Below are 113,538 nucleotides of genomic sequence, written 5' to 3' on the forward strand. Positions count from 1 at the left end.
GATCGCCGGGGCCGGGGCCGGGGCCGGGGCCGGGGCCGGGGCCGGGGGCCGGGGCCGGGGGCCGGGGCCGGGGCCGGGGCCGGGGGCCGGGGGGCCGGGGTGGGGTGGGGTGGGGTGGTGGGGCTAGGGGGGTGGGGTTAGGGCTATGAGGGAGAAGAGGGCGCCGTGGGGGTCGCGGAGGGCGGTGATGCGGCCGGCGGGGATGTCGCGCGGGGGAACCAGGATCGTGCCACCGAGTTCGGCGGCGTGTGCCGCGGTGGCATCCGCGTCGGAGACGGAGAAGTACACCGTCCAGTACGCCGGGGATTCCGCCGGGAAGTCCGCGCCCAGCGGGGGCATCATCCCCGCCACGACCCGGTCGCCGAGTCGCCAGCCGGTGTAGGCGACCTGGCCCATCGGCTCCTCCTCCGGCTGCCAACCGAAGACCAGTTCGTAGAAGATCTTCGCCCCGTCCGGGTCGGGTGTGACCAGTTCCGTCCAGCTCATCGCACCGGGGGTGTCGAACACCTCGGCACCAGCGAAGGTCATCGGCTGCCAGACGCTGAACGCGGCGCCGGCAGGATCGGTGAAGACCGCCATCCGGCCCCGGTCGAAGACCTCGAAGGGTGGCACCACGACCTGCCCACCGGCCCGCTCCACCCGGCCGGCGACCAGATCGGCGTCGTCGGTGGCGACGTACGTCGACCAGATCGGCACCTGGTCTGGCACGGCCGGTGGGCCTGCCCCGGCCACCGCCCGACCATCCAGCAGGAAGACCGTGTACCCGCCCGCCTCCGGCTCGGGGTCGACCCGACCGGTCCAGCCGAACAGCTCCGGGTAGAACCGTCGGGCCGCGTCGAGCCCTGGCGTCGCCAGGTCGGTCCAACAGGGCGTACCCGGCGCGACGCTGACCACGGCCACCCCTTTCCGACCTGCGGCGGCCACCGGTCGGCCGCTCCCTTCGGCATGGTGGCACCGGTTCGCCGCCGCCCGGGGTGGAAACGGGCGGAACATCCACTGAATCGGCGACCCTGGACGGGGTCAGGCCAGCGGCGCGGGCAGTGGCACGGTGTGCAGCACGGACAGCCGGGACACCGCCCGGGTGAGCACCACGTACAGCCGGTGCAGACCGCGTGGTTCGGCGGCGACGATGGCGGCGGGCTCGACCACGATGACGTGGTCGTACTCCAGACCCTTGACCAGGGTCGCCGGCACTACAGTGACGCGCGCCCCGGCGGCGGGCGCGTCGGCGGTCGCGGTGTCGATCCCCGCCTCGGCCAGCGCCGACCGCAGCCCTTCCACGGTGTCGTCGGCGGCGACCACGGCAATCGACCCTTCGTGCGCGAGCGCCGCCCGCACCTCGGCCACCGTCGCACCGGCAAGATCGGTGACGGTACGCACATCGAGCGTGCCGTCACCGCGCAGCGATTCGGCCGGCGGCACGTCGACGGCCAGTGCCGGAAGCAACCGGTTGGCGAAGGCGAGCACGGCAGCGGGTACCCGGAACCCGATGGTCAACGGCACCACCGCCGCGTCCGGCTTGCCCAGGTGGCGCAGGCTCTCCCGCCAGTCGGTGGCCGCCCAGGGCGCGGTGGCCTGCGCCAGGTCGCCGAGGAGGGTGAGCGAGCCGTGCTCGCTACGTCGGGCGATGACCCGGCACTGCATGGGTGACAGGTCCTGGGCCTCGTCGACCACGACGTGCCCGTAGCCCGTCGAGCGTTCGAGCAGGCCGGCCGCCTCGTCGATCAGCATGGCGTCCGCGGTCGTCCACCGGGTCGCCTTCGCCGTCCGGGCCAACCCGGTGCCGTTGGTGAGGCGGCCGGTCGCCCGGCGGGTGAGCAGACTCTGCTCGTCGGGGGTGAGCAGGCCGTCAGCGGCCTGTGCGAGCCGGACCGGCTCGGCGTACAGCGTGTGCAGCAGGCCGTCCGGGGTGAGCGCCGGCCAGACCGTGTCCAGGAACCCGGTGACCGGTTTCGACTTGCCCATCCGGCGCAGCCACGCGTCGCCCGGCGACTCCGCCCGTCGTGCCTCGGCCTGCCGTTGCAGCAGCCCGACCACCCGGGCCCGGACTCTCTCCCGCCCGACGGCGTACGGCAGCCGCTCCGCACGGGTTTCCTGCACCAGCCGGTGCAGCGGCTCCAGCCCGATCCGCCAGCGGAACGAGCCGTCGGAGACGAGCATCGGTTCCACCGGCTCGCCGATGTACGCGTCGACGGCCCGGCGCAGCACCTCGGCCATCCGCGCGTCGTGTTTGAGCGTGGCCACGTCCGGCGGGTCCACCGCCCGCACCGGCGCCCGGTCGACCAGGTCCTCCACGGTGGCCTGCTCCACCTCGACCTCACCCAGTGCGGGCAGCACCGCCGCGATGTAGCCGAGGAATGCTCGGTTCGGTCCCACGACCAGCACCTTCGACCGCCGCAACCGCTCCCGGTGCAGGTAGAGCAGGTATGCGGCGCGGTGCAACCCGACGGCGGTCTTGCCGGTGCCCGGGGCGCCCTGCACGCAGATCGAGGTGGCCAGGTCGGCACGGACGAGTTCGTCCTGCTCGGGCTGGATGGTGGCGACGATGTCCCGCATCGGTCCGACCCGGGGGCGTTCGATCTCGGCGGTGAGGATCCGGCTGGCCCTGCCGAGTTCCTCGCCCCGGTCCAGGTGTTCGTCCTCGAAGCTGGTCAGCTTCCCGTCGCCGAAGCCGAACCGTCGCCGTACCGCCAGGCCCTGCGGGTCGCGGGCGCTGGCCCGGTAGAACGCGCGGGAGACCGGTGCCCGCCAGTCCAGCACCAACGGTTCGCCCTGCTCGTCGGTGACGTGCCGACGACCGACGTGGTAGCGGTGGCCGGCGTGTTCGGCATCCGCGTCGCCGAAGTCGAGCCGGCCGAAGAAGAGCGGCGTTCGCGGGTCGTCGGCGAGTTCGGCGACCCGCCGGGCCAGGTGCCGGCCGAGCTGCTCGGCGGTGTACGCGTCTCCGGCCACCTTGTCGCCGGTGGCGAAGAGCGCTTCGGCGCGTTCCCGCATCCGGCGCAGCGCCGCCCGCGAACGGGTCAGGTGCGCCCGCTCTTCGGCCAACTCGTCCGCCAATCCGTACGGCGGGGGGATTTCTTGGGCGTGCAGGCTCATCCACGGACTCCTCGACACGGGGAAGAAGGCTGCCGCTCGCGTTTCCGACTCGTGGGTCGGCGCGGAGACGTCCGCTGCGGTGCTACTCACCGCGGCCGTCGGGCGGGACGAACAGCCTACTCCCGCTCATGCCGTGGACAACCGGTTTTCCTCCGACGCCGGTGGGTGCGGGGTTCACCACTTACCCGACGTCCCGCTGAGCAGGTCACGGGCGGTGGGGATACGGTCGGGGCATGGTCGAGCGCCTTGCCCGCCCCCGCGTCGGGCACATCCAGTTCCTCAACTGCCTGCCCATCTACTGGGGTTTGATGCGTTCCGGTGCGCTGCTCGACGTCGACCTGCACAAGGACTCACCGGACCGGCTCAGTGCCCAACTCGTCGCCGGCGACCTGGACATCGGGCCGATCACCTTCGTCGAGTACCTGCGACACGCCGACGACCTGCTGCTCCTGCCCGACCTGGCGGTCGGCAGCGACGGTCCGGTGCTGTCGGTCAACCTGGTCAGCACCCGACCGCTGGCCGACCTCGATGGTGCCCGGGTGGCGCTGGGCTCCACCTCACGGACCGGGGTCCTCCTCGCCCAACTCCTGCTGCGTGAGCGGTACGGCGTCCGCCCGGAGTACTTCCGATGCCCGCCGGACCTGACCCAGATGCTGCTGGAGGCCGACGCCGCGGTGCTGATCGGTGACGTGGCCCTGCGTGCCATGTACGAGGCACCCCGACAGGGGCTGACCGTGACCGACCTGGGTCAGGCGTGGCGGGAGTGGACCGGACTGCCGATGGTCTTCGCCGTCTGGGCGGTCCGCCGGGACTTCGCCGCAGCCCATCCCGGCCTGGTCAAAGAGGTGCATGAAGGGTTCCTGCGCTCGCGCGACCTGTGCCTGGCCGAACTGGATCAGGTCGCCGAGTCGGCGGCCCGCTGGGAGCCCTTCGACGCGACCACTCTGGCGGAGTACTTCCGGACCCTGGACTTCTCCCTCGGCGAACGACAGGTCGCCGGCATCCGTGAGTTCGCCCGCCTCACCGCCGCCCTCGGCGAAACCCCGCCGCTACCGTCGACCGGCCCCACCTTCTTCACCCGCTGAGGAGCGGGCGCAGGCTCACGGCGACGTGGTGAGGAGAGCCTCGGTGATCTTCTCGCAGTTGCTCATGCCGTACTCGTAGCCCTTGTTGATCGGGTACTGGAGCATCACGCCCATCGTCCAGGTGTCGCCGATCGCCAGGCAGTTGACGTGGATCTCCTGCTCACGGGTGCGATCGACCCAGCCGTTCTTGATGGCGATCTTCTTCGCCTCGGCGGCCGGGAACGCCTTGCGGATGCCGAAGTCGCCGGCACCGCGTACCTGACGCATCTCGCCGAGCAGCCACTTGGTCCACTTCGGACCGGCGGCGGTGCCGTTGGCGATGCATTCGCCGAGGCGGGCGGTGTCCCGGGGGGACAGCTCCGTACGGCTCCAGCCGAGATCGCGGGACACCTTGCTGTCGGTCAGCTCGCAGGTGGACAGCAGTCGCTTGATCGAGGCGGACCGGCCGATCTGTGTGTAGAGCTGCTCGGTGCGGGTGTTGTCGCTGTCCCGGATGATCCGGGTCAGGTCGCCCAGCTTCGCGTCGCTCGGGGTCTGCCCGGCGTCGGCGGTACGACGCAGGTAGTCGGCGACGATCCAGGATTTGATCAAGGAGGCGGTGGTGCTGGTCTCGGCCATGTTCTCCGAGCCGATGATCTCGCCGGAGCGGCGGTCCAGCACGCTCCACGCGTACCAGCCGTCGATGTCGAGGTCGATCTCCTTGGCCTCGAAGGGCAGCGGCTCCGGCTCCGGCGAAGGGCTGGGCGACGGCGACGGTCGTGCGCTGCGGTCGGTCAGGGTGGTGCCCCGGTCCGCCGGTGACTCACCCCGGCCCCACTGGGCGGCGGCGGTGGATTCGAAGGGCGAGCCGGGCAGCAGGCGCAGCGAGACCAGGACCAGCCCGATCAGCACAGCCGCGATCGCGGCCAGGCGCAGCGGCGATGTCTCGCCGTTGCGGCGGCTGCGGCCGGGCATCAGAGCTTGCCGATCGGCTGCTGCGGCACCTTGAGGGCGCCGCCCGGCTGCGGTGTCACCAGCTGGCTGGCGACGCTGGCGCAGACGTCCGACCCGTAGTCGAGCCCGCTCCGCTGGGGGTAACGCAGCATCACCGCGAGGCTCCACTTCTCGGTCACGGCCAGGCAGTTGACGTGCCAGTTGCCGTCATAGTTGAGGGGGGTCCAGCCGTTCTTGATGCCGATCGGACCCTGGCTGGTGATCGACTCAGGCAGGCCGTCGATGATGCCCCACCGGCCGCCACCCGAGCGGGGGTTCTGGTCCTTGGTGGCGGTGCTGCCGCGCACCTTGCTCATCTCGCTGAGCAGCCACTTGGTCCACTTCGGGCCGGCGGCGGTGCCGTCGGCGATGCAGTCGCCGAGCCGTACGGCGTCGCGCGGGGACATCCGGGTGAAGCTCCACCAGCCCTCGTAACCCTTGACGTTGCCGCGCTTGGTGTCGGTGAGGTCGCAGGTGCTGATCGCGCGCTTGATCACCGGGCCGGGCTGCCCGTCCGCAGGCACGCGGTAGGAGCCGCCGATGGCGCTGTAGATCCGGTTGGTCGCGTCGTCGTCGCTGTCCCGGATGGCCAGGCTGGCTGCCTTCTTCATCGCCGCGGGCGGCTCCTTGTCGCCGAGTCGACGCAGGTAGTCGGCGACGATCCAGACCTTGAGCATCGACTCGGTCGAGCTGGTCGCGGCCATGTTTTTGGAGCCGGAGAGCTCGCCGGTCTCGCGGTCCAGCAGCGCCCAGGAGAAGAACTCGCCCTTGAAGTTCACCGAGACCTTGCCGGCGGCCAGGGTCGGTGGCGGCGGCGGGGTGGGCGGTGGCGCGGCGACGCTCTCCTGGCCGGCGTTCGCTCCGCCGGCGGAAAGCCGGGCGTACGCGGTCGGCACCAGCATGACGCCGCCGAGCAGCACCGCCGTTACGGCGAGCACCATGGTCACGCGAGATCGCATGAGCGGGTAGCTCCAGATGTCGGGGCCGGGGGAACCGGCTTGTTGCCAGGACTGACCGGTGCGGATCGCCGGGGCCGGGGGAAGTGGCCCTGAACTGGCGATCGTCTTCAGCCGATCGGTGTGACGGGGGAAGTCTACGTCCGGATCGCCGTTATGCCAGGACCCGACACTGGGCAACTCGGGGTGAAGGCGGGATAACGAACCGCTATGTGGCGGTTGCGAGGATTTATCGCTGGTTCGTGACCTAACTCATAGTTACCGAATCCACCGTTCGCGACCGGTGGGTAACGGTGGGGAGTCCTGGATTTGTATGACACCCTCTGGTTTCTTCAGCGGCTAGCTGTAACACTGGTGGCATGTATGGCAATGACTTCCCGGGTGAGGACCCGCCCGGCGGCCTGCTCGGCGAGGTCGAGGCCGCGGAGGCGGCGTTGCGTGCTGCTGCGGAACGTGGTCGTGCTGCCGCCCAGCCGGGTGAGGATCTGGCCGCCTACTTCGCCGAGGTCGTCGACGCCGACCAGAAGATCGAGCCCCGCGACTGGATGCCGGAGGCGTACCGGCGGACGCTGATCCGGCAGATCGCCCAGCACGCCCACTCCGAGATCATCGGCATGCAGCCGGAGGGCAACTGGATCAGTCGCGCCCCGTCCCTCAAGCGCAAGGCGATCCTGCTGGCCAAGGTGCAGGACGAGGCCGGCCACGGCCTCTACCTGTACGCCGCCGCCGAAACCCTCGGCGTCAGCCGGGACGAGCTGGTCGACCTGCTGCTCAGTGGCCGTCAGAAGTACAGCTCGATCTTCAACTACCCCACGCTCAGCTGGGCCGACGTCGGCGCGATCGGCTGGTTGGTGGACGGCGCGGCGATCGTCAACCAGGTGCCGCTGTGCCGCTGCTCCTACGGCCCGTACGCCCGCGCCATGATCCGGGTCTGCAAGGAAGAGTCGTTCCACCAGCGCCAGGGCTACGAGATCCTGCACATCCTGGCGCACGGCACTCCGGCGCAGAAGGCGATGGCCCAGGAGTCGGTCAACCGCTGGTGGTACCCGTCCCTGGCCATGTTCGGTCCACCCGACGGCGACTCCACCCACTCCGCCCAGTCGATGACCTGGAAGATCAAGCGCTTCTCCAACGACGAGCTGCGTCAGCGCTTCGTGGACATGTGCGTCGGCCAGGCCGAGGTGCTCGGGCTGACCCTGCCCGACCCGGATCTGCGCTGGAACGACGAGCGCCAGGCGTACGACTTCACCCAGCCCGACTACGACGAGCTGATGCGGGTGATCAAGGGCAACGGGCCGTGCAACCGGCAGCGGATGGAGCACCGACGCCGTGCGCACCGCGAGGGTGCCTGGGTGCGTGAGGCGGCCGTCGCGTACGCCGCCAAGCACGCGGAGAAGGAGAAGGTGGCAGCGTGAGCCAGCAACACACCCCGCTGTGGGAGGTCTTCGTTCGGGCTCGGCGCGGGTTGGCACACACCCACGTCGGCAGCCTGCACGCGCCCGACGCGGAACTGGCCCTACGCAACGCCCGTGACCTCTACACCCGGCGTCAGGAGGGCGTGTCGATCTGGGTGGTTCCGGCGAGCGCCATCACCGCCTCCAGCCCGGACGAGAAGGACGCCTTCTTCGACCCGGCCGCCGACAAGGTCTACCGCCACCCCACCTTCTACGAGGTCCCAGAAGGGGCGGCCCACCTGTGAACGGGCCGTTCGCCTTCACCCTCGCCCTCGGCGACGACGCGCTCATCGCGGCGCAGCGACTCGCCGAGTGGACCACCCGGGCGCCGGAGATGGAGGAGGACATCGCGCTGGCCAACATCGCCCTGGACCAGCTCGGTGCCGCCCGGCTCCTGCTGTCGTACGCGGGCGAACTGGAGGGGGCCGGCCGGGACGAGGACGCGTTGGCCTACCTGCGCGACGACCGGGAGTTCCGCAACTGCCTGCTGGTCGAGCTGCCGAACGGCGACTTCGCGGTGACCATGGCGAAGCTGCTCGTCCTGGCGGCGTACCAGGTGCCGCTCTACACGGCGCTTGCCGACTGCCCGGACGAGCGGCTGGCGGCCATCGGCGGCAAGGCTCGCAAGGAGTCCGCGTACCACCTGGACCACGCCGCGCTCTGGGTGAAGCGGCTCGGCGACGGGACCGAGGAGTCGCACCGGCGGATGCAGGCCGGCGTCGACCAGATCTGGCCGTACGCCGACGAACTCTTCGCGGCCTGGCCGGACGCTCCGGTCGACCCCGCGATCCTGCGGTCCGACTTCGACGACACGGTGACCGCCGTGTTCGCCGAGGCGACCCTCACCGTGCCCGAGGTGGGCTGGACGCCGGCGGGCGGGCGCGACGGGGTGCACACCGAACACCTGTCGTACCTGCTCGCGGAGATGCAGGTGCTGCACCGCGCCCATCCCGGGGCCCGTTGGTGATCAGATGAGCAGGGCGCGGCAGGCCGTGGCGGCGGTGGTGGACCCGGAGATCCGGGTGGTCACCATCGACGACCTCGGCATCCTGCGGTCGGTGCAGGAGGACCCGGCCACCGGTCGGGTGGTGGTGACGATCACTCCCACCTACACCGGCTGCCCGGCGATGGATGTCATCCGCGCCGACATCCGTCGCGCGTTGGCCGCCGTCGGCCATCCGGACGCCGAGGTGCGTACGGTGCACAGCCCGGCCTGGAGCACCGACTGGATCAGCGACGCCGGGCGGGCCAAGCTGGCCGCCGCCGGCATCGCCCCGCCCGTCCCGGTCCGGCGCGACGGCGTCGTCCCACTCACCCTGGCGGTGCGCTGCCCACGCTGCGGGTCGCCGGAGACCGAGCAGCTCAGCCGGTTCGGCTCCACCGCGTGCAAGGCGCTGTGGCGGTGCCGCTCCTGCGCCGAACCCTTCGACCATGTGAAGGCCCTGTGACTGTCACCATCACCCGTCCGGTTCGCCGCCGGCCGGTGTTCCATCCGCTGCCCGTCGTCGCCGTCGACCGGCTCACCGCCGACGCCGTCGCGATCACCTTCGCCGTGCCCGAGGAACTACGCGGGACCTTCACCTTCCGCGCCGGCCAGCACCTGACCGTACGCCTGCCGGCCGTGGCCGCTGGCGCGCAGGGCGACGCTGCCCGCGCGGCCGGTGCGGACGTGCGCCGCTCGTACTCGATCTGCTCCACCCCGGCGGAGCTGGAGCGGCACGGACGGTTGCGGATCGGCGTGCGGGAGATCCCGGGTGGGGCCTTCTCCGGCTACGCCTGCGGGGCGCTGCGGCACGGCGACACCATCGAGGTGCTGCCGCCGCTGGGGCACTTCACCACGGCGTTCGCACCGGAACGGACACGCCACTACGGCGCGGTGGTCGCCGGCTCGGGCGTCACCCCGGTGCTGTCGCTGATCGCCACCGCGCTGGCCGTGGAGCCGGCCAGCACCTTCACTCTGGTGTACGGCAACCGGACGGCCGGCAGCGTGATGTTCGCCGAGGAACTGGCGGATCTGAAGGACCGCTACCCGACCCGGCTGCACCTGGTGCACGTGCTCTCCCGCGAACAGGGCGAATCACCGCTGCTCTCGGGCCGGATCGACGCCGACCGGCTGGGCCGGCTGCTGGACACCATCGTCCCCGGTGAGCTGATCGAGGAGTGGTTCCTCTGCGGCCCGTACGGGCTGGTGGTGGACGCCAAGGCGGTGCTCACCGACCGTGGCGTGCCGGAGTCCGCGGTGCACACGGAGCTGTTCCACGTCGACGCCCCGTCCGAGCCGGTGGCGCGCCGGGACGACTCGTCCGGCGGCACGGACGTGACGATCATGCTTGACGGACGCTCGTCGAGCTTCACGATGCGCCGCGACGAACGGGTGCTGGACGCGGCGCTGAAGGTCCGCGGCGAACTGCCGTACGCCTGCAAGGGTGGGGTTTGCTCGACCTGTCGGGCGAAGGTCGTCTCCGGCGAGGTGGAGATGGCCCGCAACTACGCCCTGGAGCCCGACGAGGTGGCCGCTGGTTACGTGCTGACCTGCCAGTCCAGCCCGCGCACCGACACCCTTGCCATCGACTATGACGCGTGACGTGACCTCCGACCCCTCGCCGGGGCAGGGGACAGGTCTCGGCCTGGTGGTGGGTAGTTTTGTTGTCGCTGGGACGACAACAAAACTACCCACCGCACCGGGCTCCCCTCACCATGGTGTACCGAGTCGCCTCGATCTCCGCCTCGGACGGTTGCCGCTGCTCGGGAAAGGGGATGGATCACAGGTCGGGATCGGCCCTGGCGGGCGGGGAGAAGAAGCGGCGTACCCTCGGAGGCGTGACGGTGAACCGGGAGATTGACGACATCCTGCAGCGTGGTGCGGACGGCGGGCGGATCACGCCCGAGGAGGCCCTGCTGCTCTACACCGACGCCCCCTTCCACGCCTTGGGCGAGGCGGCGGAGGCGGTCCGTCGGCGGCGGTACCCGGACAACATCGTCACGTACCTGATCGATCGCAACATCAACTACACGAACGTCTGCGTGACGGCGTGCAAGTTCTGTGCCTTCTACCGCGCTCCGAAGCACAAGGAAGGGTGGACCCACCCGACCGAGGAGATCCTGCGCCGGTGCGGCGAGGCGGTCGAGTTGGGCGCCACCCAGGTGATGCTTCAGGGCGGCCACCACCCGGACTATGGCGTGGAGTACTACGAGGAGTTGTTCTCCTCGGTCAAGAAGGCGTACCCGCAACTCGCGATCCACTCGATCGGGCCGAGCGAGATCCTGCACATGGCCAAGGTCTCCGGCGTCAGCCTGGACGAGGCGATCGCCCGGATCAAGGCCGCCGGGCTCGACTCGATCGCCGGAGCGGGTGCCGAGATGCTGCCGCAGCGCCCCCGCACGGCGATCGCGCCGTTGAAGGAGTCGGGCGAGCGCTGGCTGGAGGTCATGGAGCTGGCGCACCGGCAGGGGGTCGAGTCGACCGCCACGATGATGATGGGGACCGGCGAGACGGCCGCCGAGCGGATCGAGCACCTGCGGATGATCCGCGACGTGCAGGATCGTACGCAGGGCTTCCGGGCCTTCATCCCGTGGACGTACCAGCCGGAGAACAACCACCTCAAGGGTCGCACCCAGGCCACCACGCTGGAGTACCTGCGGCTGGTGGCGGTGGCCCGGCTCTTCTTCGAGACCGTGCCGCACCTGCAGGCGTCCTGGCTGACCACCGGCAAGGACGTCGGCCAGCTCGCGTTGCACATGGGTGTCGACGACCTCGGTTCGATCATGCTGGAGGAGAACGTCATCTCCTCGGCGGGTGCCCGGCACCGCTCCAACCTGCACGAGCTGATCGGGATGATCCGCTCTGCCGACCGGATCCCCGCCCAGCGGGACACGCTCTACAACAGACTGGCTGTGCACCACACGCCGGCCGACGACCCGAGCGACGACCGAGTGGTCTCGCACTTCTCCTCGATCGCCCTGCCCGGTGGGGGTGCCGGTCGGTCGCTGCCGCTGGTCGAGGCGAACTGACCGCCCACACACTGACGGGTGGCAGACGCGCCTGATTTGTCGGCCGAGCGATCACGTCAAGTGACTGCTCGGCCGACGCTGCGTCCGGGTCGAGGACGCCTCCCCGTTCAGCCGAATGGTCCGTACGGGCCATCCATCCGGTTCGAAGCGTCGGACCGCCCCGGTCGGATAGCGGGGGGTGACCGGGCAGTAAGGCCCATCAATCCGGACAATCCTTAAGTTGCCATTAGCTGAGCAGCTTGTGACTGGTGTGTTTGAGGGTGGCGCGGGTGATCGCTGAGCGCTAACGTCCCCGCCCGTACGTTTTCACTGAACCTACGGGGGAGACCATCCCATGATCTTCCGAACCCGCCGGGCCGCCAGCCTGGCCACGGCCGCGCTGCTCGCCTCGGGCACCTTCACCGCCCTGGGCGCGCCGGCCTACGCCGCTGGCACCGAGACGGACCTCGCCCTCACCGCCGCCGGCACCCGCGCCACCGACGGCGTCGAGGCCAAGGTCGGCTGGGCCAAGATCGCCAATCAGGGCGAGGGCACGCCGACCAAGGTGCTCGTCAAGGTCGACACCTCCAAGGTGGACGACAGCAAGCTCATCGTGGCCTCCGTCACCGAAGGCGGTTGTGAGGTCACCGGTGACACCAAGCCCGAGCTGTGGGTCTGCGAGCTCGACAAGGAAGAAATCCCCGGGCCGGGTGAGACGACCGAGGTGCCGATCGTCCTGTTCAAGGCGGCCGAAGGCGTCACCGGTCCGTACCAGGCGCCAGTGACGATCAGCATCGAGTCTTCGGACGACACCGACGAGAGCAACAACAGCGTCGAGATCAACGTCGAGCTGACTCCGGAGAGCGGTGTCGACCTGGGTGTCATCGTCCCCGACGTGAAGACCCGCATCGACCTGGAAACCCTCGATGAGGACGGTCCGGTGCACCCGGGCGACCGCACCGTGTTCTGGAGCGAGATCGCCAACCAGGGTGACCTGACCGCTCAGGGCCTCAAGCTGACCTACCAGCTGCCGAAGGGCGTCAGCTTCCTGCCGGTCGAGGGTTGCGAGATCAGCTCCGACAAGCGCCGCGCGGTCTGCGAGGACGACACCTTCCTGCTGGAGCGGGACACGGTGCTTGTCGTTCCGCTGGCCGTCGAGGTGGGCAAGGGCGTCGAGGCTCCGGTGACTCTGACCGGCGGCTCGCTTGAGGCCGTGGCGTTCGGTGCGCTGTCGCCCGACGCACGGATCAGCCAGCAGGCCACCAAGCCCGGTTTCGGCAAGGCCGAGGTGCGTGAGATCAAGGAGTCGGAGTTCGCCGACATCGACCCGACCGACAACTCCGATGACTTCGCTGTGGTGGTCGCTGCCACCAGCGGTGGTGGCGGCGGTGGCGGTGGCCTGCCGGTCACCGGTGTGCAGGCCGGCCTGATCGGTGGCATCGGCGCGGGTGTGGTGCTCGCCGGTGTGGCGATGTTCCTGGTTGCCCGTCGTCGCCGGGTGGTCCTGGTGACCCCGGGTGACGAGAAGACGAACGCCTGAGGTTCGTCCTCTATCGGCCCGCGCGGGCCGTTCACATAACGCACGGCAGTGAGGGCGGGATGGTCACCCATCCCGCCCTCACTGTTCGTCGCGCCCCGGCCCGGGGTGCCAGCGGGCGGGCTGGCAGAGTGGAGGGGTGAGCCGTACCCCGCAGGGCCAGCGCGCCAGTCTGGACAAGCAGCCGCACGAGGTCGCCGCGATGTTCGACGGTGTCGCGGCCCGTTACGACCTGACCAACACGGTCCTCTCCTTCGGTCAGGACCGGTTCTGGCGGCGGGCCACCCGGGCCGCGCTCGACCTGCGACCGGGTGACCGGGTGCTGGACGTGGGCGCGGGCACCGGGGTGTCCACCGAGGAACTCGCCCACTCCGGGGCGTACGCGGTCGGCGCCGACCTGTCCCTCGGCATGTTGCACGCCGGTAAGCGCACCCGCCCGCAGGTGCCGTTGCTGGCCGGGGACGCCCTGCGGCTGCCCTTCGCCGACGCCAGCTTCGACGCGGTGACCATCTCCTTCGCGCTGCGCAACGTCAACGACACCGACGCCGCGCTCCGCGAACTGGCCCGGGTGACCCGCCCGGGCGGGCGGCTGGTGGTCTGCGAGTTCAGCACCCCGGTCAATCGCGCGTTCCGCACCGTCTACCTGTCGTACCTGATGCGTTCCCTGCCGGCCGTGGCCCGGACGGTTTCCAGCAACCCGGACGCGTACGTCTACCTGGCCGAGTCGATCCGGGCCTGGCCGGACCAGGCCGCCCTGGCGAGCCGGGTCGGCGCGGCTGGCTGGCGGGCGGTGAAGTGGCGCAACCTGACCGGCGGGGTGGTGGCCCTGCACCGAGCCATCCGGGATGAATCCGTAATTTAGGTGAATACGACAATTTAAAGCCCTTTCTGGGCGTACGCTGGCCGGCATGACGGAGCCGAGGAACCGGGCCACCTGCGATGCCGTGGAGCTGATCGACCAACTCCGCGAGTTGGCCGGCGCGGATCCCGCCGAGGTGCGTCAGGTGGTGTCGGAGGTGCTCGCGGCCCTGGATCGGGCCGCCGGCGGCACCCTGCGCGAGCAGTTGCCGGAGACCATCCGGGTCAACCTGGACAGCGCTGACTCGGTCCGTCGGTGAGGGGTCGTCGACCCGCGTTCATCGCTTTTTAGCAGGTTAGGTCGCCCTAACAAGGCGAGCGTAAGGCGTCGGTCATAGACTCGTCCCGGCTGGCTTGTGAAGCATTTCACGAGCAGGGCGGGGAGGAGGCGCTAATGACCGCGGTGGAGAACGACGCCGACGTGATCGTCGTGGGCGCCGGTCCCGGTGGCTCGGCGACCGCGTACCACCTGGCTCGGCACGGCGTACGCGTGCTGCTGCTCGAAAAGACCGAGTTCCCCCGGGAGAAGGTCTGCGGCGACGGGCTCACGCCGCGCGCGGTGCGGCAGCTGATCCGGATGGGTGTGGACACCTCTCCCGAGGCCGGCTGGCTGCACAACCGTGGCCTGCGGGTGATCGGTGGCGGCGTCCGGCTGGAACTGGACTGGCCGGATCTGGCCAGCTTCCCGAACTACGGGCTGGTACGCACCCGACTCGACTTCGACGACCTGCTCGCCCAGCGCGCGGTGGCGGCCGGAGCGAAGCTGCGTACCAGCGTGAACGTCGTCGGTCCGGTGCTGGACGGTGACGGCCGGGTGGTCGGGGTGCAGGGCGAGGACGGGCCGGACAAGGCACCCGTCACCTTCCACGCCCCGCTGGTGGTGGCCGCCGACGGCGTCTCGGGCCGGTTTCCGCTCGCGCTCGGACTGGCCAAGCGGGAGGACCGCCCGATCGGTGTCGCGGTCCGGCGCTACTACCGCTCCGCCGCCCGCCACGACGACGACTACCTGGAGTCCTGGCTGGAGTTGCGCTCCAAGGGCACCAACGAACTGCTGCCCGGGTACGGCTGGATCTTCGGCCTCGGTGACGGCCGGGTCAACGTCGGGCTCGGCATCCTCAACTCGTCCTCGGCGTTCGGCAAGACGAACTACCGGCGGCTGCTCACCGACTGGCTGGCCAACACGCCGGCGGAGTGGGGCATGACCGACGAGACGAACGCCGAGGGGTCGATCCTCGGCGCCGCCCTGCCGATGGGCTTCAACCGGGTGCCGCACTACACGCGAGGCGTGCTGCTCGTCGGTGACTCCGGTGGCATGGTCAACCCGTTCAACGGCGAGGGCATCGCGTACGCGATGGAGTCCGGCGAACTGGCCGCTGAGGTCGCGGTCCAGGCGCTCGCCCGGCCCGCCGGCGTCGAGCGGGAACGGGCCCTGATGGCGTACCCGCAGGAGTTGAAAACCCGGTTCGGCGGCTACTACCGGCTGGGCGGGATCTTCGTGAAGCTGATCGGCCGTCCGGAGATCATGCGGGTGGCGACGAAGCACGGCATGCCCCACCCGACGCTGATGCGCTTCGTGCTCAAGTTGCTGGCCAACCTCACCGACCCGCGCGGCGGTGACGCGATGGACCGGGTGATCAATGCGATGACCCGGGTTGCGCCCGCTGTGTAGGGGCGCGGAGCAGGCAAGGTCCACCCCCGCCGAAGGGTGCGGGGTGGGATGTGAATAGTGTGATTTTCACCAACCACCGAGGGCAGGGAAGGACGAGCAGGAGAAAAAATGTCGCTCTCGCCTTACGTACCCATCATCGGGCTGTTCGCCCTCGCCGCGGGTTTCGCGCTGTTCTCGATAGCCGCCGCCCGGTTCACCGGCCCCCGTCGCTACAACAAGGCCAAGCTCGAAGCCTACGAATGTGGGATTGAGCCTAGCCCTCAACCGATCGGTGGCAGCCGGTTTCCGGTCAAGTTCTACCTGACGGCGATGCTCTTCATCGTCTTCGACGTGGAAATGATCTTCCTGTACCCGTGGGCGGTCTCCTTCGACATCCTGCCGGTGTTCGGGTTCGTCGCCATGTTGGTGTTCATCGGTTCCATCTTCGTCGCGTACGCCTACGAGTGGCGGCGTGGCGGCCTGGACTGGGACTGAGGGAGGAACCGCTATGGGTATCGAGGAGAAACTTCCCGCCGGTGTCCTGCTCACCTCGGTGGAGAAGCTGGTCAACTGGTCGCGCAAGTCGTCGGTGTGGGGTGCCACGTTCGGCCTGGCCTGCTGCGCGATCGAGATGATGGCCGCCGGTGGTCCGCACTACGACATGGGCCGCTGGGGCATGGAGGTCTTCCGGGCCTCGCCCCGTCAGGCCGACCTGATGATCGTCGCCGGCCGGGTGAGCCAGAAGATGGCCCCGGTGCTGCGCCAGATCTACGACCAGATGGCCGAGCCCCGTTGGGTGCTCTCCATGGGCGTCTGCGCCAGCAGCGGCGGCATGTTCAACAACTACGCCATCGTGCAGGGCGTCGACCACGTCGTACCGGTCGACATGTACCTCCCGGGTTGCCCGCCGCGCCCGGAGATGCTCATCGACGCGATCCTCAAGCTGCGCGAGAAGATCGGCCACGAGCCGCTCGGCGCGAACGGTCGCAAGATGCTGGCCGCCCGCGAGGCGCGCGGTGACGTGCCGGTGGTGCCGTACGGCTCGATGCCGTCGTCGTACCGCAGCGACAAGGCCCGGCGGGCCGAGTGGACGAAGGCCGTCCGCGAAGGCCGCGAGGAGCAGCTGCGGATCGAGAACTGGATGAAGGCCCAGAACCACCTCCACCCGTACGGGGGGATCAAGTGACTGACGACAAGCCGACCACCGGTGGGGTGCCGGTTCCGGTGACGCCCGCCGGCGCGACGAGTGGCGCTCCCGCCGAGTTCCCGCCGGCCGCACCGGCCGGTCGGGGCATGTTCGGCAACCAGGGCACCGGTGACACCTCCGGTTTCGGCGGCCTGGTCCGCCGGCACCACACGGTCGAGGACTCGCCCCGGCCCTACGGCGGCTACTTCGACGAGGTGCGGGACGCGCTGGAGGAGGCGTACCCGGCGTTCGGCGAGGCGATCGAGAAGGTCGTGGTCGATCGGGGCGAGCTGACCCTGCACATCCGCCCGGAGCGGATCGCCGAAGTCTGCCAGGTGATGCGGGACGACCCGGCGCTGCGCTTCGAGCTCTGCTCCTCGGTCTCCGGAGTCGACTACCTGGGCGCCGACGCGCGCCGGCTGCACGTCGTCTACCAGCTCACCTCGATGACCTATCGGCGGCAGGTCCGGCTGGAGGCTGCGGTCAGCGTCGAGGAACCGCACCTGCCCAGCGTCACCTCCGTCTACCCGACCGCCGACTGGCAGGAGCGGGAGACGTACGACATGTTCGGTGTCATCTTCGACGGTCACCCGGCACTGACCCGCATCCTCATGCCGGACGACTGGGAGGGACACCCGCAGCGCAAGGACTACCCCCTCGGCGGCGTGCCCGTGGAGTACAAGGGCGCCGAGATCCCGCCGCCCGACAAGCGGAGGTCTTACCAATGACCGGGTCGAACTACGCTACCGAGCGCGAGACGACCGAGGGCCGGGTCTTCACCGTCACCGGTGGGGACTGGGACGACGTCGTCTCCGGCGTCGATCCGATCAACGAGGGTCGGATCGTGGTCAACATGGGCCCGCAGCACCCGTCCACGCACGGTGTGCTCCGGCTGATCCTTGAGCTGGAGGGTGAGACGGTCCGGGAGGTCCGCTCGGTCGTCGGCTACCTGCACACCGGTATCGAGAAGAACCTGGAGTTCCGCAACTGGGTCCAGGGTTCGACCTTCGTGACTCGGATGGACTACCTCTCCCCGCTGTTCAACGAGACCGGGTACGCGCTGGCGGTGGAGAAGCTGCTCGGCATCGAGGAGCAGATCACCGAGCGCGCCACCACCATCCGGGTGCTCATGATGGAGCTGAACCGGATCTCCTCGCACCTGGTCTGGCTGGCGACCACGGCGATGGAGCTGGGTGCGATCAACATGATGCTCTACGGCTTCCGGGAGCGCGAGTACATCCTGGAGATCTTCGAGCTGATCACCGGCCTGCGGATGAACCACGCGTACGTCCGGCCGGGCGGCGTCGCCCAGGACGTGCCGGACGAGGCGATCGTCAAGATCCGCGACTTCCTCAAGCTCATGCCGAAGCGGTTGAAGGAGTACGAGGACCTGCTCTCCGGCCAGCCGATCTGGCTGGAGCGGACGCAGAATGTGGCCGTGCTCGACGTGACCGGCTGCCTGGCGCTCGGTGTCACCGGTCCGGTGCTCCGCTCGGCCGGCCTGGCCTGGGACCTGCGCAAGACCATGCCGTACTGCGGCTACGAGACGTACGAGTTCGACGTGCCGACCCACACCGACGGCGACGTCTGGGGCCGTTACCTGGTGCGTAACGCGGAGATCCGCGAGTCTCTCAAGATCATCGAGCAGGCCGTGGACCGGCTCAAGCCAGGCCCGGTGATGGTGGACGACAAGAAGATCGCCTGGCCGGCGCAGCTGGCCATCGGCGTCGACGGCATGGGCAACTCGCTGGAGCACGTCGCTAAGATCATGGGCCAGTCGATGGAGTCCCTGATTCACCACTTCAAGCTGGTGACGGAGGGCTTCCGGGTGCCACCGGGCCAGGTGTACGTGGGGATCGAGTCGCCGCGGGGTGAGTTGGGCGTACACGCGGTCTCCGACGGCGGGACCCGGCCGTACCGGGTGCACTACCGGGAGCCGAGCTTCGTCAACCTCCAGGCCCTACCGGCGATGGCCGAGGGTGGCCTGATCGCCGACGTGATCGCCGGCGGCGCCTCGCTGGACCCGGTAATGGGAGGTTGTGACCGGTGACTGTCTTCACGGACGAGACGCGGGCCCGGGCGCGGGAGATCATCGCCCGCTATCCGGCGGACCGGTCGCGCTCGGCCCTGCTGCCGTTGCTGCACCTCGTGCAGGCTGAGGAGGGCTACGTCTCTCCGGCCGGAGTGGCGTTCTGCGCCGAGGTGCTTGGCCTGAACAAGGCCCAGGTCGGCGCGGTGGCCAGCTTCTACACCATGTACAAGCGCCGGCCCACCGGTGACTGGCTGGTCAGCGTCTGCACCAACACGATGTGCAACGTGCTCGGTGGCCAGGAGGTCTACGACACCCTCGCCGAGCACCTGGGCGTTGGGCACGACGAGACCACCACCGACGGCAAGGTGACCCTGGAGCACGCCGAGTGCCTGGCCGCCTGCGACTACGGCCCGGTGATGACCGTCAACTACGACTTCTTCGACGGCGTCGACCCGCAGACCGCGGTCGGGGTGGTCGACGAGTTGCGCGCCGGTGGCCGGCCCACGCCGAGCCGTGGCGCCCGCCTCTGCACCCTGAAGGAGATGGCGATCCAGCTCGCCGGCTTCGCCGATGAGCGGGAGGGCGCCGTCGCCGACGGGGTGCCGGGCGAGCCGACCCTGCGCGGCCTGCGACTGGCCCAGCAGCACGGCATCTCGGCACCGGGCTTCGACCCGAACACCCCGATCCGCAGCGGCCAGGCCGGCGACAAGCCCGCACCGGCCACCCCGGCGAAGTCCGCGCCGACCGGCAGCACCGCACCCGACGTTCCGGCGCCGGACCGCAAGTCGCCGCAGGTGCGTACCGCCGAGACCCGGCAGCCGGACGCGAAGACCGCGGTGCCCGACGCTCCTGGCACCAAGGTTCCGGTCGACGGGCAGCCGCCGGCTTCGGATGACGCCCGGGCCGCGGAGGCCGCCGGTGCGGCGGCCAACAAGCCGGCGGGCGACGCCAAGCCGGCCGGCGACGACGCCGGGGCGCAGGAGCGCAACCTCAAGGAAGCGGAGTCCGCCGGCAGCGGTCAGGGTTCCGCGAACGACAAGGGGGCTCAGAAGTGACCACGCCTGCGCCGGAGACCCTGGCCAAGTTGACGCCCGTGCTCACCAAGCGCTGGTTGTCCCCTGACGCCTGGCGGATCGACACCTACGAGAAGCTGGACGGCTACGCCGCACTGCGCAAGGCGGTCAAGGCGCACCCGGACGACCTCATCCAGCTGGTGAAGGATTCCGGGCTGCGCGGTCGCGGCGGTGCGGGTTTCCCCACCGGCCTCAAGTGGGGCTTCATCCCGCAGGGTGACGGCAAGCCGCACTACCTCGTGGTCAACGCCGACGAGGGTGAGCCGGGCACCTGCAAGGACCTGCCGCTGATGACCCACGACCCGCACTCGCTGGTCGAGGGCGTCATCATCGCCTCGTACGCGATCCGGGCCAACCGGGCCTACATCTACATCCGGGGCGAGGCCGTGCACGCCGCCCGCCGGCTGCGCAACGCGGTGAACGAGGCGTACGCCAAGGGCTACCTCGGCCGCGACATCCTCGGCTCGGGCTTCGACCTGGACCTGGTGGTGCACTCCGGTGCCGGCGCGTACATCTGCGGCGAGGAGACGGCGTTGCTCGACTCCCTGGAGGGCTTCCGTGGCCAGCCCCGGCTACGCCCGCCGTTCCCGGCCACCCACGGCCTGTACGCCAGCCCCACCGTGGTCAACAACGTGGGCACGATCGCCAGCGTGCCGTACATCGTGCTGGGTGGCGCGGACTGGTGGAAGTCGATGGGCACGGAGAAGTCCTCCGGCCCGATGATCTACTCCCTCTCCGGCCGAATCGCCAACCCCGGCCAGTACGAGTGCGGTCTCGGCATCACCCTGCGCGAGCTGATCGAGCTGGCGGGTGGCATGCAGCCGGGTCACAACCTGAAGTTCTGGACTCCGGGTGGGTCGTCCACCCCGCTGCTCACCGCCGAGCACCTGGACGTGCCGTTGGACTTCGAGGGCGTGGCCGGTGCCGGCTCGATCCTCGGCACCACCGCCACGCAGATCTTCTCCGACCAGGACTGCCCGGTCTACGCGACCTACCGGTGGCTGGAGTTCTACCACCACGAGTCGTGTGGCAAGTGCACCCCGTGCCGGGAGGGCAACTACTGGATGGTCCGGGTCTACCGGCGCATCCTGGCCGGCCAGGGCACCCAGGAGGACCTGGACACTCTGCTCGACACCTGTGACAACATCCTCGGCCGTTCGTTCTGCGGTCTGGGTGACGGTGCCACCAGCCCGGTGACCTCGTCGCTGAAGTACTTCAAGCAGGACTACCTCGACTACATCGAGGGACGGACCGCGCCGAAGTTGTCCGACAAGCAGCTCGTGGGAGCCCACTGATGCGAGTGCGAGGAGTCAGCGCAGCGAGTCCCAACCGCGAGCGCGAGGAGAGAGCGCAGCGAGCCCCGCAGTCGCGAGCAGAGACCTGCGCCGCCGCGAGCGAAAGGCGAGCACTGTGACGGACGTTGCCAAGCCGACCGAGACGGTCACCCTCACCATCGACGGCGTCGAGGTCACCGCCCCCAAGGGTGCGCTGCTGATCCGGGTCGCCGAGCAGTTGGGTACCGAGATCCCGCGCTTCTGCGACCACCCGCTGCTGGCCCCGGCCGGCGCTTGTCGGCAGTGTCTGGTGGAGGTGGAGGGGCAGCGTAAGCCGGTCGCCTCCTGCACCCAGCCGGTCGCCGACGGCATGGTGGTCCGTACCCAGCTCACCTCCCCGGTCGCCAAGAAGGCGCAAGAGGGGATCATGGAGCTGCTGCTGGTGAACCACCCGCTCGACTGCCCGATGTGCGACAAGGGCGGTGAGTGCCCGCTGCAGAACCAGGCGATGTCGACCGGCCGCACCGACTCCCGGTTCCACGAGCACAAGCGGGAGTACCCGAAGCCGCTGCCGATCAGCACCCAGGTGCTGCTCGACCGCGAGCGGTGCGTGCTCTGCCAGCGCTGCACCCGGTTCTCCGACGAGATCGCCGGCGACAAGTTCATCGACCTGATGAACCGCTCCTCCGCCGAGGAGATCAACATTTACCGGGACGAGGCGTACGGGGCCGAGGGCGACGAGGGGGACGTCCCGTTCAACTCGTACTTCTCCGGGAACACCGTGCAGATCTGCCCGGTCGGTGCGCTGACCGGTACCCAGTACCGGTTCCGGGCCCGCCCGTTCGACCTGGTGTCCAGCCCGAGCGTGTGCGAGCACTGCTCGGCCGGGTGTGCCCAGCGCACCGACTGGCGTCGGGGCAAGGTGTTGCGTCGGCTGGCCGGCGACGATCCGCAGGTCAACGAGGAGTGGAACTGTGACAAGGGGCGGTGGGGCTTCCAGTACGCCCGCGCCGCCGACCGGCTCACCACGCCGCTGGTCCGCGACGAGCACACCGGGGAACTGCGGGCGGCGTCCTGGAGCGAGGCGCTCAGGGTCGCCGCCGAAGGGCTGCGTGCCGCCCGGGACGCCCGCCAGGGCGCGGCGGTGCTCACCGGCGGTCGACTGACCGTCGAGGACGCGTACGCGTACGCCAAGTTCGCCCGCATCGCCCTGCACACCAACGACATCGACTTCCGGGCCCGCCCGGCCTCCCGCGAGGAGGCCGACTTCCTGGCCAGTACGGTCGCCGGCAGCACCGATGTCACCTACACCGACGTCGAGAACGCACCGGCGGTGGTGCTGGTCGGCCTGGAGCCGGAGGAGGAGTGCCCGATCCTCTTCCTGCGGCTGCGCAAGGCGTACCTGAAGAACAAGCTGAAGGTGTACGCGATCGCCCCGTTCGCCACCCGGGGGCTGGAGAAGCTCGGCGCCAAGCTGGCGCGGGTGGTGCCGGGCGAGGAGGCCGGGGTGCTCGCCGAGCACGCCACGGTCGCCGAGGCGCTCAGTACCGAAGGGGCCATCCTGATCGTCGGCGAGCGGCTGGCCACCGTCCCGGGTGGCCTCTCCGCCGCCGCCGAGGTGGCGGCGCGTACCGGAGCCAAGCTGGCCTGGGTGCCGCGACGGGCGGGTGACCGCGGTGCCGTGGACACCGGTTGTCTGCCCAACCTGCTGCCCGGCGGTCGCCTGGTCACCGAGCCGGCCGCCCGCGCGGAGCTGGGTGAGGCGTGGGACATCCCGGCCGGGGTGATCCCGAGCCAGGCTGGTCGGGACACCGACGGCATCCTCGCCGCCGCTGCCGCTGGCCAGCTCGGCGCGCTGGTGGTGGCCGGGGTGGATCCGGCGGACCTGGCCGACCCGCGGCTGGCCGAGCAGGCCCTGGACGCGGTGCCGTTCCTGGTCAGCCTGGAGCTGCGGGCCAGCGCGGTGACACGCCGGGCGAACGTGGTCTTCCCGGTCGCGCCGGTGGCGGAGAAGGCCGGCAGCTTCCTGGACTGGGAGGGCCGGCTGCGCCCGTTCGACGCGGTGCTGGACACTGCCGCGATGACGGACGGTCGGGTGCTCGACGCGCTCGCCGCCCAGTTGGACGCGCGGTTGGACACCGGGGACGTGCTGACCGTCCGACGTGAGCTGGGCAGCCTGCCGGTGACCCGGGTGAGTCGTCCGGCCGCCCCCACGGTCGCGCCGGGCTCGGTACCCGAGCCCCGTGCCGGCGAGGCGGTGCTGGCGACCTGGCACCAGCTGATCGACCTGGGCAGCCTCACCGACGGCGACGAGCACCTGGGTGGCACCGCCCGCCCGCCGGTGGTCCGGCTCGGCAAGGGCACCGCGAAGGCGCTCGGCGTCACCGACGGCGACCCGGTCACGGTGGGCACCGACCGGGGTGCGTTGACCCTGCCGGCGGCGATCACCGAGATGCCGGACGGTGTGGTGTGGCTACCCACCAACTCGCCCGGTTCGACCGTACGGCGCAGCCTGGGGGCTACCTCCGGCGCGGTGGTACGGATCTCGGCACCCGGCACCATCGAGCCGGTCGCCGCTGACGCGGCGGGCCGGCCGGGACCGATCCTCAACTCCTCCGGGGGTGTCGCATGAACCCGCTGGCGCAGACGCCGTCGTTGACCGACTTCGGCCACGACCCGTGGTGGCTGGTCCTCGGCAAGATCGTCTTTGCGTTCGTGGTCGCGCTGCTCGGCACGCTGCTCGGCGTCTGGTTCGAGCGGCGGGTCGTGGGGCGGATGGCGGTGCGGCCCGGCCCCAACCAGCTCGGTCCGTTCGGCCTGCTGCAGACCCTCGCCGACGGTCTGAAGATGGCCTTCAAGGAGGACATCCTCCCGAAGGCCGCGGACAAGGTCATCTACTTCATCGCCCCGGCCATCTCGATGATCTGCGCGGTCACCATGCTGTCGGTGATCCCCTTCGGCCCGATGGTGAGCATCTTCGGTCACCAGACGCCGCTGCAGGTCACCGACGTGCCGGTCGCGGTGTTGGTGGTGCTGGCGCTGTCGTCGATGGCGGTGTACGGCATCGTGCTCGCCGGCTGGGCCTCCGGCTCGACCTATCCGCTGCTCGGCGGTCTGCGTTCCGCCGCCCAGCTGATCTCCTACGAGGTGTCGCTGGGGCTGTCCATCGTGGCGGTGTTCATGCTCGCCGGCTCGATGTCCACCAGTGAGATCGTCGCCGCCCAGGGCAGCGGGACCCAGGTGAGCCTCTTCGGCCTCGACATTCCGACGCCGGGCTGGTATGCGCTGCTGCTCTTCCCGAGCTTCATCGTCTTCTTCATCTCCATCGTCGGTGAGACCAACCGGCCGCCCTTCGACCTGCCGGAGGCGGAGTCGGAGCTGGTGGCCGGCTTCATGACCGAGTACAGCTCGCTGAAGTTCGCCTTGATCATGCTCAGCGAGTACGTCGCGATGGTGGCCATGTCGGCCTTCACCGTGACGCTCTTCCTGGGTGGTTGGCACGCGCCGTGGCCGATCACCCTCTGGTCGGGTGCCAACTCCGGCTGGTGGCCGCTGATCTGGTTCTTCGCCAAGGTCATCCTGCTGGTCTTCGTCTTCGTCTGGCTGCGTGGCACGCTGCCTCGGCTGCGGTACGACCAGCTCATGCGCCTCGGCTGGAAGGTGCTGATCCCGATCAGCCTGGTCTGGGTCGTGGTCCTCGCCGGCCTGCGCACCATCGACGACTGGGACACCCAGAGCCGGTTGTACGCCATCGGCATCCCCGCCGGCATCGTGCTGCTCGCCGCGCTGTTCTGGCCGAGCCGCAAGCCGGAGCCGAAGCCGACGCTCGTCGAGCAGGTCGAGAACCGGCCGCCGGGCAGCTTCCCGCTGCCCCCGATGGATCTGCAGGTACCACCGAGCCCGGGCACCCGGCGCATGGTCGCCGAGCGGGAGCCCGCCAACGCTCCCGCCGGCCAGGACTCTGAGGAGGTGTGACATGGGCGCGATCACCGGAACGTTCAAGGGCTTCGGGGTCACCTTCTCGCACATGTTCAAAAAGGTCGTCACCACCGACTACCCGTTCACGCCGCCGAAGCCGGCGCCGCGCTACCACGGGCGGCACATCCTCAACCGCCACCCGGACGGGCTGGAGAAGTGCATCGGCTGCGAGCTGTGCGCGTGGGCCTGCCCGGCGGACGCGATCTACGTCGAGGGTGGCGACAACACCGAGGAGCAGCGCTTCTCGCCGGGTGAGCGGTACGCCAGCGTCTACCAGATCAACTACGCCCGCTGCATCTTCTGCGGGCTCTGCATCGAGGCCTGTCCCACCCGCTCGCTGACGATGAGCAACGAGTACGAGCTGGCCCGGGACAACCGCAAGGACCTGATCTTCACCAAGGAGCAGTTGCTGGCACCGCTGCTGCCCGGGATGGAGCAGCCGCCGCACCCGATGCGGCTCGGTGACAGCGAGAAGGACTACTACGTCGGCAGCCTGACCAACCCGGGCACCTCTGCCGGCGCGGAGCGCTCCCCGATGGGTCCGGGTCGTTACCAGTTGGACGAGCACCCGGGCGTCACCTTCCCCGGTGCCGAGCAGGCCGCGCAGCGGTCCGCAGCGGAGAAGGGGGAGACGGCATGACCGCCTCGACGCTGCTCGCCGCCTCCGGTGCGGTCTCCGGCGGCGAGGCGGTGGCCTTCTGGATCCTCGCCCCGGTCGCGCTGGCCGGTGCGATCGGCATGGTCGCCGCCCGCAACGCGATGCACTCGGCGCTGTGGCTGGTGCTCACCATGCTCAGCCTCGGCGTGTTCTACGTACTCCAGGCGGGGCCGTTCATCGGCATGGTGCAGATCATCGTCTACACCGGCGCGATCATGATGCTCTTCCTGTTCGTGCTGATGCTGGTCGGGCGGGAATCCTCCGACTCGCTGATCGAGGTGCTGCGCGGCCAGCGCATCGCGGCACTCGGGCTCGGGCTCGGCTTCGCCGGCCTGCTCGGCAGCGCGGTCTACCGGGCCACGCAGGGCAGCGCCCCGGTCGGCCTGGAGCAGGCCAATGCCGGCGGCAACGTGGAGGGCATCGCCCGGTTGCTCTTCACCGACTACATCTTCGCCTTCGAACTCACCGCGGCGCTGCTGATCACCGCCACCATCGGCGGCATGGTCCTCGCGCACATCGAGCGGCGCAAGGAGGACAAGCGCGACCAGGTTGCCACCATGAAGGCCCGCTTCAGGCCCGGCAACTACCCCGGCCCGAAGCCCGGCCCGGGTGTCTTCGCCACCTCCTCGTCGGTCGCCACCCCGGCCCGCCTGCCGGACGGGCGGCTCAGCGACCGCAGCACGCCGGACATCCTGCCGCTACGGGAGCTGACCGCCGAGGAGACCACGCTGAAGGGCACTGAGAAATGAGTGACTTCTTCTCGGTCGAGCCGAACTACTACCTGGTCCTCGCCGCGGTGCTCTTCACCATCGGCGCCGCCGGGGTGCTGGTCCGGCGCAACGCGATCGTGCTGTTCATGTGTGTCGAGCTGATGCTCAACGCGGCCAACCTGGCGCTGGTCACCTTCAGCCGGATGAACGGTGACCTCAACGGCCAGATCATGGCGTTCTTCGTGATGGTGGTGGCGGCGGCCGAGGTCGTGGTCGGGTTGGCCATCATCATGGCGATCTTCCGCACCCGGCGCTCCGCCAGCGTCGACGACGCCAACCTGCTGAAGTACTAGAGGGGCCCACCGGTGGACGAAATCTTGACGTACGCCCAGGCTGCTCCGGCCGGGACCGTCTCGTACGCGACGGCCGACGGGCTGCTGAGCAGCGTCTGGCTGCTGGTGGCGATCCCGCTGGTCAGCGCGACGATCCTGCTGTTGCTCGGCCGGCGGGCCGATCGGTGGGGGCACTGGCTCGGGGTGGCCGCGGTCGGTGCCGCCTTCCTGCTCGGCCTGAGCTACTTCCTCGGCCTGCGCGGCCTGGAGAACCGGTCGGTCGAGCTGAGCCTCTGGGACTTCATCGCGGTCGGCGGCCTGCATGTGGACTTCGGTCTGCTCTTCGACCCGCTGGCCGGGGTCTTCGTCCTGCTGATCACGGGCGTGGGCTTCCTGATCCACCTGTACGCGGTCGAGTACATGGCGCACGACGAGCGTCGGCGGCTCTTCTTCGCCTACTTCAACCTGTTCGTCGCGGCCATGCTGCTGCTGGTCCTCGGCAACAACTACGTGATGCTCTACTTCGGCTGGGAGGGCGTCGGACTCGCGTCGTACCTGCTGATCAACTTCTGGTACACCAAGCCGGCCGCCGCCACCGCCGGTAAGAAGGCCTTCCTGATGAACCGGGTCGGCGACGCCGGCCTGGCCATCGCGATCTTCATCATGTTCGCCACCCTCGGCACCACCCAGTACGACGAGGTGTTCAACGGGGTCGGCGCGCTGGCGGGCGGCACCGTGCTGGTGCTCGGGCTGCTGTTGCTGCTCGGCGCGGCCGGCAAGTCCGGCCAGTTCCCGCTCCAGGCGTGGTTGCCGGACGCGATGGAGGGCCCGACCCCGGTGTCGGCGCTGATCCACGCCGCGACGATGGTCACCGCCGGCGTCTACCTGATCGCCCGGTCCAATATCATCTTCTCGGCCAACAGCACGCTGCAACTGGTGGTGGTCAGCGTCGGCGCGCTGACCCTGCTCCTCGGCGCGATCATCGGCTGCGCCAAGGACGACATCAAGCGGGTGCTGGCCTGGTCCACGGTCAGCCAGATCGGCTACATGTTCCTCGGTGTCGGGCTGGGCGGCGCGGCGTACGCGCTGGCCATCGTGCACCTGCTGGCGCACGGCTTCTTCAAGGCCAACATGTTCCTCGGTGCCGGCTCGGTCATGCATGGCATGAAGGACCAGGTCGACATCCGTCGTTTCGGTGGGCTGGCGAAGTACATGAAGATCACCTGGCTGACCTTCGGCGCGGGCTGGCTCGCCATCATCGGTCTCTTCCCGTTCTCCGGGTTCTTCTCCAAGGAACCGATCATCGTGGAAGCGTTCGCCCGGGACGACTGGACGGCCTGGCTCTTCGGCGGTGCCGCGCTGCTCGGCGCGGGGCTGACCGCCTTCTACATGACCCGGCTCTTCGTGCTCACCTTCCACGGTCCGAAGCGGTGGACCGAGGACATCGAGCACCCGCACGAGTCGCCGGCGTTGATGACCATCCCGTTGATCCTGCTCGGCATCGGTTCGCTGGGTGCCGGCTGGCTGCTGGCGACCTCCGTACCGGACTGGCTGACCACCACCGCCGGCCTGGGCGCCCAGGTGGAGGGCCACGAGGCGGTGCTGTCGCACTTCGCGATCACCGTGATCGCCACGCTCGTCACCGTGCTCGGTGTGGCGCTGGGCTGGTTCCTGTTCCGCAACGGGACGGCGACCGAGCCGCAGCCGGCCGGGGTGCTGGTCACCGCCGCCCGCAAGAACCTCTACACCGACACGGTCAACGAGGCGGTCTTCGAGAAGCCGGGCATCTTCCTCACCCGGGCGCTGGTCTACCTCGACAACCGCGGCATCGACGGGCTGGTCAACGGCTTGGCCGCAGGTATCGGCGGCGGTTCGGGCCGACTGCGGCGGTTGCAGACCGGTTTCGTCCGGTCGTACGCCGCCTCGATCCTGACCGGCGCGCTGCTGGTGGTGGCCGCCTTCCTGGCCGTACAGGCGGGGTGGTTGGCGTGATCGACCTCAGGAGGCTGTCGGCCTCTCAGGCGGCCGTCGCCGGCGGACCGCACAGTGACGACGGAGGTAAGGCCGCATAATGTCCGACTTCCCGTTCCTCTCGGTGCTCACCGTGGCACCGCTGGTCGGCGCCGTGGTCGTCGCCCTCCTGCCGCGCAGCCGGCCCACGCTGGCGAAGCAGGTCGCGCTCGGCTGGTCGCTGCTCGTGCTGGTGCTGTCGGTGGTCATGTGGGTGACCTTCCAGGTCGATGGCGACCGGTTCCAGTTCCGCGAGTCGTACCCGTGGATCCCGAACTGGGGGGTCAACTTCACCTTCGCCGCCGACGGCATCGCGTTGGTCATGCTGATGCTGATCGCGGTGCTGGTGCCGCTGGTGATCCTCGCCTCCTGGCACGACGCCGAGTCCTCGAAGCGCTCGGTGCCGGTCTACTTCGCGCTGCTGCTCGTCCTCGAATGCACGATGATCGGCGTCTTCGCCGCCGCCGACGTCTTCCTGTTCTACGTGTTCTTCGAGGTCATGCTGGTGCCGATGTACTTCCTGATCGGCAGCTACGGCGGCCACCAGCGGCAGTACGCGGCGGTGAAGTTCTTCCTCTACTCGCTGGTCGGCGGTCTGTTCATGCTGGCCGCGGTGATCGGCCTGTGGGTGGTCGGTGGCAAGACCTTCGACTGGGTGGCGCTCTCCGAGGTGGACATCTCCACCGGCGCGGAGCGTTGGCTGTTCCTCGGTTTCTTCATCGCCTTCGCGATCAAGGCGCCGTTCTTCCCGTTCCACACCTGGCTGCCGGACGCCGGTGGCGCGGCACCCGCCGGTGCCGCCGCACTGCTGGTGGGTGTCCTGGACAAGGTCGGCACCTTCGGCATCCTGCGGTACTGCCTGCCGCTGTTCCCCGACGCGGCCCAGTGGTTCGCGCCGTGGGCGTTGGGCCTGGCGGTCATCGGCATCATCTATGCCGCGCTCCTGGCCGTCGGGCAGAACGACCTCAAGCGGTTGGTGTCGTACACGTCGATCGCCCACTTCGGCTTCATCGGCGTGGGGATCTTCGCGTTCACCACGCAGGCAGGCACCGGAGCCGTGCTCTACATGGTCAACCACGGCCTCGCCACCGGGCTGCTCTTCCTGGTGGTGGGCATGCTGGTCGCGCGCCGGGGCTCGGCGCTGGTCAGTGACTTCGGTGGTGCGGGCAAGCTGGTCCCGGTGCTGGCCGGCGTGTTCTTCTTCGCCGGTCTCGCCTCGCTGGCGCTGCCCGGCACTGCGCCGTTCGTCTCCGAGTTCCTGGTACTGATCGGCACGTTCACGGTCAACAAGCCGGTCGCTGTGATCGCCACGCTGGGCATCATCCTGGCGGCGGCGTACGTGCTGTGGATGATCCAGCGCACCACCCAGGGCACGCTCAACCCGGCGCTGACTGAGATCGACGGGATGAAGCGTGACCTCAATCTCCGCGAGAAGGTCGTCGTGGCCCCGCTGATCGCGCTGATCGTGGTGCTCGGGTTCTACCCGAAGCCCGTGACGGACGTGATCAACCCCGCCATCCAGGCGACCATGGAGGACGTCGGCCGCACCGACCCGGTCCCGTCGGCAGGCACCGTCCAGGAGGCGAGCCGGTGAGCGCGAGGAGTGAGCTTGCGAGCCCCGCAGTCGCGGGTCGAAAGGCTGGTTGGGTGAGCGCGAGGAGTGAGCTTGCGAGCCCCGCAGTCGCGAACGAAAGGCTGGTCCAGTGACCGAGCTTGAACTGCCGCCGATCGACTATGCGGCGATCGCGCCGATCCTGATCATGCTGGTTGCGGCGGTGGTCGGGGTGCTGATCGAGGCATTCGTGCCTCGGCGGCTGCGGCATCCCGTGCAGCTGCCGCTGGCGCTGCTGGCGGTGCTCGCGGCGTTGACGATGGTGGTGGTCAACGCCGACAAGCGAGTGATCACCATCGGGGTGATCGCCGTCGACGGGCCGACGCTGTTCCTGCAGGGCGCGATCCTCGCGCTGTCGGCGGTGGCGCTGCTGCTGCTCGGCGAGCGGGCGGTCGAGCGGGGCGGCGCGTTCGTGGCCCAGGCCGCGGTGACCGCCGACTCTCCGGAGGACCGCCAGCAGGCGGAGAACGCCGGTGGCGCGGGTGAGGTGTACCCGCTGACCACGTTCGCCATCGCCGGCATGCTGATCTTCGTGTCGGCGAACGACCTGCTGACCATGTTCATCGCGCTCGAAGTCTTCTCGCTGCCGCTCTACCTGCTCTGCGCGCTGGCCCGCCGCCGGCGGTTGCTGAGCCAGGAGGCGGCGATGAAGTACTTCCTGCTCGGTGCGTACGCCTCGGCCTTCTTCCTGTTCGGGTTGGCGCTGATCTACGGCTTCACCGCCGGCCTCGGTGACCGGGCGTCCGGCGTGGACTTCGCCACCATCAACGCGGCCGTGGCGAACTCGACGGCCAGCCCGGTGCTGCTCTTCGCCGGTATGGCGCTGGTCGCCATCGGTCTGCTGTTCAAGGCGGCCGCCGCGCCCTTCCATGTCTGGACGCCGGACGTCTACCAGGGCGCTCCGACGCCGTTGACCGGTTTCATGGCGGCCTGCACCAAGGTCGCCGCCTTCGGCGCCCTGCTGCGGGTGTTCCACGTGGCCTTCGAAGGGGCCCGCTGGGACTTCACCCCGGTACTGGGCGCTGTGGCGGTCCTCACCATGCTGGTCGGCTCGCTGTTCGCGGTGACCCAGACCGACATCAAGCGGCTGCTGGCGTACTCGTCCATCGCCAACGCCGGCTACCTGCTCGTCGGTGTGCTCGCGCCGGGCAGCGAGGGGCTCTCCGGCACGATGTTCTACCTGGTCGCGTACGGCTTCACCGTGCTGGCCGCGTTCGCGGTGGTGACGTTGGTGCGGGACGCCGACGGTGAGGCCACCCACCTTTCCCGGTGGGCCGGTCTGGGCAAGCGGTCGCCGGTGTACGCCTCCGTCTTCACCTTCATCCTGCTCGCCTTCGCGGGCATTCCGCTCACCAGCGGCTTCATGGGCAAGGTCGCGGTCTTCGCGCCGGCGCTGGACGGCGGGCAGGTGTGGCTGGTCGTCGCGGGTGTGCTGACCAGCATGGTGTTGGCCTTCCCGTACCTACGGGTCGTGGTGCTGATGTGGCTCTCCGAGCCGGGTGACAGCACGCCGACGGTGGCCGTGCCCGGTGCCCTCACCTCGGCCGCACTGGTGATCGGGGTGCTCGCCACCCTGGTGCTCGGCGTCGCTCCGGCACCGCTGCTCGACCTCGCGTCCTCAGCGGCGGACTTCGTCCGGTAGCGGCTGACCTGCCGTTCGAGGGCCGGCCCACGGTGTGTGGGTCGGCCCTCGTCGCGTATCCACCCGGTCCGGTGCAGGTAGAACGTGTGTGGCATGGTGGAGACGTGGTGATTAGGGGTGGCGAGGGTTCAGGTGTCACCGGCTCCGGTGGTCGCCGGAGCCGGTCCGGCGCGGCGCAGTTCGGCACGCTCGGCCTTCACCTCGCCGACCCGCACAGCGAGGAGTCCGTACTCGGCGTGCTGGCGGCGGTGGAGGCGGAGCTGCTGGCCAGCGTCGCCAGCGCCGACCCGTTCGTCACCGAGGCGGCCCGGCACCTGGTGGAGGCCGGCGGGAAGCGGTTCCGGCCGCTCCTGGTGGCCCTGGGCGCCCAGTTCGGCGATCCGACCCGAGCCGAGGTCGTCTCGGCGGCCGTGGTGGTGGAGCTGACCCACCTGGCCACGCTCTACCACGACGACGTGATGGACGAGGCGCCGGTTCGTCGGGGCGCGCCCAGCGCCAACTCCCGGTGGACCAATTCGGTGGCCATCCTGGTCGGCGACTATCTTTTCGCTCGGGCCGCGGACGTGGCTGCCGAGCTGGGGCCGGAGGCGGTCCGCCTTCAGGCGCGTACGTTCGCCCGGCTGGTCCACGGTCAGATCGCCGAGACCGTCGGTCCCCGGGACGGCGACGATCCGGTGGCGCACTACCTGGGAGTGATCGCCGAGAAGACGGGCTCACTGATCGCCACCAGCGCCCACTTCGGTGCTCGGTTCGGTGGGGCCGCGCCGGAGCACGTGGCGGCGCTGGCCGGGTACGGCGAGACCATCGGCGTGGCCTTCCAGCTCTCCGACGATCTGCTCGACATCGCCAGCGAGTCGACCGAGTCGGGCAAGACGCCCGGCACCGACCTGCGGGAGGGCGTGCCCACCCTGCCGGTGCTCTACGCGCTCGGATCGGACGACGCGGACGCCGCCTCGGTGCGGCTGCGGGAGATCCTGGCCACCGGGCCGCTGACCGACGACGCCCTGCACGCCGAGGCGCTCAATCTGCTTCGGGAGAGTCCGGCGCTCAAGCGTTCCCGGGAGACCGTCCGCAGCTACGCCGAGGACGCCCGCGCTCAACTCGCACCCCTGCCGGCCGGTCCGGCCCGTCGTGCCCTCGAATCCCTCTGCGACCACATCGCCGACCGCACCAGCTGACTCTGGCCCACTCCCTCAGCCGGTCGATCAAGGAGTTTCGACTCGCCCTGCGCGCGAGTCGAAACGCAAACGTCTCGATCGACTAGGTGGGTCGCGTCGGGTGGTGCGGTGCGGTGGGAAGCAGACGGGTCGCGGTGAGCATGAGAGCGGCGGCCACGAGCATGGCGGCGGCGGCCGTGAGCCACATCGCCGGGTAACCGGCTGCGGCGGCGAGTGGTCCGAGGGCGAGCGGTCCGAGTGCACCACCTGCGTACACCCCCGTCTGGGTGATCGAGGTGGCTGCGGCCGGTGCCTGCGGATGCAGTTGGACCACCGCGAAGTTCATCAGCCCGGGCCAGGACCAGCCGAGACCGAAGCCGAGTACCACGCCCACCATCAACGGCCCGGGGCCGGCCGCCGCGAGCAGGGCCAGCCCCACTGCGCCGGCCACCAGCAGCCCGGCGATCACCGCGACGTGTCCACCGGTGCGACGGTCGGCGAGCCAACCAACGCCGACCCGGGCCGCCACGCAGACCGCACTGCCCAGGGTCAGGGTGAGCCCGGCCATCCCGGGGCCGAGACCCCGGTCGACCGAGGCGTCGACCACGAAGGTGCCCAGCGCGTTCGCCGCCCCCGCGGCCAGCGTCGCGGCCAGCCCGACCAGGATCAGTCCTGGACTCGCGTCGCCCGTCCGTCCGGTGCGGCGCGTCGTGGGCTGGGTGCCGTGCGAGGGTACGGCCGGCAGGGCGGCCAGCGCGGCACCGGCTGCTGCCACGAAGGCCCAGCGCCAACCGACGGTCAGCGCGAGGGTGGGTACCGCCACGCCGGCAAGCAGGGTGGAGACCGGGATGGCGGCCTGCTTGACGCCGAACGACAGGCCTTGCCGACGGGGCGGGACGTGCCGCGCGAGCAGCGCGTTGCTGGACAGTTGACCGAGGGCGTTCGCGGTGCCGGCCAGAGCGAGCAGACCGACCAGCACCGGGTACGACCGGGCCGCCACCGCCACGGCGAGCAGGCTGCCGGCGGAGATCACGATGCCGGCCCGGGCCACCACGGCGGCACCCCATCGTTCGACCAGTGCACCGGAAGGGACCGAAGCGAGGGCACCGACAGCGAAGTAGACCGCCACCACGAGCCCCAGGCCGGCGGGGGAGAAGCCCAACTCCTCCCGCATCTGCACGGCAAGGCCACCGACCAGGAAGACCGGCAGGACGCAGGCGATCGTGACGGTGACCGCGACCACGCTGGCCTGGACGGGCCGTGCGGCGGTCTCCGAGGTGCGCGCAGGGGCGATGGGGGCCATGATGGGCCAACCTACGCCAGGCGCATCTCAGCGACGGAAAGTGCGGTCTACCTCACATCCCGTATCGGATGACCTTGGATCCTCCACCCGATCAGGCATTTCGCGGAGGGCTGCTTTTTCATATGGTGTAAGTCCCCGGTGGCGGAGGTGGTTGTGCGTGACCCCCTGGCGGAACCTTCGGACCTGATCCGAAGTGTCTCCCGCGCGCTTCGAGTGCTTGAGTCGGTCGGTCGTGCCCCACGGGGCCTGACGGTCAAACAGATCGCCCGCCGCTGCGAGCTCACCGTGGCCACCACCTATCACCTGGTCCGCACGCTCGCCTACGAGGGCTACGTGATCCGTCGGGAGGACGGCACGTACATCGTGGGTCTGGAAGTCGCCGACCGGTACCGCGAACTGGTTGCCGCGTTCCGCTCGCCGGCCGTCGGGGAGAGCCTGCGTCGGGCGGCCCTGGAGACCGGCTGGAGTCACTTTCTGGGCCGGTTCGTGGGTGGCCAGGTGGCGATCACCGCCGTGGCGGAGGGGAGCCGCTCGCCGTACCTGGAGGATCTGGTGCCCGGGTTCGACGAGGGCGCGCATGCGACCGCACTCGGCAAGGCCCTGCTCGCCACCCTCACTGCGGACCAACGCCACCGCTACCTGCGTGAGTACGGCATGCGTCCGTTCACCAGTGCCACCCTCACCACCCCCGAGGCATTCGAGGCCGACCTGACCGCCGGGGAGCGACGCGGGATGCAGCTGGAACTGGGCCAGTTCCGGCAGGGAGTGGCCTGCGCCGCCGTGCTGGTATGCCCGGACAAGGACATGGAACGGCGGACGGTGCTGGCCTGCTCGCTGCCGGCGAGCGAGATGATGACCTCCGCCCGGGTGGTCCGGACGAAACTGCTCACCGCCGCGCGTGCCATCGCCGAGGGCCTGGCCGCCGACACCTGATCGCCGTCACCTGCCGAGACGGCCCCCTCCCGGTTTGGGAGAGGGCCGTCGGAACGGCGGCCGGCGGTGCCGGGGCGGGGTCAGCTTCCGACCGGTCCGCCGTCCAGCCGCCAGGTCACCACCACGCCTGGCTTGGCGTAGTCGCCGTCGGGCCAGGTGGAGGCCGGCTTGTGGACCGTGGCGCCGGTGAGCTCACCCGGGTGTTGCACGGCCACGAAGACCGAGCGATTGTCCCCGGTGATGAACGGACCGCAGGTCTCGGCACCGATCGGCACGGTCAGGAACTGCTTCAGGTGGCCACGCTCCGGGCCCTCGGTCGCCGTGGCGAAGAGGCCGTCGTTGCTGCCCAGCGCGTTACCGTCGGTGGAGATCCAGAGGTTCCCGGTGGCGTCGAACGCCACGTTGTCCGGGCAGGAGATCGGCGAAACCTTGGTCTTGTCGTACCCGGCGAAGTAGGTCGACGGGTCCGCCGGGTCCCCGCAGACGATCGGCAACGACCAGCTGAAGGAATCGGCGGTGTTGTCCCCCCGGTCCTCGACCAGCTCCAGGATCTGCCCGTGCCGGTTGGCGGTACGCGGGTTGGCCTCGTCCGCCGCGGGGTTGCTGCCGACGCCACGGTTCGTGTTGTTGGTCAGCGCCACGTACACCTTGCCGGTGAGCAGGCTCGGCTCGACGTCCTCCGGGCGGTCCATCTTGGTCGCCCCGACCTTGTCCCCGGCGAACCGGGTGAAGGTCAGCACCTCGGCCGCGGTCATCCCGGCCACGTATGAACGGGTGCCGCTGACCAGCTTGATCCAGCGGCCCTTGCCGTTGAAGGCACCGTCGCTGGGCAGGGTGCCGGAGCCGTCGATCTCACCGGCGCTGGTCTGGTCGAGCTTGGCGACGTACAGCGAGCCCGACTCCAGCAGCGTCAGGTTGTGCTTACGGGCAACCCAGGAGTCACCCTTCATGAACTTCTTGTCCGACACGAACTTGTACAGGTAGTCGAAGCGCTCGTCGTCACCCATGTACGCCACGACGTGTCCGCTGCGCGCGACGATGACGTTCGCGCCCTCGTGCTTGAACCGGCCCAGCGCGGTGTGCTTGCGCGGGCGGCTCTGCGGGTCGAACGGGTCGATCTCCACGATCCAGCCGTGCCGGTTGGCCTCGTTTGGGTGCCTGGCAAGGTCGAAGCGGTCGGCGGCCCGGTCCCACTTGCGGCTGCCGCTGGGGTACCGCGCGGTGGTGCTGATGCCGTAGCGCGCCAGTCGGGCCTTCTCCGACTCCGGCGCCGCGTCGCCGCCGACGAAGTACTGGTTGAAGTTCTCCTCGCCGGAGAGCACCGTGCCCCACGGAGTCACGCCGCCGGCGCAGTTGTTCAGCGTGCCGATGACCGTCCGACCCTTCGGGTCGGCGGCCGTCTTCACGAACGACGAGCCGGCGGCCGGGCCAGTCAGCTCGAACGCACTGCTCAGCGCATCGACACGACGGTTGTACGGCCGGCGGCCGGAGCCGACGACCCGCCACTGGCCGGAACCGGCGACCCGCTCGATCTCCACCACGGACATGCCGTGCGCGGCCATCGCCACCTTCACCTGCTCGACGGTGAGCGCGTCCTGGCTGGTGAAGCCGGGGAACATCAGGTCCTCGTTCGTGTACTCGTGGTTGACCACGAGCAGTGCCCGTCTGTCGTTCTTGTCCAGCGGCAGCACACCGACGAAGTCGTTGTTGTAGCCGAACTGCTTGGCCTGCGCGGCGGCGGTCTGCCGGCGCAGGTTGAACTCCGGCGCGTCGGGCACCACCGGGTCGCCCCAGCGGATGACCACGGCGTGGTCGTAGCCGTTCGGGACGACGAGCGTGTCGAGGGTGTTCGGCGGGATCGGCTTGAAGCTCAGGGCACCACTGCCCGGACGACGGCCGGGCGCCGCAGCCTGACCGGCCGGAGGCAGCGGGGGAACCGGGACCGCAGCGGCGGGAGCCGCGCCGGCCAACGCACCGGCCGCAGCGCCGCCGAAACCGAGCACCAGGGCGCCGACCGCCCCAGCGCGGACCACACCACGGCGGCTGACCTCGGCGTTCACCACGTCACCGAAGTAGGCGTTGTCGGAGGTGTTGGGCACCGGGTGGTCACAGGCGTTGCCGCAGCGGTAGAGGCAGGTCATGGCGTCGCGGCTGCCGTGGCGGGGGGTGCTCAGCAGCGGGAGCAGCCGGGGACGGTCGCTCATGGGGAGGATCCTCCTGAGGGTCGGTGCACGTCGGTGCAGGTCACCGACGCGTACCCGCCGGACGCTAGGGCGGTGCGGTGAGCGTGGGTCGGCGTCGATGTGAACCAGCGATGAACTCCGCCTCGGGAATCCCAGGTTCGAGCTGGGAATGAACCGATCGGCGTGACAGCACGTATCTCCGGTCGTAACACCGCGCCCGCTCGCGCCGAGAGCGAGGAGAAAGCCATCAGCGACCACGACGCCCACCTGCTGCGCGCCCTGCATGACGAGCATGCCGAGGCGCTGTACGCGCACGCGCTGCGGCTGGTCAACGGCGACCGGCAGCGCGCCGAGGACCTGGTGCAGGAGACGCTGCTGCGGGCCTGGCGGCATCCGGAGTCGCTCGACCCCCGGCGCGGATCGGTGCGGGCCTGGCTCTTCACCACCGCGCGCAACCTCGCCATCGACGCCTGGCGGCGGCGGTCCACCCGGGTCGGCGAGATCTACACCGACGAGCTTCCCGAGCCACCGGAGGTCGTCGACGAAACCGAGCGAGCCGTCGAGGCGTGGACGGTCGCGGAGGCACTCAACCGGCTCAGTCCGTCGCATCGTGATGTCCTGGTGGAGTGCTTCTACCAGGGGCGTTCCGTCTCCGAGGCAGCCTCTCGGCTGGGCGTGCCGCCGGGCACGGTGAAGTCCCGCACCCACTACGCGTTGCGCTCCCTACGGCTGGTCCTGGCCGAGATGGGGGTGACCGGATGAACCGTTGCGAGTTCGCGTTCGACGATGGGGCGTACGTGCTGGGCGCGCTCTCCCCGGCCGACCGGGTGACCTACGAACGGCACCTGGTCGACTGTCCGGCGTGCCAGCAGTCGGTTTCCGAGATCGCCGTACTGCCCGGTCTGCTGGGCCGGTTGGATCCGGCCAGCCTCGAACAGTTCCTGCCGCCGCCGGAGAACCCCCGGGTGCCGCAGCTGCTCAGTGCCGCCCGGGACCGCCGACGCCGTGAGCGGCAGGCCAGCCGGCTGCGGTACGCGGTCATCGGGCTGGCTGCCGCCGCGTTCGCCCTGGTGGTCGGCTTCGGGGTGGCCGTGATGCTGCCCGGGCAGGCGCCGAACACGCCGGTGGCCCAGGTGCGGATGGTGCAGATGCAACCGGTCGCCGGAACGGTGCCGGTGCACGCCGAGATCGGGTTGACCGGCACCAACTGGGGCACCGAGGTGACCATGCACTGCGGCTACGACGAGCGGGCCGGGTACGGCAAGGCGAACACCTTCCGACTGGTGGCGCACGCCGGGGACGGCTCGCAGGAGCAGATCGGTTCCTGGCTGGCCGCTCCCGGCGACGACCTGCGGATCACCGGGGCGACCCGGTTCACCAACGCCGAGTTGGTCCGGCTGGAACTGATTCGTGCCGACGGCACTCCCGTACTCGCCTACGAGGTCCGCTGAGCCGGAGCGTCAGTGGCTGCCGGCGACCGCCGCCGTGGGCGGCACGGCGGCGGCCAGGCGCAGGCGGCGGTCGTGCCGAGCCTGGCGTACGGCGTCGGCGGTGAAGACGATCAGAGCGAGCCAGACCAGGGCGAAGCCGGCCAGCCGGGCCGGCGGCATCGGTTCGTGAAAGATCAGTACGCCGAAGCCGAGTTGGAGGATCGGCGCCACGTACTGGAGCATGCCGAGGGCGGTCAGGGGCAGCCGGTTGGCGGCACCGGCGAAGAGCAGCAGCGGGATGGCGGTCAACGCCCCGGCGAGCACGAGCAGGGCCGTGTGTCCGGCCGAGACGTGACCGAAGGCGGCGTCACCGGTGGCGGCGAGCCAGCCGAGGTAACCCAGCGCGGGCAGCGACAGCACGGCCGACTCGACGAAGAGACCCTCCGCTGCGGGCAGGCCGAGACGCTTCTTCACCAGGCTGTACCCGCCGAAGGAGAACGTCAGGATGAGGGCGAGGTACGGCAGTCGCCCGTAGTCGACGGTGAGCACGGCCACCGCCAGCGCGCCGACGCCGAGCGCCCACCACTGCGCCGGGCGCAGCCGCTCCCGCAGCACCAGCACCCCGAGCAGGACCACCACCAGCGGGTTGATGAAGTATCCGAGGGCGGTCTCCACCACCCGGTCGGAATTGACGCCGTAGATGTAGGTGAACCAGTTGACGGCGATCAGCGTGGCGGCGGCACCGATGCCCGCCAACGTCCGTGGCCGACGCAGCAGGCCCCGCAGGAAGCCGACGTTGCGCAGCGCGATGAGCAGCAACGCGACGAACGCGACGGACCACACCACCCGGTGGGCCAGGATCTCCATCGGGCCGGCCGGGCGCAGCAACTTGAAGTAGAGCGGGAAGAACCCCCACAGCAGGTACGCAACAAGGCCGTAGAGGTATCCGAGGCGGAGCGGTGTCACGGCTCAACCGTAAGCGGCTGACCCGTCGGCTGCTCCTTGCCGGTGAGCGGGCTCACGGCCTGGTCACGCTGGTCCAGTTCCATCCACCGGTCGGCGCGTACGCCGTCGAAGCCGACCGTTTCGTACACCGCGTGGGCGTCGTTGGTGGCCAGCAGGATCCGGCGTACGCCCAGGTGGTCGCGAACCGCGCCCGCCAGCCAGGTGCCCAGCCCGCGACCCCGTTCGGCCCGGTCGACGTAGACGTCACAGAGGTAGCCGAAGCGGTCCAGATCGAGCCGGGCCGGGTCCGTGCTGATCGTGTAACCGTCGTCGCGGGTGCGGGTGAACACCCTGCCGAAGCTAGCGCCTCGCCTCGGTCGTGCCAGCAGCCAATTCCCGCGACATGGCCGACTTCCCGGGCCCTGCCGGCGGTCACCGGTGCGGCGCGGTCGCCGGCAGGGTCACCGAGGCGGTCAGTCGCGGTCGAGGATGGCGCCGAGGATCCAGGTGACGATGCCGACGAAGAGCGCTCCGAGCACCGCGGCCGGCCAGAAGCCGTCGACGTCGAAGGGCAGCCCCACCTGATCCGCGATCCAACCGGTGAGCAGGAACAGCAGACCGTTGACCACCAGTGCGATCAGGCCGAGGGTGAGCAGGTAGAACCCGCAGCCGACAGTCTTGATGATCGGCTGCAGGACCCCGTTGACGACACCGAAGATGACTGCGACGAGGATCAGCGTCAGTATCGTCTCGGTGGCCGAGTCCGTGTCGAGCGAAATGCCGGGAATGAGCAGCGTGGCCAGCCAGAAGGCCACCGCCGTGGCGCCGACCCGGATCAGGAGACCTTTCAGAAAACCCATGGCGGGCATGGTGTCACGGCGGACGCGTGGGCGGAACCCGCGAGATCATCCTGCTCGGCGAAGGTCCCGGACACCGACGAGCTGCGTCTCGATCGGGGTGCAGGTGACCAATGCCCAACGCAGGGCCCGCCGGTTGACCACGGCGACCATGTCGTGCCGGACCCGGGTCAGCAGCTCCGCCGCGTCGCCGAGCCCCAGAGCGTTGCCGGCGACCGTCGCTTCCGCCCGGCTGAGTGGTGGGAAGACCGCCAGGTCGGCCCGGCCCAACGCGTCCGCGTCTGCCGAGGTCAGCACGTCGCGGACCAGCAGCGTGGTCTGCCATGCCGTGCCCGGCCGTGGACCCGCCGGCGGTGGCGCGTCCAGCACCACGAGCACCGGGGCGAGGGGCGTCCCCGATCCTCCCGCCACCGGGCGGTCCGGTGGTGTCAGCGGAACAGGCCCGCCTGGCACGCCAACGCCCCGGACGAACCGCTCCCAGGCGTGCGGACGGGTGGTCTGGACGATCACCCGGGCACCGAGCGCCATCGCCCGCACGGCGACCAGTTGGGCGACGGGTACCCCACCGACGAGCACCAGTCGGGTGCTCTCCGGCCGGAACAGCCGGACGGTGACGGCCTGACCGTGCCGGTTGACGCCGAGCTTCAGCCCGGCGGCACCGTACGGTAACGCCAGCTCCGGGTGCCCGGCACCGGCAAGCGGCGGTGCTCCGGGCAGGGCCGACGGCAGCGTGCCGGCGAAGGCCGGCAACTGGCCGCCGTCGAGCCGCTCCACCGCCGCGCCGTCCACGGCCACCGCCCGGCGTAACTGCCGGGCCGCGTCCGACAGCTCGGTGGGCGTCGTCGCGGCCAGCCGTACGGACAGCCCGGTTGCGGTCGGCCGCTCCGTCTCGCTGTGCAGGGACATCGTGATCGCGGTCACCGGCAGCCGCCGCAGCCGGGGCACGAGCGTGGCCATCGCGGCCCCGGCCGGCCACCTGCTCAACCGGAAAGTGGTCTGGAGCAGGCCGCCGCACCGGACCGCCTGCCAGGACTCCCGAACCGGCAGCCCGTCGTGGTGGTGGGCGAACTCGGCGAGCACCCGTCGGATCGACTGCTCGCCCACCGGCCGCACGGTCAGCGGGCGCAGCCGCCGGATGCTCCGCCGCACGACACCCGTGAGGGCGTGCCGGAGCGCCTCCTCCGGCCAGCCCCGGGCCCGCGACACCCGCACCGCCAACACCGCCCGCTCCCAGCCGACCTGTCGTTCATCGGTGAGCTGACCGTAGGAAACGGCCACCGCGCCGCCGCCGGCACCGATCGCCGGTGCCGGCGTACCGGTCAGCAGAAGTTGTACGCGTACGGGCGGCGTCTGGTCGGTCTCGGCGGGAAGCAGCGACGCCGGTGACGGTAGTGACTGCCCGCCGTCACCGAGCAGATCAGCCGGATCGCCGATCTCCAGCAGGGTCACCAGGCCATCCGGGTCGTCCAGCACCGCGCCCGGGCCACCGTCCCACTCGACGGACCGGACCACGGCCTGCGGGTCCACCAGATTGAGCAACTCGACCGGGTTGGTGCGGCGCCGGGCCGACCGCCGTCGAGCGAGGTAACCGACGCCGATGACCAGCCACTCGTGCAACCATCGCCGACGTACCCGGAACCAGGTCACGGCGAGCAGCCCAGCCACCGCCAGTGCTGTGGCGCCGGTCGCCAGGAGACCTCGGCCCGCCACGGCGACGAGACCCGCCGCTGCGACCTGGGTGATGACGATCTGCCCAGGGTGGGGACGTGGCCACCGCCAGCGGCGGCCGGATCGTCGCGGACCGGTGGGGCGGATCCGACGTCTGGAGCCGGGGGGTGGACCGTCGGAACGGGGGTGGCCGGCCACGTCCAGGCGGTGCGGATTGAAGGTCGTCGTCACCTCGCCCTCCCCGACCTCGGTCACCCATCGCGATCTGACAACCGCCCATCGTATTTGTCAACCGGCGATCGCGTTGTCCACAGGGGAGCGGGATGGGGTAGCAGAAAGGCGATCGTGTCGCTACTGTCAGCGACGAGTTCTCGTTGGCCCCTCCCGCGTCGTGCTCGCCCTCCGACGTCGTGGGCGGTGCGTTTCCACCGCAGGGCCAGCCACGATCGAGGAGACGAGGTGACGTCCCAGGTGTCCCAGACCCAGGCAGAGGCCGTGGTGATGCAGCAGACCGCGGTCAAGTTCGAGCAAACCGACCAGTCGTTGCAGTCGATGCTCAGTGGACTGTTGGTCCAGCTGGAGATCCTCCAACAGGCATGGCGCGGGGCCGGTGGCCGGTCGTTCGAGCAGGTCAAACGGAAGTGGGCGGAGGACCAGGCCGGTCTGCAGCAGGCGCTACGGGAGACGGCGGGCGCGATCCGCACCGCCGGCACGCAGTACGACGCGTCGGACAGCGAGGCGGCCGCCCGGGTGGCCGCCACCAACCGCGGCGGCATTCGGCTGCCGCTCTAGCTCAGGACCCAGGGAGAAGAATCCGATGGAGCACGGTGTGCTGGTCGTCAACTTCGCCGCGCTGCAACAGGCCAGCGCGGACATCCAGCGGGCGTTGAACACGCTGGACGCACAGCTCGGCCAGTTGGAGCGCGACGCCGCGCCGCTGGTCGCGAGCTGGTCCGGTGCGGCCCAGCAGGCCTACGAGCAGCGGCAGGCGCGGTGGCGCAACGCCTCGCAGGACCTCCAGGCGATGCTGCGCGACATCAAGCTCGCGGTGGACGAGTCCGCAGCCGACTATCTCGACACCGAGAAGCGGAACACCCACCTCTTCCAGTGACCTCTCCAGACCGACCGCGGGGTGACGCCGACCGGCGTCACCCCGCGTCGTGGTCATGGCCGGCTGGACGCCATCGTCGACGTCTCCCCCGAGGCACCACCGCCGCGGTCAACACGACGGCGGCCACCATCGGCACCCCCACGCCGGCCAGCACCAGTGCGCGGGTCCGCGCGATCCTTCGGCGGTCCTGCTGCGCCAGCAGCGCCGGATCGGGCGGCTGTTCGGCCAGCCCGGTCGCCGACCGCGTGCGCCCCGGCACGGACCCGGACTCGGTCATGGCCCGGTACGGATTGAGCACCCCCGCGCCGTAGCCACCACCGGGCGCCGGATCGGCGGTGGCGACGATCCGCCGAGCCACCTCGACGGCGCTGAGATCAGGGCGGTACTGACGCAGCAGGGCTGCGGTGGCGGCGACGAAGGGGGCGGCGAAGCTGGTTCCGTCGGCGTTGCGGTGACCCTGCCCAGGATTGGCGACCAGCACGCCGACACCGGGCGCGACGAGATCCACCTGAGCACCGGTGTGCGAGAAGTCGGCCCGCAGCCCGTCCGCGCCGATCGCGCCTACCCCGAGCACCCCGTCATAGGCGGCCGGATAGGGGCGCCGTTCGCCCTCACCGGAGAGGTTGCTGGCGGCGGCGACCACGACCACGTCCCGGCTGACCGCGTAGGCGACCGCCGCGCGGACGGCGGGATGGTCGGCGTAGAGCACAACGGAGAGGTTGACCACGTCAGCGCCCTGGTCGACCGCCCAACGAACCGCCCGGCCAAGATCCCGGGGTGCCGACGTCCGTCCCGTCCCGCGCCCGTCGACGACCTGCTGCTCGCTGACCCGGACCGGCAGGATCCGGGCCTGCGGCGCCAGTCCTCGGAAACTGGTCCCGTCGCGTGGCGCAGCGGCGATGATGCTCGCCACCCCGGTGCCGTGGCCGACACAGTCGATGCCGCCGTCACCGCCGGGGTCGAGCAGATCGGTGCCGGCGAGCACCCGCCCGGCCAACTGGGGGTGCCGACGGTCGACGCCCGAGTCGACCACTGCCACGGTCACCCCGGCACCTGTGGCCAGTCGGGCGAGTCGTTCCGGGGCGTACCGTTGCTGTGGCCAGGGGGTCGCGGAGATTGGCCGCGCGGGTGCCGGTGGTGACTCGCATTGCGGTGCGGCGTGGGCCGACATCGCCGCGAGCGCCATCGTCGGGCTGGCCAACACGGTTGCGGCCGCGAGCAGACGGGACCAGCGTCGGCCAGCTCGCAGGTGTCGCCGGGCACCTCGTAGCCGGGACATCGACCGCCTCCGTATCGTGTCGACACCGCGACGCGATGTTATCGGTTGCTGGTGAACCGGGCGGGCCGCCGCCGGCCTGACATTGTGATCTTGTAATCACCTTGTAGGTTGTACCCGATACCTATGGCCTGTGCCCGGGAGGAGGGGTGGCCGTGACCGACTGGGAGCCGGCCACCGGGGCCGAGGCGGCGATGCGCGACGCGCTGCACGGCAATGACCAGCAGCTTTACTTCCGGATCCTGTCCGGTGTCGAGCTGCTGCTGCCGGTCTCCGCGCAGGCGGCGGCGGGGCGGACGCCGGTGGGTTGGGGCACCTGGACGACCGGCGGCCGGACGCACGTGTTGGCGTTCACCTCCGCCGAGGCGATGCGTGCCTGCCTCGGTGAGCACGCCGGTCCGAGCCGGCGCACCGGCTACGCGGAGTTGGCCGCGAGTTGGCCGAACCACGAGTGGTGGCTGGCGGTGAACCCGGGCCTGCCGATCGAGGGATACCTGCCCGCCTGGTACGTCTCCCAACTGTCCCGGGGCGACGTCCGGCTACCCGGGCGTACGGTGGGCGCCCGCGCCCGGCTGGAACGCGTGGAGGCGCTGAACCGGTCCCGTGACGCCGCCTCCACACCGCCTCCCCCGGCGACGCCCAATCCCCGACCGCGACCGCCGGGCCCGGTTCGACCGACCCAGCTTCCCCCGGCACCACCGGTGGTGCCGGCGGCTTTCCACCTCCCCGAGGTGCCACTGCCGTCGAGCGCGGCCAGCGGGCCGCGATCGGAGCCCGCCGACCGACCATCCGGCCCCCCGCACCCCACACAGCCGGACAGCAGCGGGATGGGTCGTGCCGCAGCCATCGGTCACCAACGGTTGGGTGGTCTCGGTGCTGCTCGACCGGACAGCCCCGGCGTCATGGACAGTCCGTCGTCACGGCGGTCGACGCCGGATCGACACGAGGAACCGGCGTCCGCCGGGCCGGGATGGCCGACGGCCGCGGAACGCTCCGGGACGCTCCCCAACGGGAACCGGGCAGACTCCGGCACCGAGCAGACGGGTCAGCGATCCTTCTTCGAGCCCGCGAACGGTCGCTCGACGCATCGCGGCGACCGTCTCGCCGAGCGGGCCGCCCCACCGTCCCGGTTCCGTGGTGGTCAGCCGTTTCCCCGGCGCGGCCCGGCCGGCGAACCGCCATCCGAAGGGCCGACCCGCGCCTTCGTCTTCACCGAGAACGACCAGGCCACCAGCACGCGAACGGGTCCAAACGAGGAGACGACCCAACCGTTGCCGGCACCCGACGACCCGGTCCGTCCGCTGCGGGTGAGCACTCCCGTGGGCTGGGCGGCACCGGGCGGCGGTGATCCGACCGCCGGTGGCGGTGCCGATCCCACCCAGGCGCTACCCCGTCGTCAGCCGGTGGAGGAAGAGCCGACCTCGGCGGCCGAGCCGGTCTCCAGTCCACCCGCGCCGCGTCGCGAGTTCACCCCGATCGTCATAGAGGGCACCATCATCGAGGCGCGGGACCTCACCCTGACCAACGGTCACCCGGCTCAGACCGGCGCTGAGGGGGCACCGCACGGTGGGGCAGGACCGGCCACCCATGCCGGCCCGTCGTCGACCCGACCGGCACCGGAGGACACCGAGGAGGCGGCTCCGCCCGCCGCGCCCACACCGGCGGAGCCGACGGTACGCTTTCCGGCTGCCGACCCCGAGCCGGCGCGGATCCCAACCTCGCACCAGGAGCCCGCCGCACCGGGATCCGAGCCGACTGTGCCGGTGCCGATGGCTGTGCCGGAGCCGCCGACTGTTCCGGTGCCGATGGCTGTGTCGGAGCCGCCGACTGTTCCGGTGCCGATGGCTGTGTCGGAGCCGCCCAGCCAGGCCCACACCGGGACCGACGCTGATACGGCGCAGTTGGCCGACGCCCGCCCGGCGGAGACGCCGTCGATGTTCGCGCCGGTGTCTGCGCCGCCGGCAGCCACCCCGCCCTCCTCGGCACCGGTGCCGGGCACACCGCCTGCGACGGCAGCAGCGGCAGCGCCCGGGTCCTCGGTGTCCGGCCCGAGCGCCGCGCCCGCCGCCGGTCCGCCGCCCTTCCAGCCCGCCAACGAGGTGGAGGACGACCTGTACGCTGCCGCCGGTGCCGGCAGCACCGACACGTTCCTGTCCACGTTGCTGTTGGCCCGGGTCCTGATGCCGGTGGCTCGGGACTCCGCCCCCGGTAGCCGTCCCGGCGACCCGGGCTTCGTCTGGCCGGCTGTGCAACTGGACGGGCAGACCTTCGTGCTGGCCTACACCTCCCCGCAGCGCCTCGCCGACCACACCGACCCGGCGGCCGAGACGGTCCAGGTCCGCTTCGTCCAGCTGATCCGTAGGTGGCCGGACCCGTCCTGGTCGTTCGCGGTCAACCCCGGCACCCCGGTGGGTGCGAAGCTGCCCGGTGAGCAGATCGTCGGCTTGGCCAACTGGGCGGCCGAACTCGGCCTCGGCGACGATGCTGAGGGCGAGCCCGAGCCGGCTGCCGAAGCTCCCGCCCGGGCGAGCGGCCCCCGGCAGGCCGCCCCGACGGGTGACCTGGCCCGGCCGATCGTGATGCAGAAGGCGATCGCCCCGAGCCAACTCAACTACTACCTGGAGCGGGGCTACGACCGGGTCTCCGGATTCGTCCACCGGGCGAGCGAACTGGCGCACCTCACCACCCCGTCGGCCCTCTACCAGGCGCTCGGCCTCAGCCACCCCGAATCGCCCTTCGCGCCGGACGCCGAACAGATCTACGTGCTCCGGTGGCCGGCGTACCGGCCGAGTCTGTACCGGATCCCGTACGGCGGGCAGAACGAGGCAGCCATGCGGGCGATGGAGGGCTGGGTCATCGAACGGCCCCCGTTCCGGGGTAACGGCTTCGCGCCCGGCGAGAGCAGCGACGTGCTGGCCGAGTTCAAGGTGGACAGCGTCCGGCTGCCGCACGGTGCCCAACTGGTACGCATCGACGCCTCGGGCGACGAGCGGCTGATCGCCGTCCTCGACACCGACACGCTCTCCTGGCAACAAGTCGGTGAGCGGTGATGCGCGACGGCTACGTGGCCCGCTGGCGTGGGCAGGAATATCAGGCCAGCCCGGACGGCGGCGAGGTTCGGCTGTACCAGCCGGAAGCGACCGAGGGTTTCACCGAGGTCCGCCCCGGCCGGTACGTCCGGGTCGTCCCGGCCAACGAGATCGAGGAACTGGCGTACGTCCGGACGACCTGCACCTGGAAGGGTCAGCCGTTCATCGTGCTGGCCGAGCACGACGGGTGGCTGCGGGTGGAGTACACCGGCGGACGATGGCCGGTCGCGCAGGCGATGCGGCTGGAGGCCTTCGACTTCGGCGTCTATCAGGGGTGGGCACCTGTCGGCGAGGTCACCGAGGTGCGCGAACAGCGGGTCTGAGGCGGTCGGCGCGGGTCAGGACTTCGCCCACCGGAGGATCTCGCCGAGCACCAGTTCCGGTGTCTCCAGGTGCGGGAAGTGCCCGACGTCGTCGAGCAGCCGCCACTCGTACGGTGCGCTGACGTAGCGCCCGGAGCCCTGAGCGGTGCGGGGCAGCGACGCCACGTCCCGCGCGCCGTGCAACTGCAGGGTGGGGGTGGTCAGCGGGCGCTGCATCAGCTTCACGAAACGGTAGCCGTGCAGCCGCAGTACCGACCGGAACGCCCACCGGTAGCCCTCCAACGCGCAGAAGGCGGCCTGCGGGATCCGCATGGCCTCCCGGTAACGGCGCGCGTACCCGACGAAGTCTGCGCCGGTGACCCAGCGGGGGCCGCCCCAGCGGCGCATGATCTCCTCTACCGCCCGGCCGTCGTCGCGGGTGAGAAGGTGTTCGTACCGGGGCAGCTGGAACTTCAACGCCGGTGTCGACGCGGCGAACTGACCTCGTGGATCGGCGAAGATGGCGGCCCGCAGCCGCAGCGGGTGCGGGGCGCCGAGCACCACCAGGCGGCGCACCAGGTTGGGGTGGAACGACGCCGCCGTCCAGGCGATCATGCCACCGGCACCGGTGCCGACCAGGGTGGCCGAACGCTCGCCCAGCGCCCGGATCAGCCCGGCCACGTCGGCCGCGAGGGTGTATCCGTCGTACCCACGGGGTGGTTTGTCGCTGGCGCCGTAGCCCCGCAGGTCCATGGCGACGGCGCGGAAGCCGGCGTCGGCGATCGCCGGCAGCATCTGATGCCAGGCCCACCAGTACTCGGGGAAGCCGTGCAGGAAGAGGACCATCGGGCCGGTGCCCGCCTCCACGACGTGGAAGCGGCTGCCGTTGGCACCCACGAACCGGTGCGTCCACGGCCCCTCGGTGAGTACGCAGGACTCGTCGACGGCATCGCCACGCTGCTCGGTCATGACCGACAGCCTAGGACCTGTGTCGAAGCGGTCGGGCGAGCCGAGGCGCTGGCCGTGCGGCGGCAGTCGGAGGCCGGTCCTTGACGGTCAACTGACCGGGCTCATCTTGAGGATGCTGACCGGGACACCCGGGCCGCAGTCCACCTCGGCCGTCGCCGGAGCGGTGGTCACTCGTACCCAGGTGCCGGTGGCGAAGGTGCCTTTGCCGGTGCCGTGCAACGCGTACTCCCGGCCGTCGTCGGTGACCAGCGTGTAACAGGGACCGCTGCCGCCACGGCTGAGCCGGCCGGCCAGGACGTTCGCCTTGCGTAGCTCGGTGGGATGGCTCGGCGGTGCCGTCGGGGTGCCGATCAGCGGCGGTTCGGTCGGTGACAGCGTTCCGCCGGTGCGGCCGGCGGGAGGCTGCCCGGTGGCGTCGCCGTCAGCGGGGTCGCTGGCGCTGCCCGCCGGCGCGCTGCCGGCCGCGGTGGGGCTCTGGTCGGTGGTCACGGTGCCTCCGTCCGGGTCGCCGCAGCCGGCCAGGACCAGCAGCATGGCGAGACAGGCTGCCGGCACACGGGCGCGGCTGGTGGCGGGCACGAGGGTACGACGTGCGCGCTGGCGCGTCGGTTCCCTCCGGTCGTGTCCGGGCGGTGCCGGAGAGGGCGATGCCCCGGGCAGGTGGCCTGCCCGGGGCATCACTGTCACTCAGCGGATCAGGAGAAGCGGACCTTGGTGTAGATGCCGTCCTGCTTCATGACCTTGATCTTGGTGCCGGTGGCGGGGAGCTTGACGCCGTGGTTCGGCAGCTCCGGGAACCAGTACTGCTTGGTGTCGTCGAACAGCGGCTGCGCGGCCTGACCACGGATGTACTGCGGCTGGCTGTTCAGGTGCAGCGTGAACGAGTCCGCCTTCTTGAGGCTGAACGGCGCATCGTAGACCTGGATACGGGCCCGCCAGGGCTGTCCGGTCAGGTTGTAGATCGGCCGTGGGTGAGCATCGATGATCAGGTTCCGGCCTTCGCCCGGGTGCGCGAACGTGTCGTTGTCCGCCCACCGGGTGTTCCAGTACGAGATCAGCAGCCCCTCCTGGTACGCGTAGTGGTCCACGTAGTCCGGCTTGGTGTTCGTGTACCCGAAGAAGTACGGGCCGGTCTTGAGGTACTTGTCGTACGAGATGTACTGCCGGGTGCCCGCGATGTAGTAGTTCGCGAACTTGCGGGTGTACGTCTCCTCGACCACCTCGAACCCGCCGGCCAACGTCCAGCCGTCCGCGCCGGACTCCGCACCGTCGGTGAAGACCGTCTCACCGTCGGCGGTCAGAGTGACCGCGTCGCCGAAGAAGCCGCCCTCGGAGACACCACCGTCGGTCTGGTAACGCAGCCGGAATCCGACGGTGCCGCCAACCACCTGGTCCAGCGGGATCTCGACGTCGACCCACTCGTCGTCGGTGCTGCCGTCCAGCGCGTACCGGCCGGGAGAGATCTCCTTCAGCGGCTTGCCGTCGGCGGTGCCGGGCTGGGTCGTCCAGCTCTGTCCGCCGTCAACGGAGGTCTCGAAGAAGAGGTAGTCGTAGTCGGCCTCGATGCTGTAGCGGCCCTTCATCGACAGGGTCGCTGACGACTTTCCGGTCAGGTCGAACGTCCGGGTCATCGTGCTGTTCAGGTCGTCGGCGTTGCCGGAGAAGAACTGCTTGTCACCCTCGAACGGCGCGCCGTTGTCGAAGGTGTACTCCCGCTCGGGCAGCACCACCACGGCGGCCTGGGCCTCCTTGGTGTTGTACTCCTGCGGGCCGAGGGTCAGCGTCCGCTTCTGCCCGGCCACGATCACCTCGTAGTCGAGCCAGCCGAGCTGGAGCTTGTTCCAGGCGCCGAGGTCGCCACCGCGTTCGCCGATGCCGCCGTCGTTCTTGGCGCCGAGACGGCTCTGGGCCATCAGCGTCCAGTGCTCGTTGTTGTTGTCGCCGCCGCTGATGACGTTGTAGTCGTCCGGCAGGCCGAGGTCGTGCGCGTACTCGTGGTAGAAGACGCTGCGACCGCCGTTCTCCGGCTGGATGGTGTAGTCACCGATCCACACCCCGGTGTTGCCGATCTGGGTGCCACCGGCCGGGAAGTTCGGCGGCCCGGTGCGACCCTGGTCGGAGGCGTACGCGTACCAACGGTGGCTCCAGATGGCGTCCTCGCCCTGGATCGGGTCGCCGTCGGCCATGTCGCCACCGGCGTGCACGATCTGGAAGTGGTCGATGTAGCCGTCCGGCTCGTTGAAGTCGCCGTCACCGTCGTGGTCGTACCGGTCCCACTGGTCCATCGCCCGGATGTCGGTGGCGATCTCCTCGTCGGTCCGCCCGGCCGCCTTCTGGTCGGCGACCCACTGGTTCGCCGCGTCGCGCACCAATGCCCAGACGTTGTTGCAGACGATCCCGTCGCAGGGGTAGCCGCTGGAGCGGCCGTAGCGGGCTTCGTTGTACTGGACCTTGACCCAGTCGGTGACCACGCCGTCCACGCTGTACCGGCCGGAGGACTGGGCCTCGTAGTACTGCTTCACCGACTCGTCACCGGGGCCGGTGCCGAAGTAGAGCTTCCGGTAGTGCTCGGCGTCGTAGTCCGCCTGCCAGACGGTGGAGTTGTCCACCGACCGGTCCGGCTCGGGGATTTCGTTGTGCAGCGGCCCGTCGAACTTGATCGGGCCGGGGATGTCCGGGTCGGTGTCCTGATCGGGGTAGTCCGGGTGCCGTTCGTTGCCGAACTCGGCGAGGATCACGAAGATCCGGTCGGTCTTTTCCCGGGACAGCTCGACGTACTGCTTCTCGGTGGGGCCTCGGCCGCCCTTGGTGGCCTTGGCGTTGCGACCGGCCTTACCGCCACGGGTGGCTCGCTCGCCGACCTTCACCACCGTGCTGCCGTTGATCCGTTCGGCCTTGGCTCGGCCCGAGAGCACCTCACTGAGGCCCTCCTGACGCAGGGCGCGACGCTTGGCCTCCAGCGGGTTCGGTAGGTCGTGTTCGGCGTGGGCGGGCTCCGCGATGGACGGGGCGGCCGCCGGCGTCTCCAGCTGCGGCGCAGCGGCGGCGGATGTGCCGACCGTCAGTCCGGTAGCCGTCAACGAGAGCCCGAGCAGACCCACTGCGACTTTCCGCACGTGGTACCTCCGGATTGAGGGAACCGGCCCGTCGGGGGTTGTGGGCCGGTGAAAAAGGCCCCCGTGAATGGGGCCAGTGGTGAATTTAGGCACTGACGGGGCCGGTGGGAAGGGTCAGGCCGGAATTTGTTGCAGATAGTTTCTGACAGGTGTCCTCGCTGTCACATGGGGATCAGGTCGGGACGGGCCGAAACATGACGAAGGGTGGCGGTCCGTACTCGGACCGCCACCCTCGTCGGGCGTACGCCTGCCGTCAGTCCTCGTCGGACTTCCCGCCGCTCATCCCGGCGGAAATCAGCTCCATCACGGACGAATCCTGCAACGTGGTCACGTCACCCAGCGAACGGTTCTCCGCCACGTCCCGCAGCAACCGGCGCATGATCTTGCCGGAACGGGTCTTCGGCAGCTCCGGCACCAGCATGATCTGCCGGGGCTTGGCGATCGGGCCGAGCGTCTTCGCCACGTGGTTGCGCAGCTCGGCGATGAGCTGCTCGCCGGCCTCACCGGAGATCTCGGTGCTGCCCCGGGGGATGGCGAACGCGACAATCGCCTGCCCGGTGGTCGGGTCGGTGGCGCCGACCACCGCCGCCTCCGCCACCGACGGATGCGACACCAGCGCCGACTCCACCTCAGTGGTGGAGATGTTGTGCCCCGACACCAGCATCACGTCGTCGACCCGGCCGAGCAGCCAGATGTGCCCGTCGTCGTCCTTCTTCGCGCCGTCACCGGCGAAGTAGATCCACGGGGCATTGGCGTCGCCACTGGCACCGGCGCCGAACCGCGACCAGTACGTCTCGATGAACCGGTTGTCGTCGCCCCAGATGGTGCGCAGCATCGACGGCCACGGCTCGCGCAGCACCAGATAACCGCCGCCGCCGTTGGGCACCGACTGGCCCTGGTCATCCACCACGTCCGCGACCACACCCGGCAGTGGAGTCATCGCCGAACCGGGCTTGGCGGCGGTCACCCCCGGCAACGGCGAGATCATCATGCTGCCGGTCTCGGTCTGCCACCAGGTGTCCACGACGGGCAGCTCACCGTGCCCCACGTGCTGCCTGTACCACATCCAGGCCTCGGGGTTGATGGGCTCGCCGACACTACCGAGCAACCGCAGCGAGGAGAGGTTGTACTCGGCGGGAATCTCCTCGCCCCACTTCATCATGGTGCGGATCAACGTCGGCGCGGTGTAGAGGATGGTCACTCCGTACCGGTCGACGATCTCCCAGATGCGGCCCTTGTGCGGGGTGTCCGGGGTGCCCTCGTACATCACCTGGGTCACGCCGTTGGAGAGCGGACCGTAGACGATGTAGGAGTGGCCGGTCACCCAACCGATGTCCGCCGTGCACCAGTACACGTCGGACTCCGGCTTCAGGTCGAAGACCGCGTGCGAGGTGTACGCCGTCTGAGCCAGATAACCACCGGTGGTGTGCAGGATGCCCTTCGGCCGGGCGGTGGTGCCGCTGGTGTAGAGGATGAACAGCGGATGCTCGGCGTCGAACGGCTGCGCCGAATGCTCCGGCGACGCCTGCTCCACCGCCTCGTGCCACCAGAGGTCCCGCTCGGACCACTCGACCTCCCCGCCGGTACGACGAACCACCAGCACGTGCTCGACCGACGGGCACTTCGCCACCGCCTCGTCGACGGTCGGCTTGAGCGCGGAAGGCTTGCCGCGCCGGTAGCCACCATCGGCGGTGATCACGACCTTCGCCGAGGCGTCCTGGATCCGGTTGGTCAACGCCTCGGCGGAGAAGCCGCCGAAGACCACGCTGTGCGTGGCGCCGATCCGGGCACAGGCCAGCATCGCGACTGCGGCCTCCGGAATCATCGGCAGGTAGATCGCCACCCGGTCACCGGCGGTAACCCCGAGGTCGGTGAGCGCGTTCGCCGCCTGGCAGGTCATCCGATGCAGGTCCGCGTAGGTGATGGTGCGGCTGTCGCCGGGCTCACCCTCCCAGTGGATCGCCACCTTGTCGCCCTGACCGGCCTCCACGTGCCGGTCGAGACAGTTGTAGGCCACGTTCAACTGCCCGCCGACGAACCACCTCGCGAACGGCGGCCGGGACCAGTCCAGCACCTGGTCCCACTTCTTCGCCCAGACCAGCCGGTCGGCCTGGCGCTCCCAGAAGGCGAGCCGGTCGGCCTCCGCCTCGGCGTACGCGTCAGCGGTGACGTTGGCGTCGGCGGCGAGTTCGGCCGGCGGCGGGAACTGGCGCGTCTCGTTGAGCAGATTGGCCAATGCCTCACTCATGCCGACACTCCGCTTCGCTTCGTGTCGGCATGAGGCACCAGCGCGCTGCGTTGATGATTCGCTCGCTGCCGCTCACTCATGCCTGCACTCCTCGTCGTTCAGGTGATCTGGGTCTCTTCCGGGCAGGTTAGTCGTGGCGTACGAGCGAGGCGACCGATCCCTCGCGCGCCCGTCGCCCAACGGCCCCTCCCACGCGCCGAGGTGCAAGGAAGGGCACCTTGTTAACGCCTCCGGTAGAGGAAGGGTCCCCTGCTAACACGCCGCTACGGGTGGCGGGCGTCGCGTTGCCGGTTACTCGTGCCCGAAGCTGCCGACCCGGTCGCTAGCGTGACGGGGTGACTTCCGATCCGCTCGCGCCGCTGCTCGACCTTGCCGACATCGCCGCCGCCGTCGAGCGCGCCCGCGACCGGTTCGACCGGGCACTCGGCCATCGGGCGCTGCGCCGTCACGGCGGCCAGGTGGCGGCCGAGGTGAGTCTGCGCTCCGCGGTGGCCAGCGCCGCCCTGGAGGGCCACGACCACGAGCGGGAGGCGGTACGCGCCGGCACCGTCACCGAACCGGTGCTCCAGGGGGCGCTGCGGGTCGCCGGCGCCCTGCCCGGGCTCAGCGAACTCTGGCCGAAGGCACCCCGACAGGTACTGGCGAAGCTGCACGTACTCGCCGCCCGTGAGGTGATCAGCGAAGCCGAGCTGGGCCGCCCGGTCGACGACCCGGTGGTCGCCGCCCGGCTCGACGGGCTGGTCGCGCTGGTGGCCGGCGGTACCCAGGTGAGCCCGCTGGTGCTGGCCGCCGTCGTGCACGGCGAACTGCTCAACCTGCGCCCGTTCGCCGGCCCCTCCGGCGTGGTGGCCCGGGGCGCGGCCCGTCTCGTACTGCTCTCCACCGGCTTCGACCCACGCGGCCTGCTCGCCGTCGACGTCGGCCACCGCGAGCGTGAGCCGGAGTACGTGGGCGCGGCCGGTGCCTTCGCCACCGGCACCCCCGACGGGTTGCGATCGTGGCTGCGGCACTACATGTCGGCTGTCGAAGTCGGTGCCGACCAGCTCACCGCGATCGGAGACGAAACACTGGCCGCCTGACGGTCCGGGTCGTGGCGCGGGGTGAGCTAACCGGCGGTGCTGTGGCGTGGGGCCGGTTCGGGTGGGCGGTCAGGCCGGCGAGGCGCTGGCGCGGGTGCGGCGGTGCCGGCCGTACCAGGCGATGCCGATCGCCACCCCCACACCGACGCCGAGCGCGGCCGCAGCGACCGGAACGGCGGGTCGGTCACGCAGCCGCCGACCCAGCGGGACCGGATGCCGGAACTCAAGCACCGGCCAACCGTTCTCGACCGCCAGCCGGCGCAACTGCCGGTCCGGGTTGACCACGCTCGGATGACCCACGCACTCCAGCAACGGACGATCGCTGTACGAGTCGGAGTAGGCGTACGCGGCGGACAGGTCGTACCCGCGCTCGGTGGCGAGTTCGCTGACCGCCTCGACCTTCCGGGGACCAGCGGCGTAGAACTCGACCTCACCGCTGTACCGACCGTCGACCACGCTCATCCGGGTGGCGATCACGTCGGTCACCCCGAGCAGCGCACCGATGGGCCGGACCATCTCCTCGCCCGAGGCGGAGACCAGCACCACATCCCGGCCGGCGGCCTGGTGCTCCTCGATCAGCGCGGCTGCCTCCGCGTACACATAAGGGTTGATCAGTTCGTGCAACGTCTCCGCGACGATCTGGCGGACCTGCTCCACCTGCCACCCCTTGCAGAGGGCGGCGAGATAATCACGCGTACGCGCCATGGTCTGCTCGTCGGTGCCGCCCAGCCGGAACATCAGCTGCGCGTACGCCGACTTGACCACGTCACGCCGAGTAATCAGACCGTCCCGGTAGAACGGCCTGCCGAACGCCAACGCGCTCGACTTGGCGATGACGGTCTTGTCCAGATCGAAGAAAGCGGCACTTCGGCCCACGGCGCGAAAGTCTAGCCCGATGGTCTATGGTCGGCGGGTGCCCGGGGCCTGAAGAGCACTCGGACCTGCGGGCCGAACCCCCGCTTGCCTGCGAAGAGTGACGGCGGTCACACGCTGCGAACAGGATTTCGCAGGGAGTGGAGGCTACACCACTCGACGTACACAGGTCTGCTCAGGCAGACTTGTTCACTAGCACGAGTATTCACACCAGCAGACCCTCGGCGGTTGCACCCCCCGTGACCGCTGAGCGGGTTCGGCTCGACCCCCCCCGGAGCCGAACCTCCGACGACCCCCGTCTCCCCCCGACGGGGGTCGTCCCTTTCTCGGGTGAGCGCTCTACCGCAGTTCACAACCGGGTGCCTGGTCACCGCGACCTCCTCGACGGTGAGGCTGCCGCCGGTGCTTTCCGAGTCGTTCCGCTTCGCCCTACCTGGCCGGTACGCCCGGTTGCGGGGGTGGGTGCCGGGGCGATCAGCCGCAGGCCGGCCGGTCGCACGAAGATTTCCCGCCGGTCCATGGCGTTGCCGGTCCGGTCGAGTGTGTAGCCGAGGAGCCAGACCCAACCGTCGTACGTTGTCCAGTCACGAACCTTGATTACTCGGAAGGTCACCGACCGCTTGCCAGCGAACTGCACGGACGCTCCGCTACCTACGTGCAGCACATCGCCCGGACGCGGGTCCATCACGGCCTGCCCTTGGCGCCTGATGTGGATGGGCACCGAGGCAAGCGGGCTTTGGCCACGACCGACACCGTGAGAATCAGATGATCGATCGACGAAACGGGCCCCAGGCGATGAACCGCTCGAACATCTCGCGGGGACTCTGGCCGTCATGCGGGTTCAGGTGGTACAGGTCTCGCATCGCTTTGTACATCAGGCCAGCGAGATAGATCGACAGGCCGGCGGCGTTCTTCTCGTACTCGGTCCGTAGTAGCAGCCGAGCGGTTGAGCAGGGCCAAGGGTGCCCGCAAGCCCTACAGCACCACATCGGGCGCAGCGGGGTGTGCGGTGGCTCGGTCTGGGTGCGCCAACGAGGCCGGTCGGGGGTCGGACCGTCAGCAGGGATCGACACCATGGACGAGATCACCGGACCTCCCTTTGGTCAACTGGGTGGGCCGCCCCGCCATCCCCTGCGAGGCGGCCCCGGACGTACGAGGCCGCCGGGCTCTCGCCTCCACCAACCACGCCGCTTTGACCTCAACCTTGCCAACCGTTGTGGAACGAACACACAGCGTTGCACTATCTCGTGTAGACGTTCGGAACGTTCTGAGGGAGCAACGGATGAACCATGCCGTTATCGAAGCCATGGCAGCGACAGGCGAGACAGCGGAGAGCCTTGCAGCTCAGATCGGCGTGGACCCGAAGACGGCGGCGAAGTGGGCGAACCCGGGACGGATACCACAGACACGCCATCGCTCCCAGGTTGCATCGGTGCTTAAGCGCGAGGTGCAGGAGCTTTGGCCGGACGTATTCAAGCGACGGGAACCGACATGGTTCCGGCGGTGGGTGGACATCGAACACGATGCGGTAGCCCTGCGGTGGTTTGAACTGGCCTGGGTACCAGGTCTCTTCCAGACGGAGGCGTACGCGCGGGCAACGCTTGCCATGACGAACCTCAGTTCCGAAGAGGTGGACGAACTGGTCTCGGCGCGGCTGCGACGGCAGGCGATCCTTCAGCGGTCACGGCCCCCGCTGGTCGTCGCCACGCTCGATGAGGCGGTCATTCGGAGACGGGTCGGTCGCGACGGGACGCTGATGCGCGAGCAGTGCGAACACATCGCGGCATGTGCTGAACTGCCGGGTGTTCAGATACACATCGTGCCCAGTGGTACGCCGATGTATCTCGGCATGGGTGGTCCGTTCATCCTCGCCGAGCTGCCGGACGGCACCCGGATAGCACACCTGGATGATCAGGTCAGGGCACACCTCACCGACGAGACGACCGAAATAGCTACGCTCGAACATCGATGGGCGCGCATAGTGGGAGAGGCCCTACCCTGGACGCAGTCCTTAGACCTCGTCAGAGAAGCGGCAGCATCATGGACATGACCGGCGCACAGTGGCGTAAGAGCAGCAAGAGCGGTAGCAACGGTGGAGCCTGCGTCGAGGTGGCCGACAACCTGCCTGGCGTGATTCTTGTTCGGGACACCAAGAACCGTGACGGCGGGACGCTGGCCTTCCGCCCGGCCGCTTGGCAGGGTTTCGTGGACATGGCCAAGGGGATCGGCGCGGCACGCTGACTCAATGACGGAAGCGCCCCGGCACCCATCACCGGTGACCGGGGCGTCTTGGTGGCTGCGGCTAAGACAGGTAGCGGTAGACCACGTGGGGCACGATGTGCTTGCGCCGTAGCCGGCGGGCGGGTGGCTCGCTCTAGGTGATCGATTACAGGCTCGGCACTTTGCTCGATGCAGCGAACGTCTTCACGGCCTGGAGTAAGCGGTCGAGGAAGGTTGGCAGGTCGGTGGCGGCCATGTCGAAGTGCGGGTCCTCCGAGGTGTAGACGCCGTCGAGGAGAGCGTCCGGTGGGAGGCGGTAGACGGGAGGGATACTCCACCGGAGACCTGGCCGTGGTCGTTGACGTCGGACACGTCGGCGAGGGGCAGGAGCCGGGAGCGGCCGTTCGTCCACAGGGCGGGACCTGCGTCGGTGTGACCGACGACCTGACCCCGGTTGTTGATCGCCACGGGCCGCACGAACGAGTCACCCAGCGGTCGCAGGAGACCGCGATCCCAGATGTACGCACCGGAGCCGTCGTCGTGGCTGCCGACGATCTGGCCACGGTCGTTGATGTCGACTGGGCTGAAATCACCGAGGTCGATCATCCGGCCGTGACGCCAGAGGAATCCGCGGTAGATGCCGTCCGTGCCCTGGGCGCGGCCCACCACGTCGCCACGGTCGTTCATGGCGTTGGCGTAGCTGCTCTCGCCGCCGAGCGTGCCGAGGTCCACCATGCGGTACTGGGCCACGGTGTCGGGCGCGGCGGCGGTGGGTGCGAGAGCGGGTGCCGCCGTCACGGCGGCTGCGAGGAGAGCGGTAGCGAGGATGGATGGCATGGTCAGCGTCCTCCGCAGCGTCGCCGGGCGAAACGTGCGCTCAGCGTAGGCGCGTCCTGCCGCTCCGGCAGGGTGCTGTCACGTAGCGGACAGCCCGTGCGCATCAGGAATCGCCGTGGCGGATCGCGAACCGTTGAGCCGGATCAACACGGAAGACCGGAGCAGCAGCGAACCAGTCACTGTCCCGAGGATCCAGCCTGGCGACGAGAAGGCGGCAGCGGACCTCCGGGAGGTGGGGGTCGAGCAGGACGAAACCATGAGCTTCGGGAAAGCAGCCAGTGAGGGAAAGACCACGGCTTACCTGATCACGGCTCGGCCGGGCGTACCCGTCGGCTCGAAGCAGGCCAGGGTGCGGCCCCGGCGGTCGGTCACCACCCACGGGTGACCGACGTACGTGTGCTGCTGGTACGACTCGTGTGGTTGCAGCACGGCGTACTGCCTCCGGTGCCCACGATGGTCGAGCCAGTGCACGATGACCGACCGCGACCGAAGGTTGACGAATTCGATGCTCGTCTCGCTGCCGCCGTCGGTCGACCGCAACCCGCGTTCGCGCCAGGCTGGCAGTGGGTTCAGGTGCTCCGGCTCGGGCGGGCGGGTGGTCGCTGGTGGAGCCACCGGCCGGCTCGGCGAGGGGGTGGGGCGGGTGTTCGGCGTCGCCGCTCTGGTAGGAGAGTCGGCGCTGGTGGGCGACGGGGGCGGCGTCGCCTTGCGACTCAGGTTCGGCCGGGAGGAGGAGACGCCGCCGACGGATGAGGAGGGGGTCGGGGCGGAGGGTGACGGCGCACCGGCAGAGGCGAAACCGTCCAGGTTGCCCGCCGGGCTGCCCGGCGGCGGAGGAATCCAACCCGCCGGGGCATCCGGTGCCGCGACCGTCGGCGGTTCGGTCGCCGGCCAGAGCACGGTGAGGATGAGGCCGAGTACGGCGGCGGCGACGCCCGCCAGCACCAGCCGGTGCGACATTCGGCCGGGAGCGCGATGGGCGGGTTCGAACGAGACGACGGATTCCCGTACCAGCAGAGGTGTGGCCGAATCGTTGGCTCCTGCCTCCGGTGCCGGTGGCAGTGCCCGTGGAGCCGGACGTGCCGCCAGCTGCCTGGCGCGGGAGCGTGGGTCGAACAGCCAGGGGCCGACCCGCAGCCTCGGCTCGACACGGGCATGTTCGTGATCTGGCGACTGTTTCATGACCTCGATCCGGCGCGGAATACCGTTCGGCCGACGGCACAGGACGTCGATTATGCGTGGTGCGCGTCACGTCCGCCATGGGTGGTCAGGGTGCGATGTGCGGCCGTCCACATAACAGATCAACAACGGGTGTGGGTGTTGTCCACAGAACGCTTCGTTGTCCACAGGCTCGTCGGCTGGGGCGGCATCCGGGGTGGCAGCGGCGGCAGGGTTCGACCCAGTGAACCCGCGCCGACCGCTTGGAGGCCGCGATGCCACCCCGTACCTCCCTCCCACCGGACCGACGTCCGCCGCTGGTCGTCACCTCGGACGGTGACCTGCTCGACGACCTCCTCCGGCTCGCTGCCGCAGGAGGAGTCGAGGTGGAGGTCGCCGCTGATCCGGCGGCCGCACGCACCCGCTGGCGCCCGGCCCCGCTGGTCCTCATCGGCAACGACCAGGCGCAGTCCTGCCTACGGGCGCGGCTGCCCCGGCGTCCCCGACTGGTCCTGGTGGGGCGGGCCGGCGACGTCGAGGCCGGCTGGCAGGTGGCCGACCTGCTCGGCGCGGAACACGTGGCCGTGTTGCCGGCGGCCGAGCCGTGGCTGGTGGACCGGTTCGCCGACTGCGGGGGCGAGGGTATGGCCACGGCCCAGGCCCGCATGGTCGCGCTCGTCGGTGGCCGGGGTGGAGCCGGTGCCAGCATCCTCGCCGGTGGCCTCGCCGTCACCGCCGCGCGGGCACGGCTGCGCACCCTCCTGCTCGACGCCGACCCGCTCGGTGGCGGCCTGGACCTGGTGCTCGGTTGGGAGCAGATGGAGGGGCTGCGCTGGCCGGCGCTGACCGGGGCCGATGGGCGGGTCGACGCACCTGCCCTGGTACGAGCGTTGCCCAGCCGGGGCGATCTGGTGGTGCTCTCCTGGGACCGGGGAGACCTGATCGCCGTGCCGGCCGAAGCGGTCGCCGCGACTCTGGACGCCGCTCGGAGGAGCCGCGACTTCGTGGTGGTGGACCTGCCCCGGCATCTCGACGACGCTGCGGTGACCGCTCTTCAGGCTGCTGATCGCGCGTTCGTGGTGGTTCCCGCCGAGCTGCGGGCGACCGCCGCCGCAGCCCGGGTGGTCGCCGCAGCGGCACCCCACTGCCCCGACCTGTCCGTCATCGTCCGAGGTCCGGCGCCCGGCCGACTCCGTGCCGTGGAGGTGGCCAAAGCGCTCGGCCTGCCGCTGGCCGCTTCCCTGCGGCCGGAGCCGGGCCTGTGCCGTGGGCTGGAGCGGGGCGAGGCTCCGGCGGCCGGTGGGCGCGGGCCGTTGGCCGAGCTTTGCCAGCGGATCGTCACCGAGCTCACCGGTCAACCCGCGGCGGGTGCGGCATGACCGGGGAGAATCTCGCGGCCCGGGTACGCCAGCGGATCGCCGCCACCACCACGCCGGTCACCCCCGCCGCGATCGTCTCTGCGGTACGCGCCGAACCCGACGCCGCCGTCCTTGGTGACAACGCGCTGCTGCGGATCGCCGACCGGGTACGCGACGACCTGGTGGGCGCTGGCCCGCTCGCCGTGCTGCTGGCCGACCCCGAGGTGACGGACGTCCTGGTCAACGGTGCTCGGGTGTGGGTCGACCGTGGTCAGGGGCTGCACCAGGTTCCGGTGCCGGTGGGCACTCCGGACGACGTGCGTCGACTCGCGCAGCGGCTTGCGGCCGGTGCCGGTCGCCGGCTGGACGACGGTTCGCCGTGCGCCGACGCACGGTTGGCTGACGGCACGCGACTGCACGCGGTGCTGCCTCCGGTGGCGACCGAGGGCCCCTACCTGTCCCTGCGTACCTTCCGGCAGCGTCCGTTCAGTCTGGACGAACTGGTGGCACAGGGTGCGGTGGCCCGGCCGGTGGCGCCGGTGCTCGCCGCCGTGGTGGCGGCCCGGCTCGCCTACCTGGTGATCGGAGGTACCGGCTCCGGCAAGACAACCCTGTTGAACACGTTGCTCGGGCTGGTACCGAGCACCGAGCGGATCGTCCTGGTCGAGGACGCCGCCGAGCTGCGGCCGGTGCATCCGCACGTGGTGAGCCTGCAAACTCGCACGGCCAACGTGGAGGGTACGGGTGCCGTCGGCCTGAGCGAGCTGGTCCGGCAGGCGCTGCGGATGCGCCCGGATCGGCTGGTGGTCGGTGAGTGTCGGGGCGGCGAGGTGGTCGACCTGTTGGCCGCCCTCAACACCGGTCACGAGGGTGGCGCGGGGACGCTGCACGCCAACACTCCGTTGGACGTACCGGCCCGGCTGGAGGCGCTCGGCCTGCTCGGTGGGCTGCCACGTCCGGCGCTGCACGCCCAGGTGGCGGCAGCACTTCAGGTGGTGTTCCAGATCCGCCGCACGCCGCAGGGCCGCGTGCTGGAGTCGATCTGCCTGTTGCTGCCGGAAGGGCCCGACCGGCTGGTCACCGCAGTCCCCGCCTGGATACGTGGTCGAGGAATCGGGGTGGCGGCTCGGGCGCTCGGCACGTTGATTCGTGGCCGTGACGTGTCGGTGCCGCCGATCCTGTGCGAACCCTGGCCCGCGTCGGCGGTGTCGTCATGAGCGGCGCGTGGTGGGGGACGTTGGCGGTGTTGCCGGTCCTGGCGGCGGCACTGAGGCTCCGGATGCGGGGCCGTCGTGTTCCTGGAGGGTCCACGAAGGGCCGCAAGGCGGCCGACGATCCACTGGTCGAGTGGGTTGTCACCCTTCGTGAGACGAGTGCTCAGTGTGACGGTGAGGGGCTGGCCCGGTCCGCCGGGCCGACCTGCACGGTGCGGGGTCCGGCCAGCACTCGAGTGTCGGCACGGGAGCGCGGGGCAGCCATCCCGATGGTCGGGGTGCGCCCGGGTGGGCCAGCGGCCTCGCCGATCGCATTGCCCGCGTCCGGGCCGTCGACATCACCTGTCGCGTCCCGCCCACCGGGGCCGCGCGGAGGCCGGCGACCGTCTCGGCCCGGCGGCCTACCCGGTGGTGCCACGCAGGGACCAGCAACCGCATTCGCGGTGCCGACGACCGGTACCCCGGCACCTGCCGAGGACCAGATCGCCGCGACCATGAACAACCACCGAGTTCAGGCCGACCGTCGAGTTCAGGCCGACCGTCACGATCAGGCAGACCGCCGTGATCAGACAAACCGTCGCGGTCAGATCGGTCACCGCGATCAGACAAACCATCGCGGTCAGATCGGTCACCGCGATCAGGCAGACGGCCGGGTACTCAGGTCGAGAGGGCTGACAGGGCGGCTGACGACGCCACGCCGCATCCTGTTGTTGACCGGCCTGCTCGGCGCGGGGGTAGGTGAGCTGCTTGCTGGCCCGGTGGCCGCAGTGGCTCTGGCCGGTTATGGCGTCCTGGGTGTGCGGGCATTGCTCCGCCGGGCAACCGTGGGTCGGGCCGTCGGGGACCGCAGGGAGCGGTTGGATCAGCTCTGCGCCCTGGCCGGGGACCTACGGGTCGGTCTGCCCGTACCGGCGGCTGCCCAGGTGCTGACCAGCCCCTTATCGGCTGTGGGCCAGCCGGATGAGACCGTCATCGCGGACGGTCGGACCGCCGGATATGTGCCAGGGCTGCCAGCCGGGGCCGATCCCGGCCGGGCGGAGGATCGCCTCGGGCGACTGGCCGGGGCGGCGGTACGGCTGGCCGAGCGCACGGGGGCGCCGCTGGCCGATCTGGTGGAGCGGATCGAAGCTGACGCCCGGTCGACGGACCGAGGGCTGGCCGCGGTAGCGGCCCAGGCGTCCGGAGCTCGAGCCACCGCCTGGCTGCTGGCTGCCCTGCCGTTGGGCGGGATCGGCCTCGGCTACGGGATCGGAGTGGACCCCCTCCAGGTCCTGCTGCACACCCCGGTCGGTGGCGGTTGTGCGATCGCAGCCGTGGGCCTTCAGGTGATCGGGCTGCTCTGGGCGGAGCGTCTCGGGGTCACCTCGGACGGGGACAACTGATGCTCCGGACGCACCTGATGGCCGGTGGCCTGGCCGGCCTCGCCCTGCTCGCCACGCTCACGGTCGGTTGGTACCGGCCCCGGCGCCGGTTGCGCCGGCTGTCCAACAGGGCACCGGCCGTCCAGCCCAGCGGGCGAGATGGCGATGTGCCGAGACAGGCTTCGATAGACCCGCCACGGCGTCCGCCCACATGGCGGCCGGACCTGGTACGGCTGGCCGCCGGGCTGTCCGGCCTGGCGGTGGCGGTACTCGTCGAAGGCTGGGCCGGCCCGGTGGCGGCGTTGCCAACGGTGGTGCTGCTCGACCGGCTGCTCCGGCGGATCGAACCGCCGGCCGTACGCCGTCGTCGGTTGCGCGCCGCTGCCGACCTGCCACTCGCCGCGGATCTGCTCGCGGCTGCGCTGCGGGCCGGGGCGCCGGTGGAACGTTCGGTGCTCGCGGTGGCCGACGCGCTCGGTGGGCCGCTGGGCCGACAACTTGCCCGGGTCGGTCGCACGTTGCAACTCGGCGGTGGCCCCCAGGAGGCGTGGGCACATCTGTCAGCGGTACCGGGAACGCATCGGGTGGCCACTGCCGCGATCCGTTCGGCGAGCAGCGGTGCCGCCCTGGCCGGAGCGCTCACCCGGCTCGCCGACGACCTGCGAGCAGACCGGGCCGTCCAGCTTGAGGCGGCCGCTCGCCGTTCGGGTGTGCTGATCGTGCTGCCGCTGGGGCTCTGCTTCCTGCCCGCCTTCATTCTCGCCGGTCTGGTGCCGGTGATCGTCGCTGTCCTCGGCGACGTGCTGTGAAACTCATCGAGAAAGGACGAACACGTGCGCAGAATCCTCGCCCGCCTTCGCGGGGACGCAGGAATGAACACCGCAGAGTACGCGGTCGGAACGCTCGCCGCAGTGGCCTTCGGAGGTGTCCTGCTCAAGGTGCTCACCTCCGATGGCGTGCAGTCCGCGTTGACCGCCGTCATCGACCGGGCACTGAAGTGATCGGGCGCCGGCCGGCCGGCCACGACCGGGGGTCGTTCACCGCCGAGATGGCGGCCGGCCTGCCGGCGCTGGTGCTGCTCCTGCTCACCGGCCTGACCACGATCAACGCGGTGAGTACCAAGGCGGCGTGCCTGGACGCGGCCCGGGAGGCGGCGCTCGCCGCCTCCCGGGGAGAGCCGGGCGTAGCCGCTGGCGACCGACACGCCCCGACGGGCGCGGAGGTGAGCGTCGTCGTCGACGGTGAGTACGTCCGGGCGACGGTCCGTGCCTCCGTTCGCGCCCTCGGTGCCGACCTGCCCGCGATCAGCGTCGTGGCCACGGCGGTCGCGGCGGTCGAACCGGGTGCGCCGGAGCCGCAGCCGTGAGCGCCGTCGCCGCCGCGCGGCCCCAACCCCCGGCCGCGAGGGCGTCGTCGGTCCGGCGCAGCCGACGGGCCAGCACCCGCCGCCGGCCGGTGGGCTGGCGGGCCACCCGGGGCGGTGACAGGGGCGGGGCCACAATCTGCCTGCTCGGGGTGGGGTTGCTCTTCGTCGTGGCCGGCCTCTTCGGGGCCGGGGTGGGCGCGGCCCGGGTGGCGCGGCAGCAGGCCCGGGTCGCCGCCGATTTCGGTGCCCTCGCCGGTGCGGCTCAGGCCCTTCAGGGCGAGCCGTTGTCGTGTGCCCGGGCGGGCGAGCTGGTCGCCGCGAACGGGGCCCGGCTGGTGTGGTGCCGGCTCGACGGTTTGGACGTGCTGGTCACCACGGAGGTCAGCGTGGAGCCGTTACCGGGCCTGGCCCGCACCGCCACCGCCACCAGCCGGGCCGGCCCGCTGCGTGGCTGACCGGCTCGGCTCGATGACGGCTGGCCGGGCTGCTGAAACGGTGGCGCAGCTCCGCGTGCTGTCGGGTCGGGTGCCCGGTCATCACCGCCTGGACGCCCGCCGCCGCTCGCGCGGCGGCAACGCCGAGCGAGCCGGCCCGGAGCCGAGCGAGCCGACCAGGAAAGGACGGCTGTGTGGCCGGTCCGACGTCAGCGGCCCTGGAGGGCGTCGAGGGCGACGGCCATGGCGATCACCAGGCGACGGTCGATCTGCGGGTTCTGAATTTCGACGACGTAACGGTCCCGCAGGCCCCACTTCTTGACCACGGAGAAGACGGGCTGGCCGCCCGCGACGAAGTCGAAGTGGTACGGCAGCCAGGACAGCGAGTCGATGAAACGGCGGAGCAGCGCCACCGGCATGCTGCGTTCCTGCCCGGTGACGTTGGGCAGGCCGGCCTGCTCGACGTGCCAGGTCGAGCGGAGCAGGGACTGCGCGAAGTCCTTCCGGAACAGGCCGATCGGGTTACCGGCGTGGTCGGTGACGTCGTACGTGGCGCCGAGGTCGAGGCGCTGACGGGCCTTGAAGCCGAGCAGCGGCTGCTGCTTGGAGTCGTCGGTGTAGATCGTCACCTGCTCCTTGAAGGCGAGCCGCTTCTGCTGAGCGAAGGCCAACAGCCCGCCCTCGGAGCCGTCCGGCGCGACGCTGTGCACCTCGTACTGGTTGACCATGAATCGCACCCGCTGGCGGATGTGGAACTGCTGCTGCGCCTGCAAGTTATCGAGCTGCATCTGAACTCCTCAACTGTGGTGCGCCGGAGTGTCGCACAGTCGGACAACGGCGGCGGCCCGGGACCGCCGTCAGCGGAGGCCGTGAAGTCGGGTGCCGTGACGTCGGGCGAGGCCGTGACGTCGGGTGCTGTGACGTCGAGGGGAGGCCGTGCGGTCAGCGGACGCCGTCGACGGTCGACCGGTGCGTCAAGGTGGTCAAGAGTTGCTGGATGGTGCGCAGGCGTTCGTTGATCTGATCCAGCCGCTCGGCCTGAGCCAGGGTGGCGAGCGCGGTTCCCAACGCGATCTGCTGGTTGATGTCGAGCTTCTCCTGGTCGATGGTGTAGAGCAGGTCGACGGTCTCGGCGATGGTGTCGGCCACGGCCCCTCCTCCATGGTGGCAAGGACAAAGACAACGAACGGTGAGACGGCACTCGATGGAAGCGCTCCCACAACCAATGCCCGCCTGCCCCGGTTTTCATGCCGGCCAGATCACTCCGGCAGGTTGGTGAGTACCACGTCGAGCACCCGGATCGCGTCCGGCTTGGACAGCGGATTGTTGCCGTTGCCGCACTTGGGCGACTGCACGCAGGACGGGCAGCCGGCCTCGCAGCCGCACTCGGCGATCGCGTCCCGGGTGGCCCGCAGCCAGGACGCCGCCATGCCGTACGCCCGCTCGGCGAAGCCCGCACCCCCCGGATGCCCGTCGTAGACGAAGACGGTCGGGGCCTCGGTGTCCGGGTGCACCGCCGTGGAGAGGCCGCCGATGTCCCACCGGTCGCAGGTGGCGACCAGGGGCAGCAGCCCGATCGCGGCGTGTTCGGCCGCGTGCAGCGCTCCCGGCACGTCGGCTGGATCCACCCCGGCGGCGGTCAGCGACTCAGGGGAGAGGGTGAACCAGACCGCGACGGTACGCAGCTCACGCGCCGGCAGATCCAGCGGCCGGGTGTCGATCACCTCGCCGGTGGCGATCCGACGCCGCTGGTAGGAGACCACCTGACTGGTCACGTCCACCTCGCCGAGGAAGAGCCCGACCGGCCCGGCGTCCACGTAGGAACGTACCGAGACCACCGACAGTGAGGTGACGTCACGGGCGTGGGTGGACCAGTCCGGCTCCTCAGGGTGCACCAGCGCACACCCGTCGTCGAGATCGAGCGAGTCGACCACGTACGACACGCCCTGATGCAGGTAGACCGCGCCGGCATGCAGCAGAAAGTGCGCGGAGCCGCCGTCGACCGTGCCGAGCAGCCGGCCGGTCGCCGCCTCCACCACACAGACCGGCGCGCCGCCCTCGCCGCGCAGGTCCACCTCGGGTCGCTCCCGGTGCCGCCAGTACCAGCCGGTCGGTCGTTGCCGCAGCGCGCCCGCCTCGACCAGTGCCGCCACAGCCTGCTTCGCGCCGTCGCCGAAGAGCTCCAGATCGGCCCGGGTCAGCGGGGCCTCGGCTGCCGCGCAGGCCAACTGTGGACCGAGCACGTACGCGTTGGCCGGGTCGAGCACGGTGGCCTCCACCGGAGCCCCGAAAACCGCCTCCGGATGGTGCACCAGGTAGGTGTCCAGCGGGTCGTCCCGGGCCACCAGCACGGCGAGGGCCTCCTGGCCGGAGCGCCCGGCCCGGCCCGCCTGCTGCCACAGCGAGGCCCGGGTGCCCGGATACCCGCAGATCACGACCGCGTCGAGCCCGATCAGGTCGACTCCCAGCTCCAGCGCGTTGGTCGAGGCCAGCCCCAGCAACTCGCCGTGCAGCAGCGCCCGCTCCAGGTCGCGGCGCTCCTCGCGCAGGTAGCCGCCCCGGTACGCGGCCACCCGGCCACCGAGCCCCGGGACCGCCTCGTCGAGGCTGCGCCGGGCGCTTGTCGCCACCACTTCGGCGCCGCGTCGGGAGCGGACGAAGGCGAGCGTGCGTACCCCGGCGGCGACGGTGTCGGCGAGCAGGTCGGCGGTCTCCCGCAGCGCGGACCTCCGGACCTGGGTGAGATCCGACCCCGCTGCGGGCGCACCGGACCCGGCGGGCGTCCCGGACGCGCCAGGCTTCCCGGAGACACCGGGCTCTCCGGATGGATCGGGCTGCCCGGCAGAGGGGTCCGGGGGGAGCAGCGGTGGCTCCCAGAGGGCGAAGGTGACCCCGGCGCGCGGCGAGGTGTCCTCGGTGATGGCTGTCACCGGGAGACCGGTCAGCCGGCCGGCCGCCGCGGCCGGGTCGCCCGACGTCGCCGACGCCAGCACGAACGTCGGTCCGTCGGCGCGGCCGTAGCGGGCGCACTGCCGCCGCAGTCGGCGTAGCACGTGCGCGACGTGCGAGCCGAACACGCCCCGGTAGACGTGACACTCGTCGACTACCACGTATGCCAGCCGGCGCAGGAAACCGGACCACTGGGCGTGCCCGGGCAGGATGCCGTGGTGCAGCATGTCGGGGTTGGTCAGCACGAACCGGGAATGCCGCCGGATCCACTCCCGCTCGGCACGCGGGGTGTCACCGTCGTAGCAGGCCGGGCGTACGCCCTCGATCTCCAACGTGGCGACGGCGCGCAACTGGTCGGCGGCGAGCGCCTTGGTCGGTGCCAGGTAGAGCACGGTGGCGCGTGGGTCGGCGAGCAGCGTGGCCAGCGCCGGTAGCTGGTACGCCAGGGACTTGCCGGAGGCGGTGCCGGTGGCCACCACGACATGTCTCCGGTCGTACGCCAGGCCGGCCGCCTCGGCCTGGTGCCGCCACGGCGTCCTGACTCCGCGCCGGGCGTACGCCGCGCGTAGTTCCTCCGGAGCCCAGGACGGCCACGGCGCCGGTATCCCGCCCCGGGCCGGCACCCGCTCGACGTGGGTGACCGGATCGTCGGGATGCCGCTGGCGTAGCCGGCGCAGCAGGTCCCCGGGCGACGCGAGCGGCGGGCCGGCGGGTACGGCTTCCGTGGTGCGCTCGGGGTCGCTGCCGGCGGATACGGTGGCTGCCGAGGTCACGTCCTGCACTCTCGCACTGGTGTTCGGAAATCGGAAATCGGCATGCCGGGTACGGGGGACTGCGCCGGTGAGTGGTCGGACCGACCTTGGGGTAGTGGTTAGATGCCAAGAGAGTTTACGGCTGCCTGAAGGAGGACGGATGGAGCTGTCGCTGGCGACCCGCACCGTGGGTGAGCACACGGTGCTCGAGGTCGGCGGTGAGGTGGACGTCTACACCGCCCCCCGGCTGCGCGAACGGCTCCTGGAACTGATCGACGCGGGGGCCCGGCACGTGGTGGTGGATCTCGGGCGGGTGGACTTCCTCGACTCCACCGGGCTGGGCGTGCTGGTCGGCGCGCTCAAGCGGCTGCGCACCGCGGACGGCACCTTCGCTCTGGTCTGTGACAAGGAGCCACTGCTCAAGATCTTCCGGATCACCGCGTTGGATCAGGTGTTCCCGCTGCACCCGACGGTCGAAGCGGCGACCGGCACCGGCCAGTGATGGCCACGGTCCGGCTCTCCTTCTCACCTGCGCCGGTGCACGTGCGTACCGCACGCCTGGTCGGCGTCGCGGTGGCCCGGCGCGCGGGGGTCCGCGAGGATCTGCTCGACGAGGTCCGGCTGGCCATCGGCGAGGCGTGCACCCGGGCGGTTGCCCTGCACCGCCAGTACGGTGTCGCCGAACCGGTGCTGGTGGAGATGTCGGACTCGGGGACGTACTCGGTGCGGGTGGTGGACCGGGCGCCGATCGAGGCGAGCATCGGTCTGGCCGCGCTCGACGCCGATCAGTTGGCCAACGAGTCGCTGAACGAGGACGACCTGACCACCGGGGTCGGCTTCGCCCTGCTCGCCGGATTCGTCGAGGATCTTCAGGTCCGTCCGGTCGACGAGGGCATCGGCACCGAGGTGCGGATGGTCTGGCCGGTCAACCGCTGACCTGCTGGTGACCCGCTGACGCGTCCATGGACCGGCCGCTATACCAGATTTGGGTTCATAACACAGCGACGGAGATCATCCAGACCTGCCGCCACCTCGGTGTGACCTCCAACACTGCGGACGGCTAGAGTACGCGGGTTGTCAGCAAGTGATCCACCGGGCAGCCAGCGCAGATGGGCGTGGAGTCGCTGGTTCGCCGGGCGGATCGGCGCGCACTTGCGAATTCGCATCCAGGCGCCGGGCGGTGCGTCTCTACCGGCCGGCGCGTTGTTCGGCACAGGAGGACACAGATGTCCGACAGCTTGGCCGCCGAAGGCGGCGGCGCGATCTCCCTCACCGGAGCCAATGTCACGTACGTCGTCATCGCCGCGGTGATCGCGCTGGTCGCGCTCGCCTTCGCCGCCGCGTTGACGAAGACGGTGCTGGCTGCCGGCAAGGGCACCACCAACATGCAGGAGATCTCGGGGGCCGTGCAGGAGGGCGCCTCGGCCTACCTGCTCCGACAGTTCCGTACCCTGGCGATCTTCGTGGTGATCGCCGTGGTCCTGTTGTTCCTGCTGCCGGTGCACAACACCGAGGGCAGTGAAGTCGCGGTGAAGATCGGTAGGTCGCTCTTCTTCGTGGTCGGTGCCCTGTTCAGCGCCTTCATCGGTGGCGCGGGCATGTGGCTGGCCACCCGGGCCAACCTGCGGGTGGCGGCCGCCGCTCGGGAGCGCGAAGGTGGCCGGGAGACGGCCATGAAGATCGCCTTCCGGACCGGTGGCGTCGTCGGCTTCCTCACCGTCGGTCTGGGCCTCTTCGGTGCCGCGCTGGTGGTGCTGGTGTTCCGGGGCGACGCGCCGACGGTGCTGGAAGGCTTCGGTTTCGGTGCCGCCCTGCTGGCCATGTTCATGCGGGTGGGCGGTGGCATCTTCACCAAGGCCGCCGACGTCGGCGCCGACCTGGTCGGCAAGGTGGAGCAGGGCATCCCCGAAGACGACCCGCGCAACGCCGCCACCATCGCCGACAACGTGGGCGACAACGTCGGCGACTGCGCCGGCATGGCCGCCGACCTCTTCGAGTCGTACGCGGTCACCCTGGTCGCCGCGCTCATCCTGGGCCGGGCCGCGTTCGGCTCCGACGGCCTGGTGCTGCCGCTGATCATCTCCACGATCGGTGTGCTGGTCGCCATCATCGGCGTCTTCATCACCCGGCTGCGCGCCTCCGACCGCAACGGCCTGACCGCGATCAACCGGGCGTTCTACCTCTCCGCGCTGATCTCGGCGGTGCTGGTCGCGGTGGCCACCTTCGCCTACCTGCAGCCGTCGTGGGCGGCGCAGCTCGGCGACGACTGGCGGGAGACGCTGAACGTCAACGGCGGAGACCCGCTCTTCGGCCCGCGCGGTGTGGTCATCGGCGCGGTCGTCATCGGTATCGTGCTGGCCGCCGCCATCCAGGCGCTCACCGGCTACTTCACCGAGACCAGTCGGCGTCCGGTGCAGGACATCGGTAAGAGCTCGCAGACCGGTCCGGCCACCGTCATCCTCGCCGGCATCAGCGTCGGCCTGGAGTCGGCGGTCTACTCGGCGCTGCTCATCGCCGCCGGCGTGTTCGGCGCCTTCCTGCTGGGCGGCGGCTCCATCACCCTCTCGCTGTTCGCCGTGGCGCTGGCCGGTACCGGCCTGCTCACCACCGTCGGCGTGATCGTCGCGATGGACACGTTCGGCCCGATCTCCGACAACGCCCAGGGCGTGGCCGAGATGTCCGGCGACATCGACGAGCACGGCGCCCGTACGCTCACCGAGCTGGACGCCGTCGGCAACACCACCAAGGCGATCACCAAGGGCATCGCGATCGCCACCGCGGTGCTGGCCGCGACCGCGCTGTTCGGCTCCTACACCGACACGCTGCGCACCGCGTACGCCGATGCGGGTGTTGGCGACGTCAACGACATGATCCTCAACGCGTTGAACGTGTCGAACCCGCAGAACCTGGTCGGCCTGATCATCGGTGCGGCGGTGGTGTTCCTCTTCTCCGGTCTGGCCATCAACGCGGTCTCCCGTTCGGCGGGTGCCGTGGTGATGGAGGTCCGCCGGCAGTTCCGTGAGCTGCCCGGGATCATGGACCGTACCCAGCGTCCGGAGTACGGCAAGGTCGTCGACATCTGCACCCGCGACGCGCAGCGCGAGCTGCTCACCCCCGGCCTGCTGGCCATCCTGGCGCCGATCGCGGTCGGTTTCGGCCTCGGGCCCGGCGCGCTGGCGTCGTACCTGGCCGGTGCGATCGGTGCCGGCACGCTGATGGCGGTCTTCCTGGCCAACTCCGGTGGTGCCTGGGACAACGCCAAGAAGATGGTCGAGGATGGCGCGTACGGCGGCAAGGGCTCCGACGCACACTCCGCGACCGTCATCGGCGACACCGTCGGTGACCCGTTCAAGGACACCGCCGGCCCGGCGATCAACCCGCTGATCAAGGTGATGAACCTGGTGGCGCTGCTGATCGCGCCGGCCGTGGTGGCGTGGAGTGTGGGCGACGACCGCAACGTCGGCCTGCGGGTCAGCATCGCGATCGTGGCGACGTTGATCGTCGTCGCGGCGGTGGTGTTCAGCAAGCGCAAGAGCATCGCGATGGGCGACGACGCGGACAGCGGCTCCGACAGCGGGGACCCGCGTCCGGAGGAGATCAAGGCCTGACGCGTAGGACAGCACCGGTCCCCGGTCGGCAACGTCTGCCGGCCGGGGACCGGTCGCCTCTGGTGGCCCCGGCACCGACGACCGGTGCCGACCGGGAAGAGAAGCCGTACGCTGCAACGCATGCGTACGTGCCGGGCGGCAGCCGCCGGAAAGTTCACGGTGGTCCTGGCCACGCTGATGCTCCTGGCCGCCTGCGGCTCCAGCGGCCCCAGTCCGCGAGCCTGGGCCGCTTCGGTCTGCTCGGCACTCACCCCCTGGCGTGCCGAGATCAGCAAGCTGACCAACAGCACCGATCAGCAGATGACCGCGCAGACCACGCCGGCTCAGGCCAAGGAGAACCTGGTTCGGCTCTTCGGTGGCGCGGAGCAGGCCAGCGAGACCGCTCGGCGCAAGGTGGAGCAGGCCGGAGTGCCCGAGGTCGAGCACGGCGAGGACATCTCCGCCGGCTTCCGTGCCTCGCTCGCGTCGATGCGGGACGCCTATGGCCGGGCCCGGAGCACCATCGACGGTCTGGGTACCGGCGAGGCCAGCGCCTTCTACGACGGTGTCCAGGCTGCGGTGGAGACGCTCCAGCAGGAGTACGACGCGAGCGCGCTGGACACCAGCCGGCTCGACTCCGAGGAGTTGAAGCGCGCCTTCGACGAGGTACCCGAATGCCGTTGAGCGGTTCCGGCGAGACACCGGCGGCACAACCGCTGCCGGTGTCCTTCCCGCCGCCCGCCGAGACGCCACCGGGGCTGCCCCGCAGTCGGCGGACCGGCCGCCGGCCCTCTCCCGGGGACCCGGGCGACGACTCCGTCGACGGCCCGACAACGACCCCGGTCGACGCGACCGGCTACGACCGGCAACTGGTCTTCTTCGGCGCGGAGACCGGTGAACCCTCCGTGGCAGACCTCGCCGGTCTGCTCGCCGGCCCGGGGGAGGTGCACCGGATGGGCGGCACGGCCCGGTTGTCGGTGGTGGTGGAGGCCGCGTGGCGGGTGCATGTGCTCATCGGTGAGCTGGCCCAGCGGGGTGTCCAGAGCACCTGGGCACCCACCGAGGACCAACGGTACGTGGTGCGGACCGCGTACACCCGGATGATCGTGCCGCTCGCGGCGGCCTGGCTGCGCGGCCCGACGCAACAGCCGCCGCCGGGGTTCCAGCTCGACGGCCGGCGGCTACGCCTCTGGCTCGCGGCGGCCGGCGTGGCCGATCCGCCCGACTTCCTGCTCCGTCTCGGCGGTGACGACCCGCAGCGGTGGGCCACGGTCGGTGCCGCCCTGGCCACGGCCGGGCTGACCGGCGAGCTGGTCGAGGCGGGACCTGATGGTCCCGCGTACCGGATCGCGGGCCGCAGCCGGACCCGGCGGCTGGCCGAGCTGGTCGGTGAGCGCCCACCCGCGAGCCCGCCCACAGCCTGGCCGACCCGGATCTGACCGTCGGCGTGGCTGTCCGATGGGAGACAGCCGGACGTCGGGGAACACCGGGAGAATCGGCCGGGTTTGACCTCCACCGAGGGGCTGCCATGGTCACAGCGGCCCGCTTGTCACCCTACCCAGGGTGTACGGTGACGCCGTCTGGCGTGACCACAGATCGTCCGGGGCGGATTGCCGCCCGCGAAACTTGAAACACGGACGGCGCGTTACGTTGGACATCCGGACCGCCGGGAACCGGTGGGTCGAGTGCGCCCAAGCCGGCCAGGCGCGGCCATTGAGTGGGAATGAGGTCGAAACAGACGTGCCGAGTAACGCTGGAACCACCCGTCTGGTCATCGTCGAGTCTCCGGCGAAGGCCAAGACGATCTCGGGCTACCTGGGCCCGGGGTACGTCGTGGAGGCCAGCTTCGGGCACGTCCGTGACCTGCCCCGTAACGCTGCCGACGTGCCCGCCCGCTACAAGGGCGAGTCGTGGGCGCGGCTCGGCGTGGACGTCGACAACGGCTTCAACGCCCTCTACGTGGTCTCCGCGGACCGCAAGCAGCAGATCAGCAAGCTGACCAAGCTGGCCAAGGAGGTCGACGAGATCTTCCTGGCCACGGATGAGGACCGCGAGGGCGAGGCGATCGCCTGGCACCTGGTGGAGACGCTCAAGCCCAAGGTGCCGGTCCGGCGGATGGTCTTCCACGAGATCACCAAGCCGGCGATCCAGGCGGCGGTGGCCAATCCCCGGGAGATCGACCGGGACCTGGTGGATGCCCAGGAGGCTCGGCGGATCCTCGACCGGCTGTACGGCTACGAGGTCTCCCCGGTGCTGTGGAAGAAGGTCATGCCGAAGCTCTCGGCGGGCCGGGTGCAGTCCGTGGCCACCCGGATCGTGGTCGAGCGGGAACGACAGCGGATGGCCTTCCGTACCGCCGAGTACTGGGACATCCTGGCCACCCTCGCCGTGACCAACCCGGGCGAGGGACCGCGCAACTTCAACGCCACTCTGGTGGCGCTGAACGGCGACCGGATCGCCACCGGCAAGGACTTCGAGCCGACCACCGGCCGGGTCAAGCCCGGTGCCGGGGTGGTCCACCTCGACGAGGGCGGGGCCCGAGGGCTCGCGGCCCGGCTGGAGGGCCGGCCGTTCACCGTCACCCGGGTCGAGGAGAAGCCCTACCGTCGCCGGCCGTACGCCCCCTTCATCACCTCCACCCTCCAGCAGGAGGCGGCCCGGAAGCTGCGGTTCTCGTCGCAGCAGACGATGCGTACCGCGCAGCGGCTCTACGAGAACGGCTACATCACCTACATGCGGACCGACTCGGTGAACCTGTCGGAAACCGCCATCGCGGCGGCCCGCCGGCAGATCGTCGAGCTGTACGGCGAGCGCAGCGTGCCGCCGGAGCCGCGCCGCTACACCGGCAAGGTGAAGAACGCTCAGGAGGCGCACGAGGCGATTCGTCCGGCTGGGGACAACTTCCGCACCCCTGGCGACGTGGCCAAGGAGTTGTCGGCCGAGGAGTTCAAGCTCTACGAGCTGATCTGGCGGCGCACCATCGCCTCGCAGATGACCGACGCGGTCGGCTCCAGCATCTCGGTGCGGATCCGGGCGACCACCTCCGGCGGTGAGGAGGCCGACTTCGGCGCCACCGGCAAGACCATCACCGACCCGGGCTTCCTGCGGGCGTACGTCGAGTCCAGCGACGACGAGAACGCCGAGGCCGAGGATGCCGAGCGTCGACTGCCGAACCTGGTCAAGGACCAGCCGCTGACCGCCGAGGAACTGGCCGCGCAGGGACACCACACCCAGCCGCCGGCCCGTTACACGGAGGCGTCGCTGGTCAAGGCTCTGGAAGAGCTGGGCATCGGCCGTCCGTCGACCTACGCGTCGATCATGCAGACGATCCAGGACCGGGGGTACGTCTTCAAGCGCGGTCAGGCGATGATCCCGTCGTTCCTGGCCTTCGCGGTGATCGGGCTGATGGAGCGGCACTACCCGCGCCTGATCGACTACGACTTCACCGCCAGCATGGAGAACGAGCTGGACGAGATCGCCGGTGGCGACCACGCTGCCGTCGACTTCCTCACCGCGTTCTACTTCGGCACCACCAACGGTGCCGGTGACCAGGACATCGCCCGTTCCGGCGGGCTGAAGAAGCTGGTCACCGAGAACCTCAGCGACATCGACGCGCGCAGCGTCAACTCCATCCCGCTGCACACCGACGACGAGGGACGCGAGGTGGTGGTGCGGGTCGGCCGGTACGGGCCGTACCTGCAGCGCCGGGTCCCCGGCGAGGAGCAGGCACCCGCCGCGGAGGGCGAGGAGGGCACCAGCCCGGGCGACCGGGCGCCGATCCCGGAGGGGCTGGCGCCGGACGAGCTGACCCCGGAGAAGGTGCACGAGCTGTTCCTCGGCGGCGGGGGTGAACGCAAGCTGGGTGACGACCCGTCGACCGGCGAGCCGATCCTGCTCAAGTCCGGCCGGTTCGGCCCGTACGTGGCCAGTGGGGAGCGCAAGTCGTCGCTGCTGCGCTCGCAGTCGCCGGATTCGCTCACCCTCGATCAGGCGCTCAAGCTGCTCAGCCTGCCCCGGCTGATCGGGGTCGGCCCGGACGGCGCGGAGGTGTTCGCCAACAACGGCCGCTACGGCCCGTACGTCAAGCGTGGTGACGAGTTCCGTTCGCTGGACTCGGAAGACAAGATGTTCACCGTCACGCTGGACGAGGCGCTGGCGTTGCTGGCCGCACCGAAGACCCGCCAGCGTCGGGCCGCCGCTCCGCCACTGCGGGAGATGGGTGTCGACCCGTTGACCGAGAAGCCCCTGGTCATCAAGGACGGTCGGTTCGGCCCGTACGTCACCGACGGGGAGACCAACGCCTCCCTGCGGCGCGGGCAGACTCCCGAGGCGTTGAGCCTTGAGGAGGCCTCCGAGATGCTCGCCGAGAAGCGGGCGAAGGGCCCAGCGCCGAAGAAGAAGGCCGCCGCCAAGAAGGCCCCAGCCAAAAAAACCACCAAGTCCACCACCAAGTCCACCACCAAGACCACCGCCACCAAGCCCACCAAGGCAACAAAGCCCACCAAGGCAACCCGCACCACAGACTGACCTCACCGGATCTTGGTCCGAAACCGCCCCTGGAGGGGCGCTCGGCGACCAAGATCTTCGCGGTTGTCCACAGGGGCAGCGCCGGGAGACGCGCTCCCGGCAGGGTGGCGGTGTGGGGAGTCAGGACGCGGGACGGGTGGAATGTGGATCCGGTGCGGATGGATCCACGGGGCGCAGGGTAGGGCAGTGTCGGCCCAGCGGGCCGGTGCAGCGACGCGGACGTGGACTCGCTCCAGGGGCGGGCCGGGGAGACGCCCGGGAGCGTTATCCGGAGGCGGGACGGCGACGTGACCGGGAGCGCGACTCCCGGCGGTGGATGCCGGTCCTGCCCGGGGACGACGCGGACGAGCTGACCTGGTTGCTGTTTCACCAGGAGCAGGTGCTCAGCCTCGATCAGGCCCGGCTGCATCTGTCGCCGAAGGCGATTCGGCACCGGGTCACGTCTGGTCGATGGCAGCAGGTGCACCGGGCCGTCTACGTGACGCACAACGGCCCGCTGACACCTGCGCAACTGCCCTGGATCGCCGTCCTGTCCGCCGGCCCGGCGGCGGTGCTCGGCGGGCTGAGCGCCGCCCAGGCGTGGGGCCTGCGCGGACACGCCGACGGACTCGTGCACCTACTCCTGCCGGCCGGACACCGGCCGCGTTCGATGCCGTCCGGCGTCCGGGTGCACCGCACCACCATCCTGGCCGACGAGGACATCCTCGACGTCGGGCAGCCGCGCCGCACGATGCCGGCCCGGTCGATCGTGGACGCGGCGCAATGGGCGACCGCTGACCATGAGGCGTGTGCCATCATCGCGGCCGGCTTTCAGCAGCGCCTCGTCGGCGGCGACGATGTGCAACGCGTACTCGATCGCCTGCCCCGCGCCCGGCGGCGCAGTCTGATCCGGTCGACCGCCGCCGACGCGGCAGGTGGTGCTCACTCCCTGCCGGAGCTCGAATTCCTCGCCCTGGTCCGGCGAGCCGGGCTGCCCGAGCCGACTCGGCAGGCGGTTCGGCGGGATGCGGCCGGTCGGCGGCGTTACCTGGACGCGCTGTTCGAGGAGTGGCAGGTGCTGGTGGAGATCGACGGCGGCCAGCACCTGGACCCGGCCACGGCCTGGGCGGACATGCGCCGGCAGAACGACCTGTGGCAGCGCAGCGACCGGGTGCTCCGCTTCCCGGCGTGGACCATCCGCCACGCACCCACCCAAGTCATCACCCAACTTCGCACCGCCCTGACAGCGGCCGGCTGGCACCCCTGACCGCGCAAATCTTGGTCCGCGCGCGCCCCTCGGGGGGCGGGTTCGCACCAAGATCTCGTGTGTCAGGTGAGGAGGGTGGTCAGGTGGGGGGTGGTGAAGGTGCGGTGGGGGTCTAGGCGGGCGCGGATCGACTGGAAGTCGTGCCAGCGGGGGTAGGCGGGGGCGAGGGAGGCGGCGTCGCGCCAGTGCAGCTTGCCCCAGTGCGGTCGGCCACCCAGCTCGGTCGCCACCTCCTCGAAGGCCCGGAAGTACGGCTCGTACGGCATGCCGACGTACTGGTGCAGGGCGATGTACGCCGAGTCACGGCCGTAGGAGTGGGACAGCCAGATCTGGTCAGCGGCGGCGAACCGCACCTCGACCGGGAAGAGCACCTTGAACGGCAACCCGTCGACGATGTGGCGCACCGCCTCCAGGGCCTCGGGCAGGGCCGCGCGCGGCAGCGCGTACTCCATCTCCACGAAGCGGACCCGGCGCGGGCTGCAGAAGACGGTGTCGGAGCGACCGGTGTAGCGGCGCTCGCTGAGCGCCCGCGCGGAGATCGCGCTGATTGCCGGTGCCAGGCCGGGCACGGCACGGCCGAGCCGGCAGGCTCCGGCGAAGACGGTGTTGGCCAGGAAGTCGTCGTCCAGCCAACTGCGCCAGCGGGACAGCGGACGGTCGTCGACGGGCACCCGGTCGTTCGTCTTGAGCTGCACCCGTTCGGTGTACGGGAACCAGAAGAACTCCAGGTGGTCGTGGGCGTCGACCAGGTCGGGCAGTTGCGCCAGCACGGCGTCCAGTGCCGCCGGACGCTCGTGTGCCAACAGGACGAAGGCATCCACACAGCGCAGGGTCACCTCGACCAGTACGCCGAGCGAGCCGAGCGAGACGCGGGCGGCGTCGAACACCTCCGGATGCTCCTCGGCGGAGCAGCGCAGCACCTCTCCGGCACCGGTGATCAGGGTCAGCGCCTCGACGAAGGTGGCCAGGCCGCCATAGGCCGCACCCGTGCCGTGGGTGCCGGTGGAAATGGCCCCGGCCACGGTCTGTGCGTCGATGTCGCCGAGGTTGGGCAGGGCCAACCGGTGGTCGGCGAGTAGCGCGTTCACCCCCCGTAGCGTCATCGCGGCCGGTACGGTGACGAGGCGTCGATCGACGTCCACGCGTACGTCGATGGCGAGTCGGGTCAGTTCCATCCGCTGTCCGTCGCTGACCGCGACGGGGGTGAAGGAGTGGCCACTGCCGACCGGGCGGATCCGCTCATTGGTTTCGGCGGCTCGTCTGACCTGTTCGACGGCCTCGTCGACCGAGGACGGCCGGAGCACGGCGGTGGCCATGCCGCGTTGGTTGCCCGCCCAGTTGGACCAGGCGGTCTCGGTGGCGGTGCTCTCGACCATGGGCCCGCTCCCTTGAAGTGAATATGAACCGAATTCATATCAGGAACGTTGTCCCTGGTAAACACCGCAATCGAGGTCCGCTCGTTGTACCGGTAGTCACGGACTCGTGACGTGCAGATATGTTCATCCGTCGAGAGGGGGTGGCGAGTGTCCACTTCAGCCGCCACGACCGGGCCACTGCGTCGAGTACCAGTGCAGGGTCGTAGTGTCGCGCGTGTCCAGCGGATGCTGGACGCCTGCGCCGAACTCGTCGACGAGGTGGGGTACGAGGGGCTGACCACCACTTTGCTCGCCGAGCGGGCCGAGGTGGCGATCGGGTCGGTCTACCAGTTCTTTCCGGACAAGCGGGCGATCGTGCAGGCGTTGACGCTGCGCACGATGGAGGCGTATCTCCAGCGGCTCGATGAACGCTTCGCCTCGGACGACCTGACCCACTGGTGGGACGGGGTCGACGCGGGGATCGATGAATACATCACGATGCACCGCACCGTTCCCGGGTTCCGTACCCTGCACTTCGGCGACGTGGTCGACCTGCATCTGCTCGATGAGCAGCGGGACAACAACGGGGTGATCGCTGACCAACTGGCCCGGGTGCTCACCGAGCGGTTCGGGCTGGCCGATGTACCGGACCTGCGCTTCCATCTGGAGATCGCGGTGGAAGCGGCCGACGCCCTGATCAAGCTGGCGTTCCGGCGGAAGCCGGACGGTGACGATCGGGTGCTGATCGAGGCGAAGGCGCTCATCCGGGAGTACCTGCATCGGCAGGTCAACGCCCGGGACGCCGCCGGCCGCCGGCCGGTGGTGCAGCCCGCGAAGCCGGCCGACGATCAGATCGTCGCCGACGCCGAACCCGCACAGCCGGCGGCCCAGCCCGCCTGACGCAGGCCCACTCGGGCCGGCCGGGCAGTCAACCAGCCAGGCGGTCAGAGGAAGGCTCGACCCTCGCCCCGGTAGGTCGGCACGGTGGCAACCACCGCGTCGCCGTCCACCAGATGCAGCTCGTTCACCCGTTCACACAGCTCGCCCGACTTCGCGTGCCGGAACCAGACTCGGTCACCGATGCGCAGGTGGGCGGCGGATGTGCCGGTCAGCGGGGTCTGCACCTCGCCGGCACCCTCGGCGTCGAGCAGGCTGAGCCCGGCGGGAAGCCATGGCCGGGGCAGCCGGCTACGGTCGGCCGCGCCGGAGGCGATCCAGCCACCACCCAGCACGGTGGCCAGGTCGGGCGTCGGCCGTCGGACCACCCCGCAGGCGAAGAAGGCCGCCGGGGTGGGACGCCAGGCGCGGTACGCGTCGAACAGCGTCGGCCCGTACAGGCCCGATCCCGCGGTGATCTCGGTCACCGCGGGATCGGCGCGGGTCGCGGCCACGCTGCCGGTGCCGCCGCCGTTGACGAATTCCAGGTCGGCGTGTTCGCGTACCGCGGCCACCGCCGCACTTCGGCGGACCAGCAACTCGCGGTACGACCCGCGCTGGGCCAGCCGGATCGCGCTGCCGAGCGCCGCCCGCCCGGGCGGTGCGTCGCCCAGGCCGGCGATCTGCGCCTCGTACGACATCAGCCCGACCAGCCGGAAGCCCGGCCGGCGGGCGACGGTGGCGGCCAGCCGGCCGGCTGCCCGGGCGCTGTGCACGGGTGAACGACGCACGCCGATGTGCAACCGCCCGCCCAGCAGCCGCCACGAGGCATCCAGATCGAGGCAGACCCGCAGCTCGGATCGGCGTCCGGAAGGCGACACCCCGTCGCAGAAGTCCAGTTGATCCGGATCGTCGACCATCAGGGTGATCGCGGCGGCGAGCCCCGGATCGGCACCCAGCTCGGCCAGCGCGCCCCGGTCGACGGTGGGGTACGCCAGCAGCACGTCGGCGGTGATCCCGCTGCGGACCAGCCAGATGGCCTCGGGCAGGGTGAATGCCATCACCCCGTGCCAGCCCGGTCGGGCCAGCGCGCGGGCGATCAACTCGCGGCTGCGTACCGATTTGCTGGCGAGCCGCAACGGCTTGCCGCCAGCTCGGTCGGCGAGCGCGGCGGCATTGGCGTCGAAGGCACCGAGGTCGACCACCGCGTACGGCGGGTCGAGATGCGCGGTCGCCCGGTCCAGTCGGTGGCGCAGATTCTCGCTGTCGGTGGCCACGTGTGCACGCTAACTGTGAAACGGTGAATGCGAAATACCCTCGCGTCCGTGTTGCCTGGGTCGGGCTGGCCACAGCGGCCTAGGCTCGGCGCACAGGCGGTGCAGGACGGAAAGACGTCCCTACCGGGTCTAGAGTGTTCCACCGGGGGAGCCCAGCGATGGGCCGGCACGTGGAGGTACGGCCATCGAAAGCCAGTTCAACGGCGAGTCGTCCGGCGTGTCGCCGTCCGCAGACCAGTCCGCCGGCACAGCCGGACGCCGGGCGACCGACCAGTCCGGGGGCGCGAGGAAGCAGCCCGGCAAGGCCGGGGCGCAGAGCCCGCCGGGTGGACCCGGCGGTCAACCCGATCTGACCGGGTACGGCGCGATCCGTTCGGTACTGCGTATCCGGCCGTTCCGCCGACTCTGGATCGTGCTCGGCGCGGCCTCCTTCGGTGACTGGCTCGGTCTGCTCGCCACCAGTGTCTTCGCCGCCGCCCAGGTGGAGGGCAGCACCGCCAAGGGCGCGGCCTTCGGTGGCGTGATCGCCATTCGGCTGCTCCCCGCCCTGCTGCTCGGTCCGGTCGCCGGAGTGCTCGCTGACCGGTTCGACCGACGCTGGACGATGGTCATCTGCGACCTGCTGCGATTCGTGCTCTTCGCCTCCATCCCGCTCTACGCGCTGACCGGCGCGAGCGGCGCGCGGGTGGTCAGTTGGGCGGCGATCGCCACCTTCCTGATCGAGACGGTCACCCTGCTCTGGATCCCGGCCAAGGAAGCCGCCGTACCGAACCTCATCCCCCGGGCCCGCCTGGAGACGGCCAACCAGCTCACCCTGATCACCACGTACGGCCTGACCCCGGTCTTCGCCGCGATCCTGCTCGCGTCGGGCGACGGCATCATCCGGGGTGCCACCGGCGGCGAGATGCCGGACTGGGCTCAGCCGGCCCAGCTCGCGCTCTGGTTCAACGCGTTCTCCCGGCTCGCCACCGCCGTGGTGGTGGCCTTCGGCATCAAGGAGATCAGCCAGGGGCAGACCGACGAACGGGAACGCACCGAGCAGAGCATGGTGCGCCAGTTCACCGAGGGCTGGAAGTACATCGCGCAGACCCCGCTGGTGCGTGGGCTGGTCCTGGGCATCCTCGGCGCCTTCGCCGGCGGCGGCATCGTCATCGGCACCGCCCGGTTCTTCGCCGACTCGCTCGGCGCCGGTGACGCCGCGTTCTACCTGCTGTTCGGCGCGATCTTCATCGGTCTGGCGATCGGCATCGGGCTCGGGCCGATGATCGTCCGGGAGATGTCCCGGCGTCGCTGGTTCGGCATGAGCATCGTGCTGGCCAGCGCCTCGGTGATGACCCTCGCCTTCGCCATCCACCTGTCCATGGCACTGGTCGGTGCGGTCTTCGTCGGGGCCGGTGCCGGGATGGCCTTCCTCTCCGGCACCACCCTGCTCGGCGGCGAGGTCGCCGACGAGGTGCGCGGCCGGGTCTTCGCCGTGGTGCAGATCGGCACCCGGATGGTGCTGATCCTGGCGATCGCGCTCGGTAGCCTGCTGGCCGGTGTCGGTGGCTCGCGCACCCTGAACATCGCCGACCTCGGCATCTCCGTCTCCTCCACCCGCCTGCTGCTGCTCGCCGCCGGCGCAGCCGGAATCTTCGCCGGGATCAGCGCCTTCGGGCAGATGGACGACAAGAAGGGCGTGCCGGTCCTGGCCGACCTGTGGGGCTCGATCCGGGGTCGTCCGCTGATGCCGGCCGAGCCGTTCGTCTCGGCCGGGCTCTTCGTGGTCTTCGAGGGCGGCGAGGGCGCCGGCAAGTCGACCCAGCTCGGCGAGCTGGCCGAGCTGCTCCGCGGTCAGGGCCGCGACGTGGTGGTCACCCGGGAGCCGGGTGCCACCGGCGTCGGCGCCCGGATCAGATCGCTGGTGCTCGACACCGCTCCGGAGGAGGCACCCTCCCCACGCGCCGAGGCGCTGCTCTATGCCGCCGACCGGGCACATCATGTGGCCACCGTGGTCAGGCCCGCCCTGACCCGGGGGGCGGTGGTGATCAGCGACCGGTACGTCGACTCGTCCCTGGCCTACCAGGGGGCCGGCCGGACGCTGCCGGTCGACGAGGTGTCCTGGCTCTCCTCCTGGGCCACTGGCGGGCTCAAGCCCGATCTGGTGGTGTTGCTCGACGTCGATCCGCGTACCGGGCTGTCCCGGGTGGCCGCGCGGGCGGCGAGCGCCGACCGCTTGGAGGCCGAGTCGATCGCCTTCCACGACCGGGTCCGCTACGCCTTCCTCGATCTCGCTGCCGCCGACCCGAAGCGCTACCTGGTGCTGGACGCCGCCCGCCCGGTTGAGGAGATCGCCGAGCGGGTCGCCCGCCGGATCGAGGAACTGCTCGGCAACCCAGACGGGGTCGAACACCCGGGCCCGGCGCATGGTCCGGACACCTCGGTGCAGCCCGAGTTATCCCCATCGGAGCTGGTGACGACGGAGCGGACCTGATGCCGGACGCCTTTGCCGACCTGGTCGGGCAGGACGAGGCGGTGGAGACGTTGCGGCGGGCCGCCGCCGCTGCGGCCGCCGTGCTGCGCGCCACCGGCGAGCCCGAGGTGGCCACCGGTGCCGACCCGGGTGGGGGCATGACCCACGCATGGATCTTCACCGGCCCGCCCGGCTCGGGCCGGTCGGTCGCGGCGCGGGCCTTCGCCGCCGCGCTCCAGTGCGTACATGGCACCGGTTGCGGCGAGTGTCCCGGCTGCCACACCACCCTCGCCGGCACCCATGCCGACGTCCGGCTGGTGGTGCCCGAGGGTCTCTCCATCGGGGTGAACGAGATGCGGGCGCTGGTGCTCCGCGCGGCCAGCACGCCGTCCGGCGGGCGCTGGCAGGTCGTGATAGTCGAAGACGCGGACCGGCTGACCGAGGCGGCCGGCAACGCGCTGCTCAAGGCGGTGGAGGAACCCCCGCCGCGGACGGTCTTCCTGCTCTGCGCGCCGTCCACCCACCCGGACGACATCTCGGTGACCATCCGGTCGCGGTGCCGGGTGGTACCGCTGCGGCAGCCGGCGGCCGAGGCGGTGGCGGACGTGCTCGTTCGCCGCGACGGGATCGCCCCCGATGTGGCCCGCTGGACGGCCGCCGCTACCCAGGGGCATGTGGGGCGGGCCCGGCGGTTGGCCCGTGATCCGCAGGCTCGTGCCCGCCGGGAGGCGGTGCTCGCGGTGCCGCGCCGGCTCACCGGAGTGGGTGCCGCCTTCGATGCGGCGTCCGCGCTGATCGAGGCCGCCGAGGCGGAGGCCGAGGCGTCAGTCGTGGAGATCGACGCTGCCGAGCGTGCGGCGCTGGAGACGGCGCTCGGTGCCGGCGGCACTGGTCGTGGGGCAGCCAGCGCGGCCCGAGGGTCCGCCGGGCAGCTCAAGGACCTGGAACGACGTCAGAAGTCGCGGGCGACCCGGGCCCAGCGGGACGCGCTGGACCGAGCCCTGGTCGATCTCGCCGCGTTCTACCGGGACGCGTTGACCATGGCGCTGGGTGCGCCGGTGTCGCCGGTGCACGCCGACACCGCCGAGCTGGCCGAGGCGGGTGCCCGGAGCTGGCAGGCGGAGGGGGCGCTGCGGCGTCTGGAGGCGGTGCTGACCTGTCGCGCCGCGATCGAGGCCAACGTCAAGCCCCGGATCGCCGTCGAGGCGATGATGCTCGCTCTCTGGAAGGGCTGACTGCCGCCGGCCGTCCGTAGCCGGACCGTTGCCCACAGACATCGACAGGCGCGATTCGCGTGCGGTACGGTCCGGTGTGCCGCGGTGACGATGGCGGCACGCACAGTGAGGAATCCGGGAGGAGTCCGGCGATGCCGCGGGGTGAGATCGACGAGGCATGGATCGAGGAGGCGGTCCGGCGCTACCGCCGTATCGAGTCGCTCCAGGCCGAGTTCGACCAGGCCGTGGCGACAGTCGAGGTCACTGTCCGTTCACCGGACGGTCTGGTCGAGGTGGTGGTCACCGCTGGCGGCCGGATCACCGATGTGCGGTTCCTCGGTCCGCTGCACACCCGGGCACCGCGCGACGTGGCCAACTCGGTGCGGGCCGCGGTGGCTGCGGCCGCCGACGCCGCGGAGTGGGCGAGGGAGAAGCTGCACAACGAGACCTTCACCGCGTACCGACCGCTGACGGGGGCCTGAGATGGACAGCCTTCGCGCCCTGGCCGGCCGCCTCGACGAGGCGAGCGCCACGCTGACCGCGCTCTCCCGATCGGTCACCGCCACCGATCCGGCGCAGGTGGCGTTCGGCGCCGACGCACCGGGCCGGCCGGGCGAGGTGGGTCGGGCGCTGCATCGGCAGTGGGTGGCCGCCACCGGCGATCGGGCCCGAGAGGCGCACATCGCTGCCGTCCAGGTGGCGTCCCTGGCCGCCGCGCTGCGCGAGGTGGCCAACCGCTACTCCGACACCGACTCCGGCGTCTCACGTCGGCTCGCCGGCGAGGCGTGATGGATTTCCTCGACCGTTTGGCCGAGCCCGGCCTCGACCTGCTGGGGCGGGTCGACACGCTGCTCGCGGCGGGTGCTCCGGAGGGGCACCGGGTCTGGCCCCTGCTGCGCCGGATGCAGGTGCTGCCCGGTGACGCGCTGGGCAGCTTCCTCGACCTGCGGCCGGGGCCGCTGGCCACCGCCGGGCACGCCGTGCGCCGGCACGTGCACGGCTACGACCACGCCTGCGCCGCGTTGACCGACCCGGTGCTCTGGTCCGGATCAGCCGCGATGGCGTACGGCCAGTCGCGAGCGGCACTGTCGCGCCATCTGGACGAGGGTCCGGAGAGCCTGGTCGGGCGGCTGGAAGCCACCGCCGGCTACGCCGACGCACTCGCCGACTGGGTGGAGGGCAGCCGGCTCGCCGTCGCCCGGACACTGGCCGAGGTGATCGGCTCGACCGAAGCGGTTGCCGTCGTCGCCGCCACCTCGGGCCGCCGGACGCCGGACGGCGGACCGTCCGGGTCGGGTGCGATCGCTGCCGCCGAGATCGGTGCCCGGGTGCTGGCGGTGCTCTGCGTCGCGTACGACGGGGCGGAGACCCTGTTGCGGCAGTGGTCACCAAGCCTGGCCGAGTCTCCGTGGCGACCGGGCGGCGGACGGTTCCGTCCGGACACCGGTGGCCCGCCGGGTGGCCGGACGACCCGCGTCGGTTGGTGAGGCTCGCCCCCACCTCACAGGGCACGGCGCCGCTCGCGGGCACCCTTTCAGGCGGCCCGTCCGCGACGCCGTGACCTTCCCTGCACCCCCCGCAGGTCTGCTCCCACTCAACGCGCTCGATCCGTTCTTGTCCCGCCCGGGGCGCAGGTTTCAGCCGTCCGGGCGGCATCGTCGTACCGGTGGTCGGGATGGGGATCGGTCGAGTCGACAGTCATGGATGGCTAGGTGGCCAAGGCGGGTGTCGATGTCCTCGGTCGAATCGAGGCGGAGTCCGGGCGGCGATCCGGCCGGCGCGACGTAGGGTGAGGGAATGGGCATGCTCTGCGCGGTCAGCTTCCAGCGGTACGGGCGCCTCTACTATCTCGACCCCGGCGAGCTGCGGCCGCAGGTGGGCGACAAGGTGCTGGTGCCCACCGATGACGGCCCCGAGGTGGCGGAGTGCGTGTGGGCGGCGCAGTGGGTCACCGAGGAGACCGAGGGCTTTCCCCGGCTGGCCGGGCTGGCGCAGGAGGAGGACCTGCGTCGCGACGAGGCGCTGCGGCGGCGCAAGGCCGAGGCGAAGGTCGCGGCCAAACGGCTGATCCGCGAGCACGGCCTGCCGATGAAGGTGGTGGCGGTCGACCACGTGCTCGGCAACGGCGAGGGTGGCGGGGAGCGCAGCACCATCTACTTCACCGCTCCGCACCGGGTGGACTTCCGCTCCCTGGTCCGTGATCTGGGCGCGACCCTGCACTGCCGGGTGGAGTTGCGTCAACTCTCGGCCCGCGACTCCGCGCGGGTGCAGGGCGGCATCGGCTCCTGCGGCCGGGACCTGTGCTGTGCCACCTTCCTGACCGACTTCGAGCCGGTCACCATCCGGATGGCCAAGGACCAGGACCTGCCGCTCAACCCGCTGCGGATCTCCGGCGCGTGTGGTCGGCTGATGTGCTGCCTCAAGTACGAACATCCGTTGTACGCCAAGTTCGCCGAATCCGCCCCGGCGATCGGCAGCCGGGTGACGACCCCCGAAGGCGATGGCCGAGTGGTCGGTCACAGCGTCCCGAGAGACGCGGTGACCGTGCGCCTGGACGCCGACGGCTCCCGGTGTTCGTGCTCGCGAGCCTCGGTCTGTGGCCCCCGCCAGGCGCACGACCAGCGCTACACCCCCGAACCAGGTTGATCATGAGGTTGTTGTCGTCCGCACACCGTACGGACGGCAACAACCTCATGGTCAACATTGCGGATGGGGTGGTCAGGTCAGGGTGACGGGGGGTTCGGCCAGGCGGGGGGTCAGCGGGGTGGCCGGGACCAGCCAGGAGGACGCAGGGGACTGGTCGGGGTTGACCCGCCAGTCGCGGGAGACCCGGTCGACGACGACCGGGTAGAGGGTCAACGTGCCGTCGGGACCGATGTGCATCCGTACGAAGCCCTTGGCGTCCTCGATGCCCTGTCCGGCGAAGAGCTCGTTGACGTTCACCCCGAAAGCGCTCGCGAGCAGCAGGTACCCAGCCACCAACTGGCTGGCCACCAGCCCGATCACCGGCAGGTAGACCACTGCCGCGGCCACCGCCGGCAGCGGCCAGGGCCAGTTGTGGAACGGCAGCGCCAGCCAGACCCAGGTGCCGGCGGCGGCCAGACCGATGTGTGCCAACCCGTGCCCGATGCCGAGGAGCCAGTGCCGGGCGTGCCGCTTGCCGCCGGAACTGGGCGGTTTCGCGAACATCGCCGCCGCGAGCACCGTCACCAGCAGCATCACCACCAGCGGCACACTGAACAGCCGCAACTCGGATGCTTCGGACCGGAAATCGGTCACGCCGGCCATGGAGAGCATCAGCAGGGTTTGCAGGACGCCCAGCAGAGTCGAGAAGCCCGGGTTGCGGTGCGGCAGCCGGGCGAAGATCCCCCAGCCGTACCGGCGGGAGCGGACGGCGTCGGGATAACGTGCCGCCAACTCGTACTCCCGGGACGGGCTGGATCGTCGGGCCAGGGTGTCGCGCGGCGGCACCTCGATGCGCTCGGGCAGCTTGTGCGTCGGGTACAGGTAGGCACCGCCGCTGCCGCAGGTGACCAATTGCCGCCCGTCCGGCCCGGTGTACCGCGCGTAGTGGTGCAGGTCGCCGGAGATCAGCAGCCGGACCTGGGCGCCGGTGGGCGCGACGATGGTGCGGATGAAGTAGTCGATCGAGTCGTACGCGGTGGGCTGGTCGACGGCCTTCACCCAGGCCGGCGCCGGCACCGCCAGGATCACCCGGCTCTGCGGGCCGAGTCGCTTCGCCACCGCGTCGAAGTAGGTGAGCTGCGGGTCGTCGACGTACGAGCCGGACTGGTCGTCGAGGCCGAGCAACCACCAGTCGGCCGGCAGTTCAGCGGCGAAGTACGACCGGGACTGGCCGGTACGCCAGCCGCCGAAGTGCCGGTCCCGGGTACGCACGAACATGCGCAGGAACGCGGTCAGCCCGTCGTACCAGTCGTGGTTGCCGGGCACCGCGAAGACCGCCGGCTGCTCCGGTGGGGTGGCCGGCAACGCCGCCTGGTACGGCCCCTTGCACCGGTCCTCGTACGCCGCGTAGTCCGCCGACGGGTACACCTGGTCGCCACCCATCACCAGGGTCTGCGCCCGGGGCAGCCGGTGCCCGTCCACCGTGATCTCCCGCTGGGCGAGCAGGTAGGCCACCGAATAGGTGGCGTTGAACCCGTCACCCAGGTCGGCCACGTAGTCGAGCCAGAGCCCTCCGTCCGGCCCCACCTGCCGGGAGATCTCCGCGTCCAGCGCCTTCTGCAGCTCCCGCTTGTCCAGGTACGCCCCGAACAACATCGCCAGCAGCGTACGCAGGCCGGTGCTGATCAGCAGGAACGGCGCCAGCCACGGCACCGGCTTACGAGGGGTGAAACCCAGCTCCAGCGGATCGGTGCTGCGCGGCCGCCGGGCCGCCCGACCCCCGGCGGCCTCCTCGGCGTACGGGCCCAGCGGCTGCGCTCGATCGCTGGCCGGTGACCCGACATCGACCGGTTCGTCGCGAGAGGTGTGATCGTCGGTCATTCGCCGCAGCGTAGTGCGGCCTGCACGGCCCCGACGACCCCGCAAACATCCTGGCGTCCGAGTCGGGCAATCCCGCTCGGCCACGCAGCGGCGCGTGCCGTACACTTGACCACCGTTGCCGCCTTAGCTCAGTCGGCAGAGCGACGCACTCGTAATGCGTAGGTCGACGGTTCGATTCCGTCAGGCGGCTCGGCATGCAAGCCCAGGTCATCGGCCTGGGCTTCGCCGTTTCCCGAGGCCGACCACGCAGCTGCTGCCGGCTCGGAGTGTGCCGTCACGGCATGGTCGAGCTGATCAACGGGCGGATCCCTTGGCCTTTCCGATCCGGCCGAGGTGGGTGTGCTCGAACCCCTCGGTCGTCTTGAGGCCGTAGCCGAGGGCGCGGTCGACGGCGATGTGGAACGCCCAGGCGATGGCGAGAATGCCGAGCCAGTCGATCGGGTCACGGAATGCGGCGAAGGCCACCGCAACCACGCCGAGCAACGCCGGCAGCGCGTAGGAGTGCCCCAGGTTGTAGCAGAAGGCACCCACTCGCGGGCCGCGCAGATAGCCGACCATCGACAGGTCGAAGACCAGGAAGAGGGCGAGCAACCACCACCACGCGTACCCGACGGCGACGGTCACCACGACGGCGAAGGCCGCCACGACGACGCCTTCGATGCGCTGCGTCTGGACCGGGTCCAACATCCGACAACTCCCAAGGTGACGATCTGAGTTACAGCCAGTCGTGTTCGCGGGCGTAGCGCGCGGCTTCGTGGCGGGTGTGGGTCTGGGTCTTCTGCATCGCGCTGGAGAGGTAGTTGCGTACGGTGCCCTGCGCGAGGTGCAGCCGGGCGGCGATGTCGGCGACCGAGTAGCCCTCGCTTGTCACCCGCAACACGTCGAGTTCGCGCTCGGTCAGTGGGCAGTCGTCGACGATGGCGAGCGCGGACACGTCCGAATCGATCCAGCGTTTGCCCTCGTGCAGGGTGGTGATCACCGAGGCGATGTGGGCCGGCTCCGCCGACTTGCTGACGAAGCCCTGGACGCCGAGCTTCAGTGCCTTGCGCAGCACGCCGGGCCGCGCGTGCCGGGTCAGCATGAGGACCACCTGCTCCGGCCGGACGCGGCGGATCTGCGCGATGGCGCCGAGACCGTCCACGCCGGGCATCTCCAGGTCGATGACCAACACGTCAGGCTGGTGTCGCAGGGTTGCCTCGACGGCGGTGTCGCCGTCGGACGCCTCGGCGAGGACTGTGATGTCGCCTTCGAGCGGAAGCAGCGCGGCCAGCGCCTTGCGGAGCAGGGCCTCGTCGTCGGCGAGCACGATGGCGGTCATCGGTCATCCTTCCGCTGCGTGCCGGGGGACGCGGCGGCACGAGCGGGCGGGAACCTCGCGGCCGTGCGGAAGCGTCCGTCCTGCTGTTCCACAGTCAGCTCGCCGCCGTCGCCGGCCACCCGTTGTCGGAGGACGGACAACCCTCTGAGGTCGGGAGGCGTGTCGCCGGTCACGCCGTCGTTGACGATGGCGATGCCGGATTCGGAGAGCGTGATCTGCACCTGGGTGGCCTGCGCGTGTCGCAGGATGTTCGTGGTGGTCTCGCGCAGGACCTGGCCGAGCAGTTCGCTGCTCCCCGCGTCCACCTCGGCCTCCCGGGTCACCCGCACCCGGATGCCCGCCGCCTCGAACAGGTTCTTCGCATTCTCGAGTTCTGCCGAGAGGTTGAGCCGGCGCTGGGCGTACGCCAGCTCTTTGGTTTGGGTGATGGTGTCGCTCACCAGAGCGTACGTCTCCCGAAGTTCCTTCTCGGCGCGATCGGCGTCGTGGAGCACCAGCTTCTGTGCCAGCGCGATCTTCAACTTGACCACGTGCAGGGTGTGGCCCTGGATGTCGTGCAGATCGCTGGCGAAGCGGACGCGTTCGCGGATGACCGCGAGTTCTGCTTCCCGCTCCCGGGCATGATCGAGTTCCCGGATGAGATCGTAGAAGCGCTCGCCGATGACGGTCAGGACGGTCACCAGGATGGTGAGGACCGTCGGGACGAGGACGTAGGTGATCAGGACGCCGCGTACGTCGTCCTGCTGCGCCAGGAGCCGCGTCGCACCGATGGCGGCGACGTAGCTGAACAGCCCGACCGCCACCAGCCTCCGACGGCGCCGTACCTGGCGTAGCGCGAGGGACCCTACGGCGCAGACGCCCCAGTAGGCGTTGGGGCTGCCGGTCAGCAGCACCCCGAGCGGCCACACCGCAGCCGCGACGATCAGGCAGGGTAGGGCGACCCGAGCGAGGTCGTCCGCCGTCCAGCGTTCGAAGGCCACCACCGCCGCGACGGCACCCGGGACCAGGACGATGAGATGCCACCAGGTGTGCGCGTCGGTGGCCAGGAGAACCACCGCGGCGACCACGACAGGCGGGAGTGACGTCAGGAGATTGATCCGGCGCAGGCGCTTCTGCGTCGTCTTGGTGAAGCCCGGCGATCTCACGGTCACCCAGCCAGTATTCCCACGTCCAGGCGGGGCCAGCAGTGACACCACGTCACATGTGGTCGTGACATGGCGACCCTGAACGATTGGATCGGCCGCTGCTGTCATTGGGACATGTCCACGACACCAGTGATCGAAGTCGAACGTCTCAACGTCAGGTACGGCAACTTCCACGCCGTGAAGGACCTTTCCTTCGAGGTCCGGCGTGGGGAACTGTATGCGCTGCTCGGCACGAACGGGGCGGGAAAAACCTCGACCCTGGAGACCATCGAGGGACACCGGGCGCCGACCTCCGGCACGGTGCGCGTGTTCGGGCACCAACCCGGTGACCGTCGGGTGGTTCGTCCCCGAATGGGGGTCATGCTCCAGGAAAGTGGCTTCTCCCCGGACCTGACGGTTCGTGAGTCGGTCCGCCTGATCGGCACCCTCACCCGGCGGACCGACGACGTCGACCGGGTGCTCGACGTCGTCGACCTCACCAGCAAGGCCGGCCGGAAGGTGTCCCAGCTCTCCGGCGGAGAGAAGCGGCGGCTGGACTTCGCCACCGCCGTCTACGGCACCCCGGAGCTGATCTTCCTCGACGAGCCGACCACCGGCCTGGACGTCCAGTCCCGCGACCACCTGTGGACGACCGTGGACCGGCTCCGCGAGAACGGCGCGACAATCGTGCTCACCACGCACTACCTGGAGGAGGCCCAGCAGCGCGCCGACCGGATCGGGCTGATGCACGAGGGCACCTTCCACCGGGAGGGCACGGTCTCCGAACTGACCCGCACGCTCCCGGCGGTTATCCGCTTCTCGCTGCCGCCGACGGCACCGGCGCTGCCGTTGCAAGCCGCCACGAACGGCGACGGCAAGGTCGCGATCGAGACCTTCGGCATGCAGAAGGACCTGCACATCCTGCTCTCCTGGGCGCAGGACCACGCCGTCGAGCTGCGGGACCTGGAGGCCGGGCCGACCCGCCTCGACAACGTCTTCCGCGCCATCAGCAGCTGACTCGTTCCCCGAGAGGACTTTCTTCCGTGTTCCCCATCGCCTTCAGCGAGTTGATCCAGATCTTCCGGAACCGGCTGGTGCTGGTCACCAGCTTCATCATCCCGGTGGTCGTTTCCGCGTACTTCGTCCGCCAGCACGAGACCTTCGCGGCCCTCGGCAGCCTCGGCTACATCGCGGCGATCGTGCTGTTCACCGTGGCTGCGTTCGGGCTCTACGCCACGACCGTGACCACCCTGGCGTCCCGGCGGCAGAATCTCTTCCTCAAACGCCTGCGCTCCACGGCCATCGGGGACGCCGGCATACTCGCCGGCCTGCTGCTACCCGCCACAGTCGTCGCCGTGGTGCAGGTGACCGCGATCCTGACCGCGCTGGCCATGGTTGCCGGCGGGCCGGCCAACGTGCCCCTGCTGGTGGTGGCGATCGTCGCGACCGTGGCCATGCTGCTGGGCCTGGGCCTGGCCACCGCCGGCCTGACGAATTCACCCGAGCACGCCCAGGTCACCACCCTGCCCGTCATGCTCGGCGTGATCGGCGTGGCCAGCTGGGTGGGCATCAGCGGCACCGAGGAACTCGCCCTGCTCAAGCGGCTGTTGCCCGGTGGTTCAGCCACCGAGATGGTGATGAACGCCTGGAACGGCGGCGTCGCCGTGACCGACTCCCTGCTGCTGCTGGGTCCGACGCTGGGCTGGGTCGTCGTCGCCGTCGTGCTGGCCACCCGTCTCTTCAGCTGGGAGCCCCGCCGCTGAGGCGGCAAGCGCGCCGCCTTTGACCCCGACCGTCCGTTCGACCAGATGCACACGGCCCGAAGAGACGTACGACGAAGGAGTGACCGTGACCGCAGAGACGACCGTACCCGGAGCCCCGACCCTGGTGGAGGACCTGCTGCTCCTGCTGTTCCAGCCGAGGTCGGGCACCATCGCCGGTGAGAACACCCTCTTCTACGTCCTCGCGGGGGCCGTCCTCGCGGACCTCGCCCTCAACGACCGGGTGACCATGGTGGACCGGAGCAAGGTGAAGATCGTCGAAGGTATCGCCCCTTCAGACGATCTCCTCCGATCGGCGTGGGACTACCTCTCCGAGAAACCGCGAGGCGTCCAGACGGTGCTCGCTGCCATCGGCCCCGAACTGCGCCAGCCGGTGTTGGAGCGGCTCATCGAACGCGGCGACATCACCCGAGAGGATCGCAACGTGCTCGGCCTGTTCCGTACGACAGCGCTGCGCGACGGTGGCAACGGACGCCGAGCGCGCCTGCTGGAGGAGGTCCGGCAGGTCCTCGTGGACGGCGCGGAAACGTCGGCCCGGGTAGCCGCGCTCGCGGCGCTGCTGTCGGGCAGCGGAACTCTGCCCCAGTTCCACCGCGACATCCCGTGGACCTCACCCGTGATCAGCCGTGCCAAGGAACTCGAGCAGGGCAACTGGGGAGCCGGTGCCGCAGCGGAAGCCGTGACACGGACCATGACCGCAACCGTCGTCAACAGTGTCATCGTCACCACCACGGTGATTCCCCGAAGCTAGGACGTCTGTCCATGCGGCGGGCCCGCACCGTAGCCGGGTCAGCGGCCGGGGACCACCTCGACGATGCTCATCCCGCTGGTCGAGTGATCGTCGTCGACGATCGTGGTGGTCAGGTTGTAGAAACCTGCCTCGGCGTCGGTGGGGATCGCGATGGTACTGACCGGGCGATAGCCGGGCTCGCCGGAGGCGCGGACCGTCTCGGCCTTGAAGACGGCCCGCCCGGCGGGTCCGGTGCTCGACTCCAGCGCGGCCTTCAGCTCCTCCACCGAGGAGAATGGCCCGGTCAGCTCCGCTTCCAGGTCGACTGGACGTGGTGGTGCCGTGGACTGCTCGCCCGACACTTCGACCATCCAGTGCAGGGTGAACATCTGCCCCGGGGTGTACAGCCTGTCGATGTCTGCGGTCTCACAGCAGGTGTACGTCACCGGCGGAGCCATCGGTGTCTCGGTGCGTACGGTCACGCACGCTGTCAGGAGCGGCACGACGAGACAGGCCACCAGCAACGCACGGGACACCTTCATGCCCGGATCGTAGGTACAGGTGGCAACGGCTGTCCGGCTCGCTCAGCCGGCGCAGGCAGCGGGTTTGACCGCTGTCTGTCGGACGGCAGCGTTAGGTTGCGAGCGTTCGATGGCGAATCCACAATTCACCGGAGGTTCCTGTGCACGCTGCGCCGGTTGTCGTCAGCCTGCCGATCGCCGACCGACAGGTCTCCCACGACTTCTACCGGGCCGCGCTCGGTCTGGCCACCGTCGGTGAGCCGGCCGAGGACGGGCTGCCCGAGCCGTTGCAGTTCGAGGTCAACGCTGGGCTGCGGCTGATGCTGGTGCCGACCGGCGGGTTCGGCTGGGTGCTCGGTGGTCGGGAGGTGGCCGACTCACGGCACAGCGAGTGCGTGCTCGGCCTGACCGTGACGGGTCCGGACGAGGTGGACGCGCTTGTAGAGCGGGCCCGGGCCGCCGGCGCGGAGGTGGTCACCGAATCAGGCCAGCAGCCCTGGGGGTACGCGGGCACCTTCGCCGACCCCGACGGGCACCTCTGGATGGTCGCCGTCGGTCAGGTGTAGAGGGTGGCGGCGTACTGGGGGCCGTAGTGACGTTCGAGGTCGGCAAGGGTTTCCGCCGGAGCCTCGACCTCCTTGATCAGCCGAGCCCGGCTGGGCAGCGGGTCCTGCGGCCAGGTCTCCGGCTGCCACAGCTGTGACCGGAGGAACGCCTTCGCGCAGTGGTAGAAGATCTGCTCGATCTCGACCATCACGGCCAGCACCGGCCGGTGCCCCTTGACCACCATCTCGTCGAACCACTGTGCGTCGCGCAGTAACCGTGCCCGGCCGTTGATCCGCAGGGTGTCGGTGCGCCCGGGAATGAAAAAGATCAGGCCGACGTGCGGATTCGCCAGGATGTTGCGGTAGCCGTCGGCCCGCTTGTTGCCGGGACGCTCCGGAATGGCGATGGTTCGGTCGTCGAGCACCAGGGCGAAACCGGCCGGGTCGCCCTTCGGGGAGACGTCGCAGGTGCCATCCGCTCCGGCGGTGGCCACCAGGCAGAACGGCGAGGCGGCGAGCCACTGCCGGTCACGCTCGTGCAACCGGGTGCGTTCCTTGGCGGCGACGCGGGGCGCCGGAGTGCCGAGCAGTTCGCTCAACTCGGCCGTGGATGTGATCTCCACCGTCACTGTGTGCCTCCCCGTGGAGTTGACCGTGGTGACGGCACCCGGGCGCGAGACCGCCACGGGCAGTGTAGTTGCGGTCAGTCGTGAGGTTTGTCCCCCGGTGACCGGGGTACCGATCCATCGACCGCCCTCGGCGAGCAGTTGGAGGCCCGGAGATGGAGAGTCGGCTCAAGATCCTGGGTCATCCCGTCCATCCGATGCTGGTGATGTTTCCGTTCGCCCTGCTCGTCACCGCCGTGCTCTTCGACGTCATCGACACGGTCGGCGGGCCGGACTTCCTCGGGGAGGTGGCGTACTGGAACCTCACCGTCGGCCTGATCGGTGGTCTGCTGGCTGCGGCAGCCGGGACGTTCGACCTGTTGGCCATCCCTTCGGGTACCCGGGCCAAGCGGGTGGCGCTGACCCACGCCGCCGCGAACGTCGCCGTGATCCTGCTCTTCGCCGCCGTCTGGGCGGTACGCCTCAACGCCGAGTCGCGGGGTGCCGGCGGGGCGTTGATCGCGATCGAGTTGGTGGCGCTCGCCATCCTCGGTGTCAGCGGTTGGTTGGGTGGTGAACTCGTCGACCGGCTCGGCGTCGGGGTCGACCGGGATGCGGGCCTCGACGCGCCGAGTTCACTGCGGCCGGCGGCCGCCAGTCAACGGATGGGAGATCTGCGATGACCAGGCCGGGACGTGGTTGGCGGGGCGGGCAGCAGGGCTGGGACCCGATGGGCGAGTTGCAGTCGCTGCGGGCCGAGTTGAGCCGACTGGTCGGTGGCCGGCCGGGGCCACCCGAGGTGGAACTGGGCGAGACCAGCGACGGTTGGGAGGTGGTCGTCCGACTGCCCGGTGTCGCCCCGGAGGAGGTCGCGGTGGAACTTGACGACCGCGAACTGTGCGTACGGGCGCGGACAGAGGCCGAGGTCAACGCCGACCACGGGATTCCGGGTGGGTTCGAGACCCGGGGCTTCGAGTACCGCGTGCAGCTGCCGTCGCGAGTGGACCCCGAGGCCATCGACGCGGTGATGGACCACGGGCTGCTGCGGGTACGGCTGCCCCGGGCGCATCGAGCCACGCCACGCACCATCACCGTCGGTCGCACCGGGCCGCGTTCCGCCGCCCCCTCCGGTGGTACGCCGAGCAGCGTCGACCCGGCGGCGGATCGGGAACTGCACCAGCCGGACGTCGCCACCGACGATTCCGGCCGGTAACGCGTCCGGTGGGCCCGGCACTGCTGGCAGAGACCGCCGATCGGGTGCCCGACGTGGCCCGGATCGCCGTGCTGCGCGCCAACGCCCTCGGTGATTTCATTTTCGTGCTGCCCGCGCTGGAGTCGCTGCGGGCCGCGTACCCCCAGGCGGAGATCGTGCTGCTCGGCGCGCCCTGGCACGCGCAGCTGTGGCGGGACCGGCCTGGCCCGGTCGACCGGGTCCTGGTGGTGCCGCCCGCGCCGGGGATCCGGACGGCGACCGCCGGCGAGCCGGAGTCCAGCATGGTCGATTTCCTGGCTGCTGCCCGTGCGGAACGCTTCGACGTGGCGCTGCAACTGCATGGCGGCGGCGCCAACTCCAATCCGTTGGTGGCCGCGCTCGGTGCCCGGGTCACCGCCGGTCTGCGCGCCGAGGATGCCCCGCCGCTGGATCGCTGGCTGCGCTACGTCTACTACCAGCACGAGGTGATCCGCTATCTGGAGGCGGTGGCCTTGGTGGGTGCTCCGGCCGCTACGATCACGCCGACGCTGACGGTCACCGACTCCGACCGCGCGGAGGCGCGGTCCGTGCTCGGTGAGCCGGGACGTCCCCGGGTGGCGTTGCATCCCGGGGCGACCGACACCCGTCGTCGCTGGCCCGCCGACCGTTTCGGGCAGGTGGCCCGGACGCTGCACACCGACGGGTACGAGGTCCTGGTCACCGGAACCCCCGCCGAGCAGGACGTGGTCGACCAGGTGGTCGCGGCCGCCGGTGTGCCGGTCCGGCCGCAGGTGGGCACGCTCAGCCTGGGCGGACTTGCCGGCTGCTACGCCGACTGTGACCTGGTGGTTTCCAACGACACGGGCCCACTGCACCTAGCGGCTGCGGTCGGCACCCCCACCGTCGGCATCTTCTGGGTCGGCAACCTGATCACCACCGCTCCCGTGCTGCGGGGCCGGCACCGGCCGATCACCTCGTGGACGGTGCACTGCCCGGTGTGCGGCGTGGACTGCACCCCCGACATCTACCCGCACCGCCCGGGTGACGGCGACTGCCCGCACCGCGACTCCTTCGTCACCGACGTGCCGCTGGCCGAGGTGCTCGAAGCCGCCCGCGAACTGCTGTTCCGCTGAAAGGAAGGGCACCTTGTTAACGCCTGCGGTATAGGAAGGGGCCCTTGCTAACGCCCGCCCGCTCAGGCGTCCGGGTCGGCGAGGACAACCTCCCACGCCTCCACGTCGCGCTCGGTGACCGTGGTCGGCGACTCCAGGTGGTACGCGCCGCTGGGCAGGACGCCGGCACCACCGTGACGCGCCAGCACGGCGAGCTGTGCGGCGACGTCCTCGCCCTGATGCCGGGTCGGCACCCGCTGCCAGAAGTCGAAGCCGCCGGCCTCGATCAGTTTGGCCCGGTCGTAGAGCACGCACCCGCCAACCCAGGAAACCCGGTACGCCCGCCACTCGCCCTCCGACAGGGCCAGCGACGCGGTCACGTGCAGCAGGTTCGCCGCGGAGTGGATCTGCGCCCGATCCCACTCGGGTGTGCCCGGCCGGATCCGCTCCGGCACCGGTCGACTCGTCCACTCCTGGTAGTGCCGGTGCGTGTCTGGCCGTACGTCGGGCAGGTAGGACAGGCCGTGCACCGCGTTGCCGACGAAGCCGCAGCCCAGTTCACCGAGCGCGGTCACCAGTCGGCGCAGCGTCCCCGGTTCCAGCCAGACGTCGTCGTCGAGGAAGAGCACGTACCGGGCGGCGGAGTTGGCGAGCAGGTAGCTGCGGTGTTCGGCGAGCCCTCGCCGAGGTAGCCGCCGGGTCAGCAGCACCGGATGTCCCCGATGACGCAACGCCCGGACCATGGTCGCCGCCGCCGGATGGGCGTACCCGGGTTCGCCGTCGGACTGGTCGCTGACCACCACGCCGAATCCGGGTACCCCCTCCTGGGCGGCGAGCCCGCTGAGGGTGACGGCGAGTTCGGTGGGACGGTTGCGGGTCGGGACGAGCACGTCGACCTGCCGGTCGACGCGGAACTGCGCGGGCGTACCGGCGTCGAGGGGTCGGTTCACGGTGCCTTGCCGGTCAGCGGTGGAGTCTCCGCACCGGCCGTGCCGGAGGTCTCCACCCCGGAGGCGGGCACGGTCGGCCCGGCCTCCGCGCCGGTCACGGTGTCCTGGCCGTACGCGCGGATGCGGTCGATGATCGCCGAGGTCGAACGGTCCGGCACGTACCCGAGGGTGCGGACCTGGCCGCCCAGTCGCTGCACCAGGGGCGCCTCCGGCACCAGCTCGGGTGGGTAGTCGCCACCCTTGACGTAGACGTCCGGTCGGACGGCCTCGATCAGCCTGGCCGGCGAATCCTCCTCGAACACCACCACGTGGTCGACACAGGCCAGCGCGGCGAGCAGGGCGGCCCGGTCCTCGATCGGGTTCACCGGCCGGTCCGCCCCCTTCAACCGGCGTACGCTGCCGTCGGAGTTGATCGCCACCACCAGCAGGTCGCCGAGGGCGCGGGCCTGTTCCAGGTACCGCACGTGGCCCCGGTGCAGGACGTCGAAGCAGCCGTTGGTGAAGACGATCGAGCGGCCGACGCGCCGGTGCTCGGCGACGATCTCCGCCAGGTGCCCGGTGTCGACCAGCACCTGCTGGCCCTCGGGTGTCGGTCGGCCCAGCGCGGCCAGCAGGTCCTCGCGGCGGCACACGCAGGTGCCGGTGCCGGCGATGGTGCTCGTGGCGGCGAGCTGGGCCAGTTGGGCGGCGGTGGACAGTGGAGCGTCGGCGGCCAGCGCGAGTGTCATCGCCGCGAGGTACGCGTCACCGGCACCGACGGCGTGGCTGGCGGGCACGGGCGTGCTGTGGCTGCGGGCGGGCGCGCCGTCGGTGCCGCCGACCACCGCGCCCTCGGTGTCCAGGGTCACCGCGACCACGGCCGCGCCGGTGTGGGCGCGCAGCTCGGCGAGTCGGGACTCGGCCAGGACGGCCCGGTCCACGCCGGCACCGGCCTCGGTGTTCACGGTGACGCCGGTACCGGTCACGCTGAGCCCGTCGAGGGTCATCGCCACCCGACTCTCGCCCGGTGTGGGTTCACCGGTGGGCCCGTCGGTACGCCGCATCCCGGCCGCGCCGGGGGCCGTGCCCACGGTCAGCTCGGAGGGGCCGTCCGTCGGGTCGACCTCGGGATGCTCCAGGTGCAGCTCGTGGCCGCCGGTCCGGGTACCGTCTCCGGTTTTCGGGGTGGCAGTGCCAGCCAGGTCAGCGGGGGCCACCGGGTTCGTCGTCGACCCGACGGTGCCCGCGCGGGCGAGCAGTCGGGTGGCCTCCGCGAAGCTCGGCGTCACCACGGTCGGGGCGAGACCCCGCCAGTCGGCGAGGTCGTGGGCGTCGAGTGCGACAGTCGCGTACCGGTCCCGGTTCTCGACCAGCCAGGCGCGTACCGGCGCGGGCAGGGCACCCAGGCCGTAGTCGCAGACCACCAGCGCGGGGGCTTCGCCGCCGCTGCCCGCCCGCAGTTCCTCGGTCGCGCAGTCCAAGGCGGTGAGCAGGCAGTCCACTCCCACGTCGGTGAGTGGATCGTCGGGGTCACCGGAGTCCTCCCGCAGCAGGATCTGGTCGCCGGCCAGCATTCGGCGCTTGACCGGGGTGGCACGTCCGGGTTGGCTCACCGTGCGGTCCCAGACGCCGGCCCGGTCGAGGCAGTCGTGCAGCTCGTCGCCGGCGGCGTCGGCACCGACGGGTGCCACCAGCACCGAGAGCCCGCCCAGCGTGGCGATGTTGACGGCGGTGTTGGCGGCGCCGCCCGCCGCCGAGATGCGGCGGCGCAGGGTGAGGACCGGGGCGGGGGCTTCCCGGCACAACCGGTCGGAGTCGGCGAACCGCCACTCGTCGAGCATGGCGTCACCGATCACCAGGACCGGACGTCCGAGCCAGCTCTGCACAACGTCGGCGAGCCGGAGCTGTTCCGCTGCTGCTCGTGCCATGCCGGCGGTTCCCCTCCGGCTGGCGGGGTCAAACCTGCCGGCCGGGCACCTGTTGACGCCGACGTGCGGTGGGACACCGCCGCGCCGCGTTTCGTGACTTCGGCGTCGGGAACGGATATGGACGAACCCCCGGAGAGGAGAACAAGATGGCAGCGACGTTGCAGGGTAAGCGGGTCGCCTTCCTCGCCACCGACGGCGTGGAGGAGGTCGAGTACGTTCAGCCACGTCAGGCCGTCGAGCAGGCCGGCGCGACCGTCGAACTGGTGTCGATCAAGCCCGGGAAGATCACCTCTTTCGAGCACCTGGACCCCTCCACCACGTACGAGGTGGATGTCAGCGCGGCCGACGCGGACCCCGCGCGGTACGACGCGTTGGTGCTGCCCGGCGGGGTGGCCAACCCGGACTTCCTGCGTACCGATGCCGACGCCGTCCGGTTCGTGCGGTCGTTCTTCGACGCCGGTAAGCCGGTCGGGGTGATCTGCCACGGCCCGTGGACGCTGATCGAGGCCGATGTGGTGCGGGGTCGCCGGATCACCAGTTGGCCCAGCCTGCGCACCGACCTGGTCAACGCCGGCGCGGAATGGGTCGACGAGCAGGTGGTGACCGACAACGGCCTGGTCAGCAGCCGTAAGCCCGACGACCTGCCGGCGTTCTGCGCCAAGATCGTCGAGGAGTTCGCCGAGGGACGGCACTGACCGCCGTACGGCACTTATCATCCGGTGGCCTCGCCCGGGCGGGCGAGGCCGGCCGGGTGATAAGAGGGGGCCCCTGCTCTACCGGAGGCGTTAACAAGGGGCCCTTCCTTACATGCCCGATCGCCGGTTACTTGAGGATCAGGCGGTTGGTCTGCTCGAAGACGTCCAGATCGGCCAGGGTCTCCAGGACGCTGGCCGAGAGGGGTTGGGGCAACGCCTCGCGGTGGAAGAAGCCCGCGTCGATGGTCTCGTCGGTGACCCGAGCCAGCCGGCCGTCCCACTCCTCGACCCGGAACGCGGTGGTGAAGATCTGATAGGTGTGGCCGTACATGTTGGTGTGGGTACGGTCCGGGCCGGTGTAGAGCGCGAAGGCGCTCACCCGCAACGCCCTCAGGCCGGTCTCCTCGCGTACCTCCCGCACGGCGCAGTCCGCGATCGACTCGCCCAGCTCCATCGCGCCCGCGGGCAACGCCCACTGCCCGTTGTCGGAGCGGCGGATCAGCAATCTGCGCGCCGAGTTGTCCCGCACCACGGCCCGCGCACCGACGAACATCAGCGTCCGGTCGCCGGCCAGGGCGCGCAGCTGCCCGACGTACGAATCAGCCCAGGAGATGCTCACCCGGACAATTTACGGGGGTTCCCAACGTGTGACTGGCGACACTAATTTGTTACCCATGCGTAGCACGATGATGGACGCCCCCCTTCAGGTCTCCCGGATCCTCGAACACGGCGCCACCGTGCACGGCACGGCCGAGGTGGTGACGTGGACCGGCGCGGAGCCACGGCGCAGCACGTACGCGCAGGTCGGGCGCGATGCCGCCCGGCTCGCCCACGCCCTACGGGCGGAGTGCGGGGTGACCGGCGACGAGCGGGTTGCCACCTTCATGTGGAACAACACCGAGCATCTGGTGGCGTACTTCGCCGTGCCCAGCATGGGTGCGGTGCTGCACACGTTGAACATCCGGCTCTTTCCCGACCAGGTGGCCTACATCGCCAATCACGCCGAGGACCGGGTGGTGCTGGTCGACTCGACGCTGATCCCGCTGCTGGCGAAGTCCCTCGGCAGCATGACCAGCGTGCGGCACGTGGTGGTGGTCGGTGGTGGCGACCCCGCGCCGCTGGTCGCGGCGGCCGGCGACCGGATCGCCGTACACCACTGGGACGCGCTGCTGGCCGAGCGGCCGGAGGTGTACGACTGGCCCGAGGTGGACGAGCGCGATGCCGCCGCCCTCTGCTACACCTCCGGCACCACCGGCAACCCCAAGGGGGTGGCCTACTCGCACCGCTCGATCTACCTGCACTCGCTGCAGATCTGCATGCCGGAGGGGTTCGGGCTCGGGCCGACCGACCGCGAGTTGGCCATCGTGCCGATGTTCCACGCGATGTCATGGGGACTGCCGTTCGCGGCCTTCCTCTCCGGCGCGTCGCTGGTGATGCCGGACCGCTTCCTCCAGGCCGCTCCGATCGCCGAGATGATCGCCGCCGAGCGGCCGACCCTGGCCGGCGCGGTGCCGACCATCTGGACCGATCTGCTGGCCTACCTGGACAGCCACGACGTCGACACCTCCTCGTTGAAGGAGGTGATCGTCGGTGGTTCGGCCTGTCCGCCGTCGTTGATGCACGCGTTCGACGAGCGGCACGGCATCGACGTGATCCACGCCTGGGGGATGACCGAGATGTCGCCGCTGGGCTCGGTGTCGCGTCCGCCCGCCGGAGCGGACGGCGACGATGCCTGGCGCTACCGCTACACGCAGGGCCGGGTGCCGGCGGGGGTGCGGGCCCGCATCGTGGGCCCGGCCGGGGAACCGCTGCCCGCCGACGGCACGTCCGTGGGTGAGCTGGAGGTCCGTGGGCCATGGATCACCGAGCGGTACGTCGGCGACGACGCGCCGGACCCGGAGAAGTTCCGCGACGGCTGGTTGCGGACCGGTGACGTGGGCACCCTCTCGGCGGACGGCTACATTACCCTCACCGATCGCGCCAAGGACGTGATCAAGTCCGGTGGGGAGTGGATCTCCTCAGTGGAGTTGGAGAACGCGTTGATGGCCCACCCGGCGGTGCTGGAGGCCTGCGTGGTGGGCGTACCGGACCAGCGGTGGGACGAACGGCCGCTGGCGACGGTGGTGCTCCGGGAGGGCGCCTCGGCGACCCCGGAGGAACTGCGTGAGTTCCTGGCCGGGTCGGTGGCGCGCTGGCAGTTGCCGGAGCGGTGGGCGTTCATCGAGGCGGTGCCGAAGACCAGCGTCGGCAAGTTCGACAAGAAGGTGGTGCGCGCCCGGTACGCCGACGGCGACCTGAATGTACGGGAACTGGCCACACCGTAACGTTTTTCGGCGCATCATCGCCATTGGGAGTAGTGGCCTGCACAGACCTCTCTCCGGTGGGCGGCCCCGGCGTTCGCACCGCGCCGGGGCCGCCCGTTCCTTTACGGGGTAACCCGCAATGCCAGTATTGCGAGACTTGTTCGCCTCTGTCCTGCGGACGGCGAAAACTCCCAGGTCAAACCCGCCCGTCGGGCCCAGCCGGCACCTAAGGGCCCTGGTCGTGGGCGCTGAGCAGCACCTTGCCGACCACCGAGTCCTCCACCGCCTGATGCGCGGCAGCGGTCGCTGACAGCGGATACGAGTGCAGCGGCAGGCCAGCCTCCTCGCCAACCCGGATACCGCCCTGCGCGGCGGCTGCCGCCACGTCCACCACCGCCTGCGCCTTGGCGGCCTTCGGCATCGTGTAGACCAGCACGAACTGCCAGCGGGCGTTCGGTGCCATCAGCGGGCGGATCGGCAGCGTCACCTCGTCGCCACCGTCGTCGGCGTACGCGCAGACCACCCCACCCGGGCGCAGCAACCGCACGTCGGTGGCGGCGTTGCGGGCGGGCGAGACCTCCACGATCGCGTGCACCCCGTCGGGTGCGATCTTGCGGACCTCCTCCACCACGTCCTGCTCCCGGTAGTTCACCACCGCCGAGGCGCCGGCCGCCGCAGCCAGCTGAGCCTTCTCGGCGCTGCTCACCGTGGCGATCACACAGGCGTCGGCCCAGGCCGCCAGCTGGATCGCCGCGTTGCCCACGGCACCGGCCCCACCCTGCACCAGTACCGCGTGATCGCTCAGCGCGCCCGGGCGCAGACACTCCGGCAGATACTCGCCGGCGGTCAGGCACCGGTGCGCCGTCAGGAACGGGATGCCCAGACAGGCACCCAGCTCGAAGGAGGCGTCACCGAGGCGTACCGCCTGGCGGACCGGGACCACGGTGTACTCGGCGGCCGTGCCCCAGGGCCGCTGCCACGCGGCCTCCCAGACCCACACCCGTTCGCCGATCAGCTCCTGGTCGACGCCCTCGCCGACCGCCTCGACCACCCCGGCGCCATCCTGGCCGGGCGTCTGCCAACCGGCCGGCAGCGGACCCTGACGGCGCGACTTCCAGTCCGTCGGATTCACCCCGGACACCGCGATCCGCACCAGCAACTCACCCGGACCGGGTTGCGGCACCGGCCGCTCGACCACCTGGAGGACCGACGGGTCACCGGTGCGCTCGTACACGATCGCCTTCATGCCACCGACCGTAGGCGGGCCGGGGATCGCCTGGTGGCGGTTCAGCCCAGCCGGTCGACGACCTCCGGGGTCAGCTCGTCGATCGAGCCCAGCACCGTCACGGCCAGTTGCCGAGCGTCGGAATCCAGCGGGTACGCGCCGTGCGGCACCGCCACCACCGCCATCCCGGCGGCAGCGGCCGAGCGGACCCCGTTGGAGGAGTCCTCCACCGCCACGCAGCGCGTCGGGTCGAGGCCGATTCGCCGGGCGACGCTCAGGTAGACGTCCGGGGCCGGCTTGCCGCGCTCGGTCTCCTCGGTCGACAGGGTGCTGCGGAACGCGTCGGTCAGGTCGGTGGCGGCCAGCGCCGCGGCGATCAGCCGGGTCGGCGAGGAACTGGCCAGCCCCAGGGGCCACCGCGCGGCCAGCCGGCGGACCACGTCGACCGCACCGTCGATCACCGGAACCCGGGCCGCGTACCGGCGGGCCATCTCCTCGACCACCTCGGCGGCAACCTGGTCGGCGGTACGCCGCACCCCCAACTCGTCACTGAGGTACCGGGCCCACTCGCCGGTGCTCATCCCCATCAGACGTCGCTGGGTGTCGTCCTGCCACTCACCGCCGTGCTCGGCCACATAGGCCCGCCGAACCTCCTCCCACACCGGCTCGGAGTCCACGATCACGCCGTCAAGGTCGAAAACCACCCCATCCACAGTCACACCCCCATCCTCCCATCCTCGCCCCTACCGCGTTGATCAAGAAGTTTGCGTCGGGGTCAGGCGAGAACCTCTTGGTCACCTCAGCTCTGCAGGGGTGGGAGGCCGATGGGGCTGTCCGGCGGGATCACCGTGTGGGCGGCGCGGGCGATCGGGTCGAGCAGTTCACGTAGGCGGTCTGCCCGCTCTGGGCCGAGGGTCAGCCAGGGGCGGGCGGCGGCGAGATCGGTGGCGTCCTCGATCGCCTGAAAAGCTGCCCGCCCGCGCTCGGTCGGCTGTCCGTCGGAGTCCAGCCAGCCACGGCTGGTGAGCCGTTCACGGGCCTGTGCCCAGTCCTGCTCCGACCAGCCCCGACCGAGCAGGTTGGCCGGCGGCATGTCGATCGCGACCCGCCAGGCCAGCGTCTCCACCGGGTCGAGATCGGCGGCGACCAGCGCCGCCACGTGACCGTCGCCGCGATGCTCGCGCAGCGTGGTGGCGGCCTGCCAGAGCCGAGCCAGCGGGTACTCACCACGCGGCAGGGCCGCATTCGCCGCGCCGAGCACCCGACCGGCCGTCGTGAGGCCGTCAGTGGCGGCCTCAAGCAGGTCGGCGGCGTCCACCAGGTGCCGCTCGGGCAGCTCGTAGGTCAACTCGGCGAGTGCCTGCACCGCCCCGGTCAGCCGGGCGCGCAGCGCCTGGTCCGGCGTGGCCAGCTGCCACACCGCCGGCAGGGCCCGGCTCACCATGTGCGGCGCGAAGTTGTAGCAGGCGGCGATCACCGGTGCCGGACCGGTCGGCCCGAGCGGGGCGGCCCGACCGGCGAAGTAACCCCGCCAGTAGCCGCGTAGGCCGACCGCCTCATAGGCGGCGCGGGCACGCGGGTGGAAGTAGGTGACGGCGTGCACCGGCTCGAAGTGCGTCCACATCAACCGGGCAATCCGCCCGCCGGCCTCCGCTGCCGTCACGTGCACCTCCGTGTTCGCTTCGACCAGCGTCCCCGGCGCGGTGCCCGGGACGCTGGTCGAAACTACTGCCGGTGGGTGACCGGCCGGAAGCCAACTGTGGTCAACGGCATCGATGTTTTCCGAGCCGACCCGAGCCTCACGCGGCGGCGAGCACGTCCACCACGAAGCGCAGCGGGCCGGCAGGACGGCCGCCCCCACCGTCGCCGTACGCGTCCTCGGCCGGGATGTCGAGCTGCACCCGACTGCCCACGGTCACGCCCACCAGGCCCTTGTCCCAGCCCGGGATGACCTGCCCGACCCCGATCGGGAAGGTTGCCGGTTGTCCGCGTTCCCAGGAGGAGTCGAACTCCTCGCCGTTCTCGTAGAACACGCCGACGTAGTTGGTGGTGATCGACTGGCCGGCCTCGACCTTCGGCCCGGTGCCCTCGATCAGCGGGGTCACCGTCAGCTTGGTCAGCTTGCCCTCGCCAGCGGTGACGGTCGGCTTGCTGCCCAGAGCCGGGTCCGCACCCTCCGGCAGCTTCGGCGCGGGCGGCTGGGCCGGTTCGCTGGCCTCCACCGGGGCGGACGGCGTACCGGCAGCCTGCTCGGGGGCGTCGTCACCACCACGCTGGCCGACGATCACGAACACGGTGATCAACACCGCCACGACGGCGATCCCGGCGAACGCGCCGGCCCAGGCCTGCCGGCGGCGTTTCGCCTCGGCTGCCTTCTGAGCCGCCAACTGCTCGGCCAACCGTCGCCGTGCCTTGGTCTCCTGCTCGCTCACGTCCTCGACTCCCTGCTGAGAGGTGTGGGATGGGTCCGGCCACGGGCAGCCGTCGCCGACACACGGTACCTGGTATCGGACGCACTTCCGACCGTCGATGGCCCGTACCGGCAGGCACGGCTGTGCCGATCATGAAGTTCGGGTCGCGCCGGTGCCATCAGCAGACGTATTCGAGCGAGCTGAGCTGCGGAATCGGCGAAATCAGGCGGACTTGCGCGGCGTGGTCTTCTTGGCGGCTTTCTTCTCGGCGGACTTCTTGGCCGGCTGGGCCTTCTTGGCGGTGGCCTTCTTCTCGGCGGTCTTCTTCGCGGGCGCCTTCTTGGCCGGAGTCTTGGCGGCCTTCTTCTCCGCCGCCTTCTTCTGCGCCGAGCGCGCCGAGGAGATCGGGGTCGGCTCGGCGCCGCCACCGGCCGGTGCCTCGCCGCGCGCCGCCCGGGCTCGCTCCACCGATGCCTTGAGCGCGGCCATCAGGTCGACGGCCGCGGCGGGAGCCTCCTCCACCTCCTCCGGCTGGACCACCTCCCGGCCCTCCACCTTCGCGTCGATGACCTCCTGCAACGCCGCCCGGTAGTCGTCGGTGAACTCGTCCGGGTGAAAGTCCCCGGCCATCGAATCGATCAGCGAGGTGGCCATCGCCAGCTCCGGTGGCCGGATCTTCAGATCCTCGTCGAGGAAACCGAAACTCGGCTTACGGATCTCGTCGGGCCAGAGCATCGTGTTCAGCAGCAGTACGCCCTCACGGACCCGGAGAGTGGCCAACTGCTCCCGCTGGCGCAGCGCCACCTTGACGATCGCCACCCGCTCCGAGTCGGTCAGCGCGTCTCGCAACAGCAGGTACGGCTTGGTCGCGGTGCCCTCCGGCTCCAGGAAGTACGCCTTGTTGTAGAGGATCGGGTCTACCTGCTCGGCCGGAACGAACTCCAGCACGTCGATCGCGTGGGAGGTGCTCAACGGCAGGTCGGCGAAGTCGGAGTCGGTGAGGATGACCATCTCCCCGCCGCCGAGGTCGTAGCCCTTGGCGATGTCGTCGTAGCTGACCTCCTCGCCGCAGACCTGACAGGTGCGCTTGTATCGGATCCGTCCGCCGTCGGCCCGGTGCACCTGGTGGAACCGGATGTCCTTCTCCTCCGTCGCGGAATACAGCTTCACCGCGATCGAGACCAGGCCGAACGACACGGCACCCTTCCAGATGGCCCGCATACTGCGCTCCCTTCCCCGGTATCGACCATGCTCGCATCACAGCGAACCGGGCGCGAGGTGTTCGGCCTGCTACTACAGTCGTTCTGTGCCCGGCGCGCCGTTCAAGCCGATGCTCGCGATGACCGGGCAGCTTCCGACCGGTCCCGGTTGGGCGTACGAGTTCAAGTGGGATGGCGTACGCGGCCTGGCCGACATCGTCGGCGGGCGGCAGCGCCTGTACGCCCGCTCCGGCGTGGAGATCACCACCGCCTACCCCGAGTTGATCCCGCTCGGCGAGCAGGTCGAGGACGTCCTGCTCGACGGCGAGGTGGTCCTCTTCGACCAGGCCGGACGGCCGTCGTTCACCGCCCTGGCCGAGCGGATGCACGTCCGCAACGCCGCGAAGGCGGCTCGGCTGGCGGCCACCGTACCGGTCACTTACATGATCTTCGACGTGCTGCGGCTGGGCGGACAGGACGTCACCGGCTGGCCGTACACCCGGCGGCGGGAGGCCCTCGACGGCCTCGGGCTGGGCGCGGCGCGGTGGGCAGTGCCCCCGGTCTTCTCCGATGGCCCGGCCACCTACGAGGCGGCCGGTGAGCACGGGCTCGAAGGGGTGATGGCCAAACGCGTCGAGTCGACCTACCGGCCCGGGGTGCGTTCACCGGACTGGGTGAAGGTGAAGCTGGAGGTGACCGGCGACTTCGTGGTCGGCGGCTGGCGTCCCGGCGCGCGGAAGATCGGTGGCCTGCTGGTCGGGGTACCCGGCGTCGACGGCCGACTCGTCTACCGGGGCCGGGTCGGTGGCGGCATCGGCGCCGCCCTGGAACGGGAACTGCTGCGTGAGCTGGAGCCGCTGCGTACCACCGCCTCGCCGTTCTCCGGCGACGTGCCCCGCGAGGATGCCCGGGGCGCGATCTGGGTAACTCCCCGGATCGTGGTGGAGGTCAAGTACGGCCAGCGCACCCCGGACGGGCGGCTCCGGTTCCCCCGGATCCTGCGGCTGCGGCCGGACAAGCCGGCCGAGGAGGTCGAAGATGCCAGCTGACCGGTTCCCAGTCGACGTGCAGGGCCGCACGCTGGAGCTGTCCAACCTGGACAAGGTGCTCTACCCGGCGGCCGGTTTCACCAAGGGCGAGGTGATCGACTACTACACCCGGGTCGCGCCCGTGCTCCTGCCGCATCTGGCCGACCGGGCGCTGACCCGGATCCGCTACCCCAACGGCGTGGACGGCAACTCGTTCTTCGAGAAGAACGCCCCCGCCGCCACCCCCGACTGGGTACGCACCGAGAACCTGCCCGCACCCGGCTCCACGAAGGGCCGGGAAACCATCGACTACGTGGTCGCCGAGGACCTGCCCACCCTGGTCTGGCTGGCCAACCTCGCCGCGCTGGAACTGCACACACCGCAGTGGAAGATCGGTGAGCATCCGGACCTGATGGTGGTCGACCTCGACCCCGGGGCCCCGGCCTCGCTGAAGCAGTGCTGCCAGGTGGCGTTGCTGCTGCGCGACCGGCTGGCCGCCGACGGCCTGGACGCCTACCCGAAGACCTCCGGCAAGAAGGGAATGCAGCTCTGCTGCCCCATCTCCGGCACCCAGTCCGCCGACGACGTGTCGGCCTACGCGCGACGTATCGCGCAGGAGTTGGAACGCGAACATCCGAAGCTGATCGTGTCGAAGATGGCGAAGAACCTGCGCTCCGGCAAGGTGTTCATCGACTGGAGCCAGAACAACGCGGCGAAGACCACGGTGGCCCCGTACTCGCTGCGCGCCCAGCCGGTCCCGGCGGTGTCGACCCCGCTGACCTGGGACGAGGTGGCGGCCGGCGCGGCCGGCAAGCGGCCGGCGACGAAGCCGTACACCGCCGCCGAGGTGCTCAAGCGAGCCGAGAAGTCCGGGGACCTGCTCGCCCCCCTCCTCGACGGCGGCCCTCAGTTGCCGGTCTAGTGGTCCGGCGTCAGGCGTACGGCCAGGTGGTGTACGAGATCCGCGCGTTCAGGTTGGCCGGCACGCCCAGCCAGGCGTAGCAGTTGACCCGCACCACCGTGTCCGCCCCAGACCGCCCCCAACTCGCCAGCACGCAGTGCCCCCGGGTCGGTTGGCTGTCGAAGTGCGGCGCGTGCGCGTTGACGAAGGCGGTGCCGAACGTGGTCCCGGTGTTCTGGAACGTCAGCTGGTACCGGCCGGTGCCGAGCAGCGCGCCGGTGGCGCCGCCGTGCGGGTCCACCGTCGAGTTGTACGAGTCGCCGCTGATCACACCGTCGCGGACATTCTCGCCGTAGAGGGTTCCGCTGGCGAAGCGCGGGCCGGCCGAGTGGCCCAGCAGGTCGACCCGGGTGCCGTAGGTGACCGCGAAGCGGGCGTCGACCGGTGCGCCGGCCGGGTTCGCGCAGCGGACCTGCCAGTGGTCGGGCCAGGAGATCTGGCAGTTCACCGCGCCGGTGCCGAGCGCGGTGACGTGGGTCATCGGGAAGTAGCCGGTCCCGGGCGGATCCGGGTTCGGGTTCATCCGGAACTGGTAGCGGCCCTTTTCCAGGCGCTCGTACCGGATCTCGCCGCCGGTGGAGTCGTAGCCGTAGGTGGCCG

The 113,538-nt window shown here is 70.5% G+C and carries 106 protein-coding genes, 1 tRNA gene and 1 pseudogene (1 of these 108 only partly in view); 69 read left to right on the plus strand and 39 right to left on the minus strand.

The features are described 5' to 3' along the window. Positions 1-123 precede the first annotated feature (123 nt). Positions 124-894: a VOC family protein gene (locus tag Vlu01_RS19905; RefSeq protein ID WP_239096022.1), complete on the minus strand. Its 771-nt coding sequence runs from the start codon at positions 892-894 to the stop codon at positions 124-126. Between the two features lie 126 nt (positions 895-1,020). Next, on the minus strand, positions 1,021-3,096 hold the full coding sequence (locus Vlu01_RS19910) for a HelD family protein (RefSeq protein ID WP_204001784.1): 2,076 nt from the start codon (positions 3,094-3,096) through the stop codon (positions 1,021-1,023). A 233-nt stretch (positions 3,097-3,329) separates the two neighbouring features. Between Vlu01_RS19910 and Vlu01_RS19915 the strand changes: the two genes are divergently transcribed. Continuing rightward, on the plus strand, positions 3,330-4,181 hold the full coding sequence (locus tag Vlu01_RS19915) for a menaquinone biosynthetic enzyme MqnA/MqnD family protein (RefSeq protein WP_204001787.1): 852 nt from the start codon (positions 3,330-3,332) through the stop codon (positions 4,179-4,181). Positions 4,182-4,196: 15 nt separating this feature from the next. Here the strand turns inward: Vlu01_RS19915 and Vlu01_RS19920 are convergent, their stop codons facing one another. Together Vlu01_RS19920 and Vlu01_RS19925 are read right to left on the minus strand one after the other, a co-directional pair. Continuing rightward, positions 4,197-5,135, minus strand: a complete 939-nt coding sequence (locus Vlu01_RS19920) for a serine hydrolase (RefSeq protein WP_204001790.1) — start codon at positions 5,133-5,135, stop codon at positions 4,197-4,199. Then, positions 5,135-6,112 carry a hypothetical protein gene (locus tag Vlu01_RS19925; RefSeq protein WP_204001793.1) on the minus strand — a complete coding sequence of 326 codons (978 nt, stop codon included), beginning with the start codon at positions 6,110-6,112 and terminating at the stop codon, positions 5,135-5,137. Before Vlu01_RS19925 ends, Vlu01_RS19920 begins: the two co-directional genes overlap by 1 nt. A gap of 356 nt (positions 6,113-6,468) precedes the next feature. Between Vlu01_RS19925 and paaA the strand changes: the two genes are divergently transcribed. From paaA to Vlu01_RS20050, 25 genes are all read left to right on the plus strand, one after another. Next, positions 6,469-7,524: a 1,2-phenylacetyl-CoA epoxidase subunit PaaA gene (gene paaA, locus Vlu01_RS19930; protein ID WP_204001796.1), complete on the plus strand. Its 1,056-nt coding sequence runs from the start codon at positions 6,469-6,471 to the stop codon at positions 7,522-7,524. Continuing rightward, positions 7,521-7,808, plus strand: a complete 288-nt coding sequence (gene paaB / locus Vlu01_RS19935) for a 1,2-phenylacetyl-CoA epoxidase subunit PaaB (RefSeq protein WP_204001799.1) — start codon at positions 7,521-7,523, stop codon at positions 7,806-7,808. Before paaA ends, paaB begins: the two co-directional genes overlap by 4 nt. Further along, complete coding sequence (gene paaC, locus Vlu01_RS19940; protein WP_204001801.1) at positions 7,805-8,530, plus strand: 1,2-phenylacetyl-CoA epoxidase subunit PaaC; 726 nt, start codon at positions 7,805-7,807, stop codon at positions 8,528-8,530. The genes paaB and paaC overlap by 4 nt, the downstream gene beginning before the upstream one ends. Before the next feature lie 4 nt (positions 8,531-8,534). After that, a complete protein-coding gene (paaD, locus tag Vlu01_RS19945) occupies positions 8,535-9,011 on the plus strand; it encodes a 1,2-phenylacetyl-CoA epoxidase subunit PaaD (RefSeq protein WP_204001803.1) in 477 nt (158 codons plus the stop codon). Beyond that, a complete protein-coding gene (gene paaE, locus Vlu01_RS19950) occupies positions 9,008-10,147 on the plus strand; it encodes a 1,2-phenylacetyl-CoA epoxidase subunit PaaE (RefSeq protein WP_204001807.1) in 1,140 nt (379 codons plus the stop codon). Before paaD ends, paaE begins: the two co-directional genes overlap by 4 nt. Before the next feature lie 236 nt (positions 10,148-10,383). Beyond that, positions 10,384-11,574, plus strand: coding sequence for a cyclic dehypoxanthinyl futalosine synthase (gene mqnC / locus Vlu01_RS19955; protein WP_204001809.1), 1,191 nt, complete (start codon positions 10,384-10,386; stop codon positions 11,572-11,574). A 334-nt stretch (positions 11,575-11,908) separates the two neighbouring features. Next, a complete protein-coding gene (locus Vlu01_RS19960; RefSeq protein WP_204001811.1) occupies positions 11,909-13,093 on the plus strand; it encodes a hypothetical protein in 1,185 nt (394 codons plus the stop codon). A gap of 136 nt (positions 13,094-13,229) precedes the next feature. Then, positions 13,230-13,952: a demethylmenaquinone methyltransferase gene (locus Vlu01_RS19965; protein WP_204001813.1), complete on the plus strand. Its 723-nt coding sequence runs from the start codon at positions 13,230-13,232 to the stop codon at positions 13,950-13,952. Positions 13,953-13,998: 46 nt separating this feature from the next. Further along, positions 13,999-14,208: a hypothetical protein gene (locus Vlu01_RS19970; RefSeq protein ID WP_204001814.1), complete on the plus strand. Its 210-nt coding sequence runs from the start codon at positions 13,999-14,001 to the stop codon at positions 14,206-14,208. A 134-nt stretch (positions 14,209-14,342) separates the two neighbouring features. Then, positions 14,343-15,617 carry a geranylgeranyl reductase family protein gene (locus tag Vlu01_RS19975; protein ID WP_204001815.1) on the plus strand — a complete coding sequence of 425 codons (1,275 nt, stop codon included), beginning with the start codon at positions 14,343-14,345 and terminating at the stop codon, positions 15,615-15,617. A gap of 108 nt (positions 15,618-15,725) precedes the next feature. Continuing rightward, positions 15,726-16,091: an NADH-quinone oxidoreductase subunit A gene (locus tag Vlu01_RS19980; protein ID WP_204001816.1), complete on the plus strand. Its 366-nt coding sequence runs from the start codon at positions 15,726-15,728 to the stop codon at positions 16,089-16,091. Positions 16,092-16,104: 13 nt separating this feature from the next. Next, positions 16,105-16,782 carry a NuoB/complex I 20 kDa subunit family protein gene (locus Vlu01_RS19985; protein WP_204001817.1) on the plus strand — a complete coding sequence of 226 codons (678 nt, stop codon included), beginning with the start codon at positions 16,105-16,107 and terminating at the stop codon, positions 16,780-16,782. Further along, on the plus strand, positions 16,779-17,510 hold the full coding sequence (locus Vlu01_RS19990; RefSeq protein ID WP_204001818.1) for an NADH-quinone oxidoreductase subunit C: 732 nt from the start codon (positions 16,779-16,781) through the stop codon (positions 17,508-17,510). The genes Vlu01_RS19985 and Vlu01_RS19990 overlap by 4 nt, the downstream gene beginning before the upstream one ends. Beyond that, on the plus strand, positions 17,507-18,832 hold the full coding sequence (locus Vlu01_RS19995) for an NADH-quinone oxidoreductase subunit D (RefSeq protein ID WP_204001821.1): 1,326 nt from the start codon (positions 17,507-17,509) through the stop codon (positions 18,830-18,832). The genes Vlu01_RS19990 and Vlu01_RS19995 overlap by 4 nt, the downstream gene beginning before the upstream one ends. Continuing rightward, positions 18,829-19,869: an NADH-quinone oxidoreductase subunit NuoE gene (gene nuoE / locus Vlu01_RS20000; protein ID WP_204001824.1), complete on the plus strand. Its 1,041-nt coding sequence runs from the start codon at positions 18,829-18,831 to the stop codon at positions 19,867-19,869. The genes Vlu01_RS19995 and nuoE overlap by 4 nt, the downstream gene beginning before the upstream one ends. Further along, positions 19,866-21,182, plus strand: coding sequence for an NADH-quinone oxidoreductase subunit NuoF (nuoF, locus tag Vlu01_RS20005; RefSeq protein ID WP_204001828.1), 1,317 nt, complete (start codon positions 19,866-19,868; stop codon positions 21,180-21,182). The genes nuoE and nuoF overlap by 4 nt, the downstream gene beginning before the upstream one ends. 115 nt (positions 21,183-21,297) lie before the next feature. Continuing rightward, positions 21,298-23,793, plus strand: coding sequence for an NADH-quinone oxidoreductase subunit G (locus Vlu01_RS20010; protein WP_204001830.1), 2,496 nt, complete (start codon positions 21,298-21,300; stop codon positions 23,791-23,793). After that, a complete protein-coding gene (gene nuoH, locus Vlu01_RS20015; RefSeq protein ID WP_204001833.1) occupies positions 23,790-25,136 on the plus strand; it encodes an NADH-quinone oxidoreductase subunit NuoH in 1,347 nt (448 codons plus the stop codon). Before Vlu01_RS20010 ends, nuoH begins: the two co-directional genes overlap by 4 nt. A 1-nt stretch (position 25,137) precedes the next feature. After that, the gene (nuoI, locus tag Vlu01_RS20020) at positions 25,138-25,779 is read left to right on the plus strand and encodes an NADH-quinone oxidoreductase subunit NuoI (RefSeq protein ID WP_204001835.1); all 642 of its coding nucleotides are present in this window, start codon (positions 25,138-25,140) and stop codon (positions 25,777-25,779) included. After that, positions 25,776-26,546, plus strand: coding sequence for an NADH-quinone oxidoreductase subunit J (locus tag Vlu01_RS20025; protein WP_204001837.1), 771 nt, complete (start codon positions 25,776-25,778; stop codon positions 26,544-26,546). The genes nuoI and Vlu01_RS20025 overlap by 4 nt, the downstream gene beginning before the upstream one ends. After that, positions 26,543-26,860: an NADH-quinone oxidoreductase subunit NuoK gene (gene nuoK / locus Vlu01_RS20030; RefSeq protein WP_013731028.1), complete on the plus strand. Its 318-nt coding sequence runs from the start codon at positions 26,543-26,545 to the stop codon at positions 26,858-26,860. Before Vlu01_RS20025 ends, nuoK begins: the two co-directional genes overlap by 4 nt. Positions 26,861-26,872: 12 nt before the next feature. Further along, positions 26,873-28,831 carry an NADH-quinone oxidoreductase subunit L gene (gene nuoL, locus Vlu01_RS20035; RefSeq protein ID WP_204001839.1) on the plus strand — a complete coding sequence of 653 codons (1,959 nt, stop codon included), beginning with the start codon at positions 26,873-26,875 and terminating at the stop codon, positions 28,829-28,831. A gap of 79 nt (positions 28,832-28,910) precedes the next feature. Next, positions 28,911-30,443 carry an NADH-quinone oxidoreductase subunit M gene (locus Vlu01_RS20040; RefSeq protein ID WP_204001841.1) on the plus strand — a complete coding sequence of 511 codons (1,533 nt, stop codon included), beginning with the start codon at positions 28,911-28,913 and terminating at the stop codon, positions 30,441-30,443. Positions 30,444-30,552: 109 nt separating this feature from the next. Beyond that, on the plus strand, positions 30,553-32,103 hold the full coding sequence (nuoN, locus tag Vlu01_RS20045; RefSeq protein WP_204001843.1) for an NADH-quinone oxidoreductase subunit NuoN: 1,551 nt from the start codon (positions 30,553-30,555) through the stop codon (positions 32,101-32,103). Positions 32,104-32,210: 107 nt separating this feature from the next. Next, positions 32,211-33,281 carry a polyprenyl synthetase family protein gene (locus Vlu01_RS20050; protein WP_373307460.1) on the plus strand — a complete coding sequence of 357 codons (1,071 nt, stop codon included), beginning with the start codon at positions 32,211-32,213 and terminating at the stop codon, positions 33,279-33,281. 82 nt (positions 33,282-33,363) lie between these two features. Here the strand turns inward: Vlu01_RS20050 and Vlu01_RS20055 are convergent, their stop codons facing one another. Beyond that, positions 33,364-34,563 (minus strand): MFS transporter, encoded by a 1,200-nt coding sequence (locus Vlu01_RS20055; protein ID WP_204001847.1) that lies wholly within the window; start codon positions 34,561-34,563, stop codon positions 33,364-33,366. Between the two features lie 153 nt (positions 34,564-34,716). On the opposite strand from Vlu01_RS20055, the gene Vlu01_RS20060 reads away from it, so the two are divergent. Further along, positions 34,717-35,496 (plus strand): IclR family transcriptional regulator, encoded by a 780-nt coding sequence (locus tag Vlu01_RS20060; RefSeq protein ID WP_204001849.1) that lies wholly within the window; start codon positions 34,717-34,719, stop codon positions 35,494-35,496. A gap of 80 nt (positions 35,497-35,576) precedes the next feature. On the opposite strand, the gene Vlu01_RS20065 is transcribed toward Vlu01_RS20060, so the two are convergent. Beyond that, positions 35,577-37,700: a PhoX family protein gene (locus Vlu01_RS20065; protein ID WP_204001851.1), complete on the minus strand. Its 2,124-nt coding sequence runs from the start codon at positions 37,698-37,700 to the stop codon at positions 35,577-35,579. A 246-nt stretch (positions 37,701-37,946) separates the two neighbouring features. Between Vlu01_RS20065 and Vlu01_RS20070 the strand changes: the two genes are divergently transcribed. Further along, positions 37,947-38,441, plus strand: a complete 495-nt coding sequence (locus Vlu01_RS20070; RefSeq protein ID WP_166458318.1) for a sigma-70 family RNA polymerase sigma factor — start codon at positions 37,947-37,949, stop codon at positions 38,439-38,441. Further along, the gene (locus Vlu01_RS20075) at positions 38,438-39,130 is read left to right on the plus strand and encodes an anti-sigma factor family protein (protein ID WP_204001853.1); all 693 of its coding nucleotides are present in this window, start codon (positions 38,438-38,440) and stop codon (positions 39,128-39,130) included. The genes Vlu01_RS20070 and Vlu01_RS20075 overlap by 4 nt, the downstream gene beginning before the upstream one ends. A 9-nt stretch (positions 39,131-39,139) precedes the next feature. Here Vlu01_RS20075 and rarD read toward each other — a convergent pair whose 3' ends face one another. From rarD to eccE, 4 genes are all read right to left on the minus strand, one after another. Further along, the gene (gene rarD / locus Vlu01_RS20080) at positions 39,140-40,075 is read right to left on the minus strand and encodes an EamA family transporter RarD (protein WP_204001855.1); all 936 of its coding nucleotides are present in this window, start codon (positions 40,073-40,075) and stop codon (positions 39,140-39,142) included. Further along, the gene (locus tag Vlu01_RS20085) at positions 40,072-40,404 is read right to left on the minus strand and encodes a GNAT family N-acetyltransferase (RefSeq protein WP_204001857.1); all 333 of its coding nucleotides are present in this window, start codon (positions 40,402-40,404) and stop codon (positions 40,072-40,074) included. Before Vlu01_RS20085 ends, rarD begins: the two co-directional genes overlap by 4 nt. 123 nt (positions 40,405-40,527) lie before the next feature. Beyond that, positions 40,528-40,914: a phage holin family protein gene (locus tag Vlu01_RS20090; RefSeq protein ID WP_204001859.1), complete on the minus strand. Its 387-nt coding sequence runs from the start codon at positions 40,912-40,914 to the stop codon at positions 40,528-40,530. Between the two features lie 45 nt (positions 40,915-40,959). Next, positions 40,960-42,810 (minus strand): type VII secretion protein EccE, encoded by a 1,851-nt coding sequence (gene eccE, locus Vlu01_RS20095; protein WP_239096004.1) that lies wholly within the window; start codon positions 42,808-42,810, stop codon positions 40,960-40,962. A 240-nt stretch (positions 42,811-43,050) separates the two neighbouring features. Between eccE and Vlu01_RS20100 the strand changes: the two genes are divergently transcribed. Both Vlu01_RS20100 and Vlu01_RS20105 read left to right on the plus strand, forming a co-directional pair. Further along, positions 43,051-43,371 (plus strand): WXG100 family type VII secretion target, encoded by a 321-nt coding sequence (locus Vlu01_RS20100; RefSeq protein WP_204002202.1) that lies wholly within the window; start codon positions 43,051-43,053, stop codon positions 43,369-43,371. A 25-nt stretch (positions 43,372-43,396) separates the two neighbouring features. Next, positions 43,397-43,690, plus strand: a complete 294-nt coding sequence (locus Vlu01_RS20105; RefSeq protein WP_204001861.1) for a WXG100 family type VII secretion target — start codon at positions 43,397-43,399, stop codon at positions 43,688-43,690. A 37-nt stretch (positions 43,691-43,727) separates the two neighbouring features. Here the strand turns inward: Vlu01_RS20105 and mycP are convergent, their stop codons facing one another. Next, on the minus strand, positions 43,728-44,969 hold the full coding sequence (gene mycP / locus Vlu01_RS20110; RefSeq protein ID WP_204001863.1) for a type VII secretion-associated serine protease mycosin: 1,242 nt from the start codon (positions 44,967-44,969) through the stop codon (positions 43,728-43,730). Positions 44,970-45,121: 152 nt separating this feature from the next. Between mycP and Vlu01_RS20115 the strand changes: the two genes are divergently transcribed. Together Vlu01_RS20115 and Vlu01_RS20120 are read left to right on the plus strand one after the other, a co-directional pair. Then, entirely contained in the window at positions 45,122-48,016 is a 2,895-nt protein-coding gene (locus tag Vlu01_RS20115) for an SseB family protein (RefSeq protein ID WP_239096005.1), read from the plus strand. After that, positions 48,013-48,378 (plus strand): UCP033725 family protein, encoded by a 366-nt coding sequence (locus Vlu01_RS20120; RefSeq protein WP_204001865.1) that lies wholly within the window; start codon positions 48,013-48,015, stop codon positions 48,376-48,378. Before Vlu01_RS20115 ends, Vlu01_RS20120 begins: the two co-directional genes overlap by 4 nt. Positions 48,379-48,393: 15 nt before the next feature. On the opposite strand, the gene Vlu01_RS20125 is transcribed toward Vlu01_RS20120, so the two are convergent. The 4 genes from Vlu01_RS20125 to acs form a co-directional block, all read right to left on the minus strand. Then, the gene (locus tag Vlu01_RS20125) at positions 48,394-49,326 is read right to left on the minus strand and encodes an alpha/beta fold hydrolase (protein ID WP_204001867.1); all 933 of its coding nucleotides are present in this window, start codon (positions 49,324-49,326) and stop codon (positions 48,394-48,396) included. A gap of 87 nt (positions 49,327-49,413) precedes the next feature. Continuing rightward, a complete protein-coding gene (locus tag Vlu01_RS20130) occupies positions 49,414-49,860 on the minus strand; it encodes a DUF5818 domain-containing protein (RefSeq protein ID WP_204001869.1) in 447 nt (148 codons plus the stop codon). A 161-nt stretch (positions 49,861-50,021) separates the two neighbouring features. Further along, a complete protein-coding gene (locus Vlu01_RS20135; protein WP_204002207.1) occupies positions 50,022-52,427 on the minus strand; it encodes an immune inhibitor A domain-containing protein in 2,406 nt (801 codons plus the stop codon). Positions 52,428-52,695: 268 nt separating this feature from the next. Beyond that, positions 52,696-54,690, minus strand: coding sequence for an acetate--CoA ligase (gene acs, locus Vlu01_RS20140; protein ID WP_204001871.1), 1,995 nt, complete (start codon positions 54,688-54,690; stop codon positions 52,696-52,698). Positions 54,691-55,025: 335 nt separating this feature from the next. Here acs and Vlu01_RS20145 point away from each other — a divergent pair, with 335 nt between their 5' ends. Then, positions 55,026-55,769, plus strand: coding sequence for a Fic family protein (locus tag Vlu01_RS20145; RefSeq protein ID WP_204001874.1), 744 nt, complete (start codon positions 55,026-55,028; stop codon positions 55,767-55,769). A 69-nt stretch (positions 55,770-55,838) separates the two neighbouring features. Here Vlu01_RS20145 and Vlu01_RS20150 read toward each other — a convergent pair whose 3' ends face one another. Together Vlu01_RS20150 and Vlu01_RS27630 are read right to left on the minus strand one after the other, a co-directional pair. Further along, the gene (locus Vlu01_RS20150) at positions 55,839-56,645 is read right to left on the minus strand and encodes an HAD family hydrolase (protein WP_204001876.1); all 807 of its coding nucleotides are present in this window, start codon (positions 56,643-56,645) and stop codon (positions 55,839-55,841) included. 758 nt (positions 56,646-57,403) lie between these two features. Further along, positions 57,404-57,718 carry a hypothetical protein gene (locus tag Vlu01_RS27630; protein WP_239096025.1) on the minus strand — a complete coding sequence of 105 codons (315 nt, stop codon included), beginning with the start codon at positions 57,716-57,718 and terminating at the stop codon, positions 57,404-57,406. A gap of 206 nt (positions 57,719-57,924) precedes the next feature. Here Vlu01_RS27630 and Vlu01_RS20155 point away from each other — a divergent pair, with 206 nt between their 5' ends. Continuing rightward, on the plus strand, positions 57,925-58,692 hold the full coding sequence (locus tag Vlu01_RS20155) for a DUF5753 domain-containing protein (RefSeq protein ID WP_204001877.1): 768 nt from the start codon (positions 57,925-57,927) through the stop codon (positions 58,690-58,692). Further along, complete coding sequence (locus tag Vlu01_RS20160; RefSeq protein ID WP_204001878.1) at positions 58,689-58,883, plus strand: DUF397 domain-containing protein; 195 nt, start codon at positions 58,689-58,691, stop codon at positions 58,881-58,883. Before Vlu01_RS20155 ends, Vlu01_RS20160 begins: the two co-directional genes overlap by 4 nt. Positions 58,884-59,066: 183 nt before the next feature. Here Vlu01_RS20160 and Vlu01_RS20165 read toward each other — a convergent pair whose 3' ends face one another. Next, a complete protein-coding gene (locus Vlu01_RS20165) occupies positions 59,067-59,699 on the minus strand; it encodes a hypothetical protein (RefSeq protein WP_204001879.1) in 633 nt (210 codons plus the stop codon). A gap of 297 nt (positions 59,700-59,996) precedes the next feature. Next, on the minus strand, positions 59,997-60,659 hold the full coding sequence (locus tag Vlu01_RS20170) for a VHL beta domain-containing protein (RefSeq protein WP_204001880.1): 663 nt from the start codon (positions 60,657-60,659) through the stop codon (positions 59,997-59,999). Positions 60,660-61,132: 473 nt separating this feature from the next. On the opposite strand from Vlu01_RS20170, the gene ssd reads away from it, so the two are divergent. The 7 genes and pseudogenes from ssd to Vlu01_RS20205 all read left to right on the plus strand — a co-directional run bounded on the left by ssd (position 61,133) and on the right by Vlu01_RS20205 (position 66,611). Beyond that, positions 61,133-62,236 (plus strand): septum site-determining protein Ssd, encoded by a 1,104-nt coding sequence (ssd, locus tag Vlu01_RS20175; RefSeq protein WP_204001881.1) that lies wholly within the window; start codon positions 61,133-61,135, stop codon positions 62,234-62,236. After that, positions 62,233-63,432: a TadA family conjugal transfer-associated ATPase gene (locus Vlu01_RS20180; protein WP_204001883.1), complete on the plus strand. Its 1,200-nt coding sequence runs from the start codon at positions 62,233-62,235 to the stop codon at positions 63,430-63,432. The genes ssd and Vlu01_RS20180 overlap by 4 nt, the downstream gene beginning before the upstream one ends. 680 nt (positions 63,433-64,112) lie before the next feature. Further along, positions 64,113-64,811 (plus strand): annotated as a pseudogene (locus tag Vlu01_RS20185) (type II secretion system F family protein); the annotation flags it as partial. Next, complete coding sequence (locus Vlu01_RS20190; RefSeq protein WP_204001885.1) at positions 64,811-65,599, plus strand: type II secretion system F family protein; 789 nt, start codon at positions 64,811-64,813, stop codon at positions 65,597-65,599. The pseudogene Vlu01_RS20185 and the gene Vlu01_RS20190, both read left to right, overlap by 1 nt. A gap of 63 nt (positions 65,600-65,662) precedes the next feature. Further along, positions 65,663-65,791 carry a DUF4244 domain-containing protein gene (locus Vlu01_RS20195; RefSeq protein ID WP_205808979.1) on the plus strand — a complete coding sequence of 43 codons (129 nt, stop codon included), beginning with the start codon at positions 65,663-65,665 and terminating at the stop codon, positions 65,789-65,791. Between the two features lie 47 nt (positions 65,792-65,838). After that, positions 65,839-66,156, plus strand: coding sequence for a TadE family type IV pilus minor pilin (locus Vlu01_RS20200; RefSeq protein WP_505840784.1), 318 nt, complete (start codon positions 65,839-65,841; stop codon positions 66,154-66,156). Beyond that, positions 66,153-66,611 (plus strand): Rv3654c family TadE-like protein, encoded by a 459-nt coding sequence (locus tag Vlu01_RS20205; RefSeq protein WP_373307465.1) that lies wholly within the window; start codon positions 66,153-66,155, stop codon positions 66,609-66,611. Before Vlu01_RS20200 ends, Vlu01_RS20205 begins: the two co-directional genes overlap by 4 nt. Before the next feature lie 188 nt (positions 66,612-66,799). On the opposite strand, the gene Vlu01_RS20210 is transcribed toward Vlu01_RS20205, so the two are convergent. The 3 genes from Vlu01_RS20210 to sftH form a co-directional block, all read right to left on the minus strand. Further along, entirely contained in the window at positions 66,800-67,378 is a 579-nt protein-coding gene (locus Vlu01_RS20210) for an LURP-one-related family protein (protein ID WP_204001889.1), read from the minus strand. A gap of 154 nt (positions 67,379-67,532) precedes the next feature. Then, entirely contained in the window at positions 67,533-67,739 is a 207-nt protein-coding gene (locus tag Vlu01_RS20215) for a hypothetical protein (protein ID WP_204001890.1), read from the minus strand. Between the two features lie 110 nt (positions 67,740-67,849). Beyond that, on the minus strand, positions 67,850-70,321 hold the full coding sequence (gene sftH, locus Vlu01_RS20220) for a DEAD/DEAH box helicase (protein ID WP_308440947.1): 2,472 nt from the start codon (positions 70,319-70,321) through the stop codon (positions 67,850-67,852). A 130-nt stretch (positions 70,322-70,451) separates the two neighbouring features. Here sftH and Vlu01_RS20225 point away from each other — a divergent pair, with 130 nt between their 5' ends. The 7 genes from Vlu01_RS20225 to Vlu01_RS20255 all read left to right on the plus strand — a co-directional run bounded on the left by Vlu01_RS20225 (position 70,452) and on the right by Vlu01_RS20255 (position 79,651). Further along, positions 70,452-70,793, plus strand: a complete 342-nt coding sequence (locus Vlu01_RS20225; protein ID WP_204001892.1) for an STAS domain-containing protein — start codon at positions 70,452-70,454, stop codon at positions 70,791-70,793. Beyond that, complete coding sequence (locus Vlu01_RS20230; RefSeq protein ID WP_204001895.1) at positions 70,790-71,227, plus strand: ATP-binding protein; 438 nt, start codon at positions 70,790-70,792, stop codon at positions 71,225-71,227. The genes Vlu01_RS20225 and Vlu01_RS20230 overlap by 4 nt, the downstream gene beginning before the upstream one ends. A gap of 290 nt (positions 71,228-71,517) precedes the next feature. Continuing rightward, positions 71,518-73,899 (plus strand): sodium-translocating pyrophosphatase, encoded by a 2,382-nt coding sequence (locus Vlu01_RS20235; RefSeq protein WP_204001897.1) that lies wholly within the window; start codon positions 71,518-71,520, stop codon positions 73,897-73,899. A 120-nt stretch (positions 73,900-74,019) separates the two neighbouring features. After that, entirely contained in the window at positions 74,020-74,562 is a 543-nt protein-coding gene (locus Vlu01_RS20240; protein ID WP_204001900.1) for a hypothetical protein, read from the plus strand. After that, on the plus strand, positions 74,553-75,317 hold the full coding sequence (locus Vlu01_RS20245) for a hypothetical protein (protein ID WP_204001903.1): 765 nt from the start codon (positions 74,553-74,555) through the stop codon (positions 75,315-75,317). The genes Vlu01_RS20240 and Vlu01_RS20245 overlap by 10 nt, the downstream gene beginning before the upstream one ends. Before the next feature lie 301 nt (positions 75,318-75,618). After that, positions 75,619-78,405 carry a type I DNA topoisomerase gene (topA, locus tag Vlu01_RS20250; protein WP_204001906.1) on the plus strand — a complete coding sequence of 929 codons (2,787 nt, stop codon included), beginning with the start codon at positions 75,619-75,621 and terminating at the stop codon, positions 78,403-78,405. Between the two features lie 316 nt (positions 78,406-78,721). Further along, positions 78,722-79,651: a PDDEXK family nuclease gene (locus Vlu01_RS20255; protein WP_239096006.1), complete on the plus strand. Its 930-nt coding sequence runs from the start codon at positions 78,722-78,724 to the stop codon at positions 79,649-79,651. Positions 79,652-79,713: 62 nt separating this feature from the next. On the opposite strand, the gene Vlu01_RS20260 is transcribed toward Vlu01_RS20255, so the two are convergent. Continuing rightward, on the minus strand, positions 79,714-81,027 hold the full coding sequence (locus tag Vlu01_RS20260) for a D-arabinono-1,4-lactone oxidase (RefSeq protein WP_204001908.1): 1,314 nt from the start codon (positions 81,025-81,027) through the stop codon (positions 79,714-79,716). Positions 81,028-81,252: 225 nt separating this feature from the next. On the opposite strand from Vlu01_RS20260, the gene Vlu01_RS20265 reads away from it, so the two are divergent. Next, positions 81,253-81,906: a TetR/AcrR family transcriptional regulator gene (locus Vlu01_RS20265; protein WP_204002214.1), complete on the plus strand. Its 654-nt coding sequence runs from the start codon at positions 81,253-81,255 to the stop codon at positions 81,904-81,906. A gap of 44 nt (positions 81,907-81,950) precedes the next feature. On the opposite strand, the gene Vlu01_RS20270 is transcribed toward Vlu01_RS20265, so the two are convergent. Beyond that, positions 81,951-83,159, minus strand: coding sequence for an amino acid deaminase/aldolase (locus tag Vlu01_RS20270; protein ID WP_204001911.1), 1,209 nt, complete (start codon positions 83,157-83,159; stop codon positions 81,951-81,953). 385 nt (positions 83,160-83,544) lie between these two features. On the opposite strand from Vlu01_RS20270, the gene tmk reads away from it, so the two are divergent. From tmk to Vlu01_RS20300, 6 genes are all read left to right on the plus strand, one after another. Next, positions 83,545-85,632: a dTMP kinase gene (gene tmk, locus Vlu01_RS20275; protein WP_204002215.1), complete on the plus strand. Its 2,088-nt coding sequence runs from the start codon at positions 83,545-83,547 to the stop codon at positions 85,630-85,632. Continuing rightward, on the plus strand, positions 85,632-86,846 hold the full coding sequence (locus Vlu01_RS20280) for a DNA polymerase III subunit delta' (protein ID WP_204001914.1): 1,215 nt from the start codon (positions 85,632-85,634) through the stop codon (positions 86,844-86,846). Before tmk ends, Vlu01_RS20280 begins: the two co-directional genes overlap by 1 nt. Positions 86,847-86,977: 131 nt before the next feature. Beyond that, positions 86,978-87,307: a YbaB/EbfC family nucleoid-associated protein gene (locus Vlu01_RS20285; RefSeq protein WP_204001917.1), complete on the plus strand. Its 330-nt coding sequence runs from the start codon at positions 86,978-86,980 to the stop codon at positions 87,305-87,307. 1 nt (position 87,308) lies between these two features. Continuing rightward, a complete protein-coding gene (locus tag Vlu01_RS20290) occupies positions 87,309-87,614 on the plus strand; it encodes a hypothetical protein (RefSeq protein ID WP_204001919.1) in 306 nt (101 codons plus the stop codon). Continuing rightward, complete coding sequence (locus tag Vlu01_RS20295; RefSeq protein ID WP_239096007.1) at positions 87,614-88,312, plus strand: hypothetical protein; 699 nt, start codon at positions 87,614-87,616, stop codon at positions 88,310-88,312. Before Vlu01_RS20290 ends, Vlu01_RS20295 begins: the two co-directional genes overlap by 1 nt. A gap of 310 nt (positions 88,313-88,622) precedes the next feature. After that, on the plus strand, positions 88,623-89,471 hold the full coding sequence (locus tag Vlu01_RS20300) for a PSP1 domain-containing protein (protein WP_204001922.1): 849 nt from the start codon (positions 88,623-88,625) through the stop codon (positions 89,469-89,471). Positions 89,472-89,543: 72 nt separating this feature from the next. Here the strand turns inward: Vlu01_RS20300 and Vlu01_RS20305 are convergent, their stop codons facing one another. Continuing rightward, positions 89,544-91,331: a metallophosphoesterase family protein gene (locus tag Vlu01_RS20305; RefSeq protein ID WP_204001925.1), complete on the minus strand. Its 1,788-nt coding sequence runs from the start codon at positions 91,329-91,331 to the stop codon at positions 89,544-89,546. Between the two features lie 117 nt (positions 91,332-91,448). Here Vlu01_RS20305 and Vlu01_RS20310 point away from each other — a divergent pair. Continuing rightward, a tRNA-Thr gene (locus tag Vlu01_RS20310) sits at positions 91,449-91,521 on the plus strand. A 104-nt stretch (positions 91,522-91,625) separates the two neighbouring features. On the opposite strand, the gene Vlu01_RS20315 is transcribed toward Vlu01_RS20310, so the two are convergent. From Vlu01_RS20315 to Vlu01_RS20325, 3 genes are read right to left on the minus strand one after another with little or no spacing between them, the layout of a single operon-like run. Next, entirely contained in the window at positions 91,626-92,018 is a 393-nt protein-coding gene (locus tag Vlu01_RS20315; protein WP_204001929.1) for a DUF4260 domain-containing protein, read from the minus strand. 28 nt (positions 92,019-92,046) lie between these two features. Beyond that, positions 92,047-92,649 carry a response regulator transcription factor gene (locus Vlu01_RS20320; protein ID WP_204001931.1) on the minus strand — a complete coding sequence of 201 codons (603 nt, stop codon included), beginning with the start codon at positions 92,647-92,649 and terminating at the stop codon, positions 92,047-92,049. After that, positions 92,646-93,800: a sensor histidine kinase gene (locus tag Vlu01_RS20325; protein WP_204001933.1), complete on the minus strand. Its 1,155-nt coding sequence runs from the start codon at positions 93,798-93,800 to the stop codon at positions 92,646-92,648. The genes Vlu01_RS20320 and Vlu01_RS20325 overlap by 4 nt, the downstream gene beginning before the upstream one ends. 108 nt (positions 93,801-93,908) lie before the next feature. On the opposite strand from Vlu01_RS20325, the gene Vlu01_RS20330 reads away from it, so the two are divergent. From Vlu01_RS20330 to Vlu01_RS20340, 3 genes are all read left to right on the plus strand, one after another. Further along, positions 93,909-94,790 carry an ABC transporter ATP-binding protein gene (locus Vlu01_RS20330; protein WP_204001935.1) on the plus strand — a complete coding sequence of 294 codons (882 nt, stop codon included), beginning with the start codon at positions 93,909-93,911 and terminating at the stop codon, positions 94,788-94,790. 26 nt (positions 94,791-94,816) lie between these two features. After that, positions 94,817-95,536, plus strand: a complete 720-nt coding sequence (locus tag Vlu01_RS20335) for an ABC transporter permease (protein WP_204001937.1) — start codon at positions 94,817-94,819, stop codon at positions 95,534-95,536. 85 nt (positions 95,537-95,621) lie between these two features. Next, a complete protein-coding gene (locus tag Vlu01_RS20340; RefSeq protein ID WP_204001939.1) occupies positions 95,622-96,305 on the plus strand; it encodes a GOLPH3/VPS74 family protein in 684 nt (227 codons plus the stop codon). A 38-nt stretch (positions 96,306-96,343) separates the two neighbouring features. Here Vlu01_RS20340 and Vlu01_RS20345 read toward each other — a convergent pair whose 3' ends face one another. Next, on the minus strand, positions 96,344-96,826 hold the full coding sequence (locus tag Vlu01_RS20345; RefSeq protein ID WP_239096008.1) for a hypothetical protein: 483 nt from the start codon (positions 96,824-96,826) through the stop codon (positions 96,344-96,346). Between the two features lie 140 nt (positions 96,827-96,966). Here Vlu01_RS20345 and Vlu01_RS20350 point away from each other — a divergent pair, with 140 nt between their 5' ends. Next, the gene (locus Vlu01_RS20350) at positions 96,967-97,371 is read left to right on the plus strand and encodes a VOC family protein (RefSeq protein ID WP_204001941.1); all 405 of its coding nucleotides are present in this window, start codon (positions 96,967-96,969) and stop codon (positions 97,369-97,371) included. On the opposite strand, the gene Vlu01_RS20355 is transcribed toward Vlu01_RS20350, so the two are convergent. Next, positions 97,362-97,979 (minus strand): pyridoxamine 5'-phosphate oxidase family protein, encoded by a 618-nt coding sequence (locus Vlu01_RS20355; RefSeq protein WP_204001944.1) that lies wholly within the window; start codon positions 97,977-97,979, stop codon positions 97,362-97,364. The two genes, Vlu01_RS20350 and Vlu01_RS20355, sit on opposite strands and share 10 nt — an antisense overlap. 152 nt (positions 97,980-98,131) lie before the next feature. Here Vlu01_RS20355 and Vlu01_RS20360 point away from each other — a divergent pair, with 152 nt between their 5' ends. The 3 genes from Vlu01_RS20360 to Vlu01_RS20370 are packed head-to-tail and all read left to right on the plus strand — an operon-like array spanning position 98,132 to position 100,280. Further along, positions 98,132-98,638 carry a DUF2231 domain-containing protein gene (locus Vlu01_RS20360; protein WP_204001946.1) on the plus strand — a complete coding sequence of 169 codons (507 nt, stop codon included), beginning with the start codon at positions 98,132-98,134 and terminating at the stop codon, positions 98,636-98,638. Further along, entirely contained in the window at positions 98,635-99,168 is a 534-nt protein-coding gene (locus Vlu01_RS20365) for an Hsp20/alpha crystallin family protein (protein WP_204001948.1), read from the plus strand. The genes Vlu01_RS20360 and Vlu01_RS20365 overlap by 4 nt, the downstream gene beginning before the upstream one ends. A gap of 8 nt (positions 99,169-99,176) precedes the next feature. Next, positions 99,177-100,280 (plus strand): glycosyltransferase family 9 protein, encoded by a 1,104-nt coding sequence (locus tag Vlu01_RS20370; RefSeq protein WP_204001950.1) that lies wholly within the window; start codon positions 99,177-99,179, stop codon positions 100,278-100,280. A gap of 62 nt (positions 100,281-100,342) precedes the next feature. Here Vlu01_RS20370 and Vlu01_RS20375 read toward each other — a convergent pair whose 3' ends face one another. Both Vlu01_RS20375 and rfaE2 read right to left on the minus strand, forming a co-directional pair. Beyond that, a complete protein-coding gene (locus tag Vlu01_RS20375) occupies positions 100,343-101,209 on the minus strand; it encodes a glycosyltransferase family 2 protein (RefSeq protein WP_204001952.1) in 867 nt (288 codons plus the stop codon). Further along, positions 101,206-103,116, minus strand: coding sequence for a D-glycero-beta-D-manno-heptose 1-phosphate adenylyltransferase (gene rfaE2 / locus Vlu01_RS20380; protein WP_204001954.1), 1,911 nt, complete (start codon positions 103,114-103,116; stop codon positions 101,206-101,208). The genes Vlu01_RS20375 and rfaE2 overlap by 4 nt, the downstream gene beginning before the upstream one ends. 146 nt (positions 103,117-103,262) lie before the next feature. Here rfaE2 and Vlu01_RS20385 point away from each other — a divergent pair, with 146 nt between their 5' ends. Next, positions 103,263-103,811, plus strand: a complete 549-nt coding sequence (locus Vlu01_RS20385) for a type 1 glutamine amidotransferase domain-containing protein (protein ID WP_204001957.1) — start codon at positions 103,263-103,265, stop codon at positions 103,809-103,811. Positions 103,812-103,938: 127 nt separating this feature from the next. On the opposite strand, the gene Vlu01_RS20390 is transcribed toward Vlu01_RS20385, so the two are convergent. Beyond that, on the minus strand, positions 103,939-104,430 hold the full coding sequence (locus tag Vlu01_RS20390) for an NUDIX domain-containing protein (RefSeq protein WP_204001960.1): 492 nt from the start codon (positions 104,428-104,430) through the stop codon (positions 103,939-103,941). Between the two features lie 55 nt (positions 104,431-104,485). On the opposite strand from Vlu01_RS20390, the gene Vlu01_RS20395 reads away from it, so the two are divergent. Beyond that, complete coding sequence (locus Vlu01_RS20395) at positions 104,486-106,135, plus strand: fatty acid--CoA ligase (RefSeq protein ID WP_239096009.1); 1,650 nt, start codon at positions 104,486-104,488, stop codon at positions 106,133-106,135. 205 nt (positions 106,136-106,340) lie between these two features. Here the strand turns inward: Vlu01_RS20395 and Vlu01_RS20400 are convergent, their stop codons facing one another. From Vlu01_RS20400 to ku, 5 genes are all read right to left on the minus strand, one after another. After that, on the minus strand, positions 106,341-107,360 hold the full coding sequence (locus tag Vlu01_RS20400) for an NADPH:quinone reductase (RefSeq protein ID WP_204001963.1): 1,020 nt from the start codon (positions 107,358-107,360) through the stop codon (positions 106,341-106,343). A gap of 41 nt (positions 107,361-107,401) precedes the next feature. Further along, positions 107,402-108,058, minus strand: a complete 657-nt coding sequence (locus Vlu01_RS20405; RefSeq protein WP_204001965.1) for an HAD family hydrolase — start codon at positions 108,056-108,058, stop codon at positions 107,402-107,404. A gap of 80 nt (positions 108,059-108,138) precedes the next feature. Next, entirely contained in the window at positions 108,139-108,963 is an 825-nt protein-coding gene (locus tag Vlu01_RS20410) for an SCO6745 family protein (RefSeq protein WP_204002220.1), read from the minus strand. Between the two features lie 175 nt (positions 108,964-109,138). Continuing rightward, positions 109,139-109,771 carry an FKBP-type peptidyl-prolyl cis-trans isomerase gene (locus Vlu01_RS20415; protein ID WP_239096010.1) on the minus strand — a complete coding sequence of 211 codons (633 nt, stop codon included), beginning with the start codon at positions 109,769-109,771 and terminating at the stop codon, positions 109,139-109,141. A gap of 201 nt (positions 109,772-109,972) precedes the next feature. Next, positions 109,973-110,971 carry a non-homologous end joining protein Ku gene (gene ku, locus Vlu01_RS20420; RefSeq protein WP_204001967.1) on the minus strand — a complete coding sequence of 333 codons (999 nt, stop codon included), beginning with the start codon at positions 110,969-110,971 and terminating at the stop codon, positions 109,973-109,975. Between the two features lie 85 nt (positions 110,972-111,056). On the opposite strand from ku, the gene ligD (Vlu01_RS20425) reads away from it, so the two are divergent. Both ligD (Vlu01_RS20425) and ligD (Vlu01_RS20430) read left to right on the plus strand, forming a co-directional pair. Next, positions 111,057-111,998, plus strand: coding sequence for a non-homologous end-joining DNA ligase (ligD, locus tag Vlu01_RS20425; RefSeq protein WP_204001969.1), 942 nt, complete (start codon positions 111,057-111,059; stop codon positions 111,996-111,998). Continuing rightward, entirely contained in the window at positions 111,988-112,899 is a 912-nt protein-coding gene (gene ligD, locus Vlu01_RS20430) for a non-homologous end-joining DNA ligase (protein ID WP_204001971.1), read from the plus strand. The genes ligD (Vlu01_RS20425) and ligD (Vlu01_RS20430) overlap by 11 nt, the downstream gene beginning before the upstream one ends. 10 nt (positions 112,900-112,909) lie before the next feature. Here the strand turns inward: ligD (Vlu01_RS20430) and Vlu01_RS20435 are convergent, their stop codons facing one another. Next, positions 112,910-113,538, minus strand: the 3' portion of a protein-coding gene (locus Vlu01_RS20435; protein ID WP_204001973.1) for a hypothetical protein. It continues 490 nt past the right edge of the window; the window shows 629 of its 1,119 coding nt (coding positions 491-1,119); its start codon lies beyond the right edge, outside the window; it ends in the stop codon at positions 112,910-112,912.

Source organism: Micromonospora lutea (assembly GCF_016863535.1).
GTDB lineage: Bacteria > Actinomycetota > Actinomycetes > Mycobacteriales > Micromonosporaceae > Micromonospora > Micromonospora lutea.

Coding starts and splice junctions, on each gene's coding strand:
- Vlu01_RS19910 (WP_204001784.1), bottom strand. CDS start 3,096: ATGAGCCTGCACGCCCAAGAAATCCCCCCGCCGTACGGATTGGCGGAC.
- Vlu01_RS19915 (WP_204001787.1), top strand. CDS start 3,330: ATGGTCGAGCGCCTTGCCCGCCCCCGCGTCGGGCACATCCAGTTCCTC.
- Vlu01_RS19920 (WP_204001790.1), bottom strand. CDS start 5,135: ATGCCCGGCCGCAGCCGCCGCAACGGCGAGACATCGCCGCTGCGCCTG.
- Vlu01_RS19925 (WP_204001793.1), bottom strand. CDS start 6,112: ATGCGATCTCGCGTGACCATGGTGCTCGCCGTAACGGCGGTGCTGCTC.
- paaA (WP_204001796.1), top strand. CDS start 6,469: ATGTATGGCAATGACTTCCCGGGTGAGGACCCGCCCGGCGGCCTGCTC.
- paaD (WP_204001803.1), top strand. CDS start 8,535: ATGAGCAGGGCGCGGCAGGCCGTGGCGGCGGTGGTGGACCCGGAGATC.
- Vlu01_RS19960 (WP_204001811.1), top strand. CDS start 11,909: ATGATCTTCCGAACCCGCCGGGCCGCCAGCCTGGCCACGGCCGCGCTG.
- Vlu01_RS19970 (WP_204001814.1), top strand. CDS start 13,999: ATGACGGAGCCGAGGAACCGGGCCACCTGCGATGCCGTGGAGCTGATC.
- Vlu01_RS19975 (WP_204001815.1), top strand. CDS start 14,343: ATGACCGCGGTGGAGAACGACGCCGACGTGATCGTCGTGGGCGCCGGT.
- Vlu01_RS19980 (WP_204001816.1), top strand. CDS start 15,726: ATGTCGCTCTCGCCTTACGTACCCATCATCGGGCTGTTCGCCCTCGCC.
- Vlu01_RS19985 (WP_204001817.1), top strand. CDS start 16,105: ATGGGTATCGAGGAGAAACTTCCCGCCGGTGTCCTGCTCACCTCGGTG.
- Vlu01_RS19995 (WP_204001821.1), top strand. CDS start 17,507: ATGACCGGGTCGAACTACGCTACCGAGCGCGAGACGACCGAGGGCCGG.
- nuoH (WP_204001833.1), top strand. CDS start 23,790: ATGAACCCGCTGGCGCAGACGCCGTCGTTGACCGACTTCGGCCACGAC.
- nuoI (WP_204001835.1), top strand. CDS start 25,138: ATGGGCGCGATCACCGGAACGTTCAAGGGCTTCGGGGTCACCTTCTCG.
- Vlu01_RS20025 (WP_204001837.1), top strand. CDS start 25,776: ATGACCGCCTCGACGCTGCTCGCCGCCTCCGGTGCGGTCTCCGGCGGC.
- nuoK (WP_013731028.1), top strand. CDS start 26,543: ATGAGTGACTTCTTCTCGGTCGAGCCGAACTACTACCTGGTCCTCGCC.
- Vlu01_RS20040 (WP_204001841.1), top strand. CDS start 28,911: ATGTCCGACTTCCCGTTCCTCTCGGTGCTCACCGTGGCACCGCTGGTC.
- Vlu01_RS20055 (WP_204001847.1), bottom strand. CDS start 34,563: ATGGCCCCCATCGCCCCTGCGCGCACCTCGGAGACCGCCGCACGGCCC.
- Vlu01_RS20065 (WP_204001851.1), bottom strand. CDS start 37,700: ATGAGCGACCGTCCCCGGCTGCTCCCGCTGCTGAGCACCCCCCGCCAC.
- Vlu01_RS20075 (WP_204001853.1), top strand. CDS start 38,438: ATGAACCGTTGCGAGTTCGCGTTCGACGATGGGGCGTACGTGCTGGGC.
- Vlu01_RS20090 (WP_204001859.1), bottom strand. CDS start 40,914: ATGGGTTTTCTGAAAGGTCTCCTGATCCGGGTCGGCGCCACGGCGGTG.
- Vlu01_RS20105 (WP_204001861.1), top strand. CDS start 43,397: ATGGAGCACGGTGTGCTGGTCGTCAACTTCGCCGCGCTGCAACAGGCC.
- mycP (WP_204001863.1), bottom strand. CDS start 44,969: ATGTCCCGGCTACGAGGTGCCCGGCGACACCTGCGAGCTGGCCGACGC.
- Vlu01_RS20125 (WP_204001867.1), bottom strand. CDS start 49,326: ATGACCGAGCAGCGTGGCGATGCCGTCGACGAGTCCTGCGTACTCACC.
- Vlu01_RS20130 (WP_204001869.1), bottom strand. CDS start 49,860: ATGCTGCTGGTCCTGGCCGGCTGCGGCGACCCGGACGGAGGCACCGTG.
- acs (WP_204001871.1), bottom strand. CDS start 54,690: ATGAGTGAGGCATTGGCCAATCTGCTCAACGAGACGCGCCAGTTCCCG.
- Vlu01_RS27630 (WP_239096025.1), bottom strand. CDS start 57,718: ATGGTGTCGATCCCTGCTGACGGTCCGACCCCCGACCGGCCTCGTTGG.
- Vlu01_RS20155 (WP_204001877.1), top strand. CDS start 57,925: ATGAACCATGCCGTTATCGAAGCCATGGCAGCGACAGGCGAGACAGCG.
- Vlu01_RS20160 (WP_204001878.1), top strand. CDS start 58,689: ATGACCGGCGCACAGTGGCGTAAGAGCAGCAAGAGCGGTAGCAACGGT.
- Vlu01_RS20165 (WP_204001879.1), bottom strand. CDS start 59,699: ATGCCATCCATCCTCGCTACCGCTCTCCTCGCAGCCGCCGTGACGGCG.
- Vlu01_RS20170 (WP_204001880.1), bottom strand. CDS start 60,659: ATGTCGCACCGGCTGGTGCTGGCGGGCGTCGCCGCCGCCGTACTCGGC.
- ssd (WP_204001881.1), top strand. CDS start 61,133: ATGCCACCCCGTACCTCCCTCCCACCGGACCGACGTCCGCCGCTGGTC.
- Vlu01_RS20180 (WP_204001883.1), top strand. CDS start 62,233: ATGACCGGGGAGAATCTCGCGGCCCGGGTACGCCAGCGGATCGCCGCC.
- Vlu01_RS20190 (WP_204001885.1), top strand. CDS start 64,811: ATGCTCCGGACGCACCTGATGGCCGGTGGCCTGGCCGGCCTCGCCCTG.
- Vlu01_RS20195 (WP_205808979.1), top strand. CDS start 65,663: ATGAACACCGCAGAGTACGCGGTCGGAACGCTCGCCGCAGTGGCCTTC.
- Vlu01_RS20200 (WP_505840784.1), top strand. CDS start 65,839: ATGGCGGCCGGCCTGCCGGCGCTGGTGCTGCTCCTGCTCACCGGCCTG.
- Vlu01_RS20210 (WP_204001889.1), bottom strand. CDS start 67,378: ATGCAGCTCGATAACTTGCAGGCGCAGCAGCAGTTCCACATCCGCCAG.
- Vlu01_RS20225 (WP_204001892.1), top strand. CDS start 70,452: ATGGAGCTGTCGCTGGCGACCCGCACCGTGGGTGAGCACACGGTGCTC.
- Vlu01_RS20235 (WP_204001897.1), top strand. CDS start 71,518: ATGTCCGACAGCTTGGCCGCCGAAGGCGGCGGCGCGATCTCCCTCACC.
- Vlu01_RS20240 (WP_204001900.1), top strand. CDS start 74,020: ATGCGTACGTGCCGGGCGGCAGCCGCCGGAAAGTTCACGGTGGTCCTG.
- Vlu01_RS20245 (WP_204001903.1), top strand. CDS start 74,553: ATGCCGTTGAGCGGTTCCGGCGAGACACCGGCGGCACAACCGCTGCCG.
- Vlu01_RS20255 (WP_239096006.1), top strand. CDS start 78,722: ATGCCGGTCCTGCCCGGGGACGACGCGGACGAGCTGACCTGGTTGCTG.
- Vlu01_RS20260 (WP_204001908.1), bottom strand. CDS start 81,027: ATGGTCGAGAGCACCGCCACCGAGACCGCCTGGTCCAACTGGGCGGGC.
- Vlu01_RS20265 (WP_204002214.1), top strand. CDS start 81,253: ATGCTGGACGCCTGCGCCGAACTCGTCGACGAGGTGGGGTACGAGGGG.
- Vlu01_RS20280 (WP_204001914.1), top strand. CDS start 85,632: ATGCCGGACGCCTTTGCCGACCTGGTCGGGCAGGACGAGGCGGTGGAG.
- Vlu01_RS20285 (WP_204001917.1), top strand. CDS start 86,978: ATGCCGCGGGGTGAGATCGACGAGGCATGGATCGAGGAGGCGGTCCGG.
- Vlu01_RS20290 (WP_204001919.1), top strand. CDS start 87,309: ATGGACAGCCTTCGCGCCCTGGCCGGCCGCCTCGACGAGGCGAGCGCC.
- Vlu01_RS20295 (WP_239096007.1), top strand. CDS start 87,614: ATGGATTTCCTCGACCGTTTGGCCGAGCCCGGCCTCGACCTGCTGGGG.
- Vlu01_RS20300 (WP_204001922.1), top strand. CDS start 88,623: ATGGGCATGCTCTGCGCGGTCAGCTTCCAGCGGTACGGGCGCCTCTAC.
- Vlu01_RS20305 (WP_204001925.1), bottom strand. CDS start 91,331: ATGACCGACGATCACACCTCTCGCGACGAACCGGTCGATGTCGGGTCA.
- Vlu01_RS20315 (WP_204001929.1), bottom strand. CDS start 92,018: ATGTTGGACCCGGTCCAGACGCAGCGCATCGAAGGCGTCGTCGTGGCG.
- Vlu01_RS20320 (WP_204001931.1), bottom strand. CDS start 92,649: ATGACCGCCATCGTGCTCGCCGACGACGAGGCCCTGCTCCGCAAGGCG.
- Vlu01_RS20330 (WP_204001935.1), top strand. CDS start 93,909: ATGTCCACGACACCAGTGATCGAAGTCGAACGTCTCAACGTCAGGTAC.
- Vlu01_RS20345 (WP_239096008.1), bottom strand. CDS start 96,826: ATGAAGGTGTCCCGTGCGTTGCTGGTGGCCTGTCTCGTCGTGCCGCTC.
- Vlu01_RS20360 (WP_204001946.1), top strand. CDS start 98,132: ATGGAGAGTCGGCTCAAGATCCTGGGTCATCCCGTCCATCCGATGCTG.
- Vlu01_RS20365 (WP_204001948.1), top strand. CDS start 98,635: ATGACCAGGCCGGGACGTGGTTGGCGGGGCGGGCAGCAGGGCTGGGAC.
- rfaE2 (WP_204001954.1), bottom strand. CDS start 103,116: ATGGCACGAGCAGCAGCGGAACAGCTCCGGCTCGCCGACGTTGTGCAG.
- Vlu01_RS20385 (WP_204001957.1), top strand. CDS start 103,263: ATGGCAGCGACGTTGCAGGGTAAGCGGGTCGCCTTCCTCGCCACCGAC.
- Vlu01_RS20395 (WP_239096009.1), top strand. CDS start 104,486: ATGCGTAGCACGATGATGGACGCCCCCCTTCAGGTCTCCCGGATCCTC.
- Vlu01_RS20400 (WP_204001963.1), bottom strand. CDS start 107,360: ATGAAGGCGATCGTGTACGAGCGCACCGGTGACCCGTCGGTCCTCCAG.
- Vlu01_RS20410 (WP_204002220.1), bottom strand. CDS start 108,963: ATGTGGACGCACTTCGAGCCGGTGCACGCCGTCACCTACTTCCACCCG.
- ku (WP_204001967.1), bottom strand. CDS start 110,971: ATGCGGGCCATCTGGAAGGGTGCCGTGTCGTTCGGCCTGGTCTCGATC.
- ligD (WP_204001971.1), top strand. CDS start 111,988: ATGCCAGCTGACCGGTTCCCAGTCGACGTGCAGGGCCGCACGCTGGAG.